This window comes from Bacillus piscicola (assembly GCF_022458745.1).
GTDB classification, from domain to species: domain Bacteria; phylum Bacillota; class Bacilli; order Bacillales; family Marinococcaceae; genus Alteribacillus_A; species Alteribacillus_A piscicola.
In genome coordinates this window covers 1-115,343 of sequence record NZ_JAJJJF010000007.1, presented here as the reverse complement: position 1 = coordinate 115,343, position 115,343 = coordinate 1, and the positions used below count along the sequence as shown (strand labels likewise).

The 115,343-nt window shown below is 48.0% G+C and carries 94 protein-coding genes, 1 pseudogene and 1 riboswitch (1 of these 96 running past the window's edge); of the genes and pseudogenes, 63 read left to right on the top strand and 32 right to left on the bottom strand.

Annotated elements, in window-relative coordinates:
• On the top strand, positions 1-970 hold the 3' portion of the coding sequence (locus LOR49_RS12085; protein WP_240376991.1) for an LLM class flavin-dependent oxidoreductase. It extends 32 nt beyond the left edge of the window; the window shows 970 of its 1,002 coding nt (coding positions 33-1,002); the start codon falls outside the window, past its left edge; it ends in the stop codon at positions 968-970.
• A 488-nt stretch (positions 971-1,458) separates the two neighbouring features.
• On the opposite strand, the gene LOR49_RS12080 is transcribed toward LOR49_RS12085, so the two are convergent.
• Positions 1,459-2,019, bottom strand: coding sequence for a YkuS family protein (locus tag LOR49_RS12080; protein ID WP_240376990.1), 561 nt, complete (start codon positions 2,017-2,019; stop codon positions 1,459-1,461).
• A gap of 432 nt (positions 2,020-2,451) precedes the next feature.
• Here LOR49_RS12080 and LOR49_RS12075 point away from each other — a divergent pair, with 432 nt between their 5' ends.
• From LOR49_RS12075 to LOR49_RS12055, 5 genes are all read left to right on the top strand, one after another.
• Positions 2,452-5,454 (top strand): GLUG motif-containing protein, encoded by a 3,003-nt coding sequence (locus tag LOR49_RS12075; RefSeq protein ID WP_240376989.1) that lies wholly within the window; start codon positions 2,452-2,454, stop codon positions 5,452-5,454.
• 964 nt (positions 5,455-6,418) lie between these two features.
• A complete protein-coding gene (locus LOR49_RS12070) occupies positions 6,419-6,679 on the top strand; it encodes a FeoA family protein (protein WP_240376988.1) in 261 nt (86 codons plus the stop codon).
• Positions 6,676-7,407, top strand: a complete 732-nt coding sequence (locus tag LOR49_RS12065; RefSeq protein WP_240376987.1) for a FeoB small GTPase domain-containing protein — start codon at positions 6,676-6,678, stop codon at positions 7,405-7,407. Before LOR49_RS12070 ends, LOR49_RS12065 begins: the two co-directional genes overlap by 4 nt.
• Positions 7,397-8,785 carry a nucleoside recognition domain-containing protein gene (locus LOR49_RS12060; protein ID WP_240376986.1) on the top strand — a complete coding sequence of 463 codons (1,389 nt, stop codon included), beginning with the start codon at positions 7,397-7,399 and terminating at the stop codon, positions 8,783-8,785. The genes LOR49_RS12065 and LOR49_RS12060 overlap by 11 nt, the downstream gene beginning before the upstream one ends.
• A 12-nt stretch (positions 8,786-8,797) precedes the next feature.
• Positions 8,798-9,046 (top strand): hypothetical protein, encoded by a 249-nt coding sequence (locus LOR49_RS12055; protein ID WP_240376985.1) that lies wholly within the window; start codon positions 8,798-8,800, stop codon positions 9,044-9,046.
• 151 nt (positions 9,047-9,197) lie between these two features.
• Here the strand turns inward: LOR49_RS12055 and cyoE are convergent, their stop codons facing one another.
• Entirely contained in the window at positions 9,198-10,112 is a 915-nt protein-coding gene (gene cyoE / locus LOR49_RS12050; protein ID WP_240376984.1) for a heme o synthase, read from the bottom strand.
• Positions 10,113-10,721: 609 nt separating this feature from the next.
• On the opposite strand from cyoE, the gene LOR49_RS12045 reads away from it, so the two are divergent.
• The 6 genes from LOR49_RS12045 to LOR49_RS12020 all read left to right on the top strand — a co-directional run bounded on the left by LOR49_RS12045 (position 10,722) and on the right by LOR49_RS12020 (position 18,812).
• Entirely contained in the window at positions 10,722-11,411 is a 690-nt protein-coding gene (locus tag LOR49_RS12045; RefSeq protein ID WP_240376983.1) for a FadR/GntR family transcriptional regulator, read from the top strand.
• A gap of 2 nt (positions 11,412-11,413) precedes the next feature.
• A complete protein-coding gene (locus tag LOR49_RS12040; RefSeq protein ID WP_240376982.1) occupies positions 11,414-12,664 on the top strand; it encodes a CynX/NimT family MFS transporter in 1,251 nt (416 codons plus the stop codon).
• A gap of 970 nt (positions 12,665-13,634) precedes the next feature.
• On the top strand, positions 13,635-13,790 hold the full coding sequence (locus LOR49_RS12035) for a Spo0E family sporulation regulatory protein-aspartic acid phosphatase (protein WP_420830443.1): 156 nt from the start codon (positions 13,635-13,637) through the stop codon (positions 13,788-13,790).
• 400 nt (positions 13,791-14,190) lie between these two features.
• Complete coding sequence (locus tag LOR49_RS12030) at positions 14,191-16,131, top strand: TcaA NTF2-like domain-containing protein (protein ID WP_240376980.1); 1,941 nt, start codon at positions 14,191-14,193, stop codon at positions 16,129-16,131.
• Positions 16,132-16,984: 853 nt separating this feature from the next.
• A complete protein-coding gene (locus LOR49_RS12025; RefSeq protein WP_240376979.1) occupies positions 16,985-17,446 on the top strand; it encodes a chemotaxis protein CheX in 462 nt (153 codons plus the stop codon).
• A 91-nt stretch (positions 17,447-17,537) separates the two neighbouring features.
• On the top strand, positions 17,538-18,812 hold the full coding sequence (locus tag LOR49_RS12020; RefSeq protein WP_240376978.1) for a hypothetical protein: 1,275 nt from the start codon (positions 17,538-17,540) through the stop codon (positions 18,810-18,812).
• Positions 18,813-18,816: 4 nt separating this feature from the next.
• Here LOR49_RS12020 and LOR49_RS12015 read toward each other — a convergent pair whose 3' ends face one another.
• The 10 genes from LOR49_RS12015 to LOR49_RS11970 form a co-directional block, all read right to left on the bottom strand.
• Positions 18,817-19,374, bottom strand: coding sequence for a hypothetical protein (locus tag LOR49_RS12015; protein WP_240376977.1), 558 nt, complete (start codon positions 19,372-19,374; stop codon positions 18,817-18,819).
• A gap of 1 nt (position 19,375) precedes the next feature.
• Positions 19,376-20,008 (bottom strand): SCO family protein, encoded by a 633-nt coding sequence (locus tag LOR49_RS12010; protein WP_240376976.1) that lies wholly within the window; start codon positions 20,006-20,008, stop codon positions 19,376-19,378.
• Positions 20,009-20,080: 72 nt separating this feature from the next.
• Positions 20,081-21,760 (bottom strand): cbb3-type cytochrome c oxidase subunit I, encoded by a 1,680-nt coding sequence (locus LOR49_RS12005; RefSeq protein ID WP_240376975.1) that lies wholly within the window; start codon positions 21,758-21,760, stop codon positions 20,081-20,083.
• Between the two features lie 16 nt (positions 21,761-21,776).
• Positions 21,777-22,238, bottom strand: a complete 462-nt coding sequence (locus LOR49_RS12000) for a cytochrome c oxidase subunit II (RefSeq protein WP_240376974.1) — start codon at positions 22,236-22,238, stop codon at positions 21,777-21,779.
• 12 nt (positions 22,239-22,250) lie between these two features.
• On the bottom strand, positions 22,251-22,412 hold the full coding sequence (locus tag LOR49_RS11995; RefSeq protein WP_240376973.1) for a cytochrome c oxidase subunit 2A: 162 nt from the start codon (positions 22,410-22,412) through the stop codon (positions 22,251-22,253).
• A 1,268-nt stretch (positions 22,413-23,680) separates the two neighbouring features.
• Complete coding sequence (locus LOR49_RS11990; RefSeq protein ID WP_240376972.1) at positions 23,681-23,980, bottom strand: metal-sulfur cluster assembly factor; 300 nt, start codon at positions 23,978-23,980, stop codon at positions 23,681-23,683.
• A 21-nt stretch (positions 23,981-24,001) separates the two neighbouring features.
• Complete coding sequence (locus LOR49_RS11985; protein ID WP_240376971.1) at positions 24,002-25,249, bottom strand: hypothetical protein; 1,248 nt, start codon at positions 25,247-25,249, stop codon at positions 24,002-24,004.
• Positions 25,249-25,464, bottom strand: coding sequence for a DUF2249 domain-containing protein (locus LOR49_RS11980; RefSeq protein WP_240376970.1), 216 nt, complete (start codon positions 25,462-25,464; stop codon positions 25,249-25,251). Before LOR49_RS11980 ends, LOR49_RS11985 begins: the two co-directional genes overlap by 1 nt.
• Positions 25,461-25,715, bottom strand: coding sequence for a DUF2249 domain-containing protein (locus LOR49_RS11975; RefSeq protein ID WP_240376969.1), 255 nt, complete (start codon positions 25,713-25,715; stop codon positions 25,461-25,463). The genes LOR49_RS11980 and LOR49_RS11975 overlap by 4 nt, the downstream gene beginning before the upstream one ends.
• Positions 25,716-25,784: 69 nt before the next feature.
• Positions 25,785-26,483 (bottom strand): Crp/Fnr family transcriptional regulator, encoded by a 699-nt coding sequence (locus tag LOR49_RS11970; protein ID WP_240376968.1) that lies wholly within the window; start codon positions 26,481-26,483, stop codon positions 25,785-25,787.
• 148 nt (positions 26,484-26,631) lie between these two features.
• Between LOR49_RS11970 and LOR49_RS11965 the strand changes: the two genes are divergently transcribed.
• The 4 genes from LOR49_RS11965 to LOR49_RS11950 all read left to right on the top strand — a co-directional run bounded on the left by LOR49_RS11965 (position 26,632) and on the right by LOR49_RS11950 (position 30,432).
• The gene (locus LOR49_RS11965) at positions 26,632-26,865 is read left to right on the top strand and encodes a DUF2249 domain-containing protein (RefSeq protein ID WP_240377033.1); all 234 of its coding nucleotides are present in this window, start codon (positions 26,632-26,634) and stop codon (positions 26,863-26,865) included.
• A gap of 43 nt (positions 26,866-26,908) precedes the next feature.
• Positions 26,909-28,000: a TIGR04053 family radical SAM/SPASM domain-containing protein gene (locus LOR49_RS11960; protein WP_240376967.1), complete on the top strand. Its 1,092-nt coding sequence runs from the start codon at positions 26,909-26,911 to the stop codon at positions 27,998-28,000.
• 424 nt (positions 28,001-28,424) lie between these two features.
• Positions 28,425-29,147, top strand: coding sequence for a YwiC-like family protein (locus LOR49_RS11955; RefSeq protein WP_240376966.1), 723 nt, complete (start codon positions 28,425-28,427; stop codon positions 29,145-29,147).
• Between the two features lie 145 nt (positions 29,148-29,292).
• Positions 29,293-30,432, top strand: coding sequence for an SLAC1 family transporter (locus LOR49_RS11950; RefSeq protein WP_240376965.1), 1,140 nt, complete (start codon positions 29,293-29,295; stop codon positions 30,430-30,432).
• Between the two features lie 1,052 nt (positions 30,433-31,484).
• Here LOR49_RS11950 and ilvB read toward each other — a convergent pair.
• From ilvB to LOR49_RS11935, 3 genes are all read right to left on the bottom strand, one after another.
• Positions 31,485-33,086, bottom strand: coding sequence for a biosynthetic-type acetolactate synthase large subunit (gene ilvB / locus LOR49_RS11945; RefSeq protein ID WP_240376964.1), 1,602 nt, complete (start codon positions 33,084-33,086; stop codon positions 31,485-31,487).
• A 294-nt stretch (positions 33,087-33,380) separates the two neighbouring features.
• Positions 33,381-34,868 (bottom strand): GGDEF domain-containing protein, encoded by a 1,488-nt coding sequence (locus LOR49_RS11940; RefSeq protein ID WP_240376963.1) that lies wholly within the window; start codon positions 34,866-34,868, stop codon positions 33,381-33,383.
• A 30-nt stretch (positions 34,869-34,898) separates the two neighbouring features.
• Positions 34,899-37,106 (bottom strand): putative bifunctional diguanylate cyclase/phosphodiesterase, encoded by a 2,208-nt coding sequence (locus LOR49_RS11935; RefSeq protein WP_240376962.1) that lies wholly within the window; start codon positions 37,104-37,106, stop codon positions 34,899-34,901.
• Between the two features lie 338 nt (positions 37,107-37,444).
• Between LOR49_RS11935 and LOR49_RS11930 the strand changes: the two genes are divergently transcribed.
• From LOR49_RS11930 to LOR49_RS11910, 5 genes are all read left to right on the top strand, one after another.
• Positions 37,445-38,728, top strand: coding sequence for a TolC family protein (locus LOR49_RS11930; protein ID WP_240376961.1), 1,284 nt, complete (start codon positions 37,445-37,447; stop codon positions 38,726-38,728).
• Positions 38,729-39,579: 851 nt separating this feature from the next.
• Positions 39,580-40,035 carry a MarR family winged helix-turn-helix transcriptional regulator gene (locus LOR49_RS11925; RefSeq protein WP_240376960.1) on the top strand — a complete coding sequence of 152 codons (456 nt, stop codon included), beginning with the start codon at positions 39,580-39,582 and terminating at the stop codon, positions 40,033-40,035.
• Positions 40,036-40,174: 139 nt separating this feature from the next.
• Entirely contained in the window at positions 40,175-41,869 is a 1,695-nt protein-coding gene (locus tag LOR49_RS11920) for an efflux RND transporter periplasmic adaptor subunit (RefSeq protein WP_240376959.1), read from the top strand.
• Positions 41,866-44,997 carry an efflux RND transporter permease subunit gene (locus LOR49_RS11915; protein ID WP_240376958.1) on the top strand — a complete coding sequence of 1,044 codons (3,132 nt, stop codon included), beginning with the start codon at positions 41,866-41,868 and terminating at the stop codon, positions 44,995-44,997. Before LOR49_RS11920 ends, LOR49_RS11915 begins: the two co-directional genes overlap by 4 nt.
• A gap of 114 nt (positions 44,998-45,111) precedes the next feature.
• On the top strand, positions 45,112-45,522 hold the full coding sequence (locus LOR49_RS11910) for a hypothetical protein (protein ID WP_240376957.1): 411 nt from the start codon (positions 45,112-45,114) through the stop codon (positions 45,520-45,522).
• A gap of 892 nt (positions 45,523-46,414) precedes the next feature.
• On the opposite strand, the gene LOR49_RS11905 is transcribed toward LOR49_RS11910, so the two are convergent.
• The 3 genes and pseudogenes from LOR49_RS11905 to LOR49_RS17730 form a co-directional block, all read right to left on the bottom strand.
• Positions 46,415-46,780, bottom strand: coding sequence for a (2Fe-2S) ferredoxin domain-containing protein (locus LOR49_RS11905; protein WP_240376956.1), 366 nt, complete (start codon positions 46,778-46,780; stop codon positions 46,415-46,417).
• A gap of 135 nt (positions 46,781-46,915) precedes the next feature.
• Positions 46,916-47,122, bottom strand: a riboswitch (cobalamin riboswitch).
• 107 nt (positions 47,123-47,229) lie between these two features.
• Complete coding sequence (locus tag LOR49_RS17735; protein ID WP_420830447.1) at positions 47,230-48,051, bottom strand: methyl-accepting chemotaxis protein; 822 nt, start codon at positions 48,049-48,051, stop codon at positions 47,230-47,232.
• A 123-nt stretch (positions 48,052-48,174) separates the two neighbouring features.
• Positions 48,175-48,630, bottom strand: a pseudogene (locus LOR49_RS17730) (HAMP domain-containing protein); the annotation flags it as partial.
• 727 nt (positions 48,631-49,357) lie between these two features.
• Here LOR49_RS17730 and LOR49_RS11895 point away from each other — a divergent pair.
• Together LOR49_RS11895 and LOR49_RS11890 are read left to right on the top strand one after the other, a co-directional pair.
• Positions 49,358-52,087 carry an S-layer homology domain-containing protein gene (locus tag LOR49_RS11895; RefSeq protein ID WP_240376954.1) on the top strand — a complete coding sequence of 910 codons (2,730 nt, stop codon included), beginning with the start codon at positions 49,358-49,360 and terminating at the stop codon, positions 52,085-52,087.
• A 445-nt stretch (positions 52,088-52,532) separates the two neighbouring features.
• Positions 52,533-54,059 (top strand): Na+/H+ antiporter NhaC family protein, encoded by a 1,527-nt coding sequence (locus LOR49_RS11890; protein WP_240376953.1) that lies wholly within the window; start codon positions 52,533-52,535, stop codon positions 54,057-54,059.
• 122 nt (positions 54,060-54,181) lie between these two features.
• Here the strand turns inward: LOR49_RS11890 and LOR49_RS11885 are convergent, their stop codons facing one another.
• Positions 54,182-56,464 carry a transporter substrate-binding protein gene (locus LOR49_RS11885; RefSeq protein ID WP_240376952.1) on the bottom strand — a complete coding sequence of 761 codons (2,283 nt, stop codon included), beginning with the start codon at positions 56,462-56,464 and terminating at the stop codon, positions 54,182-54,184.
• A 264-nt stretch (positions 56,465-56,728) separates the two neighbouring features.
• Between LOR49_RS11885 and LOR49_RS11880 the strand changes: the two genes are divergently transcribed.
• The 3 genes from LOR49_RS11880 to LOR49_RS11870 all read left to right on the top strand — a co-directional run bounded on the left by LOR49_RS11880 (position 56,729) and on the right by LOR49_RS11870 (position 58,738).
• Complete coding sequence (locus LOR49_RS11880; protein ID WP_240376951.1) at positions 56,729-56,911, top strand: hypothetical protein; 183 nt, start codon at positions 56,729-56,731, stop codon at positions 56,909-56,911.
• The gene (locus LOR49_RS11875; RefSeq protein ID WP_240376950.1) at positions 56,904-58,325 is read left to right on the top strand and encodes an amidase; all 1,422 of its coding nucleotides are present in this window, start codon (positions 56,904-56,906) and stop codon (positions 58,323-58,325) included. Before LOR49_RS11880 ends, LOR49_RS11875 begins: the two co-directional genes overlap by 8 nt.
• Before the next feature lie 167 nt (positions 58,326-58,492).
• Complete coding sequence (locus LOR49_RS11870) at positions 58,493-58,738, top strand: GlsB/YeaQ/YmgE family stress response membrane protein (RefSeq protein ID WP_240376949.1); 246 nt, start codon at positions 58,493-58,495, stop codon at positions 58,736-58,738.
• Between the two features lie 954 nt (positions 58,739-59,692).
• Here the strand turns inward: LOR49_RS11870 and LOR49_RS11865 are convergent.
• On the bottom strand, positions 59,693-60,391 hold the full coding sequence (locus LOR49_RS11865; protein WP_240376948.1) for a DUF421 domain-containing protein: 699 nt from the start codon (positions 60,389-60,391) through the stop codon (positions 59,693-59,695).
• 352 nt (positions 60,392-60,743) lie between these two features.
• On the opposite strand from LOR49_RS11865, the gene LOR49_RS11860 reads away from it, so the two are divergent.
• The 6 genes from LOR49_RS11860 to LOR49_RS11835 all read left to right on the top strand — a co-directional run bounded on the left by LOR49_RS11860 (position 60,744) and on the right by LOR49_RS11835 (position 69,340).
• On the top strand, positions 60,744-62,201 hold the full coding sequence (locus LOR49_RS11860) for an NCS1 family transporter (RefSeq protein ID WP_240376947.1): 1,458 nt from the start codon (positions 60,744-60,746) through the stop codon (positions 62,199-62,201).
• A gap of 198 nt (positions 62,202-62,399) precedes the next feature.
• Entirely contained in the window at positions 62,400-63,941 is a 1,542-nt protein-coding gene (locus LOR49_RS11855) for a PucR family transcriptional regulator (protein ID WP_240376945.1), read from the top strand.
• A gap of 28 nt (positions 63,942-63,969) precedes the next feature.
• Complete coding sequence (locus LOR49_RS17650) at positions 63,970-65,883, top strand: sigma 54-interacting transcriptional regulator (RefSeq protein WP_240376943.1); 1,914 nt, start codon at positions 63,970-63,972, stop codon at positions 65,881-65,883.
• A gap of 175 nt (positions 65,884-66,058) precedes the next feature.
• Entirely contained in the window at positions 66,059-67,021 is a 963-nt protein-coding gene (locus LOR49_RS11845) for an enoyl-CoA hydratase/isomerase family protein (protein WP_240376941.1), read from the top strand.
• A gap of 694 nt (positions 67,022-67,715) precedes the next feature.
• Positions 67,716-68,567: a 3-hydroxyacyl-CoA dehydrogenase gene (locus LOR49_RS11840; RefSeq protein ID WP_240377032.1), complete on the top strand. Its 852-nt coding sequence runs from the start codon at positions 67,716-67,718 to the stop codon at positions 68,565-68,567.
• Positions 68,564-69,340 carry an enoyl-CoA hydratase/isomerase family protein gene (locus LOR49_RS11835; RefSeq protein ID WP_240376939.1) on the top strand — a complete coding sequence of 259 codons (777 nt, stop codon included), beginning with the start codon at positions 68,564-68,566 and terminating at the stop codon, positions 69,338-69,340. The genes LOR49_RS11840 and LOR49_RS11835 overlap by 4 nt, the downstream gene beginning before the upstream one ends.
• Before the next feature lie 1,024 nt (positions 69,341-70,364).
• Here the strand turns inward: LOR49_RS11835 and LOR49_RS11830 are convergent.
• The 3 genes from LOR49_RS11830 to LOR49_RS11820 form a co-directional block, all read right to left on the bottom strand.
• On the bottom strand, positions 70,365-71,246 hold the full coding sequence (locus tag LOR49_RS11830; protein ID WP_240376936.1) for a carbohydrate deacetylase: 882 nt from the start codon (positions 71,244-71,246) through the stop codon (positions 70,365-70,367).
• A gap of 152 nt (positions 71,247-71,398) precedes the next feature.
• A complete protein-coding gene (locus tag LOR49_RS11825) occupies positions 71,399-72,037 on the bottom strand; it encodes a YpmS family protein (RefSeq protein ID WP_240376923.1) in 639 nt (212 codons plus the stop codon).
• On the bottom strand, positions 72,021-73,022 hold the full coding sequence (locus LOR49_RS11820) for an SGNH/GDSL hydrolase family protein (RefSeq protein WP_240376915.1): 1,002 nt from the start codon (positions 73,020-73,022) through the stop codon (positions 72,021-72,023). Before LOR49_RS11820 ends, LOR49_RS11825 begins: the two co-directional genes overlap by 17 nt.
• A gap of 174 nt (positions 73,023-73,196) precedes the next feature.
• Here LOR49_RS11820 and LOR49_RS11815 point away from each other — a divergent pair, with 174 nt between their 5' ends.
• The 5 genes from LOR49_RS11815 (at position 73,197) to nfsA (ending at position 77,576) form a co-directional block, all read left to right on the top strand.
• Positions 73,197-73,646 (top strand): DUF2188 domain-containing protein, encoded by a 450-nt coding sequence (locus LOR49_RS11815; protein ID WP_240376914.1) that lies wholly within the window; start codon positions 73,197-73,199, stop codon positions 73,644-73,646.
• 142 nt (positions 73,647-73,788) lie between these two features.
• On the top strand, positions 73,789-73,995 hold the full coding sequence (locus tag LOR49_RS11810) for a DUF1657 domain-containing protein (protein WP_240376913.1): 207 nt from the start codon (positions 73,789-73,791) through the stop codon (positions 73,993-73,995).
• A gap of 68 nt (positions 73,996-74,063) precedes the next feature.
• On the top strand, positions 74,064-74,798 hold the full coding sequence (locus LOR49_RS11805; protein WP_240376912.1) for a DUF421 domain-containing protein: 735 nt from the start codon (positions 74,064-74,066) through the stop codon (positions 74,796-74,798).
• A gap of 969 nt (positions 74,799-75,767) precedes the next feature.
• Positions 75,768-76,754, top strand: a complete 987-nt coding sequence (locus LOR49_RS11800; RefSeq protein ID WP_240376911.1) for a 2-hydroxyacid dehydrogenase — start codon at positions 75,768-75,770, stop codon at positions 76,752-76,754.
• Between the two features lie 93 nt (positions 76,755-76,847).
• Positions 76,848-77,576 (top strand): oxygen-insensitive NADPH nitroreductase, encoded by a 729-nt coding sequence (gene nfsA, locus LOR49_RS11795; protein ID WP_275899643.1) that lies wholly within the window; start codon positions 76,848-76,850, stop codon positions 77,574-77,576.
• Positions 77,577-78,015: 439 nt separating this feature from the next.
• Here the strand turns inward: nfsA and LOR49_RS11790 are convergent, their stop codons facing one another.
• A complete protein-coding gene (locus LOR49_RS11790; protein WP_240376910.1) occupies positions 78,016-79,782 on the bottom strand; it encodes a sigma-54-dependent Fis family transcriptional regulator in 1,767 nt (588 codons plus the stop codon).
• Positions 79,783-80,085: 303 nt separating this feature from the next.
• On the opposite strand from LOR49_RS11790, the gene LOR49_RS11785 reads away from it, so the two are divergent.
• From LOR49_RS11785 to LOR49_RS11770, 4 genes are all read left to right on the top strand, one after another.
• Positions 80,086-81,030 carry a DMT family transporter gene (locus LOR49_RS11785; RefSeq protein WP_240376909.1) on the top strand — a complete coding sequence of 315 codons (945 nt, stop codon included), beginning with the start codon at positions 80,086-80,088 and terminating at the stop codon, positions 81,028-81,030.
• Between the two features lie 239 nt (positions 81,031-81,269).
• On the top strand, positions 81,270-82,739 hold the full coding sequence (locus LOR49_RS11780; RefSeq protein WP_240376908.1) for an aldehyde dehydrogenase family protein: 1,470 nt from the start codon (positions 81,270-81,272) through the stop codon (positions 82,737-82,739).
• 49 nt (positions 82,740-82,788) lie between these two features.
• Positions 82,789-84,711, top strand: coding sequence for a primary-amine oxidase (locus LOR49_RS11775; protein ID WP_240376907.1), 1,923 nt, complete (start codon positions 82,789-82,791; stop codon positions 84,709-84,711).
• Positions 84,712-84,848: 137 nt separating this feature from the next.
• Positions 84,849-85,337: a hypothetical protein gene (locus LOR49_RS11770; RefSeq protein ID WP_240376906.1), complete on the top strand. Its 489-nt coding sequence runs from the start codon at positions 84,849-84,851 to the stop codon at positions 85,335-85,337.
• A 341-nt stretch (positions 85,338-85,678) separates the two neighbouring features.
• On the opposite strand, the gene LOR49_RS11765 is transcribed toward LOR49_RS11770, so the two are convergent.
• From LOR49_RS11765 to LOR49_RS11755, 3 genes are all read right to left on the bottom strand, one after another.
• Positions 85,679-86,758, bottom strand: a complete 1,080-nt coding sequence (locus LOR49_RS11765; RefSeq protein WP_240376905.1) for a branched-chain amino acid aminotransferase — start codon at positions 86,756-86,758, stop codon at positions 85,679-85,681.
• Between the two features lie 248 nt (positions 86,759-87,006).
• Positions 87,007-87,195 (bottom strand): hypothetical protein, encoded by a 189-nt coding sequence (locus LOR49_RS11760; RefSeq protein ID WP_275899642.1) that lies wholly within the window; start codon positions 87,193-87,195, stop codon positions 87,007-87,009.
• 645 nt (positions 87,196-87,840) lie between these two features.
• Positions 87,841-88,968, bottom strand: a complete 1,128-nt coding sequence (locus LOR49_RS11755) for an IscS subfamily cysteine desulfurase (RefSeq protein WP_240376904.1) — start codon at positions 88,966-88,968, stop codon at positions 87,841-87,843.
• A 454-nt stretch (positions 88,969-89,422) separates the two neighbouring features.
• On the opposite strand from LOR49_RS11755, the gene nadB reads away from it, so the two are divergent.
• Genes nadB through nadA form a run of 3 tightly spaced genes read left to right on the top strand, consistent with a single transcriptional unit; the run spans position 89,423 to position 93,001 of the window.
• The gene (gene nadB, locus LOR49_RS11750; protein ID WP_240376903.1) at positions 89,423-91,024 is read left to right on the top strand and encodes an L-aspartate oxidase; all 1,602 of its coding nucleotides are present in this window, start codon (positions 89,423-89,425) and stop codon (positions 91,022-91,024) included.
• On the top strand, positions 91,021-91,932 hold the full coding sequence (gene nadC, locus LOR49_RS11745) for a carboxylating nicotinate-nucleotide diphosphorylase (RefSeq protein ID WP_240376902.1): 912 nt from the start codon (positions 91,021-91,023) through the stop codon (positions 91,930-91,932). The genes nadB and nadC overlap by 4 nt, the downstream gene beginning before the upstream one ends.
• The gene (gene nadA / locus LOR49_RS11740) at positions 91,892-93,001 is read left to right on the top strand and encodes a quinolinate synthase NadA (protein ID WP_240376901.1); all 1,110 of its coding nucleotides are present in this window, start codon (positions 91,892-91,894) and stop codon (positions 92,999-93,001) included. Before nadC ends, nadA begins: the two co-directional genes overlap by 41 nt.
• 45 nt (positions 93,002-93,046) lie before the next feature.
• Here the strand turns inward: nadA and gvpU are convergent, their stop codons facing one another.
• The gene (gene gvpU / locus LOR49_RS11735) at positions 93,047-93,472 is read right to left on the bottom strand and encodes a gas vesicle accessory protein GvpU (RefSeq protein WP_240376900.1); all 426 of its coding nucleotides are present in this window, start codon (positions 93,470-93,472) and stop codon (positions 93,047-93,049) included.
• 1,316 nt (positions 93,473-94,788) lie between these two features.
• On the opposite strand from gvpU, the gene LOR49_RS11730 reads away from it, so the two are divergent.
• Both LOR49_RS11730 and LOR49_RS11725 read left to right on the top strand, forming a co-directional pair.
• The gene (locus LOR49_RS11730; RefSeq protein ID WP_240376899.1) at positions 94,789-95,178 is read left to right on the top strand and encodes an ArsR/SmtB family transcription factor; all 390 of its coding nucleotides are present in this window, start codon (positions 94,789-94,791) and stop codon (positions 95,176-95,178) included.
• A 17-nt stretch (positions 95,179-95,195) separates the two neighbouring features.
• Entirely contained in the window at positions 95,196-96,095 is a 900-nt protein-coding gene (locus LOR49_RS11725) for a cation diffusion facilitator family transporter (RefSeq protein WP_240376898.1), read from the top strand.
• A gap of 42 nt (positions 96,096-96,137) precedes the next feature.
• Here the strand turns inward: LOR49_RS11725 and LOR49_RS11720 are convergent, their stop codons facing one another.
• The gene (locus LOR49_RS11720; RefSeq protein ID WP_240376897.1) at positions 96,138-96,392 is read right to left on the bottom strand and encodes a hypothetical protein; all 255 of its coding nucleotides are present in this window, start codon (positions 96,390-96,392) and stop codon (positions 96,138-96,140) included.
• Positions 96,393-96,636: 244 nt separating this feature from the next.
• On the opposite strand from LOR49_RS11720, the gene LOR49_RS11715 reads away from it, so the two are divergent.
• The 5 genes from LOR49_RS11715 (at position 96,637) to LOR49_RS11695 (ending at position 100,938) form a co-directional block, all read left to right on the top strand.
• The gene (locus LOR49_RS11715) at positions 96,637-96,825 is read left to right on the top strand and encodes a hypothetical protein (protein ID WP_240376896.1); all 189 of its coding nucleotides are present in this window, start codon (positions 96,637-96,639) and stop codon (positions 96,823-96,825) included.
• Between the two features lie 186 nt (positions 96,826-97,011).
• Positions 97,012-97,170 (top strand): hypothetical protein, encoded by a 159-nt coding sequence (locus tag LOR49_RS11710; protein WP_240376895.1) that lies wholly within the window; start codon positions 97,012-97,014, stop codon positions 97,168-97,170.
• Positions 97,160-98,719, top strand: a complete 1,560-nt coding sequence (locus LOR49_RS11705) for a sodium/proline symporter (RefSeq protein WP_240376894.1) — start codon at positions 97,160-97,162, stop codon at positions 98,717-98,719. Before LOR49_RS11710 ends, LOR49_RS11705 begins: the two co-directional genes overlap by 11 nt.
• A gap of 5 nt (positions 98,720-98,724) precedes the next feature.
• The gene (locus LOR49_RS11700; RefSeq protein ID WP_240376893.1) at positions 98,725-99,231 is read left to right on the top strand and encodes a hypothetical protein; all 507 of its coding nucleotides are present in this window, start codon (positions 98,725-98,727) and stop codon (positions 99,229-99,231) included.
• A gap of 753 nt (positions 99,232-99,984) precedes the next feature.
• Complete coding sequence (locus LOR49_RS11695; protein ID WP_240376892.1) at positions 99,985-100,938, top strand: 2-hydroxyacid dehydrogenase; 954 nt, start codon at positions 99,985-99,987, stop codon at positions 100,936-100,938.
• Between the two features lie 110 nt (positions 100,939-101,048).
• Here LOR49_RS11695 and LOR49_RS11690 read toward each other — a convergent pair whose 3' ends face one another.
• Positions 101,049-102,086 (bottom strand): flavin-containing monooxygenase, encoded by a 1,038-nt coding sequence (locus LOR49_RS11690; RefSeq protein ID WP_240376891.1) that lies wholly within the window; start codon positions 102,084-102,086, stop codon positions 101,049-101,051.
• 398 nt (positions 102,087-102,484) lie between these two features.
• Between LOR49_RS11690 and LOR49_RS11685 the strand changes: the two genes are divergently transcribed.
• From LOR49_RS11685 to LOR49_RS11675, 3 genes are all read left to right on the top strand, one after another.
• Positions 102,485-102,919, top strand: a complete 435-nt coding sequence (locus LOR49_RS11685) for a type II toxin-antitoxin system RelE/ParE family toxin (RefSeq protein WP_240376890.1) — start codon at positions 102,485-102,487, stop codon at positions 102,917-102,919.
• Positions 102,920-102,924: 5 nt separating this feature from the next.
• The gene (locus LOR49_RS11680; protein ID WP_240376889.1) at positions 102,925-103,227 is read left to right on the top strand and encodes a helix-turn-helix domain-containing protein; all 303 of its coding nucleotides are present in this window, start codon (positions 102,925-102,927) and stop codon (positions 103,225-103,227) included.
• 290 nt (positions 103,228-103,517) lie between these two features.
• Complete coding sequence (locus LOR49_RS11675) at positions 103,518-103,685, top strand: hypothetical protein (protein ID WP_240376888.1); 168 nt, start codon at positions 103,518-103,520, stop codon at positions 103,683-103,685.
• Between the two features lie 3 nt (positions 103,686-103,688).
• Here the strand turns inward: LOR49_RS11675 and LOR49_RS11670 are convergent, their stop codons facing one another.
• Positions 103,689-103,949: a hypothetical protein gene (locus LOR49_RS11670; protein WP_240376887.1), complete on the bottom strand. Its 261-nt coding sequence runs from the start codon at positions 103,947-103,949 to the stop codon at positions 103,689-103,691.
• A gap of 175 nt (positions 103,950-104,124) precedes the next feature.
• Here LOR49_RS11670 and LOR49_RS11665 point away from each other — a divergent pair, with 175 nt between their 5' ends.
• From LOR49_RS11665 to LOR49_RS11645, 5 genes are all read left to right on the top strand, one after another.
• Positions 104,125-104,781, top strand: coding sequence for an SDR family oxidoreductase (locus LOR49_RS11665; RefSeq protein WP_240376886.1), 657 nt, complete (start codon positions 104,125-104,127; stop codon positions 104,779-104,781).
• 136 nt (positions 104,782-104,917) lie between these two features.
• The gene (locus LOR49_RS11660) at positions 104,918-105,358 is read left to right on the top strand and encodes a MarR family winged helix-turn-helix transcriptional regulator (protein ID WP_240376885.1); all 441 of its coding nucleotides are present in this window, start codon (positions 104,918-104,920) and stop codon (positions 105,356-105,358) included.
• Between the two features lie 601 nt (positions 105,359-105,959).
• Positions 105,960-108,596, top strand: coding sequence for an MMPL family transporter (locus LOR49_RS11655; RefSeq protein WP_240376884.1), 2,637 nt, complete (start codon positions 105,960-105,962; stop codon positions 108,594-108,596).
• A 1,285-nt stretch (positions 108,597-109,881) separates the two neighbouring features.
• A complete protein-coding gene (locus tag LOR49_RS11650; RefSeq protein ID WP_240376883.1) occupies positions 109,882-110,388 on the top strand; it encodes a DUF2243 domain-containing protein in 507 nt (168 codons plus the stop codon).
• Positions 110,378-111,175: a cytochrome c oxidase assembly protein gene (locus LOR49_RS11645; protein ID WP_240376882.1), complete on the top strand. Its 798-nt coding sequence runs from the start codon at positions 110,378-110,380 to the stop codon at positions 111,173-111,175. Before LOR49_RS11650 ends, LOR49_RS11645 begins: the two co-directional genes overlap by 11 nt.
• A 4-nt stretch (positions 111,176-111,179) precedes the next feature.
• On the opposite strand, the gene LOR49_RS11640 is transcribed toward LOR49_RS11645, so the two are convergent.
• Positions 111,180-111,581, bottom strand: coding sequence for a YgaP family membrane protein (locus LOR49_RS11640; RefSeq protein ID WP_240376881.1), 402 nt, complete (start codon positions 111,579-111,581; stop codon positions 111,180-111,182).
• A gap of 995 nt (positions 111,582-112,576) precedes the next feature.
• Between LOR49_RS11640 and LOR49_RS11635 the strand changes: the two genes are divergently transcribed.
• The 4 genes from LOR49_RS11635 (at position 112,577) to LOR49_RS11620 (ending at position 115,174) form a co-directional block, all read left to right on the top strand.
• A complete protein-coding gene (locus tag LOR49_RS11635; protein ID WP_240376880.1) occupies positions 112,577-113,098 on the top strand; it encodes a shikimate kinase in 522 nt (173 codons plus the stop codon).
• Positions 113,099-113,225: 127 nt separating this feature from the next.
• Positions 113,226-113,972, top strand: coding sequence for a glucosamine-6-phosphate deaminase (nagB, locus tag LOR49_RS11630; RefSeq protein WP_338021146.1), 747 nt, complete (start codon positions 113,226-113,228; stop codon positions 113,970-113,972).
• A 470-nt stretch (positions 113,973-114,442) separates the two neighbouring features.
• Complete coding sequence (locus LOR49_RS11625; RefSeq protein WP_240376878.1) at positions 114,443-114,724, top strand: AbrB/MazE/SpoVT family DNA-binding domain-containing protein; 282 nt, start codon at positions 114,443-114,445, stop codon at positions 114,722-114,724.
• Between the two features lie 117 nt (positions 114,725-114,841).
• On the top strand, positions 114,842-115,174 hold the full coding sequence (locus tag LOR49_RS11620; protein ID WP_338021145.1) for a type II toxin-antitoxin system death-on-curing family toxin: 333 nt from the start codon (positions 114,842-114,844) through the stop codon (positions 115,172-115,174).
• The last annotated feature ends 169 nt before the right edge of the window (positions 115,175-115,343 follow it).

The following is a 115,343-nucleotide window of genomic DNA, read 5'->3' as shown; positions in this document are numbered from 1 at the left end:
AAACCTAGTTCCTGTTCGCGAGGGGCAGGAAGCCGGGGATGCGATTCATGATATGGCTGATTTAGCACAAGCGGTAGAGAAAATGGGGTATACCCGTTACTGGATCGCCGAGCATCACAATACACCGCGGTTAGTAAGTTCCGCGACGTCGATTTTGATTAAACATGTGTTGGAACACACCGAACAGATCCGCGTCGGCTCGGGCGGGATCATGCTGCCGAACCATTCACCGTTAGTAGTGGCGGAACAGTTTGGAACATTGGCGACGATGTATCCGGACCGGGTGGACTTGGGACTGGGCCGCGCACCGGGAACAGATATGATGACAGCAAGTGCGCTTAGAAGATCGATGCATGAGTCGGTCTATACGTTCCCTCAGGATGTGCAATCGCTCTTAACCTACCTCGGACCGGAAGAGGACCAAGGGTTTGTGAAGGCTCATCCCGGCGCTGGCACGAATATCCCGATTTACATTCTCGGCTCCTCCACCGATTCCGCATACTTAGCTGCCGAGTTAGGCCTGCCGTATGTGTTTGCGTCTCACTTTGCTCCTAAACTTATAAAAGAAGCTATTTCCATTTACCGAAATCGCTTCAAACCATCCGAGTACTTAGAGGCGCCGTACGTGATGACAGGCCACAACGTTATCGCTGCGGAAAGTGACGAAGAAGCTGCATTTTTAGCCACGACCATGTACCAATTTTTCTTGAACATTATCCGCGGCACGCAGAACCCATTACAACCTCCCGTGGAAAACATGGACGAAGTGTGGACCCCTTCCGAAAAAGCCATGGTAAACGCGAAATCCAACCTGGCCTTTTTAGGAGGAAAAGAATCAGTCCGAAACCAACTGGAAGCCTTTCAAGAAGAGTTCCACGTCGACGAAATCATGGCCGTTACGTATGTCTACGACCAGGAGAAACAGAAACGCTCTTTTGAACTATTGAAAGAAATCGTCGATGGTAAATAAAGTGACTGCTATAGTCCTGTGGAGAAACGCTCTCCGCAGGGCTCTTTTTTTGTTGTATCCAGAGACAGCACTCGGAAATCCAGAGATAGCGGAGGGGAATCCATAGTTACGTAGCGGGAATCCAGAAATACAGCGTTGGAATCCAGACTTAGCGAGACAGAATCCATTCATATGGAATAAGAATTCACAGTTAGCGATCAGGAATCCAGAGATATAGCGCGGGAATCCACACTGTTAGGACAGAGTCCATACTCAACGGGGGAGAATCCAAAGTTAAAGCGCAAGAATCCAGACTTAATGGTGAAGAATCCATAGTGGGAGCACCGGAATCCAGACTTCGTGAGAAAGAATCCATACTTAAAGCGCCGGAATCCACACTTGGGCAGAGATAATCCAGATATAACGAGCTAAAATCCATACTCAGCGAGACGGAGTATGGAAGGTGAATACAAAAAACAGCACCCGTCAGCTCGGATGCTGTCTTCTTTTTATTGTTTAACAGGAATGGGTCTTTCTTGTACTCCTTCTGGTATGCCCGTTAGCTCGTTTCTTGCATTGGTTTTGGCTCTGTTTCTTATTTTTGCAACGTTTTCCTTCGCGACGGATGATTGTTCTCTTACTTTGGTCGCAAGGTTTGTTGTTTGTTCTTTCGTTTGGGTTGCTTTTTCATTCACATTTTGACGAAGTTCTTTGCCGCTTTTAGGAGCGAGCAAAATTCCGGCGGTTACGCCGACTACTGCGCCAACAGCCATACCGCTCATTAATGGTTTTCCCGACATTCCTTCCGATTCGGATTCCGGGTCTCTCATTTCTCCCGTACGCTGTAACCGAACTTTTACCTCTTCGGCAATGTCAGAAACAGAGCGTCCTCTCGCTTCGATGATCGGTACGTTCATATGAATATCAACTAAATCATCCATCGCTCTGACAACGACGCAATCATACTCCGGTGAATCTGTCTTCTCTTCTAACATCTCGGCTTCATACCCTAATTCGCGAAGTTCCTGCTTCACATCCGTTAATGGGTATTCTACTGCAATTCGTGCCATCCAATCCCTCCTAGTTTTATAGTGCTAATCCCCGAACACCTCCCGACTTAAACATGAATGTGAGACAGCGCATAAAAGAATGTGCAATCGAGAGGTGTCTTGCTATGCAATTGGACCGTGTTGAAATCCAGAGTGGCAGTGCAGAAATCCACACATGCGGCATTTGAATCCAGAGATGAAGCGTTAGTATCCAGACTTCAGGACTCGTAATCCAGAGTCAATGTGTAAGAACCCACACTTACAGCTTCGGAATCAAGAGTCGGCGTAATAGAATCCACACTTACAGCAAGAGAATCCTGAGTTAGCGTGCTGAAATCCAAATAACGTGAATAAATATCTATTTTTCCGTCCTCATGGGGTGAAGTTTCACGCTGGTTTGCCGATATTAGGAAAGAAACCAATGTTTTTTTGTCTTGTAATGGAGGGTGACATATGGGGAGAAAGAAAAAGGGTACTTTTTACTTAAACTCAATGAGGTTCGCGATTGCTTTTTTTACAGTTGTTGTGCTTTTTCCAGCGTCTTTTAGCAGTTTGGCAGGTAACGGTGTTGTCTCGCTCGTAGAGGTGGCTGCAGCCAAGAGCTATGAGAAAATAGACTCGGCATATGATTTAGCGAACATGGAAGTGGACGGGAATTATAAATTAACGGAGGACATCGACTTATCCGAGTATGGCAATTGGAAGCCGATCGGTGACAGCACGGATCCGTTTACCGGGGAATTCGACGGGAATGGTCATGTCATCAGCAATGTAACGATTAATGACAAAACGAAAGATAATCTCGGTTTATTCGGGTATGTGGAAGGGGCGACGATTAAAAATCTGACTTTGAGCCATGTTGACATTGAGGGCCAAAAAAATGTCGGCTCTTTAGTTGGAAGGATGGCAAATGGTTCAGACATTGAAGAAGTTTTCGTTCAACATGTTTCGGTTGATGGGGAAGATTATACTGGTGGATTAGTTGGTTACGTTGATAATTCGAAAGTTAAAGAAGTTGCCGCTCAATACCTCTCAGTTGAAGGAAAGAAACATACAGGGGGGCTTTTTGGAAAAACGGAAGGTTCGACTACTGACGACAAGTCTTCCATGAATGTTAGCAAGTCCTCCATTCAGTATCTTACGGTTGATGGTGCGGATAATACAGGTGGCTTGATCGGGTATGCGATGGCAACGGACATGGAGGATGTCTCCGTTAGTACGGGTGATGTGATAGGAGACTCTGACACAGGCGGCCTGATTGGCGATTCGCAAAAGTCTTCCATTACACAGTCATACACCTCAGTGGATGTGACTGGGGACGATAAGGTGGGAGGCTTAGCGGGTTATTTTCACGCCAATGATTCCTCCATTACGAGCGCATTTGCAATCGGTGATATTCGTGGAGAGAGCCATGTCGGCGGACTTGTGGGGAAAGGTATAAATGGAACAATAGACAACGCGTATGCAACGGGGGATGTGCTCGGAGAAACAGAGAATGCTGGTGGTTTAGTCGGCTATGCTTTTAACGGCATGACTATTGAACGGACATACGCGACAGGAACGGTTAAGGGAAAAGAGAATGTAGGCGGGCTTGCAGGAAAAATGAACGGGGGTATTTTTCGTTCATTTGCTTTGAATCCTGAAGTAAAAGGGAAAGGAAATGTCGGGCCGACGATTGGCAGGTATGAGGGAACATATGGGAAAATCTATGCAATATCGGGGCTTGCTGCTTCGGGGCATGGAGATTTCGTGAATGGAACCATTGATTTCAACCAAGCATTGCAGAAGTCGACGTATACCGATGCCGGTTTTAATTACGGACATGTTTGGGGCATCGAGGAAGGGAAATCGCTTCCGTACCTGCGGCAGTACAAGCAAGCACGCGTCGAATATGATGAGGCAACGGGTAAATGGGTGAATAAATATGCAGGCCAGCAGGTAACGTTTCATTGGCTGCCTATCTACAATGACGACGGGGACGAAGCTGAAAAATACCAAGTTTTACGAAATGGCCAGGAAATTGCGGTTGTCGAAGGTACGTCCTATACAGACGACGAGGCAGAAATTGGGGAAACGAACAGATACAGTGTTGTTCCCGTTTTTGCAGATGGATCAGAAGGGCCGGAAATAGAAATTCCGGGGGAGGATACATCCGGAGGCAATGACTCGGGCGGCTCGAATGACGGCGGCTCCAACTCCAACGGTGATTCAAACAACGGCGATAATAGTAATTCAGGTGGTGGCGATTCTGACTCTGGATCGAATGATGATAATGGGCCGGGGTCAAACAACGGCTCTGATTCAGGCGGCTCCAATTCGAACGACGGTGGGTCTGACCCAGATAATAATAATTCCAATGACGGCAGTTCTGACACGGGCCAAGACGGGGGATCCGATAATAGCGGCGGCAGTGATAATAGTGGCGGCTCTGATTCAGGCGGGCCGGACAGCGATAACGAAACGCCGGACAACGGCAATATCGGCGAGCCGGGCAATCAGCCGACGACACCACCCGTAACGGATCCGGACGACCTCGATGCTCCTGAAAGTCCCGGAATTGAAATCGGAACAGATTTTATCCGTATTGCCTGGGATCCCATTCCAGGAGCCGCGTATTATGAATTGACACGCGACGGCAAAACGCTGTACGTGAAAAATCATGAGGACAGTATTGATCTCTATTCCTACGTCGATCACCCGATTGATCCGATGGAGTGGTATCAGTATGAAATTATTCCTTATGACGGGGAAGGGGACAAAATCGATGACAGCAGCATCAGCATCGATTCCGTACCGAAACCGATTTTTACGGAAATGGTTTACAGCGGGGGCAGTGAGTCTTTAGTTAATTATGAAGACGGAGAGAAAGTCTCGGTAGCAGATTTGGCAGCCGGTATTAAAATAAAAATGGATTTTGGCAATGAAGTGGCAGCGGAGGACGAAGACAAGTTTGTACTGGAATATTACACAAAAGCGAACGGATGGACGGAATATGATAAATCGATTTCCCTGCATCAGACGGATACCGTTTATATCCGGACCCGTCTCAAAAAAGCAGGGAAACACGACCAAGTCAGCGCTTACTCCCATTTAACATTCGTTCGGGGAGACGCGGAACCGGAAACAGCCGATCCGACCTATCCTGCGGCGGACGAAATAGCAGCATACCGAAAAATGACACGCTACAATCATCTACAACCAACGGGAACGATCACCATTTCCTTCACACAAGCTCTTGATCCCGACACGGTAGATAAAAACAGCGTACTGGTGTTTAACGAACACAAGGAAGCTGTGAACGCTACCGTCACTTTGAAAAAGGACAAGGTCTTTATCAAGGGAAACTCTCCATTCCAGCCAGGAGAGTATGAATTAGTAATCACCGAGGAGGTAAAAGGAGAAAACGGCCGAAACCTCAAACAAGGTGCGATCATCACCTTTACGGTAACCAAATAAAGGAATTCGAAAAACGGAGAGTCCACGCAGGCTCTCCGTTTTTTTATGGTTGAAAAGGGGGTGCTTGAATAGAGCAAGCTGGAATCCACAGGAAGAACGCCAGAATCCACACTTAGCGTGCAGAAATCCAAATTCGGAACGTTGATATCCAGACTTGGAACGTTAGAATCCGAAGTCAATGTGCTAGAATCCACACTTGTAGCTCCGGAATCCAAACTTCCTGTGCCAGCATTCGAACTTGGCGTGTATGAATCCATAGTTAGAACGATGATATCCATATCGGGCGCGCGGGAATCCAGAGTCCACGTGTTTGAATCCATACTTAGTGTGCTGGAATCCACAGTAAAAAAGGGCAGATCGAAGCGCAACAAAGGAATGACGCCGCGAAAAACCGGAACACCGACAATAACAGCCTCATAGACACTGAATGACGTCGTGAAAAAGAGGAAAGGAAGAAACAACGACGCCATAGCAAGCGAATGACGTAGCGAAAACGAGCGCATGAGAAAATAGCAAACCCATAACTGTCGAATGCCGCCTCAAAAACGAGCGAGCGGCAAAATAACAACGTCATAGAGACTAAATGAGGTTGCGAAAAGGAAGCAACAGAAAAATAACGACGTCATAGCGCTTGTATGAAGCCGTGAAAAAGCGACAACGTGTAAATAACGGCGTCATAGTGCCTGCATGATCCGCGAAAACCGCCAAATTGAAGCAAATACTAGCTTCATAGAGTGTACTAGTAATTTTTCCTATAAAAAGCAAGTGAATGCTTGCCTACAATGTATCTAGAAAAATAGTTCTTCAGTATTGCACAAGGTAAAACTTTTGTTTTATAATCAACTTACATGCCAAAAGGAAAACATCATGCACACACATAACCGTGTTCGTGCATATGAATAATAGCGTCTGAATGTTGCCCTTAACCAAGTGTTTAACGGCTGTACAAAAGGGGAGGTCGAGTATGGAAAGCAAGCCTATTTACCAGTTTCATAAGGGTGATCGGTTGGAAATTACGTCGGTGCAGGTGGAAGGTGTGATGCGGAGACGCTTGTTGGATCTGGGATTTGTCCGGGGAGCGGTCATTGACGTGGTCCAAAAGAGCCCGTTGGGAGATCCGATCGCCTTCCGGGTTTTTAACACGAGTATTGCGTTGCGCCGGGAAGAAAGCTCTCTCATCCATGCGGTGAAAATGGAAGAAGATAGCGAGGTGAAGGTCCAGTGAGTCATAGAGTTGCGCTTGCCGGTAATCCCAATACCGGGAAAAGTACGTTGTTTAATTTGTTGACGGGTTTGCGGCAGCACACGGGGAATTGGCCTGGGAAAACGGTCGTTCGCGCGGAAGGGGAACTCCGCACCGACAATCACACCTTTCAAATCATTGATCTCCCGGGTACTTACTCGCTTTATTCCAATTCGGCGGATGAGGAAGTTGCACGCGATTACATTATTTTTGAGAAGCCGGATATTACGTTAGTAGTGGTGGATGCGACGTCGTTGGAGCGGAATCTTAACTTGGCGCTGCAAGTGTTAGAAATGACGAAGAACGTAATTGTATGTGTGAATTTGATTGATGAAGCGAGACGAAAAGGAATAACGGTCGATAAGAAAGAGCTCTCCCGCCGGCTTGGTGTGCCCGTCGTGTTACTTTCCGCGAGAGAGAAAATTGGTGTGATCCAATTGATGAAAACGATGGACCAGATGGTAGACGGCAAGATCAGTACCGATCCTTATCTGATTCCTTATGAGGAAGAAGTGGAAAAAAAGATCGAGGAGATGGAGCCGAGAATTAAAGAGATTTTCGGGGATTCGATGCCTTCTAGATGGCTGGCCTTGCGATTACTAGACGGCGACAAAAACTTGCTTCAGGCGTTAAAAACGTATATTCGAGATCCTCAGAGTGTCGAGATCAAGCACGAGCCTGCGCAAGGAGGATGCTGTCATGGAGCATAGTGCCGAAAAAAAAATAGAGCAGTTGGATCACTTATTTCAGGAGGGGTCGGATGACCTCCGCGACCACATCGTGTCGAGTATTTATCAATCGACGCAGGGACTGACCAAAGAGGCGGTTCAGTATTCTCCTAAAAAAGCGTCCTGGCTGGATACCAACCTTGATCAAATACTCACATCGCGCATGTTTGGTTTTCCCATTATGCTGGCAATGCTCGCCGTTGTCATTTATCTCACGATTGCCGGGGCGAACTATCCCGGAATTGTGATTGCGGAAGCATTTGCCAGGGTGGAAGATGGATTGACTGCCGTGTTTCAATGGGTGCACGCACCGGATTGGTTGTACGGCATATTAGTGGAAGGGCTGTACCGCGGGACCTCATGGGTCGTCAGCGTGATGCTGCCGCCGATGGCAATCTTTTTTCCGATGTTCGCGTTACTGGAAAACTTCGGTTACTTGCCAAGGGTGGCGTTTAACTTGGATCGTTTTTTCAAAAAATCCGGAGCCCACGGCAAACAATCGTTAACGATGGCGATGGGATTCGGATGTAATGCGGCTGCGATTATGTCCACTCGTATTGTCGAATCGCCGCGGGAACGAATGCTTGCGATTTTGACGAATAACTTTGTTCCTTGTAATGGACGCTGGCCGCTCATCATTGTGCTCGCTGGTTTGTTTATGGCCGCCGGCTTCTCAGGTGGCATGAATACGTTTATTTCTGCAGGCGTGGTGGTAGGAATTGTGTTATTCGGTGTCGTGATGACTCTTTTCGTGTCATGGGCACTTTCGAAAACATTGCTGCGCGGGGTGCCGTCTCATTATACGTTGGAGCTGCCGCCTTACCGGAAGCCAAAATTCTGGAATACGATCGTTCGCGCCACTTTGGATAAATCGTGGTTTGTGTTAAAACGAGCGGTGATTATCGCAGCACCGGCATCGCTGATTACGTGGATTCTCGCGAATATTATGGTGGGAGACCTTAGTGTTCTGGAGCACATTGCGGCTTTCTTAGATCCGTTTGCTCATGCGATTGGGCTAGATGGCTTCATTTTAATGGCCTTTATTCTTGGATTCCCCGCGAATGAAATTGTGCTGCCGATCTTATTAATGGGTTACCTCGCTACCGGATCGATGATTGAAGTGGAAAATCTTCATGACTTGAAACAAATCTTCCTCGATCACGGCTGGACCTGGTTGACCGCCTTAAATATGATGTTATTCTCCCTGTTGCACTATCCATGCGGCACGACGATGCTCAATATCTGGAAAGAAACGAAAAGTCCGAAATGGACGTTCACGGCTTTCGCCTTACCGACAGCCATCGCAATCGTCGTTACGTTTATCATTGCCCAAACCGTAATAGCATTAGGGCTCGTTTAGAAAATAAAGTAGGTGGATGTCTCTACAGGAGAGATCCGCCTTTTTTGTGCGATAAATACAGAGAAGAGCGGCTGGAATCCAGAGTTCAGGCGTAGAAATCCACACTTGTTGCGATGGAATCCAGAGTTAGCGGGAGGGAATCCAGACTCGGTGCAAGAGAATCCAGAGTTAGCGGTTGGGAATCCAGACTCGGTGCGAGAGAATCCAGAGTTAGCGGTTGGGAATCCAGACATAGTGCGAGAGAATCCAGAGTTAGTGTGAGGAAATCCAGACTCGGTGTGAGAGAATCCAAAGTCAGTCGCTGGTAATCCAGACATGTCGTGAAAGAATCCAGACCCACGACGCTTGGTGCCACAACAAAAAGGCGCCATCCACGATGTCAGGCGGATGGCGCCGTTGTTTTTTCCAATGATTATAAACGAAAAATAATGCCGACTAACGAGTAAATAATAACGGTGGAGAATAAGACGGTCATATGGATGAGTGAATAGAAAAACATTGATTTTGCCCATTGCTCAGGTTCTGCTTCGTCATAACGACGCACACTAATAACGAGCCAAATCACGCTTAACAGGAGGGCAACCAGCATGAGTCCTAAGCTTAAGGATCCGAATAAAAAGCTGATCAAAATCATGATGACTAAATACACATTTGTTTGATGATACGTTCGTTTGGTTCCTTTTACGACGGGAAGCATCGGGATGTTCGCTCCCTCATACGCCTTATGATTTCGAATCGCGATCGCATAGAAGTGCGGCATTTGCCAAATAATCATAACGACAAAAAGTCCGAGAATCGCAGGGTGTGTGATGTCTGGATACATCGCAGCCCAGCCGATAAGCGGCGGCATCGCCCCGGAAATGCTGCCAATTTCTGTATTGTAAATCGTTCTCCGCTTACTCCACATCGTGTACGGCACCACGTAAAAGAATAATCCGAGAAACCCGAGGAGCGCGGCGAGAGGTGTCGCGAAGTAAAGAACCGCTATTCCGACAATCGACATCACGATACCGAGGACTAATACAGCGGCCGGCTTGATATCCCCGGTGACCGTAGGCCTCGTCTTTGTCCGTTCCATAATCGCGTCAATATCGCGGTCGTATAAATTATTGAAAGCCCCGGCGGCCCCAATCACAAGTGTCGTACCAATTAAAGCAAAAAAGATATCCGGAAGTTTTCCAACAAGGTTGATCTGGTACGTATAAAGTGCCAATGTTAGTCCAGCAAACATCGGTACGAGATTTGATTTTATAATACCGGTTTTCACCGTTTTTCCTAACACTTGGGAGAACGTCTGCTTTTCTGTGGTGATATCTGAACTCTGCATGATTATCCTCTTCCCTTTTTTCCTAAAAAATGATTAAAACACTATGATACATATCTACCATACATCTTCCGGGAACGCTATTCAAACTTTTATTCGCTTGTAGGCGTGTGTTTTTACGTAAATGTGAACACGCCGTAACATCGAGAAATACAAAGCAGGAATCCATTGTCGTGTGAAAGCAGATATCCAGACATCCGTGCACGGAATCCATACAACGGGTGTGGAAATCCAGACTTGAGGGGCAAGAATCCAGGCAACAGTGCATGGAATCCACACATCAGGCGTGGAAATCCAGAGACTCCAGTGAAGAATCCATACATAAGGAACGGAAATCCAGACTCGCGCAGTAAGAATCCAGTTATCTCCCTATCGCCTTATCCAGATGATGCGGCTTGGAATCCCTACTTGAGTTCCATTAATCCAGAGTTGTCACCCGAGAATCCAGACTTCCCTTCTATGAATCCATACACGGAGCACCATAATTCAGAGATCTGTACGTTTTATCCAGACTTGCGCAGGGACGAAGTTTTCTTCATTTACACGTCCTCGCGCCTTGTGTTAATCTGTTCTATGAACCAATCATCCTACAAATTTTATAAAGAGGGAACTATGATAAAAAAAACAAATCGATTGTCGTTAGTAGAACAGGTGGCGTCTCAGATCGAACAGTTAATTGAAGCGGGGCATTGGGCGGTCGGGGAGAGGATTCCCCCGGAGATGGAGCTGATGGAACGCTTTGATGTGAGCCGGAACACGTTAAGAGAGGCGATCCGCGCGCTCGTGCATGCAGGGTTGTTAACGACGAAGCAGGGAAGCGGCACGGTTGTCCGGTCGGCGAGCGCGTTAGGTGCGGCCCTTGAGCGGCATGTAAAAAAAGCCAACCTACTCGAAACGCTGGAAGTTCGGGTGGCGTTAGAAAAGCAGGCGGCTGCCATGGCTGCGGAACGGCGAACGGACGACGATCTTGTCCAACTTCGCGCGTGTATCAAAGGCTGCCAAGCGGCGGCGGGACGCGGTAATCAGGATGAATTTATAACTGCTGACATTGCTTTTCACGAAGCGATTGCAGCGGCTGCGCATAATCAGCTACTCGTTGATTTATACGAACCAATGACGGATAGGTTGTACACCTTTATCCGCGAGGTCATGGAGTTGAACCCTCCCGGTCATTTTGAAAAAGAGCTGCATCTCGAACTTTTGGAAGCCATTGAAAAACAGGACAAAGCGGGAGCGGCTGCCTATGTGGAGCGATACATGAATGAGTTGCAACAACAAGTAACGACAACAATGGAGGAGTAACAGTGAATAAACAAACCGGATCACTAGGAAATAGAAACAACGCGAGCACGAACAGTTGGTTACTGCTCCTCGGCGCGATCTTAATCGGTTCCAATCTAAGGGTGCCATTGACTTCAGCGGGAGCGCTGATCACGTTTATCCGCGATGACCTCGGTATCTCGAATGCGCTCGCTGGGTCCATTACAACGCTGCCGTTACTCGCGTTTGCGTTGCTGTCCCCATTCGCTCCAAAAATAGCGAACCGTATTGGGATGGAATGGACGATAGCTGTCGCTTTGATGCTGCTTATTCTTGGTATCGCGATCCGTTCGCTGACGGGGATTAGCTTTTTGTTTATCGGAACGCTCTTCATTGGGCTTGCAATTGCTATCGGAAACGTGCTGCTGCCTGGTTTTATCAAAATGAATTTTCCCTTAAAAATCGGTGTCATGACCGGGTTATATGCGGTTTTCATGAATATTTTCGGCGCGCTCGGTTCCGGGCTTAGTGTCCCGATTTCATCTATTGGCGGGATCGGCTGGCGCGGCGCACTTGTCGTTTGGGGAATACTTGCGATCATCGCGCTGCTCGTGTGGATTCCACAGCTTCGCAAACAAAAAGATCTTCCGGACATACACAGCGGCGAAACAGTGAAAAAACGCCCAAATCTATGGCGTTCGCCACTAGCCTGGAAAATCACGATTTTCATGGGCTTCCAGTCCTTAATCTTTTACACCATGATCACGTGGCTTCCGGATATTTTACAATCCAACGGGTTCGGCTCGAGCTCCGCCGGCTGGATCGTGTTTCTCATGCAATTTGCGTTAATCCCTTTCACCTTTATCATGCCGATCTTGGCAGAAAAAGTGAAAAACCAAGTAGGACTGAGTATTGGGGTTGCCGTCTTGTTTATCCTCGGTGTGGCCGGACTTTTTCAAGGCAACACCACTTTTGTTCCTTTGTATGCGATTTTCATTGGAATTGGCTGCGGCAGTGCCTTCAGCTTATCAATGATGTTTTTCACCTTGCGAACAAGCGACGGGTATGAAGCAGCCGAATTGTCAGGCATGGCCCAGTCTTTCGGCTATCTCTTGGCAGCGGTCGGCCCGGTCCTTGTCGGGGCGCTGCATGACATGAGCCACGGATGGGGCACCCCCCTCCTCCTACTGATCGCCATTGCCGTCGTCATCCTCTTCACCGGTATTGCAGCTGGAAAAGAACGAGTCATCAACCCTACTGAAAACACAAAAAGCCCCCAATACAAAATCAATTAAACATCTACCACTCTCGCGACGTCATACAAGATATGGCGTCGCTATTTTTCGTTGCGTTGGATTTGACGACACCATACGTGTGCAATGGAGCCGTTATTATGAATCACGCTAGGATTGACGACGTCATAGAGGCTCGATGAGGTCCTTATTTTTCGTTGCGCCGGATTTGGAGGCGTCATAAAGGACTAATGTAGTCGCTATGATGCCGCGCGTCGGATTTGACGACACCATACGTGTGCAATGGAGTCGTTATTATGAATCATGCTAGGATTGACGACATCATAGAGGCTCGATGAGGTCCTTATTTTACGTTGCGTTGGATTTGGAGGCGTCATAGAGGTTTAATGTAGTCGCTATGATGCCGCGCGTCGGATTTGACGACACCATACGTGTGCAATGGAGCCGTTATTATGAATCACGCTAGGATTGACGACGTCATAGAGGCTCGATGAGGTCCTTATTTTTCGTTGCGCCGGATTTGGAGGCGTCATAAAGGACCAATGTAGTCGCTATGATGCCGCGCGTCGGATTTGACGACACCCTACGTGTGCAATGGAGTCGTTATTATGAATCATGCTAGGGTTGACGACGTCATAGGTGCCCGCTGGCGTCGTTATTTTAGCCCGCGCCGGTTTTCACAGCACCAAGGCGGTGTTGTTTTTTAGAGTATCCTCAATGTTGCAAGTGGTGGCACTTTGTCTTTTGTTTCCTTCTGTTTTGTTTTATAATAGAGCAAGAAATGGTAGAGGAGTACTACATGTGTGATGATTACTTCAGGGTAGGTATAAAAGATCAAGAACTTCAGCCGATAAAATCAATAACGTTAGTAAAAAAGTTGCGAGGATCAGTTGGTGATGATGTGGATACTTTTTCATAACGTGGAGTGAGTAGTGCAACTGTCCTTGTTTTATGAAGGTCGTTTTTTTGTGAACCGGAAGTTGTTTCCAATACGGACAAGGGGGCAATGAAAGTGGAGCAATTAAAAATAGAAATAGATGAGCTGCGGCTAAAGATGATCGTTCTTTATGAGCAAATTGGTGATTTTACAGACTCTCGTGTCGTGCAGATCAGTCAAGAGTTAGACGAATTGTTAAATGATCTCGCCCAACGTGAAAAACCGATCTAAGTGGAAACCCGCCATTTATCATGAGCAACAGCCAAAAGGACGGCGTCACCATGCTCGTTGAAGTCATGACATCGATCCTATCTCGATTTCGTAACGTCATTGTTCCTCTATGACGTTGTGAAATCAAGTTCATTCCATTTTCATAGCCTCATACGACCCCCATAACGCCGCAGTATCTAGACTTTGCCGATTTCAAGGCGTCATTCGACCGCAATGACGTTGCTATTCTTTGCTCTTTCTAATTTCACGTCTTTATTCGTGTCGCCACCTGCTACGTGAGACGACATTAGCGCAGGAAAGCTAATCTTTTCTGTCATTGAATCCTTTTTCAAAGATTATTATACTTAACAAGAATACAAAAGGACTTTTTCATCAGGACTAGTTAAGGGGGAGACATGAAATGAAGTGGGGTAAGGGTGTTATTTTTATTTTTCTATTGCTTTTAGCCGCTGCCGGCTGCAGCAACGACGAGGAGACGCAGGCGGGGACGAAGAAATCGCCGGCTGCCGGGCATACGTCGTTTCTTTTGTTTGAATCGGAGTATGAATCGGATTACGGAAGTGCCGGGAATCTTTACATAACGGGAAAAAACGCGGAACCGAGCCGCATAGCAAGCGACGTGCTTGATCATGAATTTACGTATTACAACGAGGATGAAAAGGTATTATACGTGACAGAGAATCGTGATTTGTACGAGTTTACCGAAGAAGCGGGGTCGGTGAAGCTCGGAGAAAGCGTCAGTTCGTATCAACGGACAGGTGTGGATACGGTGACTTTTGTCGACGAACAGATGGACTTATACATGGTGAAAAACGGAGAAGACGCCGAGAAAGTGGCCTCGTCTGTTTTTCAGTACGAGCTGGCGGGAGATCATTTGTATTATACCGACGATGATGGGGACTTTCGTTTGTATAACGTCTCCACGCGGGAAGAGAAAAAGCTCTCCTCCGATGCTTTTGTTTTTGAGTTGTTGAGTGACAAAGAAGATATTGCCTACGTGAATGGGGAAAATGCGCTCTATTATGTAGAAAATGCCGACGCGGAATCCGTGAGAATCTCGTCTGACCCGGTACGTCCGGATTCTGCGGTGAAAATGAACGGCAAACTCTATTACGTCGGCTTTGCGGAAGAGGACAAGCCGGCGTTATATGTCGCTGACCTTGCGGAAAATACGCGTCCTGTGAAAATAATCGACGGGGTTCAGCAGTACGATTACTATAACGATCAATTTTATTACACAACTGAAGATGGCACCTTTTATCGCAAAGAGGAAGACGCCGATAAAGCGGTACGAATGACGAGTGAGGTTGCCAGGTTTGAGATCACGAAAGATGCGATTTTCTTGATGGACGAGGATGATTCCCTTTACAAGTGGACTGAAAAGGAAGAAAAACAAAAAGTCGGCTCGGATGTGATGGATTTTTCTATTACGGGGGACAACAAAGTACTATACAACAATACGAATCATGAGTTGTTTTTGAATAAAACAAAGTTGGAAACAGAGCTGGATAACTACGTTTATTCTTACGGCAATACGGCATATGCCACAACAAAAGACGAGCTCTATATCATGGAAAATATGAAAGAAGCCGAGCGAATTGATATCGATTTGAAAAAGTATTCGGCTGTTTTTTATCAAAATGAACGAGTGTATTCGAACCTGATGGATGCGGATGATATCGTCGGCGTCTGGAAAGCGGAGTACGAAGGGGATTCGACTTTTCTCCAGTTTCATAAGGACGGTGTGGTCGAACACTTAGAAAACGGGGAAAAAGTGAATTTTGACGTGACAGGGGAGACTTACGAGTCACTCGGACTTACGGTAGACGGGGAATACAGCACGTTACGCCGAGTAGAAGGGGGACTTTCGCTCGACACGAACGGCCAGGTGATTATGCTGACTAAATCGACGGCGGAAGAAGCAGCTGAGTATTATGCCGATGAACAGCTGCGCGCGGATAAACTGGCGGTCGAAGCGGTCATGAGCCAATACATTGAAAGCTTCGCGAGTGCTGTCAACTACGGTGAAATGTATTATATCAGTGATTTCATAGACCCAGCCAGTCCCCTTTATGACCAGCAAGCCGCTTTTATTGCCGACATGTATGCGAAAAACACGAAAGAAGAATTAGTAAATTATACCATCACCGAAATAAAAAGCGCCAAAGAGAGCGGCTATCACGTACGGGTAGAAGAGATCTTTACCATCTACTCCACGGAAACCGGAACCGAAACGAAAAAGCAGTATAACAACGTTTACCACGTCAAGCAAATAGACGGACAATTCTACATCACCGATCTGCAAGTTAACCAAGACGTTATCGAAGAAAATACAATTTAAACACCAGCGGAAAACCCATTGTGATGATCTACGTCACAGTGGGTTTTTTCCTTTAAAAGCGACGCCCAAGCAGGCGTATGACGTCATGAAAATAAACGATTGTAGAAATAACGACTCCATAGAGGTCGTATGAAGCGATGAAAGGAAGAAAGCGCCAGAATAGCGACGGCGTGGGTAGGCTATGACGTCGTGAAAACAGCAGATTGCAAAAATAGTGACGTCATAGGGGGTGAATGAGGTCATGAAAAGAGTGCGCCTCAAGAATAACTCCGTCGTAGCTGGTCAATGAAGTCATGAAAATGGTTGATCTACGAAATAGCGTCGTCATAGTGGTCGTATGGCGTAGCGAAAACAGCAGATTGTGAAAATAGCGCCGTCATAGGGGGTGAATGAGGTCATGAAAAGAGTGCGCCTCGAAAATAACTCCGTCGTAGCTGGTCAATGAAGTCATGAAAATGGTTGATCTATGAAATAGCGTCGTCATAGTGGTCGTATGGCGTAGCGAAAACAGCAGATTGCAAAAATAACAACGTCATAGGGGGTGAATGAAGTCATGAAAATGATTGATCTACGAAATAGTGACGTCGTAGGTGCACAATGGCGTCGTGAAAACTCCAGAATGCCAAAATAGCGACGTCATAGCGAGTCTGTGATGTCGTGAAAGGATCGCCGCTCGAAAAGAACAATGCCATTCGTGGTTGGTAAAGCAAAAGTCTTGGGCAATCAAAAAATACCCTCTAAACAATGGGTACTTTTGTCGATATAAAATGTGTCAGAAAATGTGACGAATAAAACGAGCCGCAGTCCCATGGAACGATACCCCTTTTTACATAAAACAAGGAGAGTGATTGTTATGCCACATTCATTAAACCCGGCAATGCCGGCGCCTTCTACGTTATTGAACATGATCACGACATCGATTGAACAGGTGGTTCCACTTCGTATTACGGTGGAGGAGTCCCAGCCGTTGGAGCAGGCGCTAACCTTGCGTTTTGGTGTTTTTATCGGTATTACCGGTGATATGAAAGGGAAGCTGTTGTTAACCGGGGAGCCGGCTGTGTTCGGTTCGATCGGGGAAACGATGTTTGGCATGCCGATTGAAGGGGAGATGCTGCAGTCGTTTAGCGGGGAACTGGGGAACATGATTGCCGGCAGTTTTTCGACAAATATGATGGCAGAATCGATTAAAACGGACATCACCGCCCCGACGATTCTGCAAGGAGACACGAGTCTCACCGGTTACGAAAAGGCCTACCACCTGCCGCTTACGTTTGCTGGTACAGGTACGATGTCGATTTTCTTGTTGATCGATTAAACAAGCAAAAATGCATGAAAAGAACACCCTTCCTGCCATGTGCAGAAGCCAAGGCCGATCTTTGCTAAAATGAGCAGAGGAGGTGTTGCGAGTGACAGAGAGAAAGCAGGACAAGACTCCGCCTAATGAGGTCATTGTTCGGTTAACCTTTGCCTTTTTTGCTACGGGAATGATGTCATTTCTAATTGCGATGATGGGGGGCATTTGGTTTTTCTCAGCAATTCTTGAAGGGTCGGTCCGGTCACCGGCGGGGTGGGCGCTGGCCCATTTGTTCGTCCTCGGGTGGGCGACGATGATTGCGATGGGGGCGAGCTATCAGCTTACGCAAGTGCTACTCCGAACCGTCCTTTTCAGTCGTTTTCTTGGCTGGCTGCATTTTTCTTTTTACACAGCTGGCGTTCTGGTGCTCGTACTTGGCTTTGCACGGGGAATCACGATGGGTGTCACGCTTGGCGGGGGTTTGATCGTGCTAGGCGTTCTCATCTACACCGTGAATATAGCGGTGACGACGGGAAAGAAAAAAGAGTGGAATCCGTATGTATGCGGAGTTGGCTTTTCGCTCTTGCATGTACTCGTGACAACGGGCTTTGGACTGGCGATGGGGGTCCAGGCGGCGTTTGGTGAAAGGATCCTTCCATTTGCCTATGAAACGGTCCTGCACTCTCATGTATGGTTCGGGATCGCCGGGTGGCTCGGCGGACTTATCATCACCTACTCGTTTAAATTACTGCCCATGTTTCTGGTGGCAGCGAAGCGCGCGAATCGGGATATGTACCTCATCCTCGGCTTGTGGCTAGCAGGGGTATGGGGATGGGCCGCAGCTATCTGGAGCGGTCAAAAAGCGGCGGCATATTTAGCTGCCATTCTTCTCTTTCTTGCGGTCAGTGTCTTCATAGGAATGGCTTGGCGTATTCGCTCACAAAGCCGCGGGAAGAGCCCGGGACCGGTTATGATCGCTTACCGGCTGTTGTTTTTCGTGTACGGTCTCTTTCTAGTCTGGCTTGTGGCTGTCTTATTTTGGCCGGGCACCGTTGTAATCGACAAGCTGACGGAGACGGTCGTTCTGTTTCTCATTCTCGGCTGGTTTTCCGGCTCGATTTTAAGTTATTTATCCAAAATAGTTCCGTTTTTGTGGTGGGCGCACCTTTTTCAAACGAAGTGGCAGAAGAAGAGGAAGGTCTTGCTTTCAGAGATGCTGCACGAACGGAAAATGACGAAGCTTTTGTATGGATATGTGCTCGGTACATTCTTCGTCAGTGTCGCCTTTTTCCTGGAAGTTCCGCTTCTCGCTGCAATGGGCCAAATCGTTGCGGTCGTGCTGCTTGGTCTCTATCTCACGGAGCTGGCTCGGGTATTTCGTTATTAAACCGTTATCTGAATTCCGATTGATCGATAAATAATAATTGCAGCAAGTAGATGACGATACAGACTCCGATGGCAAGAGATCCCCAGCCGAGTGTTTGTTGCTCGATTTCAAGATAATTGTTGCAAATTTGTTCGTCTGCTCCGATGTACAAGAACGCCATGAAAAGAAGCATTGCAGCGGCGTAGATCAAGACACTGTTTTTCCCGGCATTGGTAAGTTTCTTCCAGCTGTCACGAAGCGAAACACCGGCTAGAAAGGGCAGGCTGAAAAATTTGAACCATTCAACGGTTTGGAACGTTAAGGCCTCGTCCATCGCCCGTGGAATCATCCAGTAGCTCCAGATGATGACAAAAAGCACGATGCCCGGCACGCCATTATGATTCCATTTCTCGAAGAAAAGCGGGAATTTGTTTTGCAAAAAACGCCCCATCAGAAAACCGGCTGCCACAAGAAGCGGCATTTGCATGTGCATATGGACGATCATAATCGATTCCAGTAAATCGGCAACGGGAGGCAGGAGCAAAAAGAGATACAGCAGCAATCCATATACAGCTTGTTTCATTCTATTCTCCCCCTTTGGCTAGCACAGCGTTCACAGCGGCAGCGGCTTCCTCAATTTCCGTGAAATCCAATACGTCGAGCAGGCGACCTGTTTTTCCGACTAAATAAAAAGCGGCGTTATGTTGGAAATTCCCGTATTCATCAGGGATCACGATGACGCCGAGTGTGTGTAACAAGGAGTCGAGCTCCTCTTGATCCTGCGCTCGCGCCATCCGCCACGTCTCCCCGTCACTGCCGTAATACGTACGGTATTTGGCTAACGTCTCCGGGTCATCACGAGTCGGGTCAAAGCTGATACTAAGAAACACAATGTCTTTTCCGATCGATTCAGGCGGAATGAGCTCATATACTTCTGCCATGTTCATCTCCATTTGCGGACAAACGGTAGCACAGTTCGTGTACATAAATGTCATAAATACGTATTTGTCCTCGCTGAACTCGTCAAGATCAAACGTACGGAATTCGCTGTCTTGTAACGTAACAGGAGGAAGTGGCGGGTTGTTTTCCATGAGGTCAAGCGTTCGTGCGCTTTCCGAGGTGAATGCCCGGAATCCGTCTGTGCTCAGATAGAAAAGAACCCCTCCAAACAAGATGATAACAACCAATGACAGCAGGGTGCGCTGGTGGATGCTCATTTCTGAACACTTCCTTACGTCTAAAGAGGCAGTCCTTCGCTTTCTGGAGAAAGGATTGCCTCCATTTTTACATTACCATGTGCGGATCGGTGGTGATCCCGGTGGTGCGTGTACGATCATGTCTACAATTGGCACGACATAGGCCATCGCGACAACCATCAGCAAAAGGACGACCCAAAGGCCCCAACGCTCTGTCCATAATGGAGCAGGAGCAGCATCAGCAACTGGTTCTGCTGCAGGGAACTCGGTTACTCCTTTTGGAGACAGGAACATCATATGGAAGACCGCATACACTTGGATAATCACACCGACGAGAAGTAAAGTTGCGCCGGCGGCAAAGATATATTCATAAGGGATCCAGCTTAAAGCGTCTGGATGATCTTTGTAGGTCGTGTACGACGTTCGGCGCGGATCACCGAGCAGGCCTGCGATATGCATGGAACCCGCCATAATCGCCATACCGACGGTCCAAATAATCGTTTGGATGACCCCTACCTTGTTCATTTTTTTCGTTAAGGTCCGTTTAGAAAGATACGGAACGAGCCAATAACAAATACCGAAGAAGGTGAGCACGACCGACACGCCTACTGTGATGTGAAAGTGTCCAACCACCCACATTGTATTGTGAATCACCTGGTTTAACTGGTTGCTGCCGTTAATAATACCGCCGGCACCGCCAGGAATAAAAGAAATCATCGCAATCATCGGTGCAAGGAAGCGGACATCGCCCCACGGAAGTTTTTTCAGCCAGCCGAGTAGGCCGCGGCCGCCTTTTTGCCTGCCGGTACGCTCAAACACATGGAACATCGCAAAGGCAGTCATCAACGAAGGGACAGCAATAGACAGGCTCATAAATACATGTAAAAATTTGATAGATAGCGAGATTCCAGGATCAATAATCTGGTGATGGAACCCTCCAGGAATATTCAAGACGACGAGTAAAATAACAACAAGCCGAATTAATTTTTCATTAAAGTGCTTTCCGCCGATAATTTTTGGAACGATCGCGTACCAGGCTGACGTCGCAACCAAGTACCAAATGTTCACGAGCGTATGCCCGAATGACCAGAACAACGTACGGGCAACGAGCACATTAACGGTCTCTTTCCAACCAAGCGTCCACGGAATCAACGTTAACACTTCGACGGTCACCCCGAGACTTGCAAAGAACCAGAGGGTGAATACTCCCATTGCGAAGAAAGCAAGCAGCGGAGCAGGCTCTCCGGGATGATTTTTGCGCCAATGCCGGTAGTTGATAAAGACACCGAAGCAGCACGCCCAGATCCCAAGGACGAGAAAGACTAAGCCAATGTAAAAGAACGGTGACGCAGCAAGCGGTGGATAAAAGGTATAAAGGACAGAGGCGTCTCCCATGACAATTGTCGTGGTGACGAGCGCGACACCGATGACCATGAGAACGAGCCCGGTCCAAGCTAGTTTACGGACTTTCGGTAAAAGTCCCCCTAGTGAATGAGATAGATTCGCAAACTGGTAGCCGATTGTAAACGTAGTCGTAAAAACGATGACGAGCAAAATACCATGGGCGGTTAAAACTTGGTAATAATTGAGCCACGGCGGCAGCTGCATGAGGCCTGCCCGCTCCAACCCTTGCAAGAGTCCGAGAACGCCGCCGATGAAGAGCGCAATAAACGCGATAGATAAATAGCTGAGCGACACTCTGGCGTCTTCGGGGTGAGCGCCCAAGGCTTGTTTCGGTTTTTCATAGAAAACTTCTTTTAATGCATGTGCCATCCCTTTTCCCTCCTTCTTAGTTGACTGTAATCGTTGTGCTCATTAATTGGTGAGCCACGCCGCAATATTCATTGCAGAGAATTAAATATTCTCCAGGCTCATCGAAGGTTTGTGAAATCCGTTGAATGTGTCCGGGTGTCACCATCGCATTGATGTTGGTACCGGCAACCTGGAAGCCATGCACGACGTCTTTCGTTGTCAGTACAAACTCAACCTCTGCCCCCTTCGGTACGGTGATGTCATCTGGGTTAAAACTGAAAGCCTCCATTGTCATGACGACCTCGTATTTATTTTCACCAACTTTGAACACCCCCGGATGATCGAATGGAGCTGTTTCCTCTACTTTCTGCGGATCGATCGTTTCTTTATTGCTCGGCGGCCCCATTCCCATTGCGAAGGTTTGGTACCCGACGATAAACATAAATATGATTAAAATACCAGCACTAACAGTGAGCCATGTTTCTTCCAGCCGATGCATAATCGCTCCTCCTTATACTCTCGCCATATACAACCAAAACACAGCTACCCACATGACCACGATAACGGCAGCTACAAATCCTACCGACACCATCGTTCCTTTCATGGAGTTCACGTCTTCGTTGTTGTTTTTTTCCGGTGACTGCGAATGATGGGACAGGTGTTTCTCAGCCATCCTCATCGCTCCTTTCTGTGTAAGCTGCTTACAACCTCAGTGTATAAAAAAGGAGCGGGCGACGTAGTGACTATCATCACTAAAACGAAAAGAAGTGAATTAATTTCATAACTTAGATATGTTTATTTAAAGCCGAACAATTCGGATATAGTATAAAACGGTTGATTTTCACTGCAGGCGGGCGCTTTTAGCCGACGCTTGAGGGAGTCGCCGGCACTAATGAAATGCCAGAAAGAACAATAAAAAATCCGCTGCCTCCTCTCCCTGGGATCACCGGATTTTTTCACGTATTATTTTGTGCGTCTATGACGTCGTTATTATGACGATTCTGTGATTTCACACCGTCATCCGCCTGCTATGATGTTGCTATTTGGGGGATGAGGCATTTTCATGACTTCATAGACCGACTATGACGTCGTTATCTTCGTGGGCCACACTTTTGACGACCTCATAGCCCGTCTATGGTGCCGTTATTTTCGCAGGACGCAGTTTTGGCGACGTCATTGCTGGGTATGGCGTCGCTGTTTTGTGGCTCGATCCTTTTCACAACGTCATAGCCAGTCAATGGAGTCGTTATTTTCGCGTGATGTAGTTTTGAAGGCGTCATACCGCTTCAATGGCGTCGTTATAATAACGATTTTGTGATTTGGCGACGTCAACCGCCAGCTATGACGTTGCTATTTGGGAGAGGAGGCATTTTCACGACATCATAGGGTCACTATGCCGTCGTTATTTTCAAGGGATACAGTTTTGACGACATCATCCGGCCTGAGTGCAGTCGTTATTATTGCGATTTTGTGATTTGACAACGTCATCCGGCAGCTATGCCGCTGTTATTTAGGGGATGAGGCATTTTCACGACATCATAGGGTCACTATGCCGTCGTTATTTTCAAGGGATACAGTTTTGACGACATCATCCCGCCTGAATGCAGTCGTTATTATTGCGGTTCGCAGTTTTGGCGACGTCATCCGCCAGCTATGACGCTGTTATTTGGGGGATGAGCCATTTTCACGACATCATACGCTTGCTATGACGTCACTATTTCGTTAATCGCTCGTTTTCATGACTTCATTGACCGTCTATGACGTCGTTATCTTCGAGGATCGCATTTTTCACGCCTTCATTCCCCCTCAATGACGTCGCTATTTTTAAGATCCTATCATTTCGCACCGTCATCCGCCTGCTAGGATGCCGCAATTTGGGGGATGAGTCATTTTCACGACCGCATCCCCCTATGACGTTGCTGTTTTCTGGTGGAAGGGCTGTTAAAAACCAAGCTGTTCCATGGCGTCTTTGCTCATTTTCTCGGGTGTCCAGGCAGGTTCCCAGACGACGTCGACGTCAACCGCTGCGACAGCGGGTACCTCTTGCACGCGGTCTTTCATACCGAAGACGATACTGTCATGAAGGGGGCAGCCGGGTGTGGTTAACGTCATGGTGACATGGACGTTCTGTTCCGCATCGACGTCTACGTCATAAATGAGGCCGAGATCTACGACATTGATACCGAGCTCCGGATCATACACTTCTTTCAACGCTTCCACAATTTGATCTTTTAATTCCATTTTCCTTCACTCCTTCTTTTTTTACCGAGTGGCGATGGTGACGATCATCATGAGAAATAGGGCGGTGGCTGCAAAGAATAGGGCTTGGCTGAATAGGAACAGGACATTGGCTTGGACGGCAAGAGCGGCAGCGATTCCGAGGGCGGCGATGATGAACAAGGAGAACGTGACAACCGCCGTACGGTCGTTGATTAAATCTTTTAAAAGCGGGGTTCCTTTTTTACCGGCTACTGTGCTGTATTTGTACGTCCACCATAGAAACGGGACGACTTTGTATAAATAGCCGGCGATTGTAAAGGTAATCCAAATGATAATATAAAAATAAAGAATCCATCCGAAGGCGCGGCCTGCTTCTGGCAATGTTGCGGCTAAAACAGCCAGTAGATGGAGGAACCACCCGCCGGCAATCGATCCGAGGGAGAACATAAAGCCTTTATCCAGCCGTTTCTTGAGACGCTTCCGGACAATCTGTCTCATATGGAGAGCGAATAAGGAAAAAGCTGCAAAAAGTAAGAAAAGGCCAGCGATGAACAGGAGGGGCTGCCCGAAGAAAAAGGAGCCGGCAGAAGCGACGAGACCGGCTGCGTACAAGCCGAACACCCAGTTACTAAGTTTCATTGAAAAACCATGAGCTAAGGCAAACATCGGCACTAACTTGTATGAAAAACCGATGATCAACAATGTGAACCAGCCGCCAATTCCTAGGAGAATGTGCGTCTTAAGGAGGACGGTATGGTCGATAACGGACAACCCGAGCCCGAGATTAAGCGCAAGCAGGAGGCCGAGCCCAATTGTTAAAAACAGGCAAAGAAGCGACGCCACAACGAACAGGGTCATGACATTTTTTTGCTGCTGTTTGCGAAGACTCATGGCCATTTGAAAGAGAAACAACAGAATGCCGATCACCGTGATGCCGCCGCTCACAGCGAGTCCGTCCATATAGAAAAGAAAACTGCCGCACAGAAGCACGATCCCGACTGCGGTAATAAAAAATTGCATATAGCCGAGACGCATGCTCCAAATCGGGACGAGAAAGGCAACCGGGACCAGCTGGTACATCGCACCCATCGCCACCATCGTGCCCCATCCGAGGAGGAGCAGGTGAGCAGCACTCCAAATCAGCGGCGTCCTGTAAAAGCCATTCACTACGTTTTCGGCGTCCATGAACAAAAGCCCCTGTGAAGCGACGAAAGACAGTAAGGCAAAGAGGATAAAGAGAATCGGCAGCCGGATGTCGGTTTCTGATTTCGAAAGCGCCTGCGGGAACATCACCCGGTCTCCTTTCGAATGGTTATCTGCCAGCTTCCGTCTTCAAGCGGTTCTGACTCGTGCGTATATCCTCTTTCTTCGAGCTCAGGGTACAAAAACATCGGTTGCCGGTCATTGATGATAAGTAAGGTGCTCGTATCTTCTAATTCCTCGAGCGCTTCAAGCGTCCGCATCATCGGTTGAGGCGGTTCGAGACCGCGGTTATCGAGTTTCATGGTTGCGCCCCCTTTTCTGGGTAAAACGTAACGGCCCAGTGTCCTTTTGCCACATGCTCCACCTCATTTTGATACCCTTTTCGTTTCATATACGTTAAAAGGGGAAGCGGCTTAAATGTCGCATGAATGATTAACGATTCATCCGGTTTCAATGCTTGCACGGTGTCCTTGATGAGGTGCAAAGGTTCCTGTTTGTTGCGAAGCATTTCCCGCACATCAAGCACAACCGGCTCCGTTTTTTGATCAGCCATTCTATCCCTCTCCTTTCTTTTCTCTGTCTTTATTGTAGAAAAGAAAAGGGGAGGAAGTAGTGATGAATGTCACAGATCGAACAGTTCGTCTTGGATCGCCTCATTCGCAATAATCAAGAAGCCTGCACTGCTGAAACGAACCAAGTCTTTTTTTCGGAGCTTTGTCAGCGTCCGGCTCACCGTCTCCCGTGACGTGCCGATCATATTCGCGAGGTCGCGGTTCGTAAACTGGGTGTCCAGCTCGGTACGTTCGTCATCGTACGATTTTCCGTACAAGCTGCAAAGGCGGAGCAGGAGCATTAAGATTTGTTCATAGGTGTTATGCAAAACTTGTTCTTCTAAACGGTTCTGGAGATCGATGATTTTCTCACCGAGGACGCGAAACATTTTAATGCTTACTTCCGGATTGCGAAGCAGGATATTTTCAAATTCGTTAATAGGTATGACGATAAGAGATGTTTCTTCGAGTACCTCGGCGTGCGCAGGATAGCTACCCGTTCGAAAGAAGCCGACGTGCGGAAACATGTCATCTTCCTTTAATATGGAAACAATCTGTTCTTTTCCTTGTATGTCTGTTTTATAAATTTTCACCTTTCCTTTCTGAATAAAAAACACACGGTCCAGCGGGTCATCCTGCATAAACACAAACGAATGCGGGGTGAACGTTCGCAGTTGCGCGATCCCGACAATCGGTCCCAATTCCTCCTTCGTTAACTCTCGAAAAAGTGGCACTTTCTGCAAGTGCCGGGCAATGGCATCTATTGACATGTTACTTCTCCTTTCTATGAAAAGTGCTTTATGGTTCTATTGTGTGATAGAAATCACTTGTATGGTATGAGAAATATCACAGCAAGAGCGAAAAAAGCGTTTTATACTTGTTTTGTAACAATGAAGTGATCTAAAAGGAGGATAAATAATAATGGAATATGATGCAAGGGTAGACGCAACGAAGTATCCGCCAAAGGAAAAGCATCCTGTTATTTTCAAAACGTTTGATGGACTGGCTTCCGGGCAGACGATGGAGCTGACAAACGATCACGATCCTCGTCCGCTGTATTATCAATTTGCTATCGAACGGGAAGGGGCCTTTGATTGGAAATACCTTGAAGAAGGTCCGGAGACGTGGCGGGTCGCAATCGCAAAGCGGTAAAAATAGAACAAGTCTGTAGGGAACAGAAAGGGGGGAGAGGCCGATGCAGGACTTTAATGAAAATCCGTTTATCGTTATCTGGGAAGTGACGCGGGCCTGTGAATTGAAATGTCTGCACTGCCGGGCGGAGGCCCAGTACCGGCGTGATCCGCGCGAGCTGACGTTTGCAGAGGGAAAAAACCTGATTGATCAAATTTATGACATGGATAATCCGGTCTTCGTGTTTACAGGCGGCGATCCGCTGATGAGGCGTGACTTGTTTGATCTCGCCGAATATGCGGTTCAAAAAGGAGTCCGGGTCTCGATGACGCCAAGTGCAACACCGCTTGTGACGAAAGAGGCGATCGAGAAGGCAAAAGAAGTCGGGTTGTCACGCTGGGCTTTCAGTTTAGACGGGCCGAACGCCGCCATTCATGATCATTTCCGCGGAACGAGCGGATCCTTCGACTTAACGATGAACGCGATCCGTTATTTGCACGAATTAGACATTCCCGTGCAAATCAATACGACCGTCTCACGGTACAATGTCGATCACTTAGAAGAGATGGCTGTCTTGGTGGAGGAAGTAAAAGCGGTTCTCTGGAGTGTTTTCTTTCTTATCCCGACTGGCCGCGGCAAGATGGATGATATGATTTCGCCGGACGAACATGAAGACGTCTTGAATTGGTTGTATGACGTCAGCAAACGGTCTTCGTTTGATGTGAAAACGACCGAAGCCCATCATTATCGCCGGGTGTCTTTGCAGCGGAAAAAGCAGGAGAAAGACACAGGTGAGCGGCCGGTACCCGCAGGCAGTCTCTATGCAGGAAGTGCGGTCGGCCGCGCTCCAAAAGGGATTCGAGACGGGAATGGCTTTCTCTTTATTTCGCACACAGGCGACGTGTATCCGAGCGGCTTCCTGCCCATTGCGTGCGGAAATGTTCGAAAAACACCGCTCGCGGATATTTACCGCCATCACCCCGTTTTCCAAGAGCTCCGCAATCCTGACTTGTATAAAGGAAAGTGCGGTGTCTGCGAATTCCGGCGTGTTTGCGGAGGTTCACGGGCCCGGGCCTATGCCGTCACCGGAGACTATTTGGAAAGCGAACCCGCCTGCTCGTACATCCCAAAAGCATATAAAGAAATGCCGGTATAACACCTCCCACCCCAGGGAGGTTTTTTCTTTTGGGAACGCGGTGTGTTTGTGACTTTTCTCACATCCTTTTTCCCCCACAGCTATTAAAATGAAAGAGAATCAAAGACCATTTGTGCGACGAATCCAGATATGCGCGCGGAGAATCCGGAGAAGTGTGGAAAATCCAGATATGAGTGCGGGTAATCCAGACATGCGCGTGAGAATCCAGATATAAGCGCGGGGAATCCAGACATGTGCGCGGAGAATCCAGAGAAGTGTGTGGAAAACCCAAACATGGGCGCGAAGAATCCAAACATGTGTGCAAAGAATCCAGAGAAGCGCACGAAGAATCCAGTTATAGTCGCGAGGAATTGAGACGTGGTGTGGGAGCCTCAGACGCGAGTCTTTAAAAAAATATAATGAACATACGAGGAGGATGGACCTTATGAAAAAACTGCTGTTACCAAAGCAGCACGGTGCGTGGGTGATGGTGTTTCTGCCTTTTTTGATAGGTGTTATTGTCGGCCGGCCCGACTGGATACATATTTTACTCTTTCTGGGATGGCTGCTCTTATACATTTCTTCTTATCCGTTACTCAACGCTGTCAAAAACAAAAAGAAAAGAAGTATCTATATAAAATGGTTTGCTTCCTATACCGGCCTCGCGCTCTTGTTTCTGCTTGTGCCTGTCCTCCTTCAGCCAAAGTTGCTCCTAGTCGGGGTGGTCCTGCTGCCAGTGCTCGCGGTAAACCTCTCCTACGCAAAGAGAAAAAACGAACGAGCCCTTCTTAATGATTTAGCCGCCATTATCGGGCTGTGCGCGGGCGGACCTGCTGCCTATTATGCAGGGACCGGCGCCTGGGATGAGACGGCGCTGTACATTTGGGCGGCATCTGTCCTCTTTTTCATCGGCAGTGTCTTTTTCGTAAAAATGTTTATTAGAGAGAAGAAAAATGCCACGTTTAAATGGTATTCCTGGGCCTATCACGGTTTCGTGTTTATCAGCAGTTTTGTGTTTGGCTTCATAACCCTCGGTATCGCGTATTCCTTCAGTTTTCTACGTTCTTTCGTTTTTTATAAAAGGCCGTTACGACCCAAGCAAACCGCACTGATCGAGGCAGTCAATTCCGTTTATTTTCTCATTGTGATGGTGATTTGGCTCGCCTGACAAGCAGAGAGTAATTAAGAATATGGATATTTTGTGAAACTTCTCACAAAAAGGCACACGGTGTGCGCGATATCACACCCCGTCCCCAACGCTTACTCGTATACTAAAAGAAAAAACAGCAGTTTACTTAAAGGGGAAAGGAAATATGGAATTCATTGTAGGATTTATCATCATACTGAGTGTTTTGCTGGTTGTCAAAGCGTGTATGTTTAAAAGCGGCAGCCCTAATCCAGCGAACGGAGCGATTGTAATGGCATCCGGGATCTTTCTGCTCGGGGCTGCCCACCGTTTTCCAATGTTCAGCGGCTGGCTCGGTGACTTCCTGGCAATGGCTCTCTTGGCCGTTGCCGTCATGATCGCGGCCACTTTTGTAAAAACAGCCCGCCAAGGAGAATTCCGTCGTCAATTTACAGAGCCGAAAATAAAAAGTTTTGCGATCGGAACGTGGGTCGCTGGTACCTCCGTACTCGGGAATGTCCTGCTGCAGCAGTTTCCGGAAGTGCGCTCCGTCGTTCTCGTTCTTGCTATATGGAATGGAGCCTTGTGGCTGTTTTATCTTACTATTGTCATCAAACGGTTCAAGGAATTGTATACAAGCGATCTTTACAAACAAGCACACGGCATTTTATTGCTGTCTACGGTTAGCACCCAATCCATCGCCATATTGTATTTCAATGTGTTTGGCGGACAACTGCCCGGACTCTTTTTCAAACTGATCATTTATGCAGGGGTACTATTTTACGCACTTGGCTTCTACCTGATTATGAAACGGTACCGCGTCTTTTCCGAGTGGAGCGTTGCTGACGACTGGCAAAATACGAACTGTATTCTTCACGGCGCGATGTCGATTACGGGGCTTGCCGCGGCGACCACCGGAGCGGTAAGTGATTCTTTCACAATGGCGGTCTGGCTGTGGGTGCTCACCTGGTTTGTGATCGTCGAAAGTGTGGAGATCTGGCGGGCAAAAGTGCGGGTGAACCAATACGGCACCGAGCGGGCGCTTGGTCAATATAACGCCACCCAATGGTCCCGAAACTTTACATTCGGCATGCTGTACGCTTTTACAATGCAATTCGACCTCGCCGCGACCACCTTTGCGGAAGTAGGCTTCTTGGTCACATTGAGAGAAATCATTTTAACAGTCGGAGCTTGGATCGTGCTGCTCTTCCTCCTGAACGAAGTGCTGCTATGGATCAAAGCCAGATACGAATGGAAACCGGCCGCCTTATTTAAGAAAAAAGCAATACCAACCGCCAACCCCATTCACGAAAGCAACCGAGATTAACAAATACGAAAAAAACGGCTCCCCCAAACGAAGGAGGAGCCATTTTGCATGCCCTCACTGCCGCACCTCCGTGAAAAATAGTAAGGGGGGAAATGAATGACACCGTGAAAACGGATTGCTGCGGAAATAGCGACGTCATAAGGGGTGAATGAAGTCATGAAAACGGGTTGCTGCGAAAATAGCGGCGTCATTGGGCTGGAATGAAGTTGTGAAAATGGATTGTTGCGAAAATAGTGACGTCATAGGGGTTGAATGGGGTCGTGAAAACGGATTGCTGCGGAAATAGCAACACCATAGAGCTTGAATGAAGTCTTGAAAATGGCATGATGTGGAGATAGCAACGTCATAGGGATTGAATGAAGTCACGAAAACGGCTTGTTGTGAAGATAGTGACGTCATAGAGGCTGTATGAAGCTATGAAAAAGGTCTATTGCGAAAATAGCAACACCATAGAGATTGAATGAAGTCGTGAAAATGGCACGATATGGAGATAGCAACGTCATAGGGATTGAGTGGAGTCACGAAAAATGGATGTTGTGAAGATAGTGACGTCATAGAGGCTGTGTGAAGTTATGAAAAAGGGATGTTGCGGAAATAGCGGCGTCATAGGGCTTGAATGGAGTCATGAAAAACGGTTGTCGTGAAGATAGTGACGTCATAGAGGCTGTATGAAGCTATGAAAAAGGTTTATTGCGAAAATAGCAACACCATAGAGCTTGAATGAAGTCGTGAAAATGGCATGATGTGGAGATAGCAACGTCATAGGGATGGAATGGAGTCACGAAAAACGGTTGTTGTGAAGGTAGTGACGTCATAGAGGCTGTATGAAGCCATGAAAAACGGTTGTTGTGAAAATAACGACACCATAGAGCTTGAATGAGGCCGTGAAAACGTCTTGCTGTGAAAATAGTGGCGTCATAGGGCTGGAATGAATCGTGAAAAGTAGTTTTAAGGAAAATAGCCATGTCATAGCGTTTGATGGGGTTGTTGGTGAAAATAGAAAACGCCTTGGCTGGCATATAGTGCTAGCTAGGGCGTTTTGTTGTGTGTGGTTAGGAATGGATCGTTGCTTCTACTCCGGATCCTGGGGGGATCATCGGGTATACATTTTCCTCTTCTTTTACATCAAATTCCATCAACACCGGGCCGGGTAAGGATAGGCCGGTTTGTATGACTTCGCGTGCTTCGGCTGTTGTTTTTGCTTCCAAGCCGACTGTCCCGTATGCTTCCGCCAGGGCGCAGAAATGGGGGGAAGCTATTTTGACGGCAGAGTAGCGGCGGTTGTAGAACAATTCCTGCCACTGCCGGACCATTCCTAAATAGCCGTTATTCAAAATGACGACTTTGATTGGCAGCTGGTAGCGGGCGACGGTCATCCATTCTTGCACGTTCATTTGAAAGCTGCCGTCCCCGCTGACGCAGACAATTTGGCGGTGAGGTGCAGCGATGGCCGCTCCGATTGCCGCGGGCAGGCCAAATCCCATCGTTCCGAATCCACCGGACGTGATAAAGGTTCGTGGCTGGCGAAAAGTGTAATGATGGGCGGACCAAATCTGATGCTGGCCCACGTCGGTTGTCAGAATTGCATCGCGGTCCGTCATGTCACTAATCATGCGGATGACATGCTGTGGCTTTAAGATGCTGTTGGACTTCTCGCACATGGGCACTTTTTTGTGCAGGGACGTAACAAATCCCACCCATTCCGAGGTGTCTCCTTTTACGAGTCTGCGGTTGACTTCCAGAAAAAGACGGGAGATGTCCGCTTGAATGGGGAAGTCCACGTGTACATTTTTGTTAAGCTCTGCTGCATCAATGTCGACATGAATTTTTACCGCTTTTGGGGCAAACGTTTTCGCTTTACCGGTTACGCGGTCATTAAAGCGGACCCCTAAGCAGATGAGCAAGTCTGCTGAGTGAACGGCTTTGTTTGCGGCATACGTGCCGTGCATGCCAATCATGCCAAGGAATAGCGGGTGGTCTGCGGGAACGGCATCCAGTCCTTTCAGTGTGCTTACGACCGGAATGCCTGCTTTCTCCGCGGTTTTTCGTACGATGTCGGCTGCTCCTGAAATAATAACGCCGCCGCCTGCGATGATGACGGGCTTTTTCGCGCGTTTTATTTGCGTGACGATGGGTGCAAGGCATTTTTCCGCTATGGCAGGGGCACGCTTTTTAGGGGTGGAGAAAAAAGCGTCTGCATCCGCTGTTCCCGTCTCCATCCGAGTAAGGTCAAGGAGGACGGGTCCCGGGCGTCCCTCCTTTGTAAGAGACGCGGCAGCTGAAAGAACAGCCGGGAGATCTGCAAAACGGTGAACCCTGTACTGATATTTCGTAATCGGCATGGCCATCGAATAAAAATCGATCTCATTCCCGGTTGTACCGTGGTTATAAGCCGGCTGAAAATTCGTGACAACCAGGAGCAGGGGAACAGAGTCCATAAAAGCTTCAGCAAGCCCGGTGACACAATTAGTGGCAGCCGCCCCGCCAGCTGCAAGGACAACTGCCGGCTTGCCCGTAACGCGGCCAAAACTGTCTGCCGCATGAACCGCTGCCTGTTCGTGCATCATGATGGTGTGGTGAAAGGATTCTTGTTGCAAAAACAGGGGGAAAAAGCGGCGAACTCTGGGAACGTGCCGGCATAAAGGCGGTGTCAATTCCTGCTTGTAAAAGGGCGTCTGTCAGGGAGGACGGAGGAAATGGAGCATTTTTTCTAAAATCGCATTCAAGTCAATTCACTCCTTTTGTTCCTTTTATCCATTGTAAAAATGGAAAAAGAAACTGTCAGTGACGGCCCTCACAGGGAGCAATAAAACACGTTCTTTTTTCAGAAAAGGATGCAAAAAAACCGGCCACGATTCGTAAAATTCGTGACCGGTGACGGCAAATTTTTTACACCGGTCTTGCTTGCCTTGTCGCAACAAGCCGATCGGTGTTCCTCCTTTTTTGTTTTAGAGTAGTTGGTGCCTGATGGTTTCGGTGTACACGTAGTGTTGATTTTTCCCTTTTTCTTTAGAGGTATATAGCGCGATGTCAGCTTTCTTATAGAGCGCATCGGCGGTACGTGCGTGCTCGGGGGCAAGCGCGATGCCGATGCTGACGGTGACTGCGATGTCTTTGGCGGGCGAACGTGTCTCGATCATCTCCTTCGTCCGGTCGATAAGGCGCATCGCAATTGCCTCTGCTTCCTGCTGCGAGGCCCCGGGTAACGTAATCACAAACTCATCCCCTCCTAAACGGAAAGGGGTGTCCGTTTTACGAATAGACTCGCGGAGAAGCACGGCCATTTGTTGGAGAAGCTCGTCCCCTTTGTCATGGCCGAGGTGGTCATTGACGGCTTTGAAATTATCAAGGTCAATCATTAGTAGAGCAAAATGTTCGCCAGCGGACAAAGCGTCGGTTACCCCTTCATCAAACGCAGCCCTGTTTTTTAAGCCGGTTAAGCTGTCGTGAAAAGCGAGGTACATCGGTTTCGCGACCCATTTAGAAATCAAAAGGGAAATAGCAACTGCGCTCAGCAGGATGATGATGAGTTCCCAGACAAACTTGTTTTTGTTGGCGAGGAGCAGGGCCTGAAGTTCATGGTCATTGTAAACAACCTCGACAACTTTGTTTCTTGTTGTGCCCGTATCGAGCGCCGATACGTGAGGCACGTAACGGTAAGTGGCCGGTTCCCCCTGCCAGCTGCTTTCGATCTCCGAAATCTCGTGCGTTGCCAAAGTATGTTCGAATGCGTCCCGGCGTTCTTTCGTAAGTTTCGCATCGTCGACCGGTGTGCCTAACGAATAACCGCCAATGTTCAGAACGTGGATGCCATCGATGGAAGGGTACTTGTCGACGAGCTCATCGATGACGCGTAGAAAATTAAATTCTTCAAAAATAGCCCCGTCTTCAAGCGCGTAGCCGAGCTCAATGATGTATTTTTTGTCGGGGGTCGCCATGTAACTGTATTTCTTGATGGCACCGGTCGTTTGCTCGATGTCGAGGCCGTCATCGAAGAAAGCCCCGGATGCTCGTCGTTTGTCTAACACCCGGGCTAATTTCTGGCAGCACTCTGAAAAGTTCATCCCGATATCTTCGCGGTAGCTGCTGTGTGTAATCGTGTTCTCTTCGTTGATGAGATAAATATCCATGCCGAGACGCTCGCGTAATTCGCGGAAGTCCCAGTCATCGAGGGGTTTCTTTTCGTAAAGGTCCATCAGTATCGTTGTGTTCTCTTTCATGCGTACGGTTGTTTCCTGATCAAACAAGGAATACGCTTTTTCAAGGGATTGTAACGCATACACGACCATGTCTTCGGTCTGTTCGATTTGTAATTGATGATGGTGCATGACTTGTTCTTTCAGGCGTAAATGGTCAACGGTTGCGATGGTTAGCGAGAATACAAGGGCGAACCCGATCATGATGAGAAACAGTTTCCGTTTGAAATTTTCTTTCATCTTCTCTTGTCACCTCTTGCTGCACCCTTTTTATGTAATGGCGGTGGATGAGTCTTTTTCTGTTTGTTTGGGAAGGTTTCTCCAATGTTCTTTGGCGTTTGTCATGAAAAAGTCGGTCCACTTCTCTGGCGGGAGCGGTTTGCTGAATAGGTAGCCTTGTACGTGCCAGCAATTCATATCTTGTAAAAATTGAAAATGTGTGATGTCCTCGACGCCTTCCGCAATCACGTCCATCTGCAAATGTTGGGCGATCGAGATGATCATGGACACTAGGGCAGCCGTTTCTTGGTCGGTTACGAAATCACGAATAAAGGTCTGGTCAATTTTCAAACAGTCAAACGGCAAGTGTTTTAAGTAACTTAAAGAAGAGTAGCCGGTCCCGAAGTCGTCGACGGCTATTTGCACCCCGATTTTTTTCAATTCTTGCAAGATGACAAGGGAATGTTCCATATTTGTCATCAGCATGCTTTCCGTAATTTCAAGCACCAGGGAGGACGCCGCCAAATCGTGTTTCCTCAACACGTCTGCGACCATGTCGAGAAAATCGTCTTGGTAAATTTGCCGGGTCGAGAGATTGACAGACATCCGCAAATGCGGAAAACCGTCGTCATGCCATTTTTTTAACTGTCCGCAAGCCGTATCCAGCACCCATTCCCCGATCGGAATAATGAGTCCGTTTTGTTCCGCAATCGGAATGAATTCTCCCGGCGACACGAGCCCTCTCTCCGGGTGTTCCCACCGAAGCAGTGCTTCAAAGGCGATGATGTCCATCGTATCCGTCCTCACTTGCGGCTGATACAGTAAAAATAACTCATCGCGGGGAAGCGCCAGATACAGGTCATTCTCAAGAAGCAGCCGATCTTCCAGTTCCTCGGCCATACTAGCATCGTAGAAAAGATAGCCGCTTTTTTGCTCTTGCGCCTTAAACATCGCCACACTCGCATTTTTCAGCAGTTCTTCTTCGTCTTGTCCGTGCTCTGGATAGAGGGACGTACCAATATTCACGGTTACTTTCAATTGAAGATGCTGAACCTGAAGAGGTGCCTCTATCTGCTCTTTGATGTGCAGGCAGGTCGCTTTCACTTCTTCTTCCGTCGTGACCGGTGCGATCAAGAGCGCAAACTCATCCCCATTAAATCGAGCGAGGACAATCTCCGGTGCCAGGGCTTGGCGGAGACGGGTGGTGAGTGCCGCCAACAGCTTATCGCCAAACGGATATCCCAATGATTCGTTAATGTTTTTAAAGCGGTCGATATCTAAAAGCAGAACTGCCATCCGGTCGTTTTCACCGCATTCAATCGCTTCTTGTACCTGTTCTTTAAAGTAACGCTTGTTCGGAAGTGCGGTCAGTTCATCGTAATAGGCCATATACTCGATGATCGCTTTTCCTTTTTGCTGCTTTTCTTCTGTTTGTCTCAGCATCTGAAAAGGCTCCTGGACGGCCGTATAATAAAGGGCACGCATCAGGAAGAAGACACTGACTACTTGGTAAATATGTCCGGTGAAATTTCTCAAACCATGAACACTGCTGTACGACATGTACATCACATCACCGCAAATCAAGTAAAGCGAAGCGAGCAGGATCATCGCATAAAAGGGATTCCCCGTTTTCCGCTTGAAAAAGATGACGGCAGCAACAACAAGCTGAACCGCTAATGCCGTGATCTGCAGGTTATTTTTCAGAGCGGTCGTTCCCTGGCCTTCTATGACTAAATTTGGAAGAAGCGGGTCCGTCACATACAAAACGATAATCGACACAACGGCACCCAAAAGTGCTGTCCCGTAAAGAGACCATCGCCTTCGCAAGGGCACCTTTCTTTCTTTTGTAAGGACGATGAAGAGGAGGCCGAAAGCGAGCAGGAGACGACTAATGATGTAAAACCACGTTGCTTGATAAGCGGAACTTTCTGTAAAGAAAAACGGCATCCCCTCGTAAGAAACAGCGTGACCGATCTCGAGCAGGGAAACGGCGAAAAAGAGTGCCCCTAAGCCAATTCGCAGATTAGACAGGGAATACGGGAACACCATCCAGGCTTGCAACGCAATTGACGCCGACACGATGACGATAAAGAAGCTAATCAATAAATGAGCAGTCGGGAAATTTTCCTCGCCAATACTGCCGTAGAGGCTTTCATTTAAGTAAAAGATGAAAAAAACAAGCAGGAGTGGAAAAATGAGTGTAACGGATTTTTTTGTAAGAAAACGATTGCTTCGTTTTTGCTTTTGCTGAACTTGCACAATCAACCCCCCTGTCACTAGTAATTTTTGGAAATAAGAACGAATTGGAAAATGGACGCTAGTCGCGATTACCTGCACTACGAACTAGGACTTTATGATGGCTATTTTTCCTGTTATTAGTTCTCATATATGACTTATCGGTTGAAGATAGCGGATTTTTAAGAGGGAATCGAAAATGTAACGCATTTTTCGAAAATTGTCTTGTATGGGACAAAAAACATAACGCCCATCCTCCCTCTATTTTTCTACCATCTTTGTGATAAAATAAGAGTATGGTACGATAAGGAAACAGTTAACGATGATTACCAATAGAGGGAAGGCGAATGGGGGAGACGGAAATGAAAAAAGCAATGACAACGAGCTTAGCGGTGATGCTCGCAGCTTCTTCTTTTACACCAGCAGCTTTCGCGGATGGGGTTCAGCCGGATGCGGAAGAAGAACAGGGGGAAGCAGTACATAACGAAGAGGACGAAGCCGATCAGGAAGAAGCGGGCGAGGAAGAGGAATTAATCGAGACGCTGACGCTTGAAGAGGCCGTGGCATTTGCCCTTGATGAAAATACATCCTTACTTCTGCTCAATCACCGGTTAGGAAATTTAGAAAGTGAGCTGGGTGGAGCGGAAAAAGACTACCGTGATTTGAAAGAGGACATTGAAGACCTGGAAGATAAAATGGACGAATTACGTGACATTCAAAAGGAAACAGGGAACCGCACCTTTCAGTCCCGTCTGCAAATCCAAAATCAAATAGAAGCGTTGGAGGATCAGCTGAAACCGCTGGAAGATGCGTTCCGGCAGATGAATTCCAGCGAAACGAGTCTTACGTACGAAAAGGAAAAAGCAGAAGAGGGCGTGAAGCTGGCGGTTGCTTCCAAGTTCATGCAGGTAATCGGCTCCCAGGAACAGCTTGAGCTTCTGCAAGACTCTTTCGAAACCGAATCAAAACGGGTAGCGAACGTGAAGAAGCGCTATGAAGTTGGCGTCGCGTCACGAAATGAATTTTACACCGCACAGCGCGAACTGACGCGTTTGCAGGCGCAAATCGATCAACTGGAAAGACAGATCAAGAATGACACCGCGGTGTTTACGCTCGACATCGGCATTGTCAACCACCCGGATTTGAAGCTTCAAGCACCAGAACTCGAAGACATGACAGCAGTGACACAAGAGAAAACGACCGAGGAGTTAATCGAGAACTCGTACAGCATGAAGAGTGCGAAAGAGGCACTTGCCCTCGCGAAAGCAGACCGTGAAGCAACGCATGAGGACGAAGACGCTACAACTTATGAAAAAAATCAAGCCGACATTGCCGTTGAAATCGAAGAGAAAAATATCGTTCAATTAAAAGAAGACTTGACGAAAGCAATTGACAACACCTTTAAACAGGCGGCAGACCAGTACCAAGCCATGCTCGACGCCCGCTTTGAACTGGATTTTGCCAAAGAAGATTACAACAACTTGCGCGTGCAGCTCAACGCCGGCGTCATCGCCCAGGCAGATTACGATCTCGCCTCCGTGCAAGTCGAACAAAAAGAAGTAGCATACGAACAAGCGAAACAAAACTATATCCTCGCCAAACAGCAAGTCGAATCCGTACGAAACGGACTCATTCAGCAGCAGTAATGGTGGGCGCTTGGAATAGCCAGCACCCTGTGGAGAAGTATTTCCGCAGGGTGTTTTTCTATTTCACCCGCCGCGAAGGAAGCTGTTATTGTGGCGTCACTGCGAGATAGCGTCACCATACGTGGCCAATGACGTTGTTATTTTTCGCTCAGCATCATTTCGCGACGTCATAGGTCCTCAATGGGGTCGCTATAATGCTGCTCTTGCAAAATAGAAGTCTCATACGTCGCCAATGAGGTTGTTATTATTCGCTCAGTGCAAATTCACACCCTCATCCACCATCAATGACGCCACTATTTTTCAACCATTGCGAATTCGTAGCGTCATAGGTGATCAATGATGTCGTTATAATGCTGGTTTTGCAATATAGAGGACTCATACGTGGTCAATGGTGTTGTTATTTTGCTGCCATTGCAATATAGCGCCCTCATTCACGGTCAATGACGCCATAATTTTTCAACCATTGCGAATTCGCAGCGTCATAGGTGCTCAATGACGTCGTTATAATGCAGCCGTTGCAAAATAAAAGCCTCATACGTCGCCAATGGGGTTGTTATTATGTCATCATGGAGAGATAGAGACACCATCCGCCCTCTATGACACTGTTATTTTGCCGACACCGCAATATAGCAACACCCCCCCTTCTATCCTGCTGTTATTTTCCAACCTTTCTTTTTTCATCTCTTCATTCCGCCTGCCCCGACATAAAAATACGCCGTTTGAAGTCTCACGTGGACATACAATTGTCGCTTGACGGGCCTGTTTTTTTGCTTTATATTTTTTAACAGTTAATATGTTTAATAGTTTTGCAAAATAAATTATTCATATGTACGAAGGAAGGGGGGAAGGAGGTGGAAAAAGAGGAGTTGTTACGAGCGATTGATGAGTCTCTCTTCGATCTATTTTTAAAAATAGATGAAGAATTTGGGGGCTATTACATAGATGTGCCGGAGAGGTACCGGTTTGTCCTAATTGTCATTTCGAAATACGAATCCTTATATGTGAAGGACTTGGCGCGCCTGTTACATGCGTCACCGAGCTCGGTCAGTCAGTTGTTATCCAAGATGGAGAAAGAAAACTACATCGTTCGGGAGCTGGATGTAGAGAAGCGCCGGCAGACGTTTGTCCGATTAGGAGAAAAAGGCAGGGACGTGCTGGAAAGCATGGAGAAAACGCGAAATGAGATTTCTTCTAAATATTTGTTGAAGCTCTCCCGTGAGGATCTGACAGCTTTTCATGAAATTGCATTGAAGTTAAAAACAATTGTAGACGCAGAGCGAAAATCATCCACAGAGTCGCACAGTTGACAACATTCGTTTTCATGTCAAAAATCGTCGAAAACATGACTTCTGGCTTACGATATAATGAAGCTGAATGATGTACATAAGAACGACGTGGATGCTAGCAATCTTACAAATACTAGGTAATGGGGAAGGAAGGAAGCAAGTGGGGTCACATCTAAAGAGAGTATGGAGCGGGGCGATTGGCGCCGCAGCACTGATCATTACAATGACGGCGTGCCAATCAGCCGATGTTAGTACGACGGAGGAAGAAGTAGTACCAGTCGAAACAACCGAAGTATTATCTGGGTCTTTAGAAGGTTTCCAGAAGATTAGTGCTACAACAGAAGCGTTGTCGGAAGTAGCATTAACACCGGAAATTAGCGCAGATATCGAGGAAGTCCGTGTGAAGAAAGGCGAGACGGTCAAAAAAGGCCAAGTGCTTGCGGTGTTGGACGATACGGATTTGCGCAATGCGTTAGAGCAGGAGAAAGCAGCTTATGAACGGGCCAAAAGTGGCGTGACCGTCTCGAAAGCAGGCAAAAAAGGCGCCGAGGCGGGAGTGAAACAATCCCAGGTGGCCCTTCAAAATGCTGACCATGCGATTGCCCAGGCTAGAGAACAGTATGAGCAGGCGAAAACGAACTTGGCGAAAGCAAAAGAAAACGAAGGCCAAAGCATATCGGCGGCTAAGCGTTCGTTAGAAACAGCGAAACGTTCGTTGGAAACGGCAAAACGCAATCTGAAAACCGCGGAACAAGACCGGGACCGCAACAAGCAATTGTTCGATGGCGGGCTGATTTCTAAGCAGGAGATGGAACGTGCAGAGGCTGCGGTGGACGATGCGAAAGACAATGTCTCAAGTGCGGAGGACAGTGTGACCGATGCGAAAGACAACCTCAAACAAGTGAAGCAGACGTATGATATTGCTGTATTAGAATCGCAAGTGAAGCAGGCTAAAGCCGGCTGGGAAGATGCGAAGTCTTCTAAAAAAGAGCTTGCTGCGCGTATCGACTCGTCGAAAGCGTCCGTTGAGGAAGCAAGCGGCGGTATTCAAGATGCGAACGCAGCGCTTGAACAGGCACGAATTTCCGTGGAACAAGCCCGGGAAGATTTAGAAAATGCCGTCGTGCGGGCCCCGAGCTCCGGGAAAGTCCTTAGCGTGAACGGTGAGCCGGGAGAGTTATATTCGCAGCAGGAGCCGCTTGTCATGCTTGGTGAAATGACGGCTTTAAACGTAACAGCTGCCATCACTCCCCAACAACTCATGCTTTTCACAGAAGGAGACACGATGAAAGTCCGGTTTCCGTCTATCGATAAAGAAGTGAACGGCACGGTTACGTATGTCGCGGATTCCACAGATGACAACGGGATGTTCCCGGTGGAAGTGCAGATTGCCAACCCGAACGGTGCACTGCGGGCAGGGATATACGGAGAGTTTTTGATTGAGGAAACGTATATCGATGACAGTCTGTTAATTCCAACGGAGGCGTTGATTGAAGTAGAAGGTCAACCATCTGTCTTTGTCGTCGAAGAAGAAGTTGCGTCCCTTGTGCCGGTTGACGTACTCCGCGAGGAATCGGACATTACGGCGGTTGAGGCAGCTGACTTAAAGGCGGGCCAAAGCGTCGTGACACGCGGTCAATATTTCCTCGATGACGGAGCGAAAGCGGAAGACGTCACTGAAGTAGATGAAAAAGAAGTGGAAGACAAAGAAGCAAAAAAAGAGGATGAAAACGCAGAGGAAACGAAAGAGAAAGATACCAGCAGTGTGAAGGACGACGCGAAAGCTGCCGCTGTGGCACCACTTCAACTCCCTGGTTCTACGAGACTGGCAGGAGGCGGGGGTGAAGCATCTTGAAACTATCGCGTTGGTCTGTAAAACGACCGGTCGGGGTTGTCATGGCGGTATTGATGGTGATTGTACTGTCGCTCACCGCCCTCCGCAACCTGGCCGTTGATCTTTATCCGGATATGGAACTGCCGCTTGCCGTTGTCGCAACGAGCTACAGTGGAACTGCGCCGGAAGACATGGAAGAAACGGTAACAAAACCGATTGAAGATTCGCTGGCATCGATTGATAACGTAGACAATATTCAGTCACAGTCTTCTTCTGGATCGTCACTCGTCATTATTCAATTTAATTTCGGTACGGACCTTGATCAGGCGATGTTGAACATTCGTGAAGCGGTCGACGGGACTTCCGGAGCTCTCCCGGACGGCGCCAATGACCCGTCCGTCTTGCGGTTCGATCCGAATCAGCAGGCGATTATGTGGCTCGGGTTCTCGGAGGACTTGCCGGAAGACGAAGCCAAACGTCTGGCCGAAGAACGAATACAGCCTAAGCTTGAACAAGGGGACGGCGTCGCGTCGGCAACCATCGAAGGGATCCAGTCGCGAAAAATTGAAGTCCAGTTAAAGCCGGAAGAGTTAAACCGCTATCACTTATCGGCGAATGATATTATCCGTACCCTCGAGTCTGAGAACTCGTCTGCTTCCGCAGGTGAGGTGGAAAGCGGTGGACGGGACTTGCAGCTGCGGGTTGAGGGAGACTTTAATGACGTGTCCGACATTGCGAATACGTTGATCCCGCTCGGAGACGGCAGTAATGTAAAGGTTAGCGACGTCGCTGAGGTAGTAGATACGGTGGAAGAACTGTCCTCGGACACGTATGTGAACGGGACACAGGCGTATATGTTTTCGATTATGAAGCAGTCCGACGCCAACACGGTAGATGTGTCGGATGCTGTTCAAGACGTTGTAACAGATTTAAATGAGGAGCTTGGCGAAGACGCCGATCTTCACGTTGTTTTCGATTCTGCTGATTTTATTAAACAATCGATCAACAGTGTCACCAGTAACTTAATTTACGGTGCGATCTTTGCGATTATCGTCCTGTTAGCATTTTTACGAAGTGTCCGGGCAACACTCGTCATCGGGATTTCGATTCCAATCGCGGTTGTGTCGACGTTTGCCTTGATGTACTTCACAGGCGAGACGTTGAACATCCTGACAATGGGCGGTTTGGCACTCGGTGTCGGGATGATGGTAGACAGTTCGATTGTTATTTTGGAAAGTATATACAAACATATTGAAGCAGGAAAAACACGGATTGAAGCAGCGATTGCCGGTGCAGAAGAACTGGGCGGTGCGGTAGTCGCGTCCACGATGACGACCTTGGTCGTATTTTTGCCGCTCGTGTTTGTGGAAGGCATAGCATCGGAGCTATTTGCACCGCTTGCTTTGACGGTCAGCTTTTCCTTAATCGCCTCACTCGTTGCGGCGCTTACGATCGTTCCAATGCTTGCCTCGAAATTTATTAAAGAAGAAATGGTAAATAAAGAGAAAGAAAAAGAAAGCCGTTTTACGCGGTTGGGAACGTGGGTAAATGATCGGTACCGCAGCCTGTTAAGCTGGGCGCTCGGGCACCGGAAGACGGTCATTATTCTCACAAGTGCCTTAACGATCGTTTCATTGGCCCTCGTGCCGTTGATCGGGGCCGTGCTTCTTCCGGAATCGGATGAAGGGGAAATAATGATCAGCATCGAGACGCCGACGGCCTCGACGCTGGAAGAAACCCAAACGGCAGTGAACCGCGTCTGGTCCTTGTTGGAACCATATGAAGACGTGATTGAGACCACTTATTCGACGGTCGGTGGCGGCTCTCCTATCATGGGAGGCGGCGGTGGCGGTAACCAAGCTTCCGTCAATATTTCCCTCGTGGCCGCAGGAGAGCGTTCGATTGATACGACGGAGATGATTGATGAATTATCCGAACAGGCGAAACGCATTTCCGGCGCTGACATCACCGTTGCCAGCATGACGACAGGCGCCATGGGAAGTACGTCACCGATTTCTGTCAGTATTAAAGGGGATGAGGTGGAAGTACTCGACCGGCTGGCGGAGGAAATCGTTTTCCAGATGGAACAGATTCCGGGAGCGACGAATATCGAAACAACGTCCGGTGAAGGGAATCCTCAAATCGACGTCGATGTCGACCGGCAGCAGGCCGCGCAGTACGGATTAACCTATCAGGACGTCATGAGTCAGATTATTATCGCCTTTAACGGTCAAGTGGCGACCGAGTTCCGTGACGACGGACAGGAAATCGACGTGGAAGTCATTTTGCCGGAACAGTCACGGTCCCAGCTTGCTGATTTTCGTAATTTAACCCTGACCACCGCGACCGGCACAAGCATCCCGCTCAGTTCTATTGCCGAGCTGGAGGAATCGACCGGTCCTACCCAGATCAACCGGCAGGACCAGCAGCGCCAGGTGAACATCACGAGTGATGTAACGGGCCGAACGCTGTCTGAAGTGGCGGGTGACGTGCAGGCGGAAGTAGAGCATATGAATATGCCGGACGGATATTCTATTAAGTACGGCGGGGAAGCGGAAGACATGCAGGATGCGTTCATGGATCTTGCCTTTGCCTTGGTAGCTTCGATCTTCCTTGTGTACGCCGTGATGGCGATTCAGTTCGAATCCTTCGTACAGCCGTTTGTCATTATGTTCTCGATGCCGGCGACGTTGATCGGCGTGTTGTTCGGATTATTTATTACCGGTACTCCCCTCAGCATCACTGCCTTTATCGGGATTATCATGCTCGCGGGGGTTGTCGTGAACAACGCCATCGTCATGATTGACTACATTAACCAGCGGCGGGAAGCAGGAGAGGACCGGGATGCTGCGATCTTAGAAGCAGGACCGGCACGTCTGCGTCCGATTCTGATGACGGTGCTGACGACGGTACTTGCGATGACCCCGGTCGCCCTCGGAATTGGGGAAGGAGCCGAAGCCCAGGCACCAATGGGGATTGTCATCATTTTCGGCCTCTTGTTCTCGACCTTGTTTACACTCGTGTTAATACCGGTCGTCTATGCCACAACCGACAACATCATTCAAGGATTGAAAAAACGACTGCCACGCCTCCGCTTCCGGAGAAAACGCAAGCAGGAGGAAGATGCGTTCGATTCTTTCCACCAATAAGAGAGAGGGCGACGAGCCCCTCTCTTTGATCAAAAGGAACATGTAGCGACTTTGCGTGTCCCTGGTTTTTAGGTAGAATGGGAGTATACTTCGAAAGAAAAGGGGTTCTCACTTATGATGTCAATTCGAAAATGGCTCTTACTGACGACACTCGCAGCAGCGATTCTCAGCGTAGTCGGCTGTTCGTCAGATGATAACGAGGGAGATACAAATCAAGAAGCGGAAGAAGAACAACCACAGGCTGAAGAAGAAAAGCCGCCTGCTGCCGAGCTCGACAGCGACGCTGATTTACAGGACCAGCTCGCAGCCGAAGAAGAAGTCGACGAAGCTATGGTACAAACCGTTGATTCCGAGGAGGACGGCCAGTCTGTCAACATCGACATTCAGCTTGCCGCGGATCAAGAATGGAACGAAGAATGGCTCACGAAATACCAAGATATGATCCGGGAAAAATACCCCGATCAACCCGTCGACCTCATCATCGCCCAAGACGGAGAAATGATCACCCAGGAAACACTCGAATAACAGAAAAACCAGTCCCTTTTAGAGCGGGGCTGGTTTTTTTGACTGCGGAAAAGGTGAATGACGTCGTGAAAACCGTGGATGGCGGAAACGGTGGCGTCAAAGAGTGTGAATGACGTCGTGAAAATCGCGGTTGGCGAAAATAGAAGCATCATAGGGATTGGATGAAGTTGTGAAAATCGCGGTTGTCGGAAATAGCGACGTCATAGAGAGTGAATGAAGTCGTGAAAATCGTGGTTGGTGGGAATAGCGACGTCATAGGGAGTGAATGGCGTTGTGAAACTTGGGGTTGTTGAAAATAGAAGCATCATAGGGATTGGATGAAGTTGTGAAAATCGCGGTTGGCAGAGATAGCGACGTCATAGGGAGTGGATGACGTCATGAGAGTTGTGGATGGGGGAAATAGTGACGTCATCGGGGTTGAATGAAGTCGTGAAAATCGTGGTTGGTGGGAATAGCGACGTCATAGGGAGTGAATGGAGTCGCGAAAAGAGCGGTTGTCGGAAATAGCAGCATCATAGGGAGTGAATGGCGTCTTGAAAATCGTGCTTGGCAGAAATAGTGACGTCATCGGGGTTGAATGAAGTCGTGAAAACTGTGGCTGGTTAAAATAGTGACGTCATAGGGGTTGAATGAAGCCGTGAAACTTGTGTCTGATGAAAATAACGGCATCATAGGGGATGAATGAAGTCGTGAAAACTATGGTTGGCGAAAATAGTAGCGTCATAGGGGGTGAATGATGTCATCAAAATCGCGGCACACAAAAATAGCGACGCCATAGAAGCGGAATGGCGTCGCGAAGTCTGCTGGGTGGGACAAAACCGGCAAAACCGGGGTCTTGCCGTATTAGAGGAACAAGACGTGCATCCGTTCATCATGATCCCCGGTGGCTCGTTCATTCTGCAGGCTTGTCCCGTCCGCTTTCGATGCCGTCTTTCCTCGCGAATCCCTCGCCAGTAAAGGAGTGGCTGAGTTTAGGGAGGTAGGCCGTATTGCTTTTCAGCGATTCAATCAACGACGGGGCGTCCGCTGGGACCATGTTTTTGTACCAGTGGCCTTCCGGGTATGCGATGAGTACACATTTGTCACGGCAGCGGCCATTGCAGCGAGTCCGCGTTGTGTGGATATAATCGTCCAGATGGTTTGTTTTAATTGCTGTTCGTACGGCTGTTGTTAATGCTTCCGCGCCGTTTTTCATGCAGCTCCCGCCGTTACAAATCAGCAGATGATGCCGCGTGCTTTCGAGATTCCACGTTGCCATAACTGCTATCTCTCCTCAATTCATACTAAAAAAACCCTTCCGTGTGGGAAGAGTCTGGCTTCTATAAAAAGCGCAGGTGACACCATGTTGCGCCCGTTATTAGCTAAACTTTCACACCTCATTTCCCCGGAGATTTGAAAAGATGTTACCCGGGCAGGTCTCCTGACTTAAGCTTCCTCCTACTCTGATCCTTCCCGCACAGTCTTGCTTTTTAAAAAAGCGCAGCCCGTGCAGTGGTTGTTATCATTTCGTCCACTATTACAGTTGCGGGGGCAGTGCTGGAATGACACCAGCTTCCCTATTAAGGCTGAAAAAACAGCCGCCCGAATAACTCGTTATGAAATTTTGAAAAAAGCTTACGTCCCTAATTCATAACACAGCGAATCAACAAAGTCTATGAGAGATTAAGAGGGGGCCGAAACACCCTCTTACGGTTTGTCAGATCTTTTCTAGGAAAGTCTAAAGGTACGCACGAGGTCATTCAGATCAACGGCTAAGCGGGAGAGCGTTTCGGCGCTTCCGGCTACTTCTTGCATCGAGGAGCTTTGCTGCTGGGCGGTGGCGGAACTTTGCTCGATTCCGGCTGCCGTTTCTTCTGAGTTGGCAGAGATCTCGTCAGCAGACTGGGTGACTTTTTCACTGTTCGAAGCAATGTCTGTTAAGCTCGTGGCAATATTTTGAATGCGGCCGCGCATATCGGAAATCGAATCATTGATGGAGGTAAAATACTCGAGACTCGTGGTGATCTGTTCATTCCCGGCTTCGGTTTTCTCATGGCCTTTTTGTAAGGAGTGAACGACCGTCTTCGTCTCTTCCTGAATCCCTTCAATGATTGAGGTAATGTCGGAAACGGAATATCCTACTTGTTCGGCAAGCTTCTTCACTTCTTCGGCGACGACAGAAAAGCCTCTTCCCGCTTCGCCGGCACGGGCTGCTTCGATGGCTGCGTTTAAGGCGAGCAAGTTCGTTTGGTCGGCAATTCCTTCAATGACTTCCACTAATTTAGAAATTTCTGCCGAGCGTCGGTCGAGTCCCTGTACTTTGTCGGCCGTATCGGTCACGAGCGCCGTGATGTCGTTCATTTGCTGTACCGATACCTCCATCTGTTCCATCCCTTCCCGCGACATGTTAAACACGTCCCGTGACGAGTGGGCCAGCGTTTCACTGTCTTCGTTTGTCACATGAATTTGTTTATTTAAATCACGTACGAAGCTGGAGATCTCGGAGGAGGCACCTGCTTGTTCTTCGGCGCCGGCTGAAAGGTCACCCATGGTAGACGCAATTTGCTCGGCACCTGTCGTCACCTGTTGGGAAGAGTCAGTCAGCCCTTCACTCTGTCTGTTCACTTTTTCCGCAATGTCCTGAATCTGCTCGATCATCGTTCGGAGGTGGCCGCGCATGGTATTGAACCCGAGCGCCAATTGGCCGATCTCATCTTTTCCATCATAGGAAATCGTGTCTACTGCCAAGTTGCCGTCCGCAATCTCCTTACTAACATCGACAACTTGGTGTAAATTCCGCTGGATACGGCGGTTGACGAACCAGAGTGTTATAGCTCCTAACACGGCAGCAATCGCCACAGAAAGAAGCAGTGTCCACACCGCACTTCCACTGGCATGGACCGCGTTTCTGACAGCACTGCGGTGTTCTGCATCGACGATGTTTTTTAACTCGGTTAAATGGTGATTCGTCTCCGCGCGTAGCTTCACAAGGTTGTCTCGTTGCAGAAGCACTTGTACGTTATCAGCCCGTTCGACAGCCGGGATGATCGAATCAAAAAAGATCGTATCCGTCTCTTGGTCATTCGCCTGAATCTGCTTAAATAGCTTTACTTGCTCATCCGTCGTCATTAATGGTTCCATGGTATCTTGCAGGGCGGTAAAATCATTGCGGTGCGCCTGGTACTCTTGGAGGAGCGCATGGTCTTTTGTCAGGATGTAGTCGGCGATACGTGTGTCTTTTGCCCGAAAGAGCGAAATCATCTCCGTGAAATTCACCGCACGTTCGGAACGCTCGTCCATCGCGTTGATGTTGTCTCGCATGCTACCGAGCAGTACAAAAATAACAGCAGAGGCAAGCATAAATAAGACGATTGTCGTGATGAGGGCGGTACTGTATTTCCAACCAATGCTAAGATTTTGCCACTTAAATTTAGTCAGCATAACGCATTTCGCTCCTTCATGAGAAAGGGTATATAGACCTATGAATATATGTATACTTTTATTTATATCACAAGCAGGAAATAATAACCACTATATTTGCTGAAATTTTTAAAAAGTTTACAAAAGGAACGGGGCTGGCAATGTGATGAGGGTATCCCACTCTGCCAGTGTTGGGAAATACAGGGGGTAACATGCAATAGTTACCTAATCCGGCAGAGTACTTTTTTTCTACCGTATCAGTGCTAGAATAAAATACGTCAGGGAGAGAAATGGGTAGATTACCACTATTATGTTTAAATCTCTTTTCTTACAGGAAAACAACAAAATAGTTACAGCTGTTCCTGTATCACCCTTCGACGTGGAATAATGGTTATTATTAGAATTGATAGTTTACTAGATAGAAGGAGGAATTGTTTTGGCTTATCAACCAAAATCGTATCGTAAATTTTTAGCAGGTTCTGTATCCGCTGCCGTTGTAGCGACAACATTTGGGGCAGTGGCACCGGTAACGGCAGATGCGGCAGCAGCATTTCCAGACGTATCGGACGACTACTGGGCGTCTAGCTCCATCCAGAACCTCGCGGAGCAAGGAATCATCGGCGGTTATAAAGATGGTACATACCGGCCGGGACAGGAAATCAACCGCGGCCAGGTAGCAGCCATGTTGGTGGAAGCGTTTGACCTTCCTGTTAATGAAAATGTGGAGCCGCCTTTTGAAGACTTGTCCGAAGAAAGCTACTTCACACCGGCTGCAGCAGCAGTGAAAGAAGCAGGTCTCATTAAAGGCCGCGAAGATAACACGCAATTCGCAGCGGGCATGGATCTGTCCCGTGAACAAATGGCTTCCATCCTTGTGCGGGCATTCGGCTTTGACGAAAAAGCAGGAGTAGACGCTGACGTCAAGGACCTCGAGGAAGCACACGAAAGCCACCGCAATAACATTGAAATTCTTGCACAATATGATATTACGAAAACAGCAAGCGGTAATTTCCGCCCGAAAGAAACAGTAACACGCGCGCAATTCGCTGCGTTCCTTGACCGAGCGATGAAAGTCGACCAAGCAAAAGAAACAGGCGTCGTGAACGCAACAGCCGTGAACAACACCACCGTCGAAGTAAGCTTTAACGGTGAAATGGAAGACGTAAACGCCGAAGACTTCACCTTCGAGCCAGAATTGGCCGTACTCGATGCAGAAATCATTAAGCCATCCGACTCCGAAGCAAGCCAAGACGCCGCCGGAAGCGTCGTTCGTCTGACTACGGAAGAGCAAGATGCAGAAATCAGCTATGAACTTCAGTATCAAGGAAAAGCGACCGGTCAATCGATAAAAGGCGCCGGTATGTATGATATCACCGTTGCAGACATCACTCCTGTTTCTACCGGAAGCTTCGATATTGAGCTTGACAATGCCTTGAATGAAGACTGGGACGAAGAAGACGTGGAGGAGAAACTAGACGTTGCCGTAGTGAACGGGGATGACCAAACAGACGTTGACATTACTGGTGTAACAATCAGTGACGACCGCAAGACGATTACGGTTGAACACGCGGACAACGATCTCGAAGGAACAACCGGTACTCTCGTTGTGAACGGCTTCGAATACGACTTTGACTATGACACAATCGACGTAGAGTCCGTGGAAGCAACCACGACATCGATCCGTAGTGCGGCAGATCAGAAGCTTGCCTTTACAGTCAACGGTTTCCGTAATCTTTCTGTGGAAGCTCTAGAAGAAGCAGGCTACGATGTTGCATTTAAATACAGCAAGACAGGCGAGGTTTATGGTGATAACGGAGTCGTTGATGCCAGCGACCTTGCAGGGGAGAGCTTCCGTTACGCGGTAGAAATTACCGATGAAGACGGCAACACCGTGAAGTCTGAAGAACAGACTGTTGACGTTCACGGTGAAACAAATATTGCCGAAGTAACAGACGTGGCATTTTTCGATGGAGACGATGAATGGAAACGTGATTACGTTACAAGTGCTAATGAAGGATTGAAAATAAAAGCGACAGCTGCAGAAAATGCCTTTGGCGAAGAATTAGACGCAGACGATCTGAACAACGCTACCTTGGAATCTGTCACATCCGATGACATCCAAGTTGCATACTACGACATGGACAACGGTCTCCAAGTAGTCGGTGAAGGAGAAACAACGCTGACAGCAGAATTTGAAGGGGTTGAAGACACGGTTACGATCGATGTCAAAGTTGTAGCCGATCAAGAAGTGTCCGGCATTGCTGAAGATGACACAACGAAGCGTTATACAACGAATGCGACAACCGGTACGTTTACCGTTGTAGACCAATATGGTGAGCCGTTTGGAGAAGGTGAAGAAATCTCCTATACGATTACGGATGCAGATGGAGCGGAAACAACGGATGTTGCGACCGTACAAGCAGACGGCACATTTAACGTAACGTTCCCAGAGAATGCCTCCGGAGAATATACAATCGATTTTGCTTATGACGGCGCTAATCTTGGATCGACAAACCTTGAGTTCTTGGAGCTGGAAGGCTTTGACGAATTAGATCTTGAAGCAGACCCAGAAACTGTTGATCTAGCAGACGCTGCAACAGAAGGCAGTGTTGCTAATGACGATGCAGATTTAGCATTCGCTGTGACAGCAACAGGTACATTCGAAGGCATCACCCTCTCTGAGGATGAACTGGAAGATGTACTTGGTAATTTAGACGGCGAGCTGCAAGTACGTACAAGCAATAAAGCCGTTGCCAGCCTTGCAAATGATGGTGAGACAGAAACGATGTCTCTTACCGCAGCAGAAGCAGCCGATGGCTTTGAAGCATACGGCCGCACCGAAGGTACAGCAACCCTTTACTTGGAGCAAATCGAAGGTGACTTCGTAACGACGCTCGGCCAAGTAGAAGTCGAAGTAGAAAACACCCTTCCACAGATCAGCAATCTTACCCTTGCTGAAGGAACGGATTCACTGACGTTAACGTCCGAAGGTAAGATAAAAGATTTGGAAGAACTTAGCTCAAGCGACGCGGATCTGGAAGACTACATGGTTGAAGAAACAACGTACTCCGCAAACGATAAAAAAGCGATTGTGAAAATGAAAGACCTATTCGGCGGTAAAACGTTTGTAGTAGACGCAGTCCAAGAAGAAGCATCAGCTGAATAAATTTGGAGAAGAACCTGCCCACGCGGCAGGTTCTTTCGTTATCGAGAAGTCGGGAAGGAAATTCAGCCGAAACCAGACTCCAAGCCCCTTTATAAAACCAAAACGGTATGAAATGCAACCAAATTTGGTCTCATGAACGCTTGATAAGACCAGAACGGTACGGGATGTAGCCCAATTTGGTCTCATGAACGCTTGATAAGACTAAAACGGCAGGAGATGCAGCCAAACTTGGTCTTATAAATGCTTGATAAAACCATAAACGCCCATGCCCCAAGCAATTGAGGTCTCATGAAAAATGCAAAAGACCGCAAATCATCCACCGCCAAGCAGGGAGGCTTCCATCCTCTGCTTGGCTTTTTTGTCGAAAAAAAGGGGATTGCTGGGAACATACGGGAGGGAACAGGAGAATAAGTTAGTAGAAATATAGGAAGGGAGGAGGAGGGAAGTGGACATTCTCTCTATTGTTCCGCCGCTCGTGGCGGTGGCGCTTGCGATTATAACGAGACGCGTCTTGCTTTCATTGTTTATTAGTATTTGGGTCGGCGGTCTCATCGCGGCGAATGGCAATCCGCTTGCAGCCGTTGCGGAAACGTTCACGTGGATGAAAGATGTCATGATCGACCCGTGGAATGCGCGTTTCCTTGTGTTAATCGCTTTTCTTGGTGCCGGGGCTGCGTTGTTGTTTAAAGTCGGGGGGACGCAGGCGCTGATCCGAACTTTTGAAAAACGGATCACGTCGGGAAAACGGTCGCTGTTATTTGCGTATATTCTTGGTATTTTAGTATTTTTTAATGACTATGTGAATTCGGTGATTGTTGGGAACGCGTCGAAGGATTTGAACGCGCGCTACCGGGTATCGCGGGAGAAACTGGCGTACGTGCTCGACGCGACGGCGGCACCGATGGCGACGATCGGTCCGGTTTCGGATTGGATCGGGTTTCAAGTGTCTGTGATTGCCGGTTCTTTTGCGGCGCTCAGCCTCGTGGACGCCCAGCCGTACTCAATGTTTTTACAGTCAATTCCGTGGAACTTTTACGCGATTTTATCATTGTTGGCTGTTCTGACGGTTATTTTGGGAAAAGATTTCGGCCCGATGGCGAAGGCGGAAAAACGTTCCCGGGAAACCGGCCAGCTCATTGAAGAAGGGGCCGTGCCGCTTTCGTCGGTTGAAGAAGATATCGGGGAGCCGTTTGAATCTGCTAGAAAACCGTCCGTCTGGTATTTTATTCTGCCACTTGCGACGTTAATTGTTGTCGGGATATTCGGTCTTTGGTACACAGGGGGCGGACCTGACGGGTTGTCGCTGATGGAAGCACTTGAAAATACGGATGTTTCCGTCGCGCTGACGTGGGCTGCTTTTGCGATGACGATCGTTGGCCTCGTGATCGGCCTCATTCAAGGCATGTCTCTAAAAGAGTGCGAGGAAACGATGCTCGCGGGGATCCGGACGATGCTGCCGGCGCTCATTATTATGGTGCTCGCCTGGTCCATCGGCGCCGTTGTCGATACGCTTGGCACAGCCGAGTATGTCGTCGGTTTGACGGAAGGCTGGATGACAACCGGACTTCTGCCGCTGCTCATTTTTATCGTCGCGATGTTCATTTCGTTTGCGACCGGAACGTCTTGGGGTACGATGACCATTCTCACACCGATTGCGATTCCGCTCGCGTTTACGATTAGCGGGGTTGAGTTTATTCCGGTCGTTATTGGGGCAATTTTCGCCGGCGCGATATTCGGGGATCATATTTCTCCTATTTCCGATACAACCGTCATGGCATCGATCTTCGCCGGGTCGGACCACATCGCACACGTCACGACTCAGATTCCGTACGCGCTTGTCACCGCCGCCGTCACAGGTGTTCTCTATATCCTGTCTTCTTTCATTGGAAGTGTGGTTATTCTGCTTCTTATCGGGATCGTCGTCCAGACCCTGGTGTTCCGCTATTTAGGAAACCGATCCCAGTATAATTGAGGCAAAGACTATGGCAGTGAGCATAACGATGATTGATGGATAGGAAATAGCGGTGGATGTCTTTTCGGATCACACCGAAGGGAGCTGGATGCGTCCAGCTCCCTTTTGATGCTGCTTACGGTTCACAACGATAAGCGGTGTTCTTTGATTTTTCGGTACAGGGTGCTGCGGGCGATACCGAGCGCGGAGGCGGCTTCGGTGACAGTGTTCGCTGCTGCTAACGCTTCCTTGATTTTCTCCACTTCCAATGATTTCAACGACCCGATGGTCCGTGTTTTACGTTGTACGACCCCGTGCAAAACAGGCGGCAGGTGCTTCGGTGCGATAGGCACTCCTTCTTTTCTCGCGAGCAGGAAGGCGCGTTCGATGATGTTTTTCAATTCGCGGATATTGCCCGGCCAGTGATACGCGGCCAGCATTTGCATTGCCTCTTTTTCGATGGAAGCAGGCCCGTCTCCGTATACGTGTCGGAAGTGCTCAAGAAATTCGCTGCTCAAATGGGCAGTATCTTCGGGACGTTCGCGGAGGGGAGGAATCGTGAATGACAAAACGTTTAATCGGTAAAAAAGATCCGAGCGGAACGTGCTGCCATAGGCGATTTCTTCTTCCAGTGCCCGGTTGGTCGCTGCAATAATGCGGGCGTTAACAGGACGTTCTTTCGTATCGCCTATCCGGACGATGCTTTTCGACTCCAATGCCCGTAACAGCGCGACCTGCAGATCGAGCGGCATCTCGCCAATTTCATCCAAGAACAAAGTCCCGTTATGAGCGGCTTCAAATTTCCCAATTGCGCCGCCTTTGCGAGCTCCTGTAAACGCTCCTTCCACGAAGCCGAACAATTCACTTGCTGCTAAATCTTTTGGCAGAATCCCCGTGTTAATCGCGACAAAGGGACCATCTTTCCGATCACTCCCCTCGTGTATGGCCTGGGCAGCGACTTCTTTTCCGGTGCCTGTTTCTCCAAGAATCAGAACGTTCGCGGCAGACTGGGCAGCAATTCCGGCTACTTCCAATTCCCTTTGATAGGCTGCACTGAGCGTGCTAATACGGCCGAATGTCACCAAATCTTTAGGCTGCGGGCCAACCGCGTCTTTCTGTTTTAAAAAGAGAAGCTGCTGGTTGTCGGCAGGAAAACGTTCGATGTGAAACGCGGCTGCCAAGGTACGCTGCATCTGCGGCGTCACTACCTTATTCTCCTGCCAATGCGTCAGCGCTGCCGCTTTTTTGCTTACATACATAATTCTGTTTGTATCGGAGAGCACGATAACTGCTTCTTCACTTACTTTTCCCCATGTATGGAGGATAAGTTCATGAAGGGAGTCCGCTTGCTTTGTCTTCACTTTAAACGGTTTCGGTGTAATTTTCCCTTCCGAATCCCAAACCGTCTCAAACTGGCCGTCTTTAGACACTCTGCCAATTTTCACCGGACGGGAGAGATGGCGGTGATCCGGGTCCACTTCGATTGTTCCGCAAACCGTATTGAATCGTTGCCCGCTTAAGTGATAAATAATGTCGCGGTAGTTCGTCCTGGCCGTTTCCATAATGCTGTCGATCACCATTTTTGTCCCTAAAAAAGTGTTAAACATGACGGAAGAGATTGGTGTCTCAGCACCGGTAAATTGTTGAAAGCTGGTGACAAAAGCTCGGTTTTCCGGAGAAGGGAGGGACTGAAAATAACTGGCACTGCTGAAGTGGCCTTTTCCGTATGAAGCTCCCATCGCCGTTATTTCTGTCTCCTTCGTAATCGGGCTGAAAATAGGCATCGTCTGAAAATCAAGAGACATGCGCTGATACGTCTGATAGAACGGGATAATACTGCTGCCGACTAACGTAGAAAAGATAAAGTCTGGTTTGGTTAAAAGAATATCTTGCATCATCTCATAAAAAGAGGCATGGCCGAGCGGCACGTATCGTTCTCCAACGAGAGAGCCGCCTTTTTCTTTTAGAAAAGTCTTCACTTGTTCATTCGTTTCCCGGGGATAGATATAATCGTTGCCGACGGCATACACCCGCTTCCCGAAATGGCGGGTTCCGTAGTCTAAGAGGGTATGTACTTGCTGATTGGGGACTTCGCCAGTGTAAAAAACATGCGGATGACACTCCTGTCCTTCATAGAGTGTCGGATAGACGAGAAGACAGCCGTATTTTTCTAAAATAGGCAGCACCGCTTTCCGGCAGGCGGACGTGTAGCAGCCGATAAAAATGGTAACGCCTGATTTCGCGAGTTCCTCCGCCGCCTGGGCTGTCTGTATCGGATCAGAAGCAATGTCACGGGTGACGGCTTCAAACGTAAATGCATGGTTCTCACAGCCGGCGAGTGCAAACTTGGCCGCTTCCCACTGGCCCTTTTCCGTGATCGCTGTCGTACCGGTTAATGAAAATAATAACCCGATTTTAATAGGCACGCCACGTTCCCTCCAAATGTGTAGCATTTTAAGAAAATTGTTTCAAAATCGGACAAGGATGGTGTACCCCTATTTTACAACAACTATCTGAACATTTGGAAATATTTTTGTCTTTTTTTGAGACAATCTTTCTTGGATAAAAAGCGGGAAGGGCGGAGCAAGCGGCATGGCACAGGAATTGCATTTAGTAAGGGCGAGGGCTGGCGGCTCCGGAGAATTGCGAAATAGAAGGGTCCTACTATTTTTTCAGGAGGAGTGTGTACAGTGAAGGCAGCAATCGAGGAAGTACTCGCGAGCAAAAACATCCGTGTGAAAGAAGATCATTTGCCAATGCTACAAACACGCTGGGAAGGGATGCAAGCATTGAAAGAAGCCACGGAACAAGAGAAGTTGGCTGATTACGACATTTCACTCCGTAATATTCCGGGAGGTGACCACATTGAGTAAAGAGTTGGTGACGAAGGCGGTAGAAGAACTAGCACCGCTTATCCAAAAAAGAGAGGTTTCCTCGCTGGAATTAACAAAAGCGGTGCTCGATCACGCAGAGAGCACGGATGAAACAATTAATGCATTTGTATCCATGCGACGCGCGGAAGCAGAAAAAGAAGCGGCCAAGGTAGATGAGGAGATTGCTTCCGGCACGTATAAAGGGATGTATCATGGCATTCCGATGGCCGTGAAAGACAATCTTTATTTTAAAGATGAAGTAACGACGATGGCGTCAAAAATAGATCGGGATTTTAAACCGGCCTACAGTGCGACGATTATTGATAAAATGAGAGACGCGGGCATCGTATTTACAGGCAAGCTGAATATGCATGAATACGCCTGGGGCATTACGAACAATAATCCTCATTTTGGCGCGTGCCGGAACCCATGGAACACGGATATGATTCCAGGGGGCTCAAGCGGTGGTTCGGGTGCCGCCGTGGCATCGGATATGAGTGTTGCGTCGTTAGGAACAGACACGGCAGGCTCGATTCGTATTCCGTCCTCTGCCTGCGGGATTGTCGGATTGAAACCGACCCACGGCAGAGTCAGTAAGTACGGGTGCTTCCCGTTAGCCTGGACTCTTGACCATATTGGCCCGATGACGAAAACAGTAAAAGACGCCGCTGGATTATTAGAAGTGATTGAAGGGTACGATCCGAACGACCCGACTTCGCTTCAGGCACCAACTGGAAACTACGTGGACAAGCTCACCGGAAATGTCAAAGATCTGGTTATCGGCGTAAATGAAGAATACTTCTTTAACCAAGTCGATTCGGAAGTGGAAAAACTCGTTAGAAAAGGAATAGAAACGCTCGAGAAGCAGGGAGCGAAGATAGAGGTCATCAGGATTCCCGGCTTAAAACATGCCGAGTATGCGGAGCTGGTGACGAGCTTGTCGGAGGCGTCAGCCATTCACCACCGTAACCTTCAGACGCGCCCCGACGATTACGGAAGCGATATCCGTCTTCTTTTCGAACTGGGAGAGCTTCCTTCCGCTGTCGATTACCTGCAGGCCCAGCAACTAAGACGCCAGCTTAAACTCGACTTCCAACAAGCATTCGAAAAAATCGATGTATTAATCGCTCCGACTCTTCCTATTGTACCACCTGAAATTGGCGCGGATACCGTGAATTTAAACGGAGAACAGGTTGATTTGATCAATCACATTATCCGCTTCACCGGTCCCGGAAATCTAACAGGCCTGCCTTCCCTTTCTGTACCGTGCGGCATTGCGCGTGATAATATGCCGGTCGGGATGCAGATCATCGGGCCGGCCCTCCGTGAAGATCTCGTGTTAAATACCGGCCTTGCGTTTGAACAGACAAACCCCATGAAAGGGAAAAAGCCATCCCTCGCGAAACCGGTTTAAGTTATCGTTACGGCCCCGCTCTTCCTTGGAGGAGACGGGGTATTTTTTTGACTCATATGAGCGGCAAGCGGTGCGTAAACTTTATAAGGAGGATTGAAAAAAGGACGGAGCGGGAAAGGAGGTCTTACACCCCTTAGTAAAAAAAGAATGAAAGCGAGGCTGATCATATGGGACTTATTCTCTTTTTAATCATTGGCGGTATTATTGGCTGGATTGCCGGGATCATTCTTGGAAAAGATTTGCCTGGAGGCGTTATCGGTAACATCGTCGCCGGGGTTGTCGGATCATGGATCGGAAGCAGCTTATTCGGAAGCTGGGGACCGGACTTGGCCGGAATTGCCATCTTTCCCGCCTTACTTGGCGCCATTATTTTCATCTTTATCCTCACCCTGATCCTGCGCGCGGTAAAGTAAGCCATGAAAACCGCAGGACAGCGTGATAACAACGTCATTGGCTGCGTATGGGGACGTGAAAAAAGAGAACGAATGAAATAACATCCTCATAGCGGTTCAATGAAGCCATCAAAAGAGGCATGAGCCAGAATAACAACCCCATACGAGTCTTATGACGTTATGAAATTAGCGAAGCACCAAAATAACAACGCCATACGCATCCTATGAAGTCATGAAAAGCAGAAAAGGAAGAAATAAAGGCATCATTGGCTGCGTATGAGGGTGTGAAAAGCACGAATGAGCGAAATAACAGCGTCATAGCGGTTCGATGGAGTCGTTAAAATAGTCGCAAGCAAAAATAACAACCCCATACGAGTCCTATGACGCCATGAAATCCGAGAAGCATCAAAATAACAACGTCACACGCATCCTATGAAGGCATGAAAAGCAGAAAAGGAAGAAATAAAGGCATCATTGGCTGCGTATGAGGATGTCAAAACAGGGCACGAACGAAATCACATCCTCATAGCGGTTCAATGAAGCCATCAAAAAAGAAGTGAGCCAGAATAACAACCGCATACGAGTCCTATGACGTCATGAAATCCGGGAATCAAGAAATTAACAACGTCACACGCATCCTATGAAGTCATGAAAAGCAGAAAAGGAAGAAATAAAGGCATCATTGGCTGCGTATGAGGGTGTCAAAACAGAGTACGAACGAAACAACATCCTCATAGCGGTTCAATGAAGCCATCAAAAAAGAAGTGAGTCAGAATAACACCCCCATACGAGTCCTATGACGTCATGAAATCCGAGAAGCACCAAAATAACAACGCTATACGCATCCTATGAAGGCATGAAAAGCAGAAAAGGAAGAAATAAAGGCATCATTGGCTGCGTATGAGGATGTCAAAACAGAGTACGAACGAAACAACAACACTATAGTAGACGTGCGAAACAGCCGTCTCTCATCATTTAAGATGGGGACGGCTGTTTTTTGTGGTCGATGAAGAGGGTGCCGTCTTTTTGCAGCTCGGCGTAGAAAACATCGGAAACAGAGGACAGGCCTGCGTTTTTAATTTGATGGGTGATCCAGTTTTCACGGAGGTTGAGCTTTTTTATATTTTTTTGGTTGACCGTACCATCCGAAATAACTTCTGTCGGCAAAAAGTCAGGGTTAACTGGAACAAACGCCGGGTTCAGCGATTCATTCGTGACAGTCTGTTTATTTTCCTTTTTCAATACAGAAAGTTTGCCGTCTGTTTCAAAGACAGCAAACGCCACATCAGCGACGGAGAAAACATTCTTTTTACGAAGCAAAGAGCGTAAGGAATCAATGTCTAGCCGTACCTTTCGCAGGGCATCCTCGACAATTACACCGTTTTTAATCACGATAACCGCGTCCCCGGTGACGAGTTTGCGGAACCTTTTTGATTTAATGTTCCAAAAGTCTATGATAATGGTTAATGCACTCCAAACGGCTAAGGCCAGAAAGCCGTTTAGCAAACTTATTTTTGGATTGAGAGCAACGTTTGCTGTCAGCGCGCCAATTGTAATCCCGGATATATAGTCTTGCTCAGTTCCTTTCTCCCCATGATTCTTGTTAACACAAGAATAACAATGAAGAAAAGAAAGATCCGTATCACCATTTCTGCCGCAGGCAAAGCGTTTCACCTCGTTTCAAGCTTGTCATTTCCAAATTTATTGCGGTTCATGAGCGCACACTCTCCCCTATATTATGCGTAAAAAAGACTAATCCATTCGTGAGCTTTTCCAGTGGTATGTATTCTTTGTTCGCAATGATATAATGATTATTTTTTATTATGCATGCAAAAACAAATATTATTCGGAGCAATGAAAGTCTTTTCTTAATAGTAAAACGATTTTGACAGAATTGTTAACACTATGTAAGATTTCAGAAAACGGGAGTTGATGTATAGTTTTATATACAACCCCTAAACGGGACAAAAGGAGGAAGTAGTACAGTCGTGCGAATAAAATATTTTGCCCAAGGAGTGATAATGGCATGAGTGACAAGAACAGTTATTTAAAGTCCCCGGATTTAATGCCAGTTGGAAGCAATGAAAGGAAAGTTGGGACCGGCGGATTTGCGATTATGTGGGTCGGTATGGCCGTTGTGTTGGCTGCCTTTGCGATCGGCGGCGATGGAGTAGTTGCTCTTCCGCTCGGCTGGGTTGTGGTTTCTGCATTTATTGGTTGTTTATTAATTGGTCTCGTCATTACGGTTGTCGGTGATATCGGCATTGAGCACGGCCTTTCGTTTCCCGTTTACGCAAGAGCACCATTTGGGACGATTGGAACGCACATCCCTTCGGTCACGCGGGGTGTTACTGCATCAGTATGGTTCGGTATAAACACGTTTTTTGGAGCATCTGCCATTAATGGAATATTAACTATTCTTACTGGATTTGACAACTGGTTTCTCTGTTACGCAATCTTCGCTACCGCACAAATAATTAATACAGCGATCGGAATTAAAGCAGTTGAGCGTTTTGCGGATTTCGCGGCTCCAGTCATCATTTTGATTTCTATCTGGATTTACTACGTGTTGTCTGGTGAAGCAGCCAGTCAAGGAAATAGTATCTGGAACAGTGTGGAAGCACCTGCTTATGGTGTGAGCGCTGTCAGTGTCTTCCTTATCGTGATTTTCTCGGTGATGGGTTTCTGGGCAACACTCGGTACAGACATTCCGTCAATTTCGCGTTTTATTAAAGGACCAAAGTACGAAAAGAACTTTTTCAAACGGAATAAAGGTGCCTTTATCGGTAATATGATTACGATGCCGATCGTTCAGACCTTCATGGTACTAATTGGGGGCGTCGCCTACATCGCACTCGGTAACTTTGATCCGGTTGTGGCGCTTCAAGAAACAGCTTCTGGGATTGTATTAGCTATTTTACTCGTCATGATCGTGCTCGCCCAGTGGTCTACGAACACGACAGCGAACGTTATCCCGGCTGCCGTTATCTTTTCAAATGCCGGCGGACCGAAAGTGCCTTTTTATGCAGGTGTTATTCTTGCAGGATTAATTGGAACCGCTTTCCAGCCATGGGCGTTATTTGAGGTCATCGTTCCTTATCTGCTTCTCTCCGGTGCGATTTTGTCAGCGATCATCGGAATTGTCATGGTTGACTACTACATTTTGCGGAAGCGCCGTGTCAATGTTCCAGATCTATACAAGAGCGAAGGGCAGTTCCGCTACCACAATGGCGTAAACCTAGCCGGTATCATCTCTTGGGTTATTGGCGGTGGTGTCGCGATGTTGTTCATGGATTACTCCTTCATCTTCGGATTTGTTATCGGCGGCGGCTGTTATTACTTCCTCGCGAAACACTGGTACTTTAAGAAATTTAAACAAGAAGAAATTGAAAATCCAGACGACGAGAAGTATTTAGGACTTACCGTCGGAAGAGATTGGCAAATAGACATGGAAGAAGACAAAAAAGATAAAATCAGCGTATAAAAATAAGAATGTAAGCGTTTCCGTATTGTATAATGAAGATAACCTCGGTTTCTCCGGGGTTATCTTTTTTGTTGCACAAATCCAAAATTTCAACTATTATGGATATTAACTATACACCCTTAATAGGTATTTTGAAATAGATACATATACCTTAAAACGAGACAGCAGCATTCGTTATTTACGGAGGAGGTGAGGGTGATGGCGAAAGTTAATCTAAAGTGTATTACAGTCGGAGATTTCTTGAACAGGCCTTATTTTCAAGAAGCTGAAGTCATTGCTTCTTCGAGCGCGTTAAAACGTGAGGTGAAATGGGTTCATGTGATGGACTCGACGAACGTGGGCCATCTGCTAAACGGCGGGGAGTTGATTCTGTCCACAGGACTCGGCTGGAGAAATGATGAGGAAACGTGTTTGTCCTTTTTTCATCAATTAATTGAGAATGATTGTGCCGGGTTATGCATCGAGCTCGTCGCCTATACAAAAGAACTGCCGGAGTCTGCCATTCAGCTCGCAAAGAAGCATGATTTTCCCTTGATCCTTTTTCATAAAGAAGTTCGCTATATTGATATTACCCAAGATCATTACGCCATATTTTTGAATTACCATCATAAAATGGTGACAGAGCTAGAGCGATTGTCGGCCCTCTTGAACCAATCGTTGCTTTCTGGGAAAAATCACATCTCTTTATTGAAGGAATTTTACCAATTTACTGGACTTTCATTGTTGTTTCAACCGACCCAAGGAGAGCCGATGAGTTTTCCCAGTGACCTAAAAGAAGCGATTCAGAAGCACTCAGATATTCGGGCGATCAAGGTGATGAATCACACGATGGCTTACTTAACGATATATTCTGCGAAGGAATTCGGGGAATTTGAGAAGCTGGCGGCAGACCGTGTCGAAATTGCGCTCGCCCAGGAATTGATGCGTTCCATGTACGTGGAAGAACGGAAGCGGCGCAAGGAGGAGTTATGGCTGCAGCGCTGGTTGTCCGGAGAATATAAGGATAAAGAAATTCGCACCCAGCTTCAATCGATTTATCCGGATACAACATTTACCTCCCTTGTCGTATGCTTAGGCCATCATAAAAATGATAATTCCTCGGTGCTTGGCGACAGCATGATCACCCGTTCTCTCTTTGAAGCGCGCGGTTTTACGTTAATTAAAGCGCCTTTTCAGGAACAGACCGTTTATTTGCTGTTGTCGGTAAAAGAGTCTCCAGCCAAGCAGTTGTATGAGGAAATTGCGGACGTGTTTGCGGTCCTGCGAAAAGACAAGATCGTTGATACCTTTGCGGTCGGCCAACCGCAAACCAATTTTGAAAAGTTGAACAAAAGCTATGAAACGGCTCAGATTGTGCAATCCCTGGAGCGGCGGCTCACCGGCATTTCACCGATTTATGAGCAGCTGCACGCGTACCGGATCGTCTATTTTATGGAGAAGAACCACGCGCTCGAGGATTTTGTCAACGAGTATTTAGTGGGTATCGTCCAACATGACAAGCGTCGGAACAGCGAGTTACTGTTGACGTTAAAGTCGTACATGAAAAATAACGGCAACAAGCAAGAGACAGCGAAAGATTTATTTATCGTGAGACAGACACTCTATCAACGGCTCCGCAAAATCGAAGAAATCATTGGGGCAGATTTTTTTGACTACCATAAGCGACTGGCACTCGAAATGGCGTTGTTAGGCTATGAATATCTGCACGGCACACTGGATGGTGAGTTGAACCGTTCATAACGGAAAGTGCCGGGGAGGTGGAGAAGACGTGAGTGTAGGGGTAATTTCACCGTATCAGGAGTTCACGACAAGTGTCGAAAAAATAGCCGCAAAGGCCGGCATAACCGTTCATATAAAGGAAGGCGCGCTCCATCGCGGCTTGTACCAGGCGCGCAAACTGATGGAAGAGCACGATGTCAATGTGATCGTCGCAAGAGGGGCTACCGCGTCTTTTTTGGAAGAAAAGCTCGATGTCCCCGTCGTTAAAATTACTTTTTCCAATTACGATTTGTTACAGGCATTCAGGGAAGCGAAACAGATTTCTGAAACGATTACGTTTATTGACCATTACGATCATGAAGCGACGACGGATTTATCTTTTATGGAAGAGTTGCTTGGGGTGGATATTGACTTAAAGCAATATTATTTGGAAAAAGAAATTACAGAACACCTCGAACAGCTTGACAGCACAAGTGCTCCTGCTTTGGTGGGGACGGCGCAGTGCGTGGCGCGGACCGCTGCCAAAAAAGGGATGACCGCTTTTGTCGTCAACTCCAGCGAGCTCGCCATTTCGGAAGCGCTCCAGCAAGCGTACGAGCTTTCCGTTCTCTATAAAAAAGAGAAACTGCATCAAGCGCATTTGGAGACGATCATCTCGAATGCGTTTGACGGGGTCATTGCAACGAATGAGGAAGGCAAGATAACGGTTTACAATGAAGCAGCAGCCGACATCATCGGGATGAAGCGTGAACAGATGCTCGGGCGTTATGTAGGAAAAGTGACGCATCCTTACATTCGTAAGCTGTGGAATAACGGGCAGGAAGGAACCCGCGACATTATCACGCTCGGCGACAAACGTTTTGTCGTAAACCGGATGTTGCTAGGTGACTGGGAAAACAGTCTGGTGATCACCTTTCAGGAAATTGACCAGCTGCTCGAATTAAACTCCGACGTACGGAGCCGCCTGCATCACCGGCGTTTTTACGCGAAACATACGTTTCCCGACATCTTATATGAAAGCGGTGTCATGGAAGAGACTATCCAGCTCGCGCGTGTTTACAGCAAGTCCGAAAGCGCCGTCCTGATCCAGGGAGAAAGCGGGGTCGGGAAGGAACTGTTCGCACAGAGCATCCATAATGAAAGCAACCGAAAAGAAGGCCCGTTTATTGCGATCAACTGTGCCGCACTTCCGGCGAATTTGCTTGAAAGTGAGCTCTTTGGCTACGAAGAAGGCTCATTTACCGGCGCGAAAAAAGGCGGGAAAGCGGGCTTGTTTGAAATGGCTCATCAAGGAACGCTGTTTTTAGATGAAATCGGCGACCTGCCAGTCGACCTGCAGACGCGGCTGTTACGGGTACTGCAGGAAAAAGAAGTCATGAGAGTGGGCGGCCAGAAGATTATCCCTGTTGATGTCCGGGTCATTTCCGCCACGAACAAAAATTTGTACGAAAGCATGAAGAAAGACGAATTTCGCGAAGATCTCTATTACCGCCTGAATATTTTGCAAGTCACGATTCCACCGTTGCGGGAAAGAAAAGCGGATATTCCAGCGCTGTTTCGCTATTTTTGGCAGGAGAAAACGGGGGAACCCTGCGAAATGAGCGAAAGCCTCTGGAACAAACTCATGGCTCACCAATGGCCGGGTAACATTAGAGAACTGGAAAATGTCGTCGAACGTTTGCGAATGTTATCGTCCAGCTCCGAGCTCGAAGCAGATGAATTTATTTTTGACCATCTAAATATCGAGAAGCACAAGCACTCCGGTAAAAAAGATTTCGCTGATCGAATGGAGGTAGAAATCGGCACGATGAAAGAGATGGAACAACAAATCATCCAGGAACTCGAGGAACGCTACAACGGCAACAAACAAAAAATAGCCAGCGTACTCGACATCAGTCGGACCACCTTATGGAAAAAACTCACCAATGTTCACAACATGAACACCGTGAAGTTTAATAAATGAACGGTTTTGTTTAAAAAGTGAACACGGCTGGTAACCCTTACAACAAAAAAACGATAAAAGAATGCTCCGCACACAAACCGGACGCATTCTTTTTTATTTTTAAAGAAATTTCTGATTTTGGCATGTGGCTTGCATTTACTATAAGTGAAAACAATATGGAGGAGGTCGACGAAAGATGGATCACTTTTTGAATCCCCCACAGCCGGAAGAACTGAATTTGGAAAACGTCAAGTATGAAAAGAAAGACATGGTGGCGACGGTGACGATTAACCGTCCGGAAGTTTACAACTGCTTGAACTTCCAGACACTTCGGGAAATGACGCGAGCGTTTGAAGCAGCGTCCTGGGATAATGAGGTCGGCGTCGTCGTCTTGACGGGAGCCGGCGACAAGGCGTTCTCCACCGGGGCGGACATGAAAGAGCAGCACAATGAGATCATGGACCGGCCGCATAACTACTGGAAATGGATGGGGGCGTTTATTGAAGCTCACGATAAATTAATGAACATCGGAAAACCGACGATCGCCCGCCTAAACGGCATGACCGTCGGTGGCGGCAACGAATTCAACATTAACTGTGACCTCGCCATTATGGCAGACCACGCTTACATCCGCCAAGTTGGGAATTCCCACGGGAGTGTCGCAGCAGGAGGCGCAACCCAGTGGCTGCCGCTCATCGTCGGCGACCGCCGTGCCCGAGAAATCCTCTGGCTCAATGAAGAAATCAGCCCAGAAAAAGCACTCGAATGGGGACTCGTGAACGAAGTTGTGCCTTACAGCCAGCTCGATGATGCCGTCGATAACATGGCGCAGAAACTGTTGCAGAAATTGCCGGAATGCGTGCGCTACACGAAGGAACAAATCAACTATTGGCGAAAACAATCCTTCCATACAACCGTAGGCCATGCGCGCGACTGGCTCACCGTCCACACCGGCGCCTATGAAACGTTCGAGGGACTCCGCGCCTTTACTGAAAAACGCAAACCCGATTATCACATGCTGCGCCAGCGCCTAGCAGACAACGATTCCTATGAGCACCTCTGGGGCGCCCCCATGCTCGAATGCGGCCAATGCGGAACCAAAGACATCCCCGAACACTTCAAGCACTGCGGCAACTGCGGCGCCCCGTTGAATAAATAAACGGTAAAAGTCATGAACGGATCCCCGCAGCAGCATCGCGTTAGAGAATGACGTCGTGAAAAGAGCGTGTTGCGGAAATAGAGGGTTCATAAACGCTCAATGACGTCGCGAAAAGAGCGGAGTGTAGAAATAGAGGGTTCATAAACGCTCAATGACGTCACGAAAATAGCGTATTGCGGAAATAGATGCAACATAGCCGCGGAATGACGTCGCGAAAAGAGCGGAGTGTAGAAATAGAGGGTTCATAAACGCTTAATGACGTCGTGAAAATGGCGTGTTGCGGAAATAGAGGCTTCAAAGCCGCGCAATGACGTCGTGAAAAGAGCGGAGTGCGGAAATAGAGGCTTCAAAGCCGCGCAATGACGTCGCGAAAAGAGCGGAGTGCGGAAATAGAGGGTTCATAAACGCTTAATGACGTCGTGAAAATGGCGTGTTGCGGAAATAGAGGCTTCAAAGCCGCGCAATGACGTTGTGAAAATAGCAGGTTGTGCAAATAGATGCTTCATAGAGGCTCAATGACGTTGCGAAAATAGCAAGGTTCAAAAATAAGGCCCTCATAGGCACCAAATGACGTCATGAAAGTCGAGGAGGGCAGGAATAGAAGCGTCAAACCCGGAGCGACACCATAACATTCACGCAAAGCAAGATAGATTTACAAGCAAGGGAGGAGAAAGTGTTGAACATAGAAAACGTAATGGTGATCGGCGGCGGTATTATGGGTCGCGGGATCGCTTACGCGGCAGCAGCTGGCGGATATCGTGTGTCGTTGTATGATATTTCAACGGATGTTTTAAATCAAGCGGAAGCGGAGATCGCAGGTTTTTTTCAAGGCGCCGTACAGCGCAACAAACTGGACGCCGCGAAAGCCGAACGTGCAAAAGCCGCTATCACGTACACAACGGCTCTGGAGGAAGACGCGAAGAAAGCCGATTTTGTTATCGAAGCCGTGCCGGAAAAGATGGACATTAAACGGAATGTTTTTGAACAACTCGACCGCTACACGAAAGCGGACGTTATGTTAGCAACGAATACGTCAACGATGAGTCCGACGGAGATCGGTTCTTATACATCGAAGCCGGAGAAAGTGATTGCGATGCACTTTTTTAACCCGGTTCCGAAAATGAAGCTCGTCGAAATTGTGCGCGGGCTCGAGACGAAGGACGAGACCGCGGCGGCAACGGAGAAAGTGGCGCGGCAGATGGGAAAAGAAACGGTTGTCGTCAATGAATTTCCGGGATTTGTCACGAGCCGGATGAGTAGTTTAGTCGGAAATGAAGCGTTTCATATGCTGATGGAAGGCGTCGGTACACCGGAAGAAATTGACCGCGCGATTGAGCTGGGCTTGAATTATCCGATGGGACCGTTCAAGCTCGGGGATCTCGTCGGGCTCGATACCCGCCTCCGCAATCTTGAATATTTGCATGAAACACTCGGCGAAAGGTTTCGGCCAAGTCCGCTGCTGCGAAAATATGTACAAGCGAATCGGCTCGGCAGAAAAACCGGAAAAGGTGTCTACGATTACACCAAAGGAGAGAACGATACATGAGTTACGAGCATATGAATCTGGCCGTTGAAGATTACGTCGGGATCATCACGATTGAGCGGGAAAAAAAGCGTAATTCCATGGACGTGGACAGCTGGCTGGAGCTCCAAAAAGCGGTCCGGGACATGAATGAGAACGACGACGTGCGCGCGATTATTATTACCGGCCAGGGGAAAAAATCCTTTGCGGCCGGAGCCGATATTAGCTGGATTCGCGACCGGGTCCCGCTTGATATTTATGGATCTGCCGTCCAGGATGTTCTTCTCGATGTGTACCGGTCGCACAAACCGGTCATTGCTGCGGTGAACGGCTATGCGCTCGGGGGCGGCTGTGAATTGATGACCGCCTGTGATATCCGCATTGCCAGTGACACTGCGAAAATGGGACAGCCGGAAATCAATCTCGGCATTCTTCCGGCAGGCGGCGGCACCCAGCAGCTCACAAAGCTCGTCGGACTAGCGAAAGCAAAGGAACTTATTTTGACCGGAAAAGTGATCACCGCCGAAGAGGCGCTCACTATCGGCCTCGTGAATGACGTGGTACCGCAAGAAGACGTGTTGGAAACAGCGATAGACATGGCAAAAACACTGGCTGCCAAACCGCCTGTTGCTGTGAAACTGGCTAAAATTGCCTTGAACGAAAGCACGACGGCCGATCTGAACAGCGGCATGGCATTGGAAAAAGCATTACAGGCGGTGTTGTTTGGTACGAAAGACAAACAAGAAGGCGTCGATGCCTTTTTAAATAAAAAAACACCAAACTTTGTGGGGGAATAAGTCATGAACGTGTCCCAGGTAGCATTTTAGCCGGTCCTCTATCCCTTATCCCTCTACCAAGTAAAAAACAGCACCGCGTCCAGCGAGAAGAAGAATGAAACCATGAAAAAGTCGGTTCGCGGGAATAGCGACGTCATCGCGTCAGGATGAAGTCATGAAACGTGTGTTCTGTGAAAATAGTGACGTCAAAGGCTTTGAATGACGTCATGAAAATGGCAGCGTGCAAAAATAGCGACGTCACAGGGTCTGAATGACGTTGTGAAAACAGCAGTGTGTGGAAATAACGGCGTCATAGCGTCAGGATGAAGTCACGAAACATGTGTTCCGTGAAAATAGTGACGTCAAAGGCTTTGAATGACGTCATGAAAATGGCAGCGTGCAAAAATAGCGACGTCATAGGGTCTGAATGACGTTGTGAAAACAGCAGTGTGTGGAAATAACGACGTCATAGGGACTGAATGAAGTCGTGAAAACAGCGGCTCGTGGAAATAACGACGTCAAAGAGTCTGGATGAAGTCATGAAACATGCGGTTCGTGAAAATAGAGTCCTCATAGGGCTGGAATGGAGTCGTGAAAATAGTGGTTCGCAGAAATAGTGACGTCATAGGGACTGAATGAAGTCGTGAAAACAGCGGCTCGTGGAAATAACGACGTCATAGAGTCCGGATGACGTCATGAAACATGCGGTCCGTGAAAATAGAGTCCTCATAGAGACTGAATGACGCCATGAAAATGGCAGCGTGCAAAAATAGCGACGTCATAAGGTCAGGATGAAGTCGTGAAAACGGCGGTTTGTGAAAATAGCGACGTCATAAGGTCTGGATGAAGTCGTGAAAACGGCGGTTTGTGAAAATAGCGACGTCATAAAGTCTGCACGATGCCGCGAATACGATGGCTTACCCAAATAGCGACGTCATCGTCTCTGAGTGACGCTGCGATAATCGTGAAAAACATAAACAGGGCCTTTTTCACCTAAAAAAAGCACATCCACGCTAAGACGGCGTGCTGTGCTTTTTCTAACCTCTTAATCCCTCTGCAGGGCGCGGTAAGAGACGAGTTCCACCTTCACGGCAGAGGTAAGAGAATCCAAAATAGTCTTGTCGGTTAGTGCCGTGAAGTCTTCGAGGCGCGGATATAGAAGGGATGACTGATCCACGAGTGGTTTGTCAAGGTAGGCCGGATGTGTCATGATTTCTATCGTTGCGGCTTCGGCAAATAGAGTCGCAAGCACGTCCGGGGATTGATAAAGCACGTCAATGCTAGCTTCAAAATGGTCAGGCGTCTTAGGCGCAAAACCGAGGACCGTCGTCTTTGGCACGGGGTTAGTTTTTTCCTTCTTATCCACTGGCGTCGCTGCCTGGATCTCCTTGGCAGCGACTGTCTGAACGCCGCGTAACTTGTCATCCTCCTGTCTCTGTCCAGCATTCACCGCCACCTCCGCGCCTTCGGGAAACAAGGTACGCGTCGGTAAGTTGTATTCACGCGCGAGTTCGGTAAACACTTCGGTCAACCCTGGGCACGAGTGGACGTGGTGGTGGCTGTCCAAGTGGGTGGGGGTCAGCCCCTCGCGAAGGGCGCTTTCCATTTGTGCCTGCCATTCGCGGTACACTTCTTCCGGATCAACGGAACCGCCGCTTCTGTAGTAAGAACAAGGATGAAAGCTGCCGTCTTTGCCAGTAAGCGTGTCGTGTCCGCTTGAAAGGGCTTTTCCGAGTGTCAGATTTAAGTGGATGCCGACACCGAGTGCAGGGTGAGCACGAGCCAGTTCATACGCTTGGGCTGCCCCTGGCATGTTGGTCAGGAGCGTGGCCGACGTCAAAATGCCGTTTCGATGGGCATCGATGATTCCGTAATTGACTCCGCTCGAATAGCCGAAGTCATCCCCGTTTATAATTAATTGTTTCATACGATATTCGCCTCAATTTCATCTCAGAAAATAGTGATCTCCCGATTAGTTACAAGCCACTTTCGAAGGCTTCGGGCCGATCCGTTGCCGCCAGACGCTTTTGTGACTGGGGCACCGGCTCCCGTCGAAAAAGCATACGAAAGGGAAGGCTGTTATTTAAAATACTTCATTATTTTACGTTCGTTAAACGGTAGTGTTTCATAAGGGGCGTGGATGCTGAAGGAAATGCGGTCTTTGTCTAAATCGAATTGCTGGGCTTGTACTTGAATTTGGTCGTTTTTACTAATTTCGGTGATGGCTACATAAATATTTTCATTATCGGGATTCACTTCAATCCACTCCGGCATTTCGTAATTTCCTTGAATGTACTCGAGCACTTTCCGGTTTGGCAGTTGCAGACGGCCGAGACTGATCGATTCCTGCTGGAGCACCAAATCGCCGTTTTTTTGCACGACCGGATCGAGCACAACGGTAGCGGGAATTTCCTGATTAAAGGCGCGGATCGAACCAGAGAGCCGTACTTTTTTATCCAAAAAAACGGAATAGGAAATCGACGTGCTGGTTGACAGCTGATCCAAGTAGCGGTTGATCAGCTGATTCAAGTTCCTTTTATCGGAAACAATCGTGAATTCAACGTCGGTGCTCTCTTCCTGCCTGCTTGTTTGAAAGATCGGGTCAGCGGGAGAAGAATTGAAAAGTAGGAGCAGATAGAAAAGGACCCCTGCGTTGATTGCGAGCAAGGAAAAAAATAACCATTTCCAAATGTTGTGTTTTTTAATTTTGTCCCACATGCTGCTCCGTCTCCTCATTTTCTGCCAATTCACTTTGTTTTTCGGTTAGTTCAGGTTCAAGGTAATGAAAGACACGCTCGGCCATCAGTGCATACCCGCGCCGGTTCGGATGAAAATGATCGTCTGCATAATACGACTCACCAACGTTTTCAAACAAGTCATGAATTGGAACGAATGTCGCGTCTTCATACTCTTCCACCGTTTCCCGTCCCATGGCATTCCAGTCTTCCACGATCTTGTCGAGTTCTGGAATGTTAGAAAAGTACATATTAAACGGGTTAAAAACCCCAACTAAATAAATCGGTGCCCCTTCGTTTTTGGAACGAATTTTTTCAAAAATGTCTTCAAGGCGATCCCGATAGTCATCCGTTTCTTGGAAAAACGCCTCGTACGTCAATTGAGTGAAATTCCCCTTCACGACCTTCATAATATCATTGGCGCCGATCGTGATGAGAACAACATCCGCGTCTTTTAGATCTAACGATAGTTTAGGCTCATCCAAGCGTTTTAACAGCTGATCGGTTCGATTGCCGCGCTTTCCGTAATTTTTTATTTCAAAAGAAGGAGCGGAACTGGTATCCTCAATAATTTCTTCCAAAATGCCAATATATCCGCCGTTCCCGGTCGGGTCCCCGACACCTTGGGTCAACGAGTCACCAACCGCGACCATTTTCAAGTCCGGCTGAATGAAGAGGCTGCGGGCTTCTTCAACAACCGCCGCGATCGCGGTCTGAATCTCATGATTGATCGACTTTTCCTTCTCTTCGTTCTCTTCTTCCTCATCTATATCGTTACGCTCCGGCTTCGTTACCTCCGGTTCTGCGCTTGTTTCTTTGGCAGCTTGTGGCTCAGGTACTTGCTTCGTTGTAACCATTTCCGAGGCGGACGAAGACTTACTGATCAACCATCCACCGAGTCCCCCTAAAGGGAGAACGAGACACAACAATAAGACAATGCTAACGGTGATACTCTTCTTTTTTCTCACAAGCAATCACACCTAATTTGTCAACACAATGGTGACAGTTCTTCTTTTAATTTTAACAGATTTACACGGTTTATTTTCAAACAAAAGCAAATAATAGCGCGCCAAATTTTTGAAGTTTCACGTGGAACATTTCCGGCTATACGAATACTAAGCAGCAGAAGAGGAGGAATTCACATGCCGTGGACGATGAATGATTACCCGTCTTCTTTAAAAAATCTTAAAAAACCCGTGAAGAAAAAAGCGATTGATATTGCGAATGCGATGGTTGATGAAGGATATGACGAAGGCCGGGCGATCCCCATTGCTACCGAGCAGGCGAAGGAATGGTACGACAACGCCTCCGAAAAAGAAATCGATACGTTTATGGAAGAAGAAGACCCGACAACCCATGATGATACTCAATACGAGAGCCGCCCCGAGTTGATGGATAAAGCGGAACTTGTAGTGCCGCACGAAGACGGATGGGCGGTGCAGGCAAGAGATGCGAAGAAGCCTACGAAAGTGTTTGATAAAAAAGCCGACGCCATTAAGCGCGCCCAAGAAGTTGCCGGCAATAAAGGAACCGAAGCCGTCGTGTACAAAAAAGACGGCACCGTTGAAGAACGTTACCACCGTTCAGGCTGAAAGAAACGTGCTGCCGTTCGTCCTTCCCGTTTAAATAGGAAAAACATGCCAGTCAGAATGCCACTCCGGTGTTTTTGGCTGGCTTTTTTTGTGTTTAAAAAATCAAGAACGGTACACCTTATAGAGTGGGAGGTGAAAGTCGATGACAGTTGGAACACAAATACAACAATGTATTACGAGTTGTGAGAGTGCCCTTGCGAGTCTCCATTCTTTCGCTTTAGAAACGCAAGATCAGAATGCGAAACAAATGTTCCAAAACCTGGCCAACCAGCAGGAACAAATTATGATGAACTTAAAAACCCGACAGCAATTTATCGAGTCGGAGGAACCGCAGTATAAACAACAGTAATCGACAAACCCCTGCTCCTCGCTTCTGCAGCGAGGGGCTCCTTATATGAGGAGGAGGCGGCAGTAAAAATGGATCCATTGATAGATCTTATGTGGAAACCGCTGTTTATATTTATCACCGTATACATTTTTATACGAATTGGCGGAAAAAAGGCACTGTCTGAAATGAACAGCTTCGACATCCTCTTTATTATCGTGTTGGGCACTATCATGAGTGAACCGCTCGTGTCGCCGAATCCATGGCAGGCTGTTCTGTATGGCGGCATCTTTGTTCTTATCTATATCCTGTTTGCCTTTGCGACGCTAAATAATAAACTGCGGTGGTTTCTCGTTGCAAGCCCGACGGTTCTCGTGAGAAATGGCGACATTGATGAGAAGGGACTGCGAAAAGAACGAATGACGACAAATGAACTGATTTCGTCGCTGCGACAACAAGGATACACGAAAGTGGAAGACATGGAACTGGTCATGATGGAAGACACCGGAAAAATAAGTGCTATTCCGAAAGCGCATGCCAGGCCTTTGGAACCGAATGATGTCCAGCTTCACCCGACCCCCACTTTCATTCCCATCCCTATTATCATGAATGGTCAAATTATCGAACACAATCTTCAATTTCTACAGAAAAATGAGGTGTGGTTAAACCAGCAATTAAAAGCACACCAACTGGACATCCGGCATATTTCCGACGTTACCTTAGCCACCTATAACCAAGATGGAACCTTGTCCGTAGACACCGATAATCCCCGTGATAAATCACATACACCGAACCCGAACCTATACAAACCAGGGATGAATAATTAAGAAGCTGCTGCCAAGACAACACGCGGCAGCTTATTTTTCTGTCGGTCCCCTTTTCATTTGGAAGAGTACATATACGGAAAAGTGAGCGATGAACGGAAACGGAAACACGATAAGAGGCGGTAGGAAGACGCGAAACCACGGTTGTGCGCGATTAGTGGCGTCATTGGAAATTTACGAGGTTGCGAAACCGTCGTCGTGCGCGAATAGCGACGTCAATGGGTGTGTATGGAGTCGCGAAAAAGTGGTAGTGAGGAAATAACGACGTCATAGGAGTGGTATGGCGTCGTGAAAAAGCTAAAAGTAGAAAAGAGCGACGCCATCGGTCATGGATGGAGTCACGAAACCGTCGTTGTGCGTGAATAACAACGTCATAGGGGTGGTAGGAAGTCGCGAAAAGGTGGTAGTGAGGAAATAACGACGTCAAAGGGATCGTATGGCGTCGTGAAAAAGCTGAAAGTAGAAAAGAGCGACGCCATCGGTCATGGATGAAGTCGCGAAACTGTCGTTGTGCGCGAATAACAACGTCATAGGGGTGGTAGGAAGTCGCGAAAAGGTGGGAGAGAGGAAATAACGACGTCAAAGGGATCGTATGGCGTCGTGAAAAAGCTGAAAGTAGAAAAAAGCGACGTCATCGGTCATGTATGAAGTCGCGAAACTGTCGTTGTGTGTGAAAAGCGACGTCATTGGTCGAGCATGAAGTCTCGAAAACGTTAGCGTGCACGAATAACGGCGTCATCGAGCAGGTATGGTGTTGCGAAAAAAGGGAATGGGGTAAATAGCAACCACGAAGGAGAGACCTAGCCCAAGGAAAGCCTTTTTTAGCCGTGGGAAGCTGTTCTGCTTTCATAGCGCCCCTATCCGGCTATATTTTCATCTCACTTTTATTCACAATCCCGCTATTTGTTGGTATGGTGGTATTGTTTAAGAGAACGTGCGTCGTCATTTTTTGTGGAAGGGAGTTTTGCTAGAATGAAGAAAAAAGTTGTGGCCTACAGCCGGGTGCGGAAGCCGGCGCAGGAGAAGCTGACAGAAAAATTTGATCTTCGCGTGTACCCATATGGAACCGAGCTAACCGATGAAAATTTTAAAAAAGATTTGCAAGACGCGGAAGGGTATATCGGACTTGAGAAAAATATTGACGATGAATTTCTGCGCCATGCTCCGAATTTGAAAATCGTCAGTAACGTCTCGGTTGGCTATGATAATTTTGACATGGAGGCGATTACGAAGCACGGGGTGATGGCGACCAATACGCCTGACATTTTGAATGATACCGTGGCGGATGCTATTTTCGGTCTGTTAATCGCGACGGCACGGCGGATTCCGGAGCTGGACCGCTACGTGAAAAACGGGGAGTGGACGGAGTCGCTGCCGGATGAAAAATTCGGGATTGATGTTCACCATAAGACGCTTGGCATTATCGGTGCCGGCCGCATCGGACAAGTGATTGGGAAGCGGGCTCATTTCGGCTTCGACATGGACATTCTCTATCATAACCGCTCGCGGAAACCGGAAATGGAAGAAAAATTAAACGCCACATACTGTGAACAGCTTGACGACCTGCTCGAAGCTTCGGACTATGTCTGCTTGATGACCCCGTCCACGCCGGAGACACGGCATTTAATGAGCAGCGACCAATTTAAGAAAATGAAGAAAACCGCTATTTTTATCAACGGCTCACGCGGGGCAACGGTTGATGAAGCAGCCCTTGCAGAAGCGCTGCAAACAGGGGAAATTCTCGCCGCCGGTCTTGACGTGTTTGAAGAGGAACCGACATCCCCGGACAATCCGCTTTTAAAATTGGACAACGTTGTCACAACGCCGCATATCGGGTCCTCCACCGACGAGACGGAAGACAACATGTCCTTGTTGGCCGCAGACAATGTCACCGCTGCTCTCGAAGGAAAGCGCCCGCCTAATCTATTGAATGAAGAAGTGTGGGAAGGCAAATCATAGTACAGACACTAGGAAGACAGCGGCGGATCGCACAAACCCGCTGCTTTTTCACAAAAAAATTTAAACATGAGATGAAAGGAAGGGGAGATAAACATGCTTGATCAGTTGAAGTCTCACGTTTCGGTGCGCAAATACACGGATGAACCCATTTCCGATGAAACGCTCCATGACATGATTACGGCCGCTCAATCAGCCGCCTCTTCACACTTTGTGCAGGCCTATTCGATGATTGACGTCGTCGATCCAGAAAAACGCGAACAGCTCGCAGAATTATCTAAGAACCCCGTACAATTCAAGGGAGCCGCTCGTGCGTTCGTCTTTTGTGCGGACTTAAAGCGGCTCGAACACGCCGCAGCCAAACACGGAAAACAGATCGAGGGCAGTACGACCGAAAACTTTGTCGTTTCCGTGATCGACACGGCCCTGTTCGCCCAAAATTTTGTCACCGCCGCGGAGTCAAAAGGGTACGGAATCTGCTACATCGGTGGCGTCCGTAACAATCCGGGGCCGATCAGCGAAGTGCTCGAACTGCCGGACTATGTGATCCCTTTGTTCGGCTTAACCATCGGCGTCCCTGCGACGAAAAATGCAGTAAAGCCGCGCCTGCCGGTGAACGCCATTTTACATACGGATCGTTATCAGGAAGAAAAATACGAAGGTATATTGGATGAATACGACGCTATCTTGCGTGCCTATTACGAAAGCCGCGCCAGCAACCAGAAATCCGCCACCTGGACGGAAAACATGGCTGACTATTTATCGCAAGCGCGCCGTGAACACATGAAAGACTTTATCCAATCAAAAGGATTTTTAAAAAAATAAACATTCTCGGCGCGCTGTCTCCATGCAGCGCGCCGAGTTCGGATATTTTGCCAGGAAGTCTGGATATCCCGCGCTCCACTCTGGATAAGAACGCGCCAAGTGTGGATACTGGCGTGCTGCATTTGGATATGCGAGTACGAAGTCTGGATTCTTGCGCTTAAGTGTGGATTCACGAGGTCTAAATCTGGATACATGCGCTTAAGTGTGCATTCACGCGGGCTAAATCTGGATTCATGCGTTCTAAATGTGGATACTCTCAGTTAAGTCTCGATTCGCGCGGTTGAAGTGTGGATTCATGAGAGCTAAGTCTGGATATGGACGCGCTACATCTGGATACTCACGTATTCAGTCTGGATATAAGCGCTCTACGTGTGTATTCACGCGAGCTAAATCTGGATATACGAACGCCAAGTCTGGATAAATCCTGTCCGACTCTGGATTACTCGTTACTCTGCTCGAGGCCGTACAGTTCGATTTTCCGATACAGACGATTTCGCGTGATACCAAGCCATTCGGCGGATTTTTTGATGTTCCAGTCGCTCGCTTCGAGGGCCTGCTTAATCACGCGGCTTTCGGATTCGACTAAGGAGAGGATAGGCTGGCTGCCGCTGTTGGTGATTTTTTCTTCCATCTGTAAATCTTCTGCTTCTATCACGTTCGTGTCGGCTAAAAAAGCGGCCTGCTGAAGCGTGCTTTTTAACTCGCGAAAATTGCCGGGCCAATGGTGTTTTTGGACGGCCGCTTTTGCTTGTTCCGCCAGTTTTTTCGGGGGCTGCAACTGCTCAAGAATAAAGGCAGCGATCTCCATCAAATCCGTCCGGTTGTGGAGGGAAGGGAGGTTCAGCTGGATTTCTTTCAAGCGGTAATACAAATCGCTGCGAAAGCGTCCTGCTTGTATTTCCTCCGGGAGACTGCGGTGGGTCGCGGCGATAATTCTCACGTCGACCGGCTTTACTTTTGTGCTTCCCACCGGGGTGATGGCGCGCTCCTGGAGAACGCGGAGGAGAGACACTTGCGCGCGCGGCGGCATGTCCCCGATTTCATCGAGAAAAAGAGTGCCTCCATGTGCCGCCTCAAATTTCCCGATTTGCCCGTGCTGATTGGCTCCTGTAAAAGCGCCTTTTTCATAGCCGAAGAGCTCGCTCTCGATAAGATTTTCGGGAATGGCCCCGCAGTTCACGGCGACAAAGGGCTGAGACGACCGAGCGCTCTCCGTATGAATCGACTGCGCGAACAATTCCTTTCCTGTTCCGCTTTCCCCGTGCAATAAAATAGAAAGATCCGTGGCGGCTGCTTTTTTGCCGAGATGGATTTGTTTTTTTAGTGTTGGACAGCTTCCGACAATATCAGCAAACGAATAAAGAGTGGAGGAGTTTTTTTTCGGTTTTTCCGGTGATGGGGTGTGAACAGCAAATGATTTCCAGTATTTGTTGGCCGTGTCACTAATGATCTCCATACGAAAATGGTCTTGCTTCGTAAAAACAGTCCCGACACAATGCTCTCCCAACAGCCGGCGCGCCGCTTCATTCGCGCGAATGATGACCTCGTTGTTGTCGAGGGAAATGAGCGGCTGCGGATGGTGATCGGAAACACGGTCTAATTCATTAATGGCGACGAATTTCTCTCGTTCGATCTGGTCGACAATCATTTTGTTTTGGATCGACTCCGCAGCCATCTGCGCGACCGAGATCGCCGTTCGGTCAAAGAGATCGACTTTGCTGTAAACATTAATGACGCCGATAAGCGTACCGTCTGCGCCGTAAATAGGATTGGCCGCACAAGTAAGTAGTTGGTTTTCTTCAAAAAAGTGTTCCGCCCCTTGGAGAATTATCGGCGTTTTTTCTGCCAGGACCAGACTGACTGCGTTCGTTCCCCGTCGTTCCTCACTCCAGTTAATCCCAATCTGTAAATTCTCCGTTTTCGTAAACCCGAGCGAAGCCTCTTTGCCTGCGGTATATACGATCCGTCCGTCTTTATCAATCAGCGACGCCATATGATGAGAGCGTTCAATAACCGGCGTTATTTTTTCAAAAACAGGAACAGCAAAATGCAACAGCTTTTCATTTTTGGACTGAAGTTCTTTCACAAAATGCGAGGATATGTGTTGTTCCGGCGGTGAATCACGAGGCTCGAAATTCTGATTCTGACAGCGCTGCCAAGACTTTTGAATGAACTCATTGCGCACGGACGAAGACGGCACCAACATCCAGCAATCACTCCCTTTCGTATTTACATATAAGAAGTAGGAAGCCAACACATGACGAAAGTTCTTCTCTCGTCAGTATATCAAATTTTAACAGTTGTGAAAATTAAAAATAATAAAATAGAATTTGTGTCATTTCGGCGCACACTGTGGTGTTTTGTAACGGTTGCCGAAAACGAAAATGCGGTAGCTGCGCGGTTTTTAAAACGGCACACTTCTTGCAATATTTTATGTTAGGAAAGGAGGGTGACAGAAGACACGCGGCTTTGGACTTTGGTTATTTGAAAAAAGGAGGGAGTTTTTACAATGAGCAGAGGACTGTTGTTTATTATTTTAGCGATGAGTTCCATCGGGATCAGTATCCCGATCGGCGGCCTGATGATGGAAAAGTTCCCCGTCTTTCTTTTTACTTGTATGACGATCTTAATTGCCGGCGTTATTCTTTTTATTACGGCAACCGCTTATGAAAAAACGAATTGGATTAAGCTCGGTGGGAAGAATTACCTTGCCATTTTTATTCAAGCTCTTCTCACCGTAACAATGTACACGGTGTTCCAGCTCTACGGGTTAACCTATGCAAGCGCGGTGGCGGTGGGGATCATCACGAGCATCACCCCGGCTGTCGTCTTAATACTGGCTGTTTTCCTGCTCCGGGAACGTCTCAACCTCAATAAAATTACGGCGATCGCCTTGGCGGTTGTGGCCGTGCTGATTATGGAAATGGCAGGGGTCACACCCGACGGCGGCTCCGGAGGACTGGGCATTTTGTTTATGATCCTCGCGGTTATCTCGATGGCACTCTTCTTCATCTTTGCGAAAAAATTCTCCGTCGAAGTGCAGCTGCCTCCGTTTACGACGGCTACCGGGCTTTGTTTCTTCGGTGCCCTGCAAACACTGCCGATGGCGATTTATGAGTTCCAATCCTTTGATACCGCTATTCTCGCCGACAGTGCCACGTTATGGTACATTCTGTTTTACGCTCTAACTTCTTGGTTGTTTGCCTACTCCTTTACTTTCTTAGCGCTTCCTCGTATTAATGCCAGTACAGCCGGAATGGCGACCGCTTGTATTCCGATTGTGGCGACTGTCGTAGCCGTAGCGTTTTTCGGTGCACCGATCCGGATCGTCGATGTCATTGCCCTGATCCTTGTGATTGCCTCCATCGTTATCGCAGAGCGCCACGGAGGAGCAGAAGAACCACCGGTCGACGGAACTCCGGCAGCCCCGGGAGCAGCAACCGGAGCAAAATAATAATTTTGAAAATTCAATACATTTATGCGTCATTGTAGGACACAGTGCATCGTTTTGACACACCAGCACACAGCAAAAAGGCTTGTTCACAGGGGGTAACAAAGTGGCACGGCTTTTGCAATATATTACCAGTAGGGAAGAAAGGGGGGACGGTTCGACACGTTTTCTGAGCAGAAAAAGAAGCGTACTATCTTTGTAAAAAAAATAACTATCATAAAAGAGGGAAAAGGGGAATGAGGATGGCGGCATTTTATCAATTATTCATTGACGGAAAATGGGTGGATGCAGCGTCGGGAAGGACGTTTGAGTCGATTAATCCGGGTACCGGCGAAGTGAACGGCGTCGTCGCAGAAGGTGGAGAAGAAGACATTGACCGTGCAGTGAATGCGGCCCGGCGCGCATTTGAAAGTGGCCCGTGGGCCAAAATGGCTCCTGGCGACCGCGGCCGCTTATTATATAAAGCAGCACAAAAGATGAGCGAAAAGCTCGATTTTCTCGCAGAAACAGAGTCAAAAGATAACGGCTTGCTGATCAACGAAACGAAGCACATTGCGATGCCGGCAACGGTCGACGTACTTGAATTTTACGCCGGGCTTGCGAACAAAGTGCAGGGGGACACGTTAGCATCACCGGCAGACCGCTTGAATTATACGCTCAAAGAACCAATCGGAGTCGTCGGCGCCATCGTACCGTGGAACTTCCCGATCATGATTACGATGTGGAAGCTCGCACCGGCCTTGGCGGCAGGCAACACGATCGTCATTAAGCCTGCGGAACAGACACCGATCAGCACACTGGAATTAATGAAAATTTTCGAGGATGTCGGCTTTCCAGACGGCGTCATCAACGTAGTACCGGGTTACGGAGAAACAGCTGGGCAGGCACTGGCATCGCATTCCGGCGTTGATAAAGTCGCTTTTACCGGTTCCACTCACACAGGACGCCTCATTATGCAGGCAGCGACGAAACACTTGAAACCGGTTTCACTTGAGCTTGGCGGGAAAAATCCGAACATCGTGTTCGAAGATGCTGATCTCGAGAGCGCTGTCAACGGGTCGCTGTTCGGCATTTATTTTGCCCAGGGTCAGGTGTGCGCATCAGGATCGCGGATGTTTGTTCAGGACTCCATTTACGACGAATTCATGGATCTGTTCGCGAAAAAAGCAGAAATGATCCGCGTCGGTGATCCACTCGACCCGACTTCTCAGATGGGCCCGCAAGTCACCGAGAAACACTTGCAGTCGATTGAACGGTATGTGGCGGCCGGAGTAGAAGAGGGGGCGAGTCTGCGGACAGGCGGTGAACGGTACCAGGGGGCCGGCGGCGGCTACTATTACACGCCGACTATTTTTGAAAACGTGACAAGTGATATGAGAATCGCGCAGGAAGAAATTTTCGGCCCGGTCGTCTCGGCTATACGCTTTACAGACGAAGCCGACGCCTTGGCAAAAGCGAACGACACCATATACGGCCTCACTTCCGGCGTATGGACGAATGATATAAAACGCGGACACCGGATGGCACGTGGATTAAAATCCGGAACCGTTTACATTAACACATTCAGCATGCTCGACAGCGCAGCCCCGTTCGGAGGCACCAAACAGAGCGGCTTCGGCAGAGACTTAGGCATCGAAGCCATGGACATGTACACACAGACAAAAAACGTCTGGGTCGACCTAAGCGACGGACTCAACTGGTACGGACTGTAGGAATAAATGGGGTTTTTGCCAAATACAATGACGAAAGGGAGAGGAAAATATGTTGAAAGAAACGATGCAGGTGAACCATCCGCTTGAGCCATTGACGGCAGAGGAAATAGAAAATGCAGCTGCCATTTTGAAAAAAGAGAAGAACCTCGGAAAAGAATACCGTTTTGCGAATGTGTCACTCATCGAACCGGCAAAGGAGGTAGTGCTGAATTTTAAGAAAGGAGACATTATTCAGCGGGATGTTCTGATCATGCTATTAAACAATGCCGAGGCAAAAACATACGAAGCAACGGTAAACTTAAATGATGCGAAAGTAACTTCCTGGACGCACATTCCGGGCGTACAGCCGAATATTATGCTTGATGAATTCGAGGAATGTGAGAATGTCGTCAAAAATCATCCCGACATGCAGGCAGCATTCCGGAAGCGCGGCATTGACAGTTTTGAACATATCAAAGTAGACCCGTGGTCGGCGGGGAATTTCGGTCATGAAGAGGAAAAAGGAATCCGGCTCGCGCGGGCAATTTGTTTCAAAAAAACCTCCGAGTTCGACAACGGCTATGCCCGCCCGATCTCCGGACTATATGCGTATGTCGACCTTAACAAAATGGAAGTAATCGAAGTCGTCGACAATGAAACGTATCCACTGCCGCCGCTTGACGGTAACTACAATCAGGCATCGATTGAAAAATTTAGGGACGACATTAAACCGCTCGAGATTACCCAACCGGAAGGACCGAGTTTTCAAATAGACGGCCACAACATCGCCTGGCAAAAATGGAACATCCGCTTCGGATTTAACCAGCGGGAAGGGCTCGTCCTCCACAACGTGACGTATGAAGACAAAGGAGAAGACCGGCCTGTTCTGTACCGGGCATCCCTGTCGGAAATGGTCGTGCCGTACGGGGACCCGAATCCCCCGGTGAACCGCAACAATGCGTTTGATAACGGAGAATACGGAATCGGCATGCTTGTCAACTCGCTAACGCTCGGCTGTGACTGCCTCGGTGAAATTCGTTACTTCGATGCCGCACTCTCTGACAGTGAAGGGAATCCGATCATCATTAAAAACGCGATTTGTCTTCACGAAGAAGACTACGGGATTTTGTGGAAACATACAGACTGGGCGACCGAGGAAGTCGAAGTGCGCCGTTCACGCCGTCTTGTGTTATCGAGCATTTCAACGGTAGGAAACTATGAATACGGCTTCTTCTGGTATTTTTATCAGGACGGCACGATTGAACATGAAGTGAAGCTCACCGGCATCGTCCACACACGGGCCATGCATCCAGGAGAAAAATCCAAATACGGCAGTCTTGTGGCTCCGCAGCTGATGGCGCCGAATCACCAGCACTTCTTTAACGTGCGCATGGATATGATGGTCGACGGCCTGAATAACTCTGTCGTCGAAGTCAATACAGAACCTGACACGAAAGGCGAGCATAACCCGTATCAGAACGGCTTCCTTGCGAAGTCAACCGTGTTAAAAACAGAGTCCGAAGCACGCCGCAACCTGAACTTGGAAACGGCCCGCTACTGGAAATTCATCAATCCGGAGAAGAAAAATATCGTCGGCGAACCGGTCGGCTACAAGCTCTTCCCAGGCGAAAACTGCTTCCCGTTTGCCCATGACGAATCAAGTTTAATGAAACGGGCCGGCTTTATTAAAAACCACCTCTGGGTGACCCCGTTTCAAGCCGAGGAGAAATACGCGGCCGGGACCTACATTAATCAGCATGAAGGCGGCGAAGGACTCGTGAAGTGGACAGCGGCCGACAGAAATGTCGAAAACACCGATGTCGTCGTGTGGTACACGATGGGCCACCACCACGTCACCCGCCCGGAAGATTGGCCGGTCATGCCGACAGCCTACATGGGCTTCACCCTAAAACCATCCGGCTTTTTCGACAGAAACCCAAGCCTTGACGTACCGCCATCAAAGCCGAAAAACGACGAAGACTGCTGCCACTAAAAGCGTTTGAGAGACCCTAATGCCAACCATTTAAGAGAGGGGGATGTCTCTTATTGCATGAATGGTAGTTTCGATTTAGCAGCATGATCTTCCGCGTCATGCTGCTACATTCATCACAAGGGGGAGGATGAACCACCATGTTGATAGCAAACTTACTTATCATCACGCTGCTTTCCATCGGTTTACTGGCTGCCATTTATAAGGAAAAAGACCGGTTCCGCGCATCAAGCATTCATGCCCATATTATCGTTATGTCAGTCAGTATGATGCTGAGTCTCTTTTTTGGGTTTTTGCTCGGGATCGTCCTCGGCACCGATTTCGTACTCGCCACGATTATCGCCACCACATACGGCGTGTTGATCGGCTGCCTTCTCGGCCTGCTTTTTGATCCGTTTGTCATGCTGAGCGGCACGGTCGAAGGGATTATGGGCGGCATGATGGGGGCGATGACCGGCAATATGGTACTCATGTCTTCCAAACTTACCACGATCATCGTCTTTTTTGACGTGCTTTTTCTCGTCTTGCTCCTTCTCTCTTTTAATCTTGTTTTCCGGTTCACGGCCAAAAAAACCAAGCAACCGCAGAAACTTCAGCCTGTTCCCACTGGCAAAACCAACGAAATGTAACAAAAAATTATAGGACAGCACCAAAAAACGGTGCCGGGATAAAATTATATTACGCACAGAATAATCCGAACGATTGGATACAATCAGTTCGGATTATTAAGGTAAGACAGTAATCATAAACGTTGTTTCGTCAAAATACTTCGCTTTCCGCGGGCACGGCCTCAGCTAACTTGGTAAAGTAAAACCCTTTACCAAGTGGATCTTCGGCTCGTGCTGTTCCCGCAGGAGTCTTCGTATTTTGACTACACTTAGTTTATACGTACACAATCTTAATGTTCGATTTTTCAGTTACGTGTGTCAGATTTGTCCCAGCCTCGTTTTCTTTATGCAGTTGGTTGCGGTTATTTTACCTCTACCGGAACCGTCCACCCGAATGGATCTTTTTCCTCTCCGGTTTGAATCCCGGCAATGGTTTGGTACAGGTCGAGAGAGAGTTTTCCCGTCTCCTTGTTGTTGACCACCATCTCTTTGTCTTTCCACTTTAACATGCCGACCGGTGAAATAACGGCCGCGGTACCGGTGCCGAATACTTCTTCAAGCGTACCATCTTTGTGTGCTTCCGCAATTTCTTCCATGGAAAGGCGCCGCTCCTGTACGGTGTAGCCCCAATGCTTCAACAACTCAATGACCGAATCACGGGTAACCCCGGCAAGGATGCTCCCGTTGAGCGCCGGCGTTACCACTTCCCCGTTTATTTTGAAGAAAATATTCATGCTGCCGACTTCTTCCACGTACTTTTTCTCAAGCGCATCAAGCCACAGCACTTGGTCATAGCCAAGCTCAGTCGCCTTCGTCTGCGCACGCAAACTCGCGGCGTAGTTGCCCGACGTCTTTGTGAAGCCGACCCCACCCTTGACCGAACGAACAAACTCATCTTCCACGTAAATTTTCACCGGGCTCATCTGATCCGAATTCGAGTAATAAGCCCCGACCGGCGAAAGAATAATCATGAGTTTATACTGGGAGGAAGGCTTTACATTAATCACCGGCTCCGTCGCGATTACGAACGGACGGATATACAAGGACTGTCCTTTCTTCGTCGGAATCCAGTCCTGGTCCATATGTACAAGCGTTTGGAGCGCTTCCACCAAAAACGATTCATCCACTTGTGGAATATTCATCCGTTCATTGGAGATATTCAGGCGCTCGAAATTTTTTTCAGGACGGAACAGAAGTATTTCGCCATTCGCTTTGTACGCTTTCAGCCCCTCAAACACCGCCTGCCCGTAATGAAAAACAAGCGCCGACGGATCCAGTGAAACCGGTTCATACGGCGTAATCCGCGCATCATGCCACCCTTGTTCCTTGTCATAATCCATCACAAACATATGATCTGTAAAATTCGTACCGAAGCTCAAATCATTATAATCCGGCTTCGTTTTTTTGTCGGTCCTCTCGTGAATCGTTAACTCAAGTGCCATCCAGACATCCCCTTTTTCAACTTAAAAATTCAACGTCCCTCTAGTTTACTCCAAAAGCTGTAATTTTTCAGTAGGAAAGAATAGGGGCCCCGCTACCAAAGTCAGAAGACACCCCTTTTTCATTAGGCCGTTTTCGTATAGATTGTTGCTTTCTTGAAATGGGTAAGAGAATGGGGGGGAAGGAGGCGTTTAAGTGAGGTGGGAAGAAAAAACAGCAGTTGATGAACGAATCAATCAACTACTGCTGCTCAGTTGTCATTAAGTCTTTGTATGCCTGCGTGTATGATCAATGCAACCGCACTCCATATAGATAAAACGACAGCAACTAGTAATAGCAACCATTTTGCAAATTGCGGAAGTTCAGTAGTCAAAGAAATAACGAAAGCACCACTACCAACTATTAACATTGCCATCAAGAAAGGTACATTTTTCACCAATCGTTAACACCCCTATCGAATTAAATATAATCTAATATAACACATTACTTTTTTCTGAGCTTTAAGAAAAAATACAAGCGAGCGAGTGACGTCGTGAAACCGCACAGTTGTGCAGATAACGACATCATAGAGGGTGGATGAAGTCGCGAAATCGAGTAGTTGTATAAATAGCGACGTCATAGGGGGTGGATGAAGTCACGAAATTGTGCAGTTGTGAAAATAGCGACGTCATAAGGGCTGGATGAAGCTACGAAATTGTGCAGTTGTGAAAATAACGACGCCATCGGGGGTGGATGAAGCCGCGAAATTGTGCAGTTGTGAAAATAACGACGTCATAGAGGATGAATGAAGCCGTGAAATTGTTCAGTTGTGAAAATAGCAACACCATAGGGGATGAATGAAGTCGCGAAACCGTGTAGTTGCGAAAATAACGACCTCATAAGGGCTGGCTGAAGTCGCGAAGTTGAGCAGTTGTAAAAATAACGACGTCATAAGGGCTGGATGAAGCTACGAAATTGTGCGGTCATGAAAACAGCGACGTCGTAGCGGGTGAATGAAGTCGTGAAACCTTGCAGTTGCGAAAATAACGACGTCATCGGGGAGTGGATGACGTCGCATAATCGCACTGTTTCTTCTCCTTATCAATCACACGTTTGTTTGAGAGCGCGCCGTTATTTCCTGAAGCGCGGCGGCTGTTTTTTCAAGGTGTTCATCGGTTGTATGAATGCCGAAGCTGATCCGAAACAGGCTGTGGGCGTCTTCCGGGGTGTAGCCCATCGCGAGTAAGCTTTTCGGCGGGGCGGACAGGGACGATTGGCAGGCGCTGCCAGAGGAAATGGCGATACCGCGGCGGTTGCACTCCAGCAACATCCACTGTCCTTCGTACCCCCGCGCCCCTAACGCAAGGTGATGCGGGAGGCGCTTGACCGGATCACCGAATAATGTAAAAGTTTCCTCGTCGACTTGTTGTAAAAAAGAGCGCTGCATGTTCTGCCATCTGTCCCGGTTCGCCTCGAGCTGATCATGCATCACTCGCGCCGCCGTGGTGAACGCCGCAATTCCAGGCACATCAACGGTTCCCGGTTTAAATCCGTCTTGATGAGAAACGCCGGGATAGATACTTTTCCAGCGCACATGTGGGGCGATGTAACAGGCGCCGGTATTTTTCGGACCGTAAATTTTGTGCGCGGACATCGAAATGGCATCAAGGCGGAGGGCGGTCACGTCGAGCGGTACTTTTGCAAACGTCTGCACCGCATCGGTATGGAACACCGCATCGCTCGCGAGCTTCCCAATCTCGGCAAGCGGCTGAATCACGCCGGTTTCACTGCTCGCGTGGCAAACAGTGATGAGTATCGTATCTTCGCGTATTAACGAAGCGATTGACTCCAGACACACTTCCCCATTCGGCTTTGCAGCTGCCTCCTCAACGGTGAACCCTTCTTCCTGCAATTTTCCAAGCGCCTGGTAAACGGAAGGATGCTCGAAAGGAGACGTAATAATATGTCGGCCCCGCGCGCTGTTCCCGTACGCTAAACTGAGTAAGGCCGTGATGTTACTGTCTGAACCACCATTTGTAAAATAAACCCCGTGCGGATGACCACCGATAAGCGCGGCTATTTCTTCACGGCAGTAGTGGAGTAACTGCTTTGCTTCCTCCCCGTAATCATGCAAACTCTGTTCATTCCCGCTAAACGAACGACACGCCTGTACATACGTCTCAAGCGCTTCGTCCCTCATCGGCGTCGTCGCGCAGTAGTCTAAATAAATCATTCCAGCTCCCTCTTTTCTCGTAATCTAAAAAACTACAAGCTATGAGACCACTTTATCCTCGTCCAAGCAGATTATTAGTTTTATAAAAGATTCATGTTACCGCTTTATTCAAAATTCGGTAGATTATCGGTCTTATAAATCGTCCCTGAGACCAAATTCGCCTTACTCCAACCGAATGTTGGTCTTAAGAAGCGTGCGTGAGACCAATCACGCCTTACATCAACCGAATGTTGGTCTTAAGAAGCGCTCCTGAGATCACTTCAGCCCAACTCCAGCTGCATTCCTCGAAACGGAGACCTGGTTTCCCCCTTTTGCTCATTTTTTCACAAGTTTTTCGTTACGGGGTATTGTCACTAGTTTAATTTTATGTAAATATAGATGTCAAGACACATGTAAAAACAAAACTAGCGACAACCTATACATAGATTCACAGGAAAACGGGAGGAGGGGTGAGATGGAAGAGTCTATGATCCACACGGATGCGGTCATCGTGGGCAGCGGGATTGCCGGTATGCTGGCTGCTATCGAACTATCGAAAAAAATGACAGTAACGCTCGTATCGAAATCGACATGCGGAGCGGGGAACTCGGAAAAAGCACAAGGCGGGATTGCTGCTTCTTTGGATAAAAACGAACAACAAGCGGCGCTGCACGTAGACGATACGCTTGCGTGTGGCGGCGGGTTGAATGCGCCAGATGCCGTAGAGGCGCTCGTCAAGGAGGCGCCGCACGTGATGGGGCGGCTTCTCCAGTACGGAGTCCTTTTTGATCAGAAGGAGGACGGCCGTTTTCATTTGGCAAAAGAAGGGGCGCACAGCTGCCGGCGGATTTTCCATGCGGGCGGGGACGCGACCGGGCGCGAGATTATGAAACAGCTTCGTCTTGCGCTTCCCGTTCAGGTGACCATGCTAGAAAAGGTAACCATCCAAGACGCAATAATCGAAAATGACACCTGCATAGGGGTCATCGGCACAGATGAAAGTGGCAGCCGCCTGACCATTCATGCTTCGTACACGGTGCTTGCTACGGGTGGTTGCGGCCAGCTTTACTCGGTGACATCCAATGCGGAAGAAGCGACCGGTGACGGTTATGCGATCGCGTGGCGGGCCGGTGCTGAGCTTGTCGACATGGAGTTTTTGCAATTTCATCCGACGATGTTGTTCGCCGCAGGAAAGGGAGCCGGTCTGTTGTCAGAGGCGATCCGCGGGGAAGGCGGTGTGCTCCTTGACGAAAACGGGACACCGATTATGAAAGGGCGGCATGAGCTTGGTGATCTGGCGCCGCGCGCGGTCGTGGCGAAAGCGGTGCATGACACCCGCCAGGCCGGGAAGGATGTTTTTCTTTCCATTCGGGCCATTCCAGACTTTGAAAAGAAATTCCCGACGATCACGAAGCGCTTACGTGAAAACGGGATCGAGGTGGAAAAAGGACTGCTTCCCGTACGCCCCGGTGCGCACTTTATGATGGGCGGGGTCGCAGCGGATGCATGCGGCACCACGAGTATCCCCGGCCTGTACGCGATCGGAGAGACTGCCTGCACCGGCATGCACGGGGCCAACCGCCTCGCAAGCAACTCCTTGTTGGAAGGCGCCGCGTCCGCTTTACTGCTCGCAAACGCCCTTCCTGTACCGCCGCAACAAAGGCGCACGCGTCAAACCATGCTCAAGCTGCCGGCAACCGTTCCATCTTTTCGGAAACCGAGCCTGCAGGAATTGAAAACCACCATGGACCAATGGGTCGGTATCGTCAAAGACAGAGAGGGGCTGCGGCGCATGGCGGAGTGGCTTGACTCCTATCAAGCTTTTATCGAAAGCCCGTACGACCCTGCCGCCGACAAAGAGGAGATCGAATTAAAAAATATGCTGACGACTGCGTTTCTTATTACGCACGCTGCGTTAAAACGGACGGAAACACGCGGGGCTCATATTCGGAGTGACTACCCGGGCGAACAACCGGACTGGCAAGCGCACTCCATCGTCTGGCAGTCGCACAGCCGTTTCCCTGTTGTCTGTTCGCGAGACGTAAAGAGTAGGGAAAAAGAGGAGGTCATACTATGAATGCCTTACACATTCGGGAGAAACTGCAGGAATTTTTTATCGAGGATATTGGTTCCGGCGATGTAACGACGGACGCGATTTTTTCACCAGAAGAGGAAGCCGCAGGACAGCTCATTTCCAAAGGAGACGACATCGTGTTTTGCGGCAGCATCATCTTGCAGGAGGGGTACAAGCTGCTTGATGAAAACGCGGTAGTAACCGTGTACGTACAAGACGGGGAGAGCGTTGCCCGTGGGCAAGTGATTGCCGAGGTGAGCGGTCGCACACGCGCCCTGCTCAGCGGCGAACGGGTTCTGTTAAACATCGTGCAGCGGATGAGCGGGATCGCAACTGCCGCGCGGAAGGCCGTTACTACACTCGCTGACCCGTCCATCCGCATTTGCGATACACGTAAAACCGTGCCCGGGATGCGCATGTTTGATAAATATGCCGTGCGCATGGGGGGCGCCGCCAATCATCGGTACGGTTTGTACGACGCCGTTATGATTAAAGACAATCACATTGCCGCGGCCGGCGGAATTGCAGAAGCGGTCGCCAAAGTGAAGGCAGCTGCCGGGCATATGGTGAAAATCGAAGTCGAAGTGACGAATGAGCAAGAAGTGAAAGAAGCCGTCGCTGCGCAGGCCGATGTTATCATGCTCGACAATTGCAGCCCGGAGAAAATCAAAACGCTCCTTCCTCATATTCCCTCGACGGTTGTGACCGAGGCGTCCGGCAATATAACGCTTGCGAACATTCAGGAGTACAGCGGCTGCGGGGTGGATATGATATCACTCGGTTCCCTCACTCATTCGGTTAAGGCTGCGGATATAAGTATGCTGCTATTCTCTCCAACAACAAAGTCAGACCTAGAAAGGAATGTGTCCGATGAACGTATTAGAGAATTTTCACGTACACTCCCTTCCTGAATCGATCCGCGCGCTATCCCGAGAAGCGATGGAAGCGCGCGTCTGGGAGATAAAAAAAGAACTGGGTTCACGTCTTTTTATGCCCGGGCATTATTATCAAAAAGATGAAGTCATTCAATTTGCTGACGCAACCGGTGATTCCCTCCAACTTGCGAAGGCAGCCGCTGCCAATAAAGAAGCCGAACACATCGTTTTTTGCGGCGTTCATTTCATGGCGGAAACAGCTGATATTTTGTCCGATCACGATCAAACCGTCCTGCTGCCTGATCTGCGTGCCGGCTGTTCGATGGCCGATATGGCGGACATCCATCAAGTGGAAAAAGCGTGGGAAGCGTTGCAGCAAGAGCTCGGTGACACGATCATCCCGCTCACCTACGTGAACAGCACCGCGGCGATTAAAGCATTTTGCGGAGAGCACGACGGAGCCACGCTGACCTCATCAAACGCACGTGCGCTGCTCGAGTGGGCGTTTACGAAAAAAGAACGGATTTTATTTTTGCCTGATCAGCATCTCGGCCGCAATACGGCGTACCAGATGGGAATTCCGCTCGCAGACATGGCCGTTTGGGATCCAATTCAGGAAAAACTTGAATGGGGAGGAGATCCGGAGAACATCCGCATGATTCTCTGGAAAGGGCATTGCTCCGTTCATGAAAAATTCACGCTCGACAACATCCGCGAGGTGCGGCGCCGTGATCCAGACGTCAATGTCATCGTTCATCCGGAATGCACGTTTGACGTTGTCGACGCGGCGGATCAAGCCGGGTCCACCAGTTTTATTATCGACGCGATACAAAAAGCCCCCGCCGGAAGCAAGTGGGCCGTGGGCACCGAAATGAACCTCGTCAACCGGCTAGCCGCCACCATGACGGACAAAACCGTTTTTTCCTTAAATCCTAACATGTGCCCGTGCTTGACGATGAACCGCATCGATCTTGCCCATTTGCTTTGGTCGCTTGAAAGCATCCGGGACGGCCACCCTCACCACATCATCCGTGTTCCGGAAGACGTCAAGGAACAGTCCTTGCTTGCGATAGAGCGGATGTTTGCTGTGCCAAAAGAAACATAGAAAAAGCTGAGCCCGGCAAGTCTGCCGTGCGCTCAGCTTTATTGGTTAAACAAAGCGGTCGCCTTCTTCTTTTTTAACCGCAATGGAGCCGAAGCTGAAACCGTTAACGTCGGCCGCTTTCCCCCTCCACAGGTCACCCTCCAGTGGAATCTGCTCCTTGCCGACCACCATTTTTGCCTGACGGAGGTGGAGATAGCCGGTCTCATACTCATCCGCGTCGGTGTGCTTCGCAAATTTATCCGTCATTTTATCGAGAAACGCACTGATCTTCTCTCCCAATTCCTCATCCTCACTTTTGAGCCGCCGCCTCACTTCCTGCATGTACGTCACATTGCCAATAAGCTGCCCCGTGATCGTCGTCCCGTTCACCTGCAGCGTCACATCCATCTCCGCCCCGTTATCCGCAAGCCGAATCAAATAACGCAGCAGAAAATCAGTGTAATCGTTATGATGCAAATTTTCCTCAATCATTGTACGTCGCCCCTTTTCTCATCCTTACTCTAGTTATAGTGTACCCGCCACCACCGAAATATTAATCCTATTTTCCCAACATTTCTGCGAGAGGGGCAGTGAAAAAGCATGTTTTAGAAAAAAGCAGATGGCATAGGCGGTGTATGAAGTTGCGAAAAAGGCTTCTGGCGAAAATAACAACGCCACACGGGACGAATGACGTCGTGAAAAACGTTACTGGCAAAAATAGCGACGGCATAGGAGGTGAATGACGTCGCAAAACAGCGCCCTCAAGTAAATAACGACATCATAGAGGGTGAATGAAGCCGTGAAAAACCGCCTGCATGAAAATAACAACGTCATACGACATGAATGGAGTCATGAAAAACGCTGTTAGTAAAAACAACGACATCATAGAGGTTGTATGACGTCGCGAAACAGCACAGCCATGAAAATAGCGACAGCATAGGGGTTGTATGACGCCACGAAAAACCGAAGCACGGAGAATACCGACGTCATAGGGAATGAATGGAGTTGTGAAAGAGACTTTTGGTGAAAATAACAACACCATAGTCGTGTATGACGCCGTGAAAAATCGAAGCATGGAGAATAGCGACGCCATACCGATTGGATGATGTCGTGAAAAACCGTTTTGGTAAAAATAACAACAGCATAGAGGGTGTAGGAGATCGCGAAACAGCGCAGTCATGAAAATAACGACGCCCTAGCGACCGAATGCCGTCGTGAAAAACGGTACTGGCAAAAATAGTGACGGCATAGGGCTTGTATGACGCCATGAAAAACCGAAGCACAGAGAATAGCGACGTCATAGGGAGTGTATGGAGTCGTGAAAAAGGCTTCTGGTGAAAATAGCGACACCATAGAGGGTGAATGAAGCCGCGAAAAACGACTTGAAAGAAAATAACAGCGTCATAGGAATTTTTCTGACATCTCTAGGCCGTATGTGTAAAATTTCACTCTTTAACTAAAGAGAAATTGGATACTGCGGGCTGAAAAAAGCGTCGGGCGGTGACTCCAGCGGGAAAAGCAACAGCTGAAGATCCCGCAGTGAGCGCTCTTTGCTCACGAGGAAGCTGAAGCGTTGCCCGCGGAAAGCATCCGCCCAGAGCGATTGGAAGCCGGAGGTCGATTTGAAAAATAGAGTGCTGCAATATTGCTCTGATAACCATGTCGAGAAAAACTTGACACACACTTCTAGTCTTCCTTAATTCAAATAATCACTTGAATACTCTATAATAGATAGAAACGTTAGGTTAGGAAGCTTGTTGCAGGAAGCCCAATGAAAGACAGGAACATAAATAAAGGAGGCGGGTTGGATGGCGAAAGCAAACGTGAAAGCGGAGGATGTTTGTGAAACGGCGTGTGTGGAAAGAGAAAAGGTAGAGCGAGTGAAGCAGCAGATTAATGAGGAGGAAAGCGAGCGGATGGCGAATATGTTTAAAGGGCTCGCCGATAAAAACCGGATGACGATCGTGCAAGCACTCGCGATGGAAGGCGAGCTTTGCGTTTGCGATGCCGCGAATATTCTCGGGGCGTCGACCGCTTCTACTTCGCACCATTTACGGTATTTACGTAAACTCGGTCTGGCCAAGTACCGGAAAGAAGGCAAGCTTGTTTATTATTCGCTCGATGACAGCCACGTGCAGCAAATCGTGGAGCTCGCGGTCGACCACCAACAGGAATTGAACGAACGAGAGAACGAGTAACGAACGAGGAGGATGCTATGGGGCATGATCATGAGCACCACCACGGGTCAAGCAATATAAAAACCGCTTTTTTTCTTAATTTTTCCTTCACGATTATTGAACTGATTGGCGGCGTGTTAACGAACAGTGTCGCGATTATGTCGGACGCGATCCATGATCTCGGGGATTCCTTGTCCCTCGGGTTGTCGTGGTTTTTACAAAATAAATCCAAACAAAAAAGCAATAACACCTTCACGTACGGGTACCGGCGTTTTTCCCTGCTTGGCGCATTAATCAACAGCATCGTCTTGATTGTTGGGTCCCTGTTTGTGCTGAGCGAAGCGGTGCCGCGCATCTTGGATCCCCAGCCCCCTCAATCGGTCGGCATGTTCTTTTTAGCGATACTCGGGGTGGTCGTGAACGGGACGGCGGTGCTGAAAACGAGATCCGGGACATCCATGAATATGAAGGTGGTCTCCTGGCATCTGTTGGAAGACGTGCTCGGCTGGATAGCGGTTCTTATTGTCAGTATCGTGATGTACTTCTGGAACTTTCCTATCCTCGATCCGCTCCTCGCGGTGTTGATTACCTGTTATATTTTAGTTAATGTTATCCGCAACTTGAAAAAAACATTATTTATTTTCCTGGACGGGGTGCCGGAAGAGATTGACCCAGATGCCATTGCAACCGAGATACAGAAGCTGGCGAACGTGGCGGATACGCACCACGTTCATGTTTGGTCGCTTGACGGCGAAGAACACGTTTTGACGCTGCACGTCGTCCTGGCTGACGGCCTGTCCGTAGACGAAATCGCAGAGGTGAAACGAGCGGTGAAACAAGCGGTGAGCCCGTACCAATTCAGCCATATCACGATTGAAACAGAATTATCCGAAGCCGACTGCAGTCTCCATGAAGAGCCGTCCACGCCCTCCCGCTAAAAGAAGAGAGCTTAAGGCGCATGTCGACGCCTTAAGCTCTTTTTAAAGTTTAATCGTATATTGAAAACGTTCCCGGCTTGCAAGCGGGGCCAGATGAATATTCAACTTTCTCTTGGAGGACTCGGGGTAATTACGGTTAAATTGAATCACCGGGCATTGGCTGCATGATTCTTCAATGCCGGTACACGTCGCAGTGCAGGAGACGTAACCCTTTTCTTTATGGACAGAAATCTCATAATTCACATACCGTTTGACATGTTCGCAATACGTGGAGTGCCGTGAAAGTAGATAGTTCATGAACATGCTCCTTTTAGTAAGTCAGTCATTACTTTGTAACACTGCTGTAATATATACATAAGGTATACCCTTATTTACAATTTGAAAACCTCTTATTGTTTTTCCTTAAAAAGAAGGTTTCAAACGTGAAAAAGGTGGTATATAGTACTTACCGAAAGATCAGTTCTCTTGAAAGAAATGATTCCCAACCATCCCATCAGAGGCATATATCTATTACGAAGAAAGAAATAAAGGCGGGGATACGATGAAAAAGTATATGATTATTGCGGTCGACCAGGAAGGAAACGAGGTCGGGCTCGAGCATTACATGGAAAACAAGGAAAAAAATGGCATTATTTTTGAATCAAAAGAACAGGCTTGTACCTTTTATGATGTGGTGAAAGAAGAATTATTTCCATACTCTGTTAAAATGCTCGGCATGCAGGAATCGTAAAATAGGATAAGGGAAAAAGAAAGCAACTCGATTCTCTCGATAAAGAATCTGTTGCTTTCTTTTTTAGAGGAAGTTTTAATGTTAGAAAAATACTTATAATTATACTGGAAAAATAATTAAAAATCGTTATAATAGAGTCAAGAAAAAGATAATTCTAACATACGCTTTAAAAGGAGGTGAATAAACTTGTTGAATTTGCCAGCTTCTACTTTTTGGATGATTGTTCCGTGGCCTTTTATTTGGGTTTTATTTGGCATTGTCGTGTTTATCATTAAAAAGCGTGATGATGACTACGAAGATTCGTTAACACAAGACAGCAAGGAGTTGAATGAACATGAGCAGTGATGCAATAATATTTATTATTTATTTATTAATTTTAATGATCGTGGGGATTTACTTTTCACGACGTGCTTCTCAATCAGCTGACAGTTATTTGTTAGGGGACCGCAACATTGGACCTGCTGTAACAGCGTTTACGATGCAAAGTACCTCCATGAGTGGTTTTATGTTTTTAGGGGGACCGGCGCAGGCTTTCCAGCAAGGCTGGTTTGCGATCTATTATGCGATCGGTGACGCCGGTGGTGGTATCGTCAACCTGACTGTGTTAGGGAAAAGAATGAGACGCCTCTCTGAAAGATTGGGAGCGCTTTCGCCGATTGAATATCTAGAAAAGCGTTATGAAAGCGCAGCTGTGCGCATTATCGGCGGAATTATCTCGATTGTGTTTTTATTTGCTTACGTTTTCGCTCAGTTTATCGCTTCCGGTAAGGCATTGGAATCATTGACAGGCCTTCCGTACAGCTGGGCACTGATTATCGGTGTCAGCGTGATTATTATTTATACGGTTGTCGGCGGTTACTTAGCGGTTGTGTGGACAGACTTTTTCCAGGCAATCGTGATGTTAATCGGTCTTTCCGGCATTGTTATTATGGGTCTTATTCATGTTGGCGGTCTTTCCGGCTTGAACGAACAGCTCGCCCAAATTGATCCTACTTACTTGAGCATGTGGGGGAAGGATCTTGAATTTTACGGCCAATGGGGTGTCGTGTTAGGTGCCGTTCTCATTTATTCCATCGGTTACATGGGACTTCCGCACGTTGTCGTCCGCCATATGTCCATCTCCAGCACGAAGGAAGTAAAAAACGCGGTGCTCTGGACTGCGGTGTATAACCAATTGTTCGCGTATTCTCCGTATATTGTTGGTTTTATCGGGATTGCGATGCTCCCGAATTTAGCGGACCCGGAAATGGTTATCCCGACACTCGCGTACACGTTCTTCCCGGGCATTGTTGCCGCTATCTTGCTTTCGGCTGTCATGGCAGCGATTATGTCCACGTCCGACTCGATTTTAATGCAGGCCGGAACGATCCTTTCGCGGGACGTGTATCACCGGTTTATTGACAAAAAAGCAGACCACGGCCGCATCGTGTTAGTTTCGCGTATTTGTATTTTACTAGCAGGAATTATCGGGGTGATCGTGGCGATTAATCAGCCGCCAAGCGTATTTGCTCTTGTTATTTTTGCATTTGGAACCCTCGGCAACAGCTTTCTCGTTCCGTATGTGTGCTCGGTTTATTGGAAAAATGCCAACAAAGTCGGCGTCGTTTCTTCGATGGTGGCAGGAGCGGTTACTCATATTCTGTGGACCAGCTTCGACTGGCAATCCGCAACCGCCATTCACCCGTTCCTTGGCGGATTAATTGTTTCCATTCTTGCGATGATCATCGGTAACTTGTTCGGCACGCCGCCGTCCGAGCCGATTCAAGAAGCATTTGAAGAAGCGAAAGGACCACGGAGACTGCCGAAGAATATCGATAAAAATGTGGCCCGCGACATCGGTCCGGAAGCGAGATCCATTTCCGACTTCCTCGGGCGCACTCCGGTTAAAGAATGATCACGATGACAGCGCCAAGAACGGAATGGATTAAAACAGAAGAGCTTACTTTTGATCAAGAAGAAGTGAAAAAAGTGTTGGAAAGCCTCGACAAAAATCAGGAATTTACAGTGGAGCAGCTATTGTATTATCCGTACTACTTTTTTGAGTATAAGCTGGAGCGGAGGAGTCTCCTTCAGCCAAAAGGAGGCGGCTCGGTAGGATGTGCGATGGACGCCGTAAATAAAGTCGGATCGGTCATCGACAAGTCACCCGTGTTCACAGAAAAAGAGGTGCCGTCGCAGCAGATGATCCCGGTGGAACTTGAGGAAACAGAAGCAAAAAAGCTCGCCGTCGATTTTCTCAACCACTCCATCACGTATCGCATGAAAATACTGGCGCCGCCGCAAATGAAACTCACGCGCTCCGAAATATTTTACCGGCCCTACTGGGTAGCCGAAGGAACAAAAGCAGCGCCAGACGGATACACCTTGATCGTCGACGCCATCTCCGGCAAATACCATCCCCTGTAACCAATGCCAAGCCCCTTCGAAAGAGACCACTCTCACGAAGGGGCTTTTTTTCATTGAAGTCGGAGCCCGGCCATTCATAAAACCAACAATTGACGGAAGCAGGGTGGGGCCGGTCTCATGAAGCGTTCATAAGACCAGGATGCAAGCTGTCTCTTGGAAGCTTCAAAAGACGAAAAAACGGCAGCGTGTTATGGGAATTGGTCTTAAAGAGCGTACAAAAGACCAAAACCGCACGGAATCGGGTTGAAAAGCGTCTTAAGAAGGCTTCAAAAGACCAAAAGGGGGAGCCGCGCCGAGGAAATCGGTCTTAAAGAGCGTTCCAAAGACCAAATTCGAGTGGAATCCGTGTAAAAAGTGTCTTAAGAAGGCTTCAAAAGACCAAAAAGCGGAGCCGCGCTGAGGAAATTGGTCTTAAAGAGCGTTCCAAAGACCAACCCCGTGCGGAATCCATGCGAAAAGCGTCTTATGGAAGCGTCAAAAGACCAAAAGGGGGAGCCGCGCCGTAGGAATTGGTCTTATAGAGCATTCAAAAGACCAAAACTGCGCGGAATCCATGCGAAAAGCGTCTTATGGAGGCTTCAAAAGACCGAAAAGAGGCAGCGCGCCGGAGGAATTGGTCTTATGACCGCAGCACAAGACTGGAAGCGGAAGCGGGGATCTTCATTATAAAAAGCCTGAGGGTCATGTAAAACAAGGAAATATGCTATGATGGAACAGAGAAAAAGTGGAATATTGGGAAAGGAGGCACGTTCGATGCCGGTCATTTTATCATACGTGGAGCCGCCGCAGGATGTCCTCGATTATATGAAGGAACATAGTGAGGTTCGCATTGCGCGGCCACGAAAGCAGAAAGAGCTTTTTTACGAATACTTAAAAGAAGCAGATGGATTGTATGGCTCCGGGCTGAAAGTAGATGCGGAGCTGCTCGAACATGCGCCGAATCTGAAAGTCGTCAGCAACGTTTCCGTCGGCTATGACAACTTAGACATCCAAGCGCTGACAGAAAAAGGAATCACCGCGACCCATACGCCGTCGGTCTTGATCGATACGATGGGCGACACGATGATCGGAATGATGATTGCGACTGCCCGCCGCATGCCGGAGCTCGATCGCTACGTCAAAAACGGCGACTGGCAAAAGCCGCTCACCCCCGAGATGTTCGGCACGGATATCCATCATAAAAAACTCGGTATCATCGGCATGGGCCGTATTGGAGAAGAAGTTGCCCGCCGCGCTGCCATCGGGTTTCACATGGAGGTCCTGTACCACAATCGCAGCCGCAAAGAAGCAGTGGAAAAAGAAATCGGCGTTCGCTTTGCTGAGCTCGACGACCTCTTGGCACAATCTGACTTTGTCATGGTGCTCACACCACTCACCGACGCCACCCGTGGCATGATTGGCGCCCGTGAATTTCAAAAAATGAAAAAGGATGCGATTTTCTTAAACGGAGGCCGCGGCGCTGTCGTCGTCGAAGAAGATTTGATTGAAGCGTTGCGCGCCGGGACAATCAAAGCAGCCGGGGTCGATGTGTTTGAAACAGAACCTGTCGATCCAGACAACCCGCTCCTCCACATGGACAATGTCGTCACCTTGCCGCACCACGGCACCGCCACCGTTGAAACCCGCCACGCCATGTTCGTCGATGCGGCCCGCCAATGCGTCGACGGCGTCCACGGAAAAACACCCAAACATGTTATTTCCAACTAATGAAATGCTCAATCCAAAGAGACTGCACAGCAGGTGGCTTCAAAAAAATCCCGTATCACGTAATACGTGGTACGGGATAATTCGCGTTGATACGAATGCATCCACACGTGTCAGATCCTCTCCGCCAAATATTCCGCATCCTTGCCGACACCGCAGACGAGGGCGGAACCTCGATGGTGCTGCCACGGCAACCCGATGTAAAATAACCCTTCAATCGGGCTGACACCCCGGTGATGCAGAGGTTTCCCGTTTTTGTCGAGAGCCCCCTCTATGTGCACGATGTCATAAGACGGGACAAAACCAGTTGCCCAGATGATGTGACTCACGTGAACGGTGCTTCCGTCGGAGAAGACCGCTTGTTTTCCGTTCACTTCACTGACGCGCGGTTTCATGTTTACTTTTCCGCCATCCATGGCTTGTTTCAGTTCTTTTCCAAAAATCGGGTCCCGTCGTTTTTGCAGGAACTTGCCTCTCCTTGTATCGGTGCTGGCGTACAAAAGACCGAATGTTTCCAGCCAGTAAAAAATACTTTTGCCAAATACCTCCAAAGGAAGAAACGCGGGACGTGTGGACGTTGCCAGTGTCACGTCCCGGTCTGCAGCCAGCTCCACCGCAATTTGCGCGCCGGAACTCCCGCCCCCTACAACCAACACAGGTCCATCCATCAATGCCGATGGTTCGGTGTATTGGGAAGAGTGTATGTGTGATACAGCGTCTGCGTGTTGAATAATAGGTGGAATGTATGGCTGTTGAAAGGCTCCAGACGCTACCACGACTTTCTTGGATTGAATCGTTTCGGTTGATGTATGTACGTGGAAAAGAGACTGTTTCTTTTCGATCCCCGTCACTGCCGAATCCAATTGAAACGGCAAGTCAAAGTGCGAAACATACTCCTCCAAGTAGTCCGCCATCTCGTCTTTTGTCGGGTAGGCACGAGGGTCGCCTTTCATTTGTAAACCAGGAAGAGAAGAGTAAGATTTCGGAGTAAACAACACAAGAGACTCGTATCGCGATCGCCAAGAATCCCCAATACGCTTCCCTGCCTCAAGCATCAGATGATTGTTTCTTCCACGTTCTTGTAATTGCTGACTCATGGCAATCCCGGCCTGCCCCGCGCCGATAATCACGACATCATAAACACCGCTCATGCAAACCTACTCCCCCCACCTAGTAATTGGCCGAACCCTATTGCCCTTGAAAGAATAAGGGAACGCATCCATTATACAACGTAAGAAGGGAATTGTTCTGAAAAGAAAGGTAAAAATCGCAGCACCGTCGTTCGGGAAGGAAAAAACTGTTTTTTATGACAATACCTTAGAGGGCGTAGGCAATTGAAAAGAAAAAGTAGTGAAAGCATCGGCACGAATAGGTTAATCTGATTTAAATATTTTTTGTTGCCATTTGTGGTAACCGTAAATAAGGAACGAAAGACCAAAAATAACTAGAAAATACTGCCAGGTTACCATGTTCTCGTTATTAGAACTTTAATCATGGTTGCATTTATGCTATCACTGTCATAAAATTATAAAATAAAGGCTGGAAAATAATGACCTACCAACTTGTTTTTCACGAAAACACATTATTGGAGAATGTTAAACAAGAAAAGCGAACAAAAGGACGTGGGCCTTGGATTGCCCTTGCAGAACGCTACATCATTCAAAAAGAACGTATCCGTCTTTACCCATTACCTGAAGACTTTAACAATCGGACGCCAGAGGAAGAAAACCCGCCGATCATAAAGCATCTAGAGCGCAACACGGAGCTAATAAGCCTTTTTCGTTGGGGGCTTCCAGGTCAAGCTACAGGGAATCATCGTCTTTTATATGTCTTCCACAATTATTATAAGGTTATCTTACTCCATCATTTTGACAAACAATATAATGGAGCTATTAAAAGGCAAGATATCCAACCTGCTGAAATACGGTATTTTGATTACTGTATAGATGACCCTTCCCTTTATCCGATTACAAAAGGAGAGTGATTCTCGTGTCTTTCACATCAAACGATGACTTCAACAAACAATTAGCTGAGATAGTTGGAAATTATCGAGTAAAAGAGCTCGAACAACGGGGGTTCTTGGCTGCCCAAATTATGAGTCATCGTCGTAAAAAAAACATGACCCAGCAGGAATTAGCAACAGCAATAAACGTGGCAAAATCTACAATTGGCCGGTTGGAAGCTGGTCTTACACAACCCAATTATAAAACACTTTTGGCATTATCTGATGCATTAGAAACTCCCTTAATCATTGATGCGAACCATGGTCATCATAAGACTGCCGAAATATAAAAACTCCATTTTTGTTGGAAGCGCCCTTAAGGTAATTTCAAATAACCTTAAGGGGGCTTCCTCTTAAAGGAGCAGCATCAGGAAATGGTACATTTCTCCAACATTAAAGTTGCCGCATTTTTCCAATAAACAGATCATTGTTCTATTAGAAAGATTGCATCCTATGTCGTCCAGTATGAAAGACTGCAAAATGAAAATGTAAAGAAACATATTGATCAAGAAGGAAAGGCATTGCCTTTGAGAAAATCTCATTAGGTATGCCTTCTCCTATTCTTAACGAGGGGTGTGATATGAATATGGCGTTATTCCTTTGGATAATCGTCGGAGGTATTGTTGGTTTTGCCATATATGGACCGCCGGGTATTTTAATCGGGGTAATGGTAGGCTTATTACTACGAATCTCTGAACAGCTCAGTGTCATTGTCGAGGACATCAAGAAAGGAAAAGGCAGCAGCTGAAACTTACAGCATCATGTGATAAAAATAGCCTAATAAGAAAAACATAATGCTGGTGATAAGGATGGCTAACACGGACAGTGTGTTTTTCTCCTCGGCTTTCCCCAAACCAATTAAAGCAAATAGGAGGGCAAGCGGCGGGAAGAAAAACATCCCGGCCTGATTCAAAAAAGTGAAAGACCCCACATCTCGAATTTGCCAGAGGATGAGAGATAGTACAGCTAGACCAAACGCCAGGTAACTAATCCAAGAATATCTTTTAGCCACGATACCTTCTCCTCCGTTCCTTTGTCCCTATCCTACAATGTTATCATCTACCGCTGGCAGGGAATAGGGGGAAGGCGTGTTACTGGACAATCCGCTGTTGGAACGGGTTACAATAAAGGGGATGCTTATCATGTATAACAAAAAAACGGATTCTTTTGTAGAAAGGGTGTAGGTTATGAAAGTTCTTGTTGTCGGGGCGAATGGCCAAATTGGGAAACATCTCGTTACGTTTATCCAGGATACGGATGGGATGGAGGCAAGGGCGATGATCCGGAACCCGGAGCAGGCGTCTTTTTTTGAAAACGCAAGCGCGGAGACGACAGTGGTGGATCTCGAAGACGACGTCGATGCGATTGCGAAAGCAGCGGAGGGCGTCGATGCCGTCGTGTTCACCGCAGGTTCCGGACCGCACACCGGGAAAGACAAAACGATTTTAATTGACTTAGACGGGGCTGTGAAAACAATTGAAGCCGCTAAACAAGCCGGCGTGAAGCGTTTCGTCATGGTTAGCTCCTTCGACACCAGACGGGCCGCGATCCAGGCCGCTTCCTCCTCGTTCTCCCCTTACGTAGTAGCCAAGCATTACGCCGACGAATGGCTGCGCGACACGGACTTGGACTATACGATCGTCCATCCCGGCTCCTTGCGAAACGACGAAGGAACCGGACAAGTAACGGTATCCCAAGACATGGATCTCGACATTGCCGAAGTGCCAAGAGAAGACATTGCGCGCGTCATCGTAGCCGTTTTAGAGCAAGAGTCCACAATTGGAAAAGAATTCCAGGTTGTAAAAGGAACACAGCCGGTCGAAGAAGCAGTTCGCTCCCTGTAATTCCTAATACGAAACGAAAGACAATTCACCAGCCATGGTGGGTTGTCTTTTTTTGTCCTCAGCCAGAATGTTTTCCCAGTTGACGGGAAATTAGTTAAGGGGATAAACTAAAAAATATGTTTAGGGGGTAAACTTTATGGATACGAAACTACAGGAGGCCCTTCAGCTTTTCACCGACGTAATGATTTACGGGCAAAACAACGTCTATCGAAAAGTCGAAAATGAGCTGTACCGAGAATTGTCGATGGAGCAGATCAAAATGCTGAATGTGCTACACCGCTACGGACCGCTAACGTCCAAGGAACTCACCGAGATGCAGGGCACACACAAAAGTGCCACCTCAAGCCGCCTAAAAAAATTGCTTGAGAAAGAATACGTCCAAGTGGTGCAAGATAAGAAAGACAAGCGCGTCAAATATGTGGAACTCACGGAACTCGGCGCCGTGGTGTACAAAGAAACAGAAGAACAAGTCAACGAATACTTACGCACCGTCTTAGCCGGCATCAAAGAAGAAGAAATCGATCAGTTCATTTTCATCTTCCAAAAAGTAAAAGACCTCTTAAAAAACCAATCATAGGGGTCAATCTCATAGGTGAAATACAGGTATATAAAACATGGGAGATAAGATTGTTGATTTTCACTGCAGGCGGACGCTTTCACCTACAGGCACAAGGGCGACATCAATTCGAGACTGCGCTTACGCTTGCTCTCTCACTGTGTCTTCTATGCCGCGGGCAACGCCTCAGCTTCAGGCCTACAGGATGTAGGTCATGCAACCGTTGCGACAGGACGTCGCGTAGTTAGGTTGTGTCCTTTCAAGCAGGTCTGCGGGATCTTCGGACTGTTGCTTCGACGAACAGGACGTTCTAGTGTCGACGTTGGTCACAAGAACACTACAATGAGTAACATCTTTGCTATTTTTGCGCCGAGTAACCGCAGGCGCAGGACGTACTTGCACACGACGTGCTGGCTTCTGCGTTGTGCACAGGACGTGCACGGTTTTAGCAGAAGTTCCACTATTTTAGCCGACGCACGCTGGAGTCGCCGCCTTCCGTTTCAATCAACAGGTGTTCATACTTAACTACGAACAATATTAAGTGGTCTTTATGCCATCGTTTGTTTTTCGTTATTTTGTTAGGCATTTGTATAGAAAAAACAGTAGAAAAGAAGGGTGAGGTATGCGTACGATTTTACGACTTCGTTGGTGGATTGCGGCGGCTCTTGTGGTGGTAACAGCTGCTTTGTTTCTGTTGTCCCCGAACTTATCTGACCTGGCAGCGGATGAAGAGAGTTTCCAGCTGCCGGATGACGTGACGTCCCAAGAGGCAAGCGAGATACTAGAAAAAGCGGGGGCCGGCGGTGAGACGCTCAGCCTGGTGCTTGAGCTCGAGAAGCCGCTTGAGGATACCTCGGAAAAAGCGATAAAAGAGTACATCGCAGACGTCAAGTCCGTGGATAACGTATCCGACGTCCAAAATCCGTTCGAGCGCGAAGAACTGACCGATTTGCTCGTGTCTGAAAATGAAAAAGTCGTTCTTGTGCCTGTTTCCGTGGAAGGTACCGAAGACGACGCGGTCACAGCAAGTGAACAGATCAGAAAGATTGAAAAACCCGCCGACATGGACCGGTATGTGACCGGGAACGCGGTCATCACCAATGACATCGACCAGCAGGCGCAGGAAGGGTTGAAGACGACGGAAGGCATTACGGTTGTACTGATTTTCGTCCTTTTATTAATCGTTTTCCGCGCCGTCGTCACACCGTTCGTCCCGCTTCTCACAGTAGGGCTCACTTATTTGATGAGCCAGTCCATCATCGCCTTTTTAGCGGACGGCCTCGGTTTTCCAATATCCACGTACACGCAGGTTTTCCTCGTGGCGGTGTTATTCGGAATCGGAACGGACTACTGTATTTTACTCTTAAGCCGTTACAAAGAAGAACTGGGTGCTGGGCACGACATTCACGAGGCGATCGTGAACACGTACAAAACAGCAGGAAAAACGCTTCTTTACAGCGGTCTTGCGGTGCTCGTCGGTTTTTCGGCGATCGGTTTTGCTGATTTTGCCATTTACCAATCAGCCGTCGGGGTCGCAGTCGGCATCCTCGTCCTGTTAATCGTCTTGTACACGCTCATGCCGTTTTTCATGGCGGTGTTAAAAGAAAAGCTTTTCTGGCCTTCGAAAAAAGCAGGTTCGCACAGTGATAACAGATTGTGGAAAGTATTGGGACGCTTCTCAATCTACCGGCCGCTTCTTTCGATTATTGTTGTCGCTGTCGTGACCGTTCCGTTTATCTGGTCGTATGATAACGCGGTTTCCTATAATAATACGGATGAAAATAGTGCCGGCTCGGAATCACTCGACGGCCTTCATGTGATTGAAGAAGCGTTCGGCATGGGAGACGCCTTGCCGCTTGAGATTGTCATTGACGCTGACTCCGACATGGTCACCGACGAATATTTGGCTGCAGTGGAAAGTTTATCACGAACGATTGCGAAATCAGCCGAGGTTGACGAAGTTCGCAGCGTGACCCGGCCGGTCGGCTCGGTCATCGATGAACTTTATATCGATAACCAAATGGAAGAAATTTCAAACGGAATTGGCGACGCGCGCTCCGGACTGCGCGACGTCCAAAAAGGGCTCGATGATATCCAAAGCGGATTGCAGTCCATGAATAATCAGATCCCGTCCGGAAGCAGCGGAGGCGGATCCTTACAAGAAGCGGCTGCAGGACTTGGCCAAGTGAACGAACAGATTGGCGGCATTTCCCAGCGCTTGCAACAAACAGGCGACGTTGCGACAGCTGCCCAACAGCTAGCCGGCGTCCAACAAGGGCTGTCTGAGATCCAAGCCGGTCTCAACCAAGGCACCGAGAAACTCGCAGCCCAACAGTCGCAAGTTGGCGAACTCGCATCCGGCCTCGATCAATTGAACCAAGGAGTGAAGGACGCCAATCAAGGGGTCGCCGATATTGAAGACGGCCTGAAAGACGCAGAAGAGTTCACGAAGAAAATCTCCGAAGCCGCGTATACACGGGGTACCGGGATCTACGTGCCGGACGAATTTCTCGAAAACGACGATTTTCAGCAGGCAGTGGACCAGTACACCTTTGCAGACGGGAAAGGAATGACGATCGACGTCGCGTTAAAAGCCGATCCCTATTCCCTCGAAGCAATTGATGCGGCTAATCACATCAAAGAATTAGTGGCCCAAGAAACACTCGGCACCCCGCTCGAAGACGCCACCATCGCGTACAGCGGAGTCCCAAGCATCAACTCTGATTTAAAAGAGGTCTCTTCCGGAGATTTCACGAACAGCATCATTATTATCATGACCGGCCTGTTTATCATCCTTATCATCCTGCTGCGCTCGTTGTTCCAGCCCATCTTCATCATGGGCGGACTCTTGTTGACGTATTTCACGTCACTCGGCGTCGCAGAAATGATATTTGTCAACGGGTTCGATTATCCCGGCTTAATGTGGCCCGTGCCGTTCTTCTCATTCGTCATGCTGACCGCACTCGGCGTCGACTATTCGATCTTCCTATTTGATCGTTACCGGGAAGAACGCGCCCTCGGTGTTCGCGAAGGCCTCATGAAGTCCATGGTGAAAATGGGAACCGTCATCATCACCGCCGCCATTATTTTATCCGGCACCTTCGCGGCGATGCTCCCATCCGGCGTGCTCACACTCATTCAAGTTGCCACCGTCGTCATCACCGGACTCATGCTATTCGGCCTCGTCATCCTGCCACTGTTTATCCCGGCCGTCGTCAGCGTCAACGACTCCGACGCCCATGAGAAAGAACGCGGATAAAAGAAAAAAAGCAAAACGCTCAGGTGCGCATCCATGCATCTGAGCGTTTTTACATGCAAAAGGAAAGCCTTTGTTTGTATGAAGTCGCGAAACAATGCAGTCGTCAAAATAACGACGTCATAGGAGGTGTATGAGTTCATGAAATAGCCCTGGCGTCAAAATAATGACGCTATAGGGGTTGTATAAAGTCGTGAAACTGTGTTGGTGCGAAAATAGCGACGTCATAGAGGGTGGATGAAGTCATGAAATTGCGCTGGGATGAAAATAGCGACGTCATAGAGGGTGGATGAAGCCATAAATCGCGCTGGGATGAAAATAATTACGTCATAGAGGGTGGATGAAGCCATGAAATTGAGCTGGGATGAAAATAATTACGTCATAGGGGTTGTATGAAGTCGCGAAACCGCGCTGGTACTGAAATAGCGACGTCATAGAGGGTGGATGAAGTCATGAAAAAGCGCTGGGATGAAAATAATTACGTCATAGGGGTTGGATGAAGTCGTGAAAAAGCGCTGGGATGAAAATAGTGACGTCATAGAGGGTGGATGAAGTCATGAAATTGCGCTGAGAGGAAAATAATTACGTCATAGGGGTTGGATGAAGTCGTGAAAAAGCGCTGGGATGAAAATAGTGACGTCATAGAGGATGGATGAAGTCGTGAAAAAGCGCTGGGATGAAAATAGCGACGTCATAGAGGGTGGATGAAGTCATGAAATTGCGCTGGGATGAAAATAGCGACGTCATAGGGTTGGATGAAGTTGTGAAAAAGCGCTGGGATGAAAATAGCGACGTCATAGAGGGTGGATGAAGTCATAAAATTGCGCTGGGATGAAAATAATTACGTCATAGGGGTTGTATGAAGTTGCGAAACCGCATTGGTGCTGAAACAGCGACGTCATAGAGGGTGGATGAAGTCATGAACTAGCGCAGGCATTAAGATAACGACGTCATAGGAGGTGTATAAGGTCATGAAATAACCCTGGCGTCAAAATAACGACGCCATAGTGACTGGATGAAGACATGAAAAAGCGTAGACATCAAAATAACAACGTCTTAAAGGCTGAAGGAAGCCAGGAGTCACCACGAACGTGAAGCTTTGTCAGTTCGTTAAAAATGTAAGGGGAAAAGGTTAAATGAATCGGAAGAAGGGAAGTATTGTTTTTAGGAAATGAGGATTCTACTTCATTGATATTTTTGTCTGAAAGGGTCTTAATCGATCTCTGCACGAAAAGAAGAGAAAGCCTCATAGTTAGTGATCATCTACTTTTGGAGGGAGGGGTTGCACATGACCACGAATCGCGACAATAACAGCGCGACTAGCGCAAATCGATCGAATGACGCGAGGAGAAATGTGTGGGCTGGGTTTCTTTTTGGGATTGGTCTAGCTGCCTTTTTAGATGAAGTCCTTTTTCATCAACTATTACGCTGGCATCATTTTTATGATAAGTCGACCACTGCGATGGGGCTAGTGTCAGATGGTTTTTTTCATGCGTTTAGCTGGTTTGCGACCATTGGGGGGTTGTTTCTCCTTGCTGGTCTTCGAAGCCGAAAAGCGTTGTGGCTCACGAGATGGTGGGGAGGCGTGTTGCTTGGTACAGGAGGGTTTCAATTATTTGATGGAATCATTCATCACAAACTTTTGCGCGTACACCAAATTCGGTACGTAGAGAACCTTATTACGTATGACATAATATGGAACCTTCTTGCTGTGGGGATGATTCTCGTTGGCCTTCTTCTAGTAAGGCGTACGAGAAAGAAACAACAGGGAGTAACGGCTTCCTATGAATCATGATATCCCTCATACAATTGGAATCGTGCCGCAACTGCTGTTAGCCGTGCCGTTTGTAATCGCGCTTATTGTGTATATCCTTTTTGTTAGTTTTTCGAATCATCCTAAAAGATGGCCGATCTACCGTACGGTTTGCTGGATTCTGGGAGTTCTCTTTGCTGTCGTGTCTGTTGCCGGTCCCTTGGCCCATCTTGCGCATCAACATTTTACGGCGCACATGCTGGGCCATTTGTTTTTAGGCATGCTTGCTCCGTTGCTTATGGTGGTGGCTGCCCCGATGACGCTCGTGTTGCGAACGCTACCTGTTCCGGTAGCACGTCGCCTTACACGTCTTCTCAGGAGCACCCCTTCGCGAATCGCGACACATCCCATCGTTGCCTCCCTCTTAAATATAGGAGGGCTGTGGGTATTATACACGACAGAGCTTTATTCGCTTATGCATGAAAATCTACTTCTCCATCTTGTCATTCATTTTCATGTTTTTCTAGCCGGCTATCTGTTCACCGTCTCCATGCTTTACGTGGATCCAATGCCTCATAGGGTATCTTTTCTCTATCGTGCGGTCGTCTTGGTTTTCGCCCTAGCCGGTCATGGCATCCTTTCAAAATTCGTGTATGCACATCCTCCTCCCGGCGTGCCCTTCGACGAGGCAAAAGCGGGTGGCATGCTGATGTATTACGGCGGAGATGCCATTGATGCAGGTATGATCTGTATCCTTTGTCTGCAATGGTACCGATCTACCCAGCGCCGGGCAGGAAATGCTTACAAGCCAGTAGAGGCAAAAACATAAAGGGTTAGTTATTTTTTAAGACATCATCTAAAGCTGTTTTTTCTTTGTTAATTTCTGCTGCTGTTCGAACCCCTGCCCGGCGAATGATGGATAACGGGGGGCACCATCCCTGAATCGCGTGTTGCAGTAAAAATCCGCCCACTATTCCTGACAGCAGGCTCCATTTTTTATTAACACTCAAACTTAGGACGCTCGCGGCGAGTACCAAAGTAGATGCGTTTGCTTCTAATACTCTTTCTGTATCCCATTCGCTTTCTAATTCATCGATCCTGTTTTTGATGATGTCCGGACTCTTATCGCGATAATATTCAATATTCTGTTCGATCTCTTTCTCCATCCGTTCATTGATTTCGTCTTTAGTATGTTGCTCCACCCGCTCCGTTGTTTTCGGAACCTGTATATTCATCCAATTACCTCCTCGAAAGCTAGCTTCAACAGTAGTTCCCCTGTTTTTTGTAGTGTACCCATTCGCATAACAACGAAAACGTAATCCACACTGCCAGTGAGGACGAAGGAAGTCATGAAAAAACGCATACGTAAAAATAGCGACGTCATAGGAGGTGTATGAAGCCGCGAAACCGTGTTGGTACCGAAATAGCGACGCCATAGAGGGTGGATGAGGTCATGAAATTACGCTGTGGTGAAAATAACAACATCATAGAGGGTGGATGAAGTCATGAAACCGTGTTGGTACCAAAATAGCAGCGTCATAAAGGATGTATGAAGTCATGAAATCGCGCTGGGATGAAAATAGCGACGCCATGGAGGGTGTATGAAGCCATGAAATAGCGTTGTGGTTAAAATAACAACATCATAGAGGGTGGATGAAGTCACGAAACCGTGTTGGTGCCAGATGAAGTCACGAAACCGTGTTGGTGCCAAAATAGCAGCGTCATAAAGGATGTATGAAGTCATGAAATCGCGCTGGGATGAAAATAGCGACGTCATAGGGGCTGTATGAAGTCGTGAAACAACATGGGAACCAAAATAGCGACGCCATAGAGGGTGGATGAGGTCATGAAATTACGTTGTGGTGAAAATAACAACATCATAGAGGGTGGATGAAGTCATGAAACCGTGTTGGTACCAAAATAGCAGCGTCATAGGGACTGTATGGAGTCCCGAAACCGTGTTGATGTCAAAATAACAACTTCATAGGAGGCCTATGAAGGCATGAAACAGCGCTGTCGTGAAAATAGCGACGTCACAGCTTCCGTATGAAGCCGTGAAAAACTGTTATCAAAGAAATAACGACCCCATAGACAACGTCCGCCCCTTCCCCTACGCCGCCAATACGAAAACCACAGTCCCGCAATTATTTTTCATAATCATATAACTTCCTCTTGACCTCGCCGCCGCTAGCTCATACGATAAAAGAAACAAAAAGGAGTACGCACACGGATGGTTGAGAAAAATATTGTGTTAATTGGATTTATGGGTACGGGCAAGACGACGGTTGGCCGTATGCTCGCGGCGCGGCTGGGACGTGACTTTCTCGATATGGATGACGTGATTGAGAGAGAAAGCGGCAAAACGATCCCGGAGATTTTTGCGGAAGAGGGAGAGCAGGCGTTTCGGCAGCTGGAGAGGGACATTACCATTGACTACTGCCGAAACACGACCGGAAAAGTCATTTCGCTTGGGGGCGGGGCGTATATGCAGCCGGCGATCCGTGACGCTTGTTTAGCCGATTGCTCTGTGGTTGCTCTCGAACTGTCGTGGCCGGCTTGGCTCGCGCGTTCGGAAGAATTAAAGGAAGGCCGTCCGCTTCTCCAGAACAAGAGCACAGAAGCAGTACGGGAGCTTTTTGAAAAAAGAAGCAGGGTGTACGCCGATTGTACCTATCAGCTGCTCACCGACGGACTTTCCCCGCAGGACGTAACCGACGCGATCATCAACTGGTACAAGGAAAGTGGTTTTTAAGCAAGTGAAAAAAACCACTACATACCAACAGGCGGATTCATGCAGGAGATGAACCATCGTAGAAAAAACATGGTTCATTCTTTTTCTTTTCAGGAATAAAGTGATTGGAGAGGTGAGAGAATTGAAAGTGATTGAAGTGGACGGAAAAGAGACGTTAGGCGAGCTTTCATCAGAGATGCTGGCGGAGCTCGTGGAAAAAAAACCAGATGCGGTACTTGGCCTTGCCACAGGAAGTACACCGGAAGACACGTACAAAAAGCTTATCAAAAAAATCAACACGCGAAAATTGGATACATCCCGGTTAACGACGATTAACTTAGATGAATATGAAGGACTTTCCCCGGATCACCCGATGAGCTACCATGCTTTTATGAAAGAGCATTTGTATCAACCGCTCGGTCTTTCCGAAGCGCAGACGCATCTGCCGAAAGGAGACGCGCCGGACTTGTACGAGGAGGCGGAACGGTATGAGCGCCTCATCCAGGAGTGTGGCGGCATTGACTTGCAGCTTTTAGGAATTGGCGAAAACGGCCACATCGGTTTTAACGAACCAGGGACGCCGTTTACGACGCGCACGCACGTAGTGGATCTGACAGCGAACACCCGGGAAGTCAATGCCCGTTTCTTTGACCGTTTGGAAGATGTGCCGCACCGTGCGATCACGATGGGGATCACGTCGATTATGGAAGCGCGTAAAGTCGTTCTCCTCGCAAACGGCGACCGGAAAAAAGATGCCATGACACGCTTGATCGCCGGCGCTATCAACGAAGAAGCACCGGCCTCGATTTTGAAAAAACACCCCGACTTCACGATCATCGCCGACAAAGCAGCCCTCGCCGGCATCCCCGCCGACGTGCGCGCCAATTGGGGATAAAACGAAACTGCCGTCTGGCTACGAACCAGGCGTGCACGGTAATCTCTGGGAGCGGATTCCCCCTAATTTTGAATAATAGCATTTTTCATCCTATCGCGGCGGAACTTGATACAGTCCACAGCCAATATCGTTAAGGTAATGACTCTACCCTTGGCATAAGTGGGGCTGAACATGGGTAATGTTCAGCCTGTTTGTGGTGTGCCCGGCATGCGCGCACGCTTTAGGGTTCAAGTCCCGAATGGAATCGACAACGCAACCAATCGCTATCTTTGGAAGCCTAAGCAAACATGAAATAAAACAAAACGCCCAGCACTGTCACCTATTTTGTGCTGGGCATGCTTTTTTTTTTAGGGAACGGTGTTATAATTGTTTAAACAATATTAATTATATATATATAAACAAGTATAAAAAGAACCGTTACCGTATAATAATGACGGGAGATTATGATGAAATGAGCGTGAAGATGATGGGTGAGAAAAAAAGGGGAAGGGCAAGACAAACGGTATAGCCGGCGCTTAGGAAAAGTAGGGAACAGTCTGTCAGCCAGTATACCGAAAGAGTTTGCGAATGTGTTAGGGATGGATAAAGGGGATGAAATAGAAGTAACCTGTGATGAACAAAGGGGCGAAGTTATTATGAAGAAAGTAGAACGAAACCATCTACCCAAAAATGTGCGCCCAGAGGTTTTGGCTGCCATGAATAAAGCCATCAACAAGTATGATCATGCTCTTCGCAATTTAAAACATCGATAAATGGAATAATGAAAAAATGGGGGATGTATCATTGATGTAACCTATTTAACAGGAGAGGAAATTGAAATTACCCATTATACATTAATGGAGTTACATGAAGATAGTGACTAGGCAGGAATTAAAAGTCGCGAGAAATTTGAACTAATGTTGGATCGACCCAAGACGGATTATTTTGGGACCGAGCAGTTTCCCACCGTGCTTGAAAAAGCGTGTTGCTATGTTCGTTCTATCGTGGCGGGACATATCTTTCATAACGGAAACAAGCGTACCGGTCTTACGGTATTGGAAACTTTCTTGAATATAAATGGATGGGAATTAACGATGGAAGAAGAAACAGCCGAGGATTTCACGGTGCATGTTGCGAAAGATGAACGGTTTAGGGAAAATGATTGTATTCATTATTTGGCAGCTGAGTTGGAGAAATGCATACAACCGATTAACGAATCGTAAGAAATGGCCATACAAGATTCTAGAAAACTTAAAAACATGTTAAGTATCGAAACCGCTAATCGTTAATTGGCGGTTTTTTCTATGTCTCTAAAAACTTACATGGACGCAGGATGGCTTTGTAATAAAGTTTGATACAATCACGTTAAAACCTGTATTGTGACAATGCAAT

Excerpts from the sequence above, each read along its gene's own strand:
- LOR49_RS11845 (WP_240376941.1), top strand. The coding sequence starts at position 66,059 with ATGGATCACTTTTTGAATCCCCCACAGCCGGAAGAACTGAATTTGGAA.
- LOR49_RS11960 (WP_240376967.1), top strand. The coding sequence starts at position 26,909 with ATGCAGGACTTTAATGAAAATCCGTTTATCGTTATCTGGGAAGTGACG.
- LOR49_RS12025 (WP_240376979.1), top strand. The coding sequence starts at position 16,985 with ATGCCACATTCATTAAACCCGGCAATGCCGGCGCCTTCTACGTTATTG.
- LOR49_RS11700 (WP_240376893.1), top strand. The coding sequence starts at position 98,725 with ATGACAGCGCCAAGAACGGAATGGATTAAAACAGAAGAGCTTACTTTT.
- LOR49_RS11985 (WP_240376971.1), bottom strand. The coding sequence starts at position 25,249 with ATGTTCCCGCAGGCGCTTTCGAAATCAGAAACCGACATCCGGCTGCCG.
- LOR49_RS11675 (WP_240376888.1), top strand. The coding sequence starts at position 103,518 with ATGAATATGGCGTTATTCCTTTGGATAATCGTCGGAGGTATTGTTGGT.
- nadA (WP_240376901.1), top strand. The coding sequence starts at position 91,892 with ATGAACGTATTAGAGAATTTTCACGTACACTCCCTTCCTGAATCGATC.
- LOR49_RS11650 (WP_240376883.1), top strand. The coding sequence starts at position 109,882 with ATGACCACGAATCGCGACAATAACAGCGCGACTAGCGCAAATCGATCG.
- LOR49_RS11910 (WP_240376957.1), top strand. The coding sequence starts at position 45,112 with ATGATGTCAATTCGAAAATGGCTCTTACTGACGACACTCGCAGCAGCG.
- LOR49_RS11785 (WP_240376909.1), top strand. The coding sequence starts at position 80,086 with ATGAGCAGAGGACTGTTGTTTATTATTTTAGCGATGAGTTCCATCGGG.
- LOR49_RS11800 (WP_240376911.1), top strand. The coding sequence starts at position 75,768 with ATGAAGAAAAAAGTTGTGGCCTACAGCCGGGTGCGGAAGCCGGCGCAG.
- LOR49_RS11870 (WP_240376949.1), top strand. The coding sequence starts at position 58,493 with ATGGGACTTATTCTCTTTTTAATCATTGGCGGTATTATTGGCTGGATT.
- LOR49_RS11990 (WP_240376972.1), bottom strand. The coding sequence starts at position 23,980 with ATGGAATTAAAAGATCAAATTGTGGAAGCGTTGAAAGAAGTGTATGAT.
- LOR49_RS11780 (WP_240376908.1), top strand. The coding sequence starts at position 81,270 with ATGGCGGCATTTTATCAATTATTCATTGACGGAAAATGGGTGGATGCA.
- LOR49_RS11645 (WP_240376882.1), top strand. The coding sequence starts at position 110,378 with ATGAATCATGATATCCCTCATACAATTGGAATCGTGCCGCAACTGCTG.
- LOR49_RS11705 (WP_240376894.1), top strand. The coding sequence starts at position 97,160 with ATGAGCAGTGATGCAATAATATTTATTATTTATTTATTAATTTTAATG.
- LOR49_RS12070 (WP_240376988.1), top strand. The coding sequence starts at position 6,419 with ATGGAAAGCAAGCCTATTTACCAGTTTCATAAGGGTGATCGGTTGGAA.
- LOR49_RS11835 (WP_240376939.1), top strand. The coding sequence starts at position 68,564 with ATGAGTTACGAGCATATGAATCTGGCCGTTGAAGATTACGTCGGGATC.
- LOR49_RS11690 (WP_240376891.1), bottom strand. The coding sequence starts at position 102,086 with ATGAGCGGTGTTTATGATGTCGTGATTATCGGCGCGGGGCAGGCCGGG.
- LOR49_RS11810 (WP_240376913.1), top strand. The coding sequence starts at position 73,789 with ATGACAGTTGGAACACAAATACAACAATGTATTACGAGTTGTGAGAGT.
- LOR49_RS12010 (WP_240376976.1), bottom strand. The coding sequence starts at position 20,008 with ATGAGCATCCACCAGCGCACCCTGCTGTCATTGGTTGTTATCATCTTG.
- nadC (WP_240376902.1), top strand. The coding sequence starts at position 91,021 with ATGAATGCCTTACACATTCGGGAGAAACTGCAGGAATTTTTTATCGAG.
- LOR49_RS11905 (WP_240376956.1), bottom strand. The coding sequence starts at position 46,780 with ATGGCAACGTGGAATCTCGAAAGCACGCGGCATCATCTGCTGATTTGT.
- LOR49_RS11970 (WP_240376968.1), bottom strand. The coding sequence starts at position 26,483 with ATGTCAATAGATGCCATTGCCCGGCACTTGCAGAAAGTGCCACTTTTT.
- LOR49_RS11980 (WP_240376970.1), bottom strand. The coding sequence starts at position 25,464 with ATGAAACTCGATAACCGCGGTCTCGAACCGCCTCAACCGATGATGCGG.
- LOR49_RS11790 (WP_240376910.1), bottom strand. The coding sequence starts at position 79,782 with ATGTTGGTGCCGTCTTCGTCCGTGCGCAATGAGTTCATTCAAAAGTCT.
- LOR49_RS11860 (WP_240376947.1), top strand. The coding sequence starts at position 60,744 with ATGAGTGACAAGAACAGTTATTTAAAGTCCCCGGATTTAATGCCAGTT.
- LOR49_RS12075 (WP_240376989.1), top strand. The coding sequence starts at position 2,452 with ATGGGGAGAAAGAAAAAGGGTACTTTTTACTTAAACTCAATGAGGTTC.
- LOR49_RS12045 (WP_240376983.1), top strand. The coding sequence starts at position 10,722 with ATGATAAAAAAAACAAATCGATTGTCGTTAGTAGAACAGGTGGCGTCT.
- LOR49_RS11930 (WP_240376961.1), top strand. The coding sequence starts at position 37,445 with ATGAAAAAAGCAATGACAACGAGCTTAGCGGTGATGCTCGCAGCTTCT.
- LOR49_RS11720 (WP_240376897.1), bottom strand. The coding sequence starts at position 96,392 with ATGAACTATCTACTTTCACGGCACTCCACGTATTGCGAACATGTCAAA.
- LOR49_RS11665 (WP_240376886.1), top strand. The coding sequence starts at position 104,125 with ATGAAAGTTCTTGTTGTCGGGGCGAATGGCCAAATTGGGAAACATCTC.
- LOR49_RS12060 (WP_240376986.1), top strand. The coding sequence starts at position 7,397 with ATGGAGCATAGTGCCGAAAAAAAAATAGAGCAGTTGGATCACTTATTT.
- LOR49_RS11660 (WP_240376885.1), top strand. The coding sequence starts at position 104,918 with ATGGATACGAAACTACAGGAGGCCCTTCAGCTTTTCACCGACGTAATG.
- LOR49_RS11975 (WP_240376969.1), bottom strand. The coding sequence starts at position 25,715 with ATGGCTGATCAAAAAACGGAGCCGGTTGTGCTTGATGTGCGGGAAATG.
- LOR49_RS11655 (WP_240376884.1), top strand. The coding sequence starts at position 105,960 with ATGCGTACGATTTTACGACTTCGTTGGTGGATTGCGGCGGCTCTTGTG.
- LOR49_RS11950 (WP_240376965.1), top strand. The coding sequence starts at position 29,293 with ATGGAATTCATTGTAGGATTTATCATCATACTGAGTGTTTTGCTGGTT.
- LOR49_RS11695 (WP_240376892.1), top strand. The coding sequence starts at position 99,985 with ATGCCGGTCATTTTATCATACGTGGAGCCGCCGCAGGATGTCCTCGAT.
- LOR49_RS12080 (WP_240376990.1), bottom strand. The coding sequence starts at position 2,019 with ATGGCACGAATTGCAGTAGAATACCCATTAACGGATGTGAAGCAGGAA.
- LOR49_RS11815 (WP_240376914.1), top strand. The coding sequence starts at position 73,197 with ATGCCGTGGACGATGAATGATTACCCGTCTTCTTTAAAAAATCTTAAA.
- LOR49_RS12015 (WP_240376977.1), bottom strand. The coding sequence starts at position 19,374 with ATGAAACAAGCTGTATATGGATTGCTGCTGTATCTCTTTTTGCTCCTG.
- nadB (WP_240376903.1), top strand. The coding sequence starts at position 89,423 with ATGGAAGAGTCTATGATCCACACGGATGCGGTCATCGTGGGCAGCGGG.
- LOR49_RS11855 (WP_240376945.1), top strand. The coding sequence starts at position 62,400 with ATGGCGAAAGTTAATCTAAAGTGTATTACAGTCGGAGATTTCTTGAAC.
- nfsA (WP_275899643.1), top strand. The coding sequence starts at position 76,848 with ATGCTTGATCAGTTGAAGTCTCACGTTTCGGTGCGCAAATACACGGAT.
- LOR49_RS11840 (WP_240377032.1), top strand. The coding sequence starts at position 67,716 with ATGGTGATCGGCGGCGGTATTATGGGTCGCGGGATCGCTTACGCGGCA.
- LOR49_RS12005 (WP_240376975.1), bottom strand. The coding sequence starts at position 21,760 with ATGGCACATGCATTAAAAGAAGTTTTCTATGAAAAACCGAAACAAGCC.
- cyoE (WP_240376984.1), bottom strand. The coding sequence starts at position 10,112 with ATGCAGAGTTCAGATATCACCACAGAAAAGCAGACGTTCTCCCAAGTG.
- LOR49_RS11940 (WP_240376963.1), bottom strand. The coding sequence starts at position 34,868 with ATGAAAGAAAATTTCAAACGGAAACTGTTTCTCATCATGATCGGGTTC.
- LOR49_RS11765 (WP_240376905.1), bottom strand. The coding sequence starts at position 86,758 with ATGGCACTTGAGTTAACGATTCACGAGAGGACCGACAAAAAAACGAAG.
- LOR49_RS11955 (WP_240376966.1), top strand. The coding sequence starts at position 28,425 with ATGAAAAAACTGCTGTTACCAAAGCAGCACGGTGCGTGGGTGATGGTG.
- LOR49_RS11830 (WP_240376936.1), bottom strand. The coding sequence starts at position 71,246 with ATGAAACAATTAATTATAAACGGGGATGACTTCGGCTATTCGAGCGGA.
- LOR49_RS11995 (WP_240376973.1), bottom strand. The coding sequence starts at position 22,412 with ATGGCTGAGAAACACCTGTCCCATCATTCGCAGTCACCGGAAAAAAAC.
- LOR49_RS11825 (WP_240376923.1), bottom strand. The coding sequence starts at position 72,037 with ATGTGGGACAAAATTAAAAAACACAACATTTGGAAATGGTTATTTTTT.
- LOR49_RS12030 (WP_240376980.1), top strand. The coding sequence starts at position 14,191 with ATGAAGTGGGGTAAGGGTGTTATTTTTATTTTTCTATTGCTTTTAGCC.
- LOR49_RS11805 (WP_240376912.1), top strand. The coding sequence starts at position 74,064 with ATGGATCCATTGATAGATCTTATGTGGAAACCGCTGTTTATATTTATC.
- LOR49_RS11755 (WP_240376904.1), bottom strand. The coding sequence starts at position 88,968 with ATGATTTATTTAGACTACTGCGCGACGACGCCGATGAGGGACGAAGCG.
- LOR49_RS11730 (WP_240376899.1), top strand. The coding sequence starts at position 94,789 with ATGGCGAAAGCAAACGTGAAAGCGGAGGATGTTTGTGAAACGGCGTGT.
- LOR49_RS11685 (WP_240376890.1), top strand. The coding sequence starts at position 102,485 with ATGACCTACCAACTTGTTTTTCACGAAAACACATTATTGGAGAATGTT.
- LOR49_RS11725 (WP_240376898.1), top strand. The coding sequence starts at position 95,196 with ATGGGGCATGATCATGAGCACCACCACGGGTCAAGCAATATAAAAACC.
- gvpU (WP_240376900.1), bottom strand. The coding sequence starts at position 93,472 with ATGATTGAGGAAAATTTGCATCATAACGATTACACTGATTTTCTGCTG.
- LOR49_RS11635 (WP_240376880.1), top strand. The coding sequence starts at position 112,577 with ATGGTTGAGAAAAATATTGTGTTAATTGGATTTATGGGTACGGGCAAG.
- LOR49_RS17735 (WP_420830447.1), bottom strand. The coding sequence starts at position 48,051 with ATGGGTGACCTTTCAGCCGGCGCCGAAGAACAAGCAGGTGCCTCCTCC.
- LOR49_RS11770 (WP_240376906.1), top strand. The coding sequence starts at position 84,849 with ATGTTGATAGCAAACTTACTTATCATCACGCTGCTTTCCATCGGTTTA.
- LOR49_RS11775 (WP_240376907.1), top strand. The coding sequence starts at position 82,789 with ATGTTGAAAGAAACGATGCAGGTGAACCATCCGCTTGAGCCATTGACG.
- LOR49_RS11640 (WP_240376881.1), bottom strand. The coding sequence starts at position 111,581 with ATGAATATACAGGTTCCGAAAACAACGGAGCGGGTGGAGCAACATACT.
- LOR49_RS11715 (WP_240376896.1), top strand. The coding sequence starts at position 96,637 with ATGAAAAAGTATATGATTATTGCGGTCGACCAGGAAGGAAACGAGGTC.
- LOR49_RS12000 (WP_240376974.1), bottom strand. The coding sequence starts at position 22,238 with ATGCATCGGCTGGAAGAAACATGGCTCACTGTTAGTGCTGGTATTTTA.